96 protein-coding genes (2 of these 96 cut by a window edge) are annotated in these 115,343 nt (G+C 45.7%); 23 read left to right on the top strand and 73 right to left on the bottom strand.

Annotation, left to right across the window (positions count from 1 at the left end; translation table 11 throughout):
• The 6 genes from CXK86_RS23810 to CXK86_RS23785 form a co-directional block, all read right to left on the bottom strand.
• Window positions 1–734, bottom strand: the 5' portion of a protein-coding gene (locus tag CXK86_RS23810) for an ABC transporter permease (protein WP_243391250.1). Its footprint begins 184 nt before the window's first position; only the first 734 of its 918 coding nucleotides appear in the window; the start codon lies at window positions 732–734; the stop codon falls past the left edge of the window.
• 272 nt (window positions 735–1,006) lie between these two features.
• The gene (locus tag CXK86_RS23805; protein ID WP_101314688.1) at window positions 1,007–2,071 is read right to left on the bottom strand and encodes a response regulator; all 1,065 of its coding nucleotides are present in this window, start codon (window positions 2,069–2,071) and stop codon (window positions 1,007–1,009) included.
• Window positions 2,068–3,843, bottom strand: coding sequence for a cache domain-containing sensor histidine kinase (locus CXK86_RS23800; protein WP_180361861.1), 1,776 nt, complete (start codon window positions 3,841–3,843; stop codon window positions 2,068–2,070). Before CXK86_RS23800 ends, CXK86_RS23805 begins: the two co-directional genes overlap by 4 nt.
• A 227-nt stretch (window positions 3,844–4,070) precedes the next feature.
• Window positions 4,071–4,961 carry a hypothetical protein gene (locus CXK86_RS23795; RefSeq protein WP_101314686.1) on the bottom strand — a complete coding sequence of 297 codons (891 nt, stop codon included), beginning with the start codon at window positions 4,959–4,961 and terminating at the stop codon, window positions 4,071–4,073.
• Between the two features lie 265 nt (window positions 4,962–5,226).
• Complete coding sequence (locus tag CXK86_RS23790) at window positions 5,227–5,958, bottom strand: nuclease-related domain-containing protein (protein WP_101314685.1); 732 nt, start codon at window positions 5,956–5,958, stop codon at window positions 5,227–5,229.
• A gap of 277 nt (window positions 5,959–6,235) precedes the next feature.
• Window positions 6,236–7,129: an NAD(P)-dependent oxidoreductase gene (locus CXK86_RS23785; RefSeq protein WP_101314684.1), complete on the bottom strand. Its 894-nt coding sequence runs from the start codon at window positions 7,127–7,129 to the stop codon at window positions 6,236–6,238.
• Window positions 7,130–7,333: 204 nt separating this feature from the next.
• Between CXK86_RS23785 and CXK86_RS23780 the strand changes: the two genes are divergently transcribed.
• Genes CXK86_RS23780 through CXK86_RS23770 form a run of 3 tightly spaced genes read left to right on the top strand, consistent with a single transcriptional unit; the run spans window position 7,334 to window position 11,089 of the window.
• Window positions 7,334–8,455, top strand: coding sequence for a GerAB/ArcD/ProY family transporter (locus tag CXK86_RS23780; protein ID WP_101314683.1), 1,122 nt, complete (start codon window positions 7,334–7,336; stop codon window positions 8,453–8,455).
• Window positions 8,427–9,929, top strand: a complete 1,503-nt coding sequence (locus tag CXK86_RS23775) for a spore germination protein (RefSeq protein WP_257468101.1) — start codon at window positions 8,427–8,429, stop codon at window positions 9,927–9,929. Before CXK86_RS23780 ends, CXK86_RS23775 begins: the two co-directional genes overlap by 29 nt.
• Window positions 9,926–11,089 (top strand): Ger(x)C family spore germination protein, encoded by a 1,164-nt coding sequence (locus tag CXK86_RS23770; RefSeq protein ID WP_101314682.1) that lies wholly within the window; start codon window positions 9,926–9,928, stop codon window positions 11,087–11,089. Before CXK86_RS23775 ends, CXK86_RS23770 begins: the two co-directional genes overlap by 4 nt.
• Window positions 11,090–11,226: 137 nt before the next feature.
• Here the strand turns inward: CXK86_RS23770 and CXK86_RS23765 are convergent, their stop codons facing one another.
• The 3 genes from CXK86_RS23765 to CXK86_RS23755 form a co-directional block, all read right to left on the bottom strand.
• Complete coding sequence (locus CXK86_RS23765; protein ID WP_101314681.1) at window positions 11,227–11,802, bottom strand: hypothetical protein; 576 nt, start codon at window positions 11,800–11,802, stop codon at window positions 11,227–11,229.
• Between the two features lie 42 nt (window positions 11,803–11,844).
• Window positions 11,845–12,150 (bottom strand): hypothetical protein, encoded by a 306-nt coding sequence (locus CXK86_RS23760; RefSeq protein WP_180361860.1) that lies wholly within the window; start codon window positions 12,148–12,150, stop codon window positions 11,845–11,847.
• A gap of 121 nt (window positions 12,151–12,271) precedes the next feature.
• A complete protein-coding gene (locus tag CXK86_RS23755; protein ID WP_036672573.1) occupies window positions 12,272–12,634 on the bottom strand; it encodes a hypothetical protein in 363 nt (120 codons plus the stop codon).
• A gap of 190 nt (window positions 12,635–12,824) precedes the next feature.
• On the opposite strand from CXK86_RS23755, the gene CXK86_RS23750 reads away from it, so the two are divergent.
• Complete coding sequence (locus CXK86_RS23750) at window positions 12,825–13,361, top strand: hypothetical protein (protein ID WP_101314679.1); 537 nt, start codon at window positions 12,825–12,827, stop codon at window positions 13,359–13,361.
• 102 nt (window positions 13,362–13,463) lie between these two features.
• Here the strand turns inward: CXK86_RS23750 and CXK86_RS23745 are convergent, their stop codons facing one another.
• Together CXK86_RS23745 and CXK86_RS23740 are read right to left on the bottom strand one after the other, a co-directional pair.
• Entirely contained in the window at window positions 13,464–13,745 is a 282-nt protein-coding gene (locus CXK86_RS23745) for a hypothetical protein (protein WP_036672575.1), read from the bottom strand.
• A gap of 166 nt (window positions 13,746–13,911) precedes the next feature.
• Window positions 13,912–15,210 (bottom strand): galactokinase, encoded by a 1,299-nt coding sequence (locus CXK86_RS23740; RefSeq protein ID WP_101314678.1) that lies wholly within the window; start codon window positions 15,208–15,210, stop codon window positions 13,912–13,914.
• A gap of 276 nt (window positions 15,211–15,486) precedes the next feature.
• On the opposite strand from CXK86_RS23740, the gene CXK86_RS23735 reads away from it, so the two are divergent.
• Genes CXK86_RS23735 through CXK86_RS23725 form a run of 3 tightly spaced genes read left to right on the top strand, consistent with a single transcriptional unit; the run spans window position 15,487 to window position 18,471 of the window.
• Entirely contained in the window at window positions 15,487–16,743 is a 1,257-nt protein-coding gene (locus tag CXK86_RS23735; protein ID WP_180361859.1) for an MFS transporter, read from the top strand.
• Between the two features lie 59 nt (window positions 16,744–16,802).
• Window positions 16,803–17,729, top strand: coding sequence for a DUF2268 domain-containing putative Zn-dependent protease (locus CXK86_RS23730; RefSeq protein WP_101314676.1), 927 nt, complete (start codon window positions 16,803–16,805; stop codon window positions 17,727–17,729).
• Entirely contained in the window at window positions 17,704–18,471 is a 768-nt protein-coding gene (locus CXK86_RS23725) for a MerR family transcriptional regulator (protein WP_101314675.1), read from the top strand. The genes CXK86_RS23730 and CXK86_RS23725 overlap by 26 nt, the downstream gene beginning before the upstream one ends.
• Before the next feature lie 353 nt (window positions 18,472–18,824).
• Here CXK86_RS23725 and CXK86_RS23720 read toward each other — a convergent pair whose 3' ends face one another.
• The 10 genes from CXK86_RS23720 to CXK86_RS23680 form a co-directional block, all read right to left on the bottom strand.
• Window positions 18,825–19,439 carry a hypothetical protein gene (locus CXK86_RS23720; RefSeq protein WP_101314674.1) on the bottom strand — a complete coding sequence of 205 codons (615 nt, stop codon included), beginning with the start codon at window positions 19,437–19,439 and terminating at the stop codon, window positions 18,825–18,827.
• Between the two features lie 79 nt (window positions 19,440–19,518).
• On the bottom strand, window positions 19,519–20,670 hold the full coding sequence (locus CXK86_RS23715) for a hypothetical protein (protein ID WP_101314673.1): 1,152 nt from the start codon (window positions 20,668–20,670) through the stop codon (window positions 19,519–19,521).
• Window positions 20,671–20,896: 226 nt separating this feature from the next.
• Window positions 20,897–23,335, bottom strand: coding sequence for a DEAD/DEAH box helicase family protein (locus CXK86_RS23710; RefSeq protein WP_101314672.1), 2,439 nt, complete (start codon window positions 23,333–23,335; stop codon window positions 20,897–20,899).
• Window positions 23,319–23,645: a nucleoside triphosphate pyrophosphohydrolase gene (locus CXK86_RS23705; RefSeq protein ID WP_101314671.1), complete on the bottom strand. Its 327-nt coding sequence runs from the start codon at window positions 23,643–23,645 to the stop codon at window positions 23,319–23,321. Before CXK86_RS23705 ends, CXK86_RS23710 begins: the two co-directional genes overlap by 17 nt.
• Window positions 23,646–23,872: 227 nt before the next feature.
• On the bottom strand, window positions 23,873–24,379 hold the full coding sequence (locus CXK86_RS23700; protein WP_306821956.1) for a hypothetical protein: 507 nt from the start codon (window positions 24,377–24,379) through the stop codon (window positions 23,873–23,875).
• Window positions 24,380–24,410: 31 nt separating this feature from the next.
• On the bottom strand, window positions 24,411–24,860 hold the full coding sequence (locus tag CXK86_RS23695) for a hypothetical protein (protein ID WP_144029833.1): 450 nt from the start codon (window positions 24,858–24,860) through the stop codon (window positions 24,411–24,413).
• Window positions 24,861–24,955: 95 nt separating this feature from the next.
• Complete coding sequence (locus CXK86_RS23690) at window positions 24,956–25,267, bottom strand: hypothetical protein (RefSeq protein WP_101314669.1); 312 nt, start codon at window positions 25,265–25,267, stop codon at window positions 24,956–24,958.
• 12 nt (window positions 25,268–25,279) lie between these two features.
• Window positions 25,280–26,395 (bottom strand): WXG100 family type VII secretion target, encoded by a 1,116-nt coding sequence (locus CXK86_RS23685; protein WP_101314668.1) that lies wholly within the window; start codon window positions 26,393–26,395, stop codon window positions 25,280–25,282.
• Window positions 26,396–26,555: 160 nt separating this feature from the next.
• Window positions 26,556–26,828 (bottom strand): hypothetical protein, encoded by a 273-nt coding sequence (locus CXK86_RS32280; protein ID WP_180361858.1) that lies wholly within the window; start codon window positions 26,826–26,828, stop codon window positions 26,556–26,558.
• 143 nt (window positions 26,829–26,971) lie between these two features.
• Window positions 26,972–27,487 carry a HEPN domain-containing protein gene (locus tag CXK86_RS23680; RefSeq protein ID WP_180361857.1) on the bottom strand — a complete coding sequence of 172 codons (516 nt, stop codon included), beginning with the start codon at window positions 27,485–27,487 and terminating at the stop codon, window positions 26,972–26,974.
• A gap of 141 nt (window positions 27,488–27,628) precedes the next feature.
• On the opposite strand from CXK86_RS23680, the gene CXK86_RS23675 reads away from it, so the two are divergent.
• Window positions 27,629–27,970, top strand: coding sequence for a helix-turn-helix domain-containing protein (locus CXK86_RS23675; RefSeq protein ID WP_076253421.1), 342 nt, complete (start codon window positions 27,629–27,631; stop codon window positions 27,968–27,970).
• Between the two features lie 80 nt (window positions 27,971–28,050).
• Here the strand turns inward: CXK86_RS23675 and CXK86_RS23670 are convergent, their stop codons facing one another.
• The 8 genes from CXK86_RS23670 to CXK86_RS23630 all read right to left on the bottom strand — a co-directional run bounded on the left by CXK86_RS23670 (window position 28,051) and on the right by CXK86_RS23630 (window position 39,050).
• Window positions 28,051–28,785, bottom strand: coding sequence for a restriction endonuclease (locus tag CXK86_RS23670; protein WP_101314666.1), 735 nt, complete (start codon window positions 28,783–28,785; stop codon window positions 28,051–28,053).
• 591 nt (window positions 28,786–29,376) lie between these two features.
• Window positions 29,377–30,597: an S-layer homology domain-containing protein gene (locus tag CXK86_RS23665; RefSeq protein WP_257468099.1), complete on the bottom strand. Its 1,221-nt coding sequence runs from the start codon at window positions 30,595–30,597 to the stop codon at window positions 29,377–29,379.
• 695 nt (window positions 30,598–31,292) lie between these two features.
• Window positions 31,293–34,430, bottom strand: coding sequence for a DEAD/DEAH box helicase (locus tag CXK86_RS23660; protein WP_101314665.1), 3,138 nt, complete (start codon window positions 34,428–34,430; stop codon window positions 31,293–31,295).
• A 418-nt stretch (window positions 34,431–34,848) separates the two neighbouring features.
• Window positions 34,849–35,397: a hypothetical protein gene (locus CXK86_RS23650; protein WP_144029832.1), complete on the bottom strand. Its 549-nt coding sequence runs from the start codon at window positions 35,395–35,397 to the stop codon at window positions 34,849–34,851.
• Window positions 35,398–35,647: 250 nt separating this feature from the next.
• Entirely contained in the window at window positions 35,648–36,133 is a 486-nt protein-coding gene (locus CXK86_RS23645; RefSeq protein ID WP_101314662.1) for a hypothetical protein, read from the bottom strand.
• A complete protein-coding gene (locus tag CXK86_RS23640) occupies window positions 36,130–37,374 on the bottom strand; it encodes a WXG100 family type VII secretion target (RefSeq protein WP_180361856.1) in 1,245 nt (414 codons plus the stop codon). The genes CXK86_RS23645 and CXK86_RS23640 overlap by 4 nt, the downstream gene beginning before the upstream one ends.
• Window positions 37,375–37,490: 116 nt before the next feature.
• Window positions 37,491–37,871, bottom strand: a complete 381-nt coding sequence (locus tag CXK86_RS23635; RefSeq protein ID WP_101314660.1) for a hypothetical protein — start codon at window positions 37,869–37,871, stop codon at window positions 37,491–37,493.
• Window positions 37,872–38,144: 273 nt separating this feature from the next.
• Window positions 38,145–39,050, bottom strand: coding sequence for an ATP-grasp domain-containing protein (locus CXK86_RS23630; RefSeq protein ID WP_101314659.1), 906 nt, complete (start codon window positions 39,048–39,050; stop codon window positions 38,145–38,147).
• A 143-nt stretch (window positions 39,051–39,193) separates the two neighbouring features.
• On the opposite strand from CXK86_RS23630, the gene CXK86_RS23625 reads away from it, so the two are divergent.
• The gene (locus tag CXK86_RS23625) at window positions 39,194–39,580 is read left to right on the top strand and encodes a VOC family protein (RefSeq protein ID WP_101314658.1); all 387 of its coding nucleotides are present in this window, start codon (window positions 39,194–39,196) and stop codon (window positions 39,578–39,580) included.
• Window positions 39,581–39,690: 110 nt separating this feature from the next.
• On the opposite strand, the gene CXK86_RS23620 is transcribed toward CXK86_RS23625, so the two are convergent.
• Entirely contained in the window at window positions 39,691–40,077 is a 387-nt protein-coding gene (locus tag CXK86_RS23620) for a DUF4362 domain-containing protein (protein ID WP_180361855.1), read from the bottom strand.
• A gap of 392 nt (window positions 40,078–40,469) precedes the next feature.
• Between CXK86_RS23620 and CXK86_RS23615 the strand changes: the two genes are divergently transcribed.
• Entirely contained in the window at window positions 40,470–41,912 is a 1,443-nt protein-coding gene (locus CXK86_RS23615; protein WP_180361854.1) for a stalk domain-containing protein, read from the top strand.
• Window positions 41,913–42,090: 178 nt separating this feature from the next.
• On the opposite strand, the gene CXK86_RS23610 is transcribed toward CXK86_RS23615, so the two are convergent.
• From CXK86_RS23610 to CXK86_RS23540, 14 genes are all read right to left on the bottom strand, one after another.
• On the bottom strand, window positions 42,091–45,573 hold the full coding sequence (locus tag CXK86_RS23610; RefSeq protein WP_101314655.1) for a glycoside hydrolase family 2 TIM barrel-domain containing protein: 3,483 nt from the start codon (window positions 45,571–45,573) through the stop codon (window positions 42,091–42,093).
• A 256-nt stretch (window positions 45,574–45,829) separates the two neighbouring features.
• Window positions 45,830–46,837: a restriction endonuclease gene (locus tag CXK86_RS23605; RefSeq protein WP_101314654.1), complete on the bottom strand. Its 1,008-nt coding sequence runs from the start codon at window positions 46,835–46,837 to the stop codon at window positions 45,830–45,832.
• A 210-nt stretch (window positions 46,838–47,047) separates the two neighbouring features.
• On the bottom strand, window positions 47,048–48,895 hold the full coding sequence (locus tag CXK86_RS23600) for an IucA/IucC family protein (protein ID WP_101314653.1): 1,848 nt from the start codon (window positions 48,893–48,895) through the stop codon (window positions 47,048–47,050).
• Window positions 48,855–50,288 (bottom strand): type III PLP-dependent enzyme, encoded by a 1,434-nt coding sequence (locus CXK86_RS32275; protein ID WP_180361853.1) that lies wholly within the window; start codon window positions 50,286–50,288, stop codon window positions 48,855–48,857. The genes CXK86_RS23600 and CXK86_RS32275 overlap by 41 nt, the downstream gene beginning before the upstream one ends.
• Complete coding sequence (locus CXK86_RS23585; protein WP_101314652.1) at window positions 50,285–51,061, bottom strand: HpcH/HpaI aldolase family protein; 777 nt, start codon at window positions 51,059–51,061, stop codon at window positions 50,285–50,287. The genes CXK86_RS32275 and CXK86_RS23585 overlap by 4 nt, the downstream gene beginning before the upstream one ends.
• Window positions 51,058–53,070 carry an IucA/IucC family protein gene (locus CXK86_RS23580; RefSeq protein ID WP_101314651.1) on the bottom strand — a complete coding sequence of 671 codons (2,013 nt, stop codon included), beginning with the start codon at window positions 53,068–53,070 and terminating at the stop codon, window positions 51,058–51,060. The genes CXK86_RS23585 and CXK86_RS23580 overlap by 4 nt, the downstream gene beginning before the upstream one ends.
• On the bottom strand, window positions 53,045–54,832 hold the full coding sequence (locus tag CXK86_RS23575) for an IucA/IucC family protein (protein ID WP_257468098.1): 1,788 nt from the start codon (window positions 54,830–54,832) through the stop codon (window positions 53,045–53,047). Before CXK86_RS23575 ends, CXK86_RS23580 begins: the two co-directional genes overlap by 26 nt.
• On the bottom strand, window positions 54,810–56,243 hold the full coding sequence (locus CXK86_RS23570) for an MFS transporter (protein ID WP_101314649.1): 1,434 nt from the start codon (window positions 56,241–56,243) through the stop codon (window positions 54,810–54,812). Before CXK86_RS23570 ends, CXK86_RS23575 begins: the two co-directional genes overlap by 23 nt.
• Window positions 56,237–57,592, bottom strand: coding sequence for a diaminobutyrate--2-oxoglutarate transaminase (locus CXK86_RS23565; protein WP_101314648.1), 1,356 nt, complete (start codon window positions 57,590–57,592; stop codon window positions 56,237–56,239). Before CXK86_RS23565 ends, CXK86_RS23570 begins: the two co-directional genes overlap by 7 nt.
• A gap of 186 nt (window positions 57,593–57,778) precedes the next feature.
• On the bottom strand, window positions 57,779–58,789 hold the full coding sequence (locus tag CXK86_RS23560; protein ID WP_101314647.1) for an ATP-grasp domain-containing protein: 1,011 nt from the start codon (window positions 58,787–58,789) through the stop codon (window positions 57,779–57,781).
• A gap of 571 nt (window positions 58,790–59,360) precedes the next feature.
• The gene (locus CXK86_RS23555) at window positions 59,361–60,182 is read right to left on the bottom strand and encodes an ABC transporter ATP-binding protein (protein WP_101314646.1); all 822 of its coding nucleotides are present in this window, start codon (window positions 60,180–60,182) and stop codon (window positions 59,361–59,363) included.
• A gap of 13 nt (window positions 60,183–60,195) precedes the next feature.
• Window positions 60,196–61,239 (bottom strand): FecCD family ABC transporter permease, encoded by a 1,044-nt coding sequence (locus CXK86_RS23550; protein WP_101314645.1) that lies wholly within the window; start codon window positions 61,237–61,239, stop codon window positions 60,196–60,198.
• Window positions 61,236–62,249 (bottom strand): FecCD family ABC transporter permease, encoded by a 1,014-nt coding sequence (locus CXK86_RS23545; RefSeq protein WP_036606207.1) that lies wholly within the window; start codon window positions 62,247–62,249, stop codon window positions 61,236–61,238. Before CXK86_RS23545 ends, CXK86_RS23550 begins: the two co-directional genes overlap by 4 nt.
• Before the next feature lie 97 nt (window positions 62,250–62,346).
• On the bottom strand, window positions 62,347–63,360 hold the full coding sequence (locus CXK86_RS23540; protein ID WP_101314644.1) for an ABC transporter substrate-binding protein: 1,014 nt from the start codon (window positions 63,358–63,360) through the stop codon (window positions 62,347–62,349).
• Between the two features lie 425 nt (window positions 63,361–63,785).
• Here CXK86_RS23540 and CXK86_RS23535 point away from each other — a divergent pair, with 425 nt between their 5' ends.
• Window positions 63,786–64,367: a hypothetical protein gene (locus CXK86_RS23535; protein ID WP_101314643.1), complete on the top strand. Its 582-nt coding sequence runs from the start codon at window positions 63,786–63,788 to the stop codon at window positions 64,365–64,367.
• 222 nt (window positions 64,368–64,589) lie between these two features.
• Window positions 64,590–66,362 (top strand): alpha-glycosidase, encoded by a 1,773-nt coding sequence (locus tag CXK86_RS23530; RefSeq protein ID WP_101314642.1) that lies wholly within the window; start codon window positions 64,590–64,592, stop codon window positions 66,360–66,362.
• Window positions 66,363–66,782: 420 nt separating this feature from the next.
• On the opposite strand, the gene CXK86_RS23525 is transcribed toward CXK86_RS23530, so the two are convergent.
• Genes CXK86_RS23525 through CXK86_RS23515 form a run of 3 tightly spaced genes read right to left on the bottom strand, consistent with a single transcriptional unit; the run spans window position 66,783 to window position 70,950 of the window.
• The gene (locus tag CXK86_RS23525) at window positions 66,783–68,162 is read right to left on the bottom strand and encodes an ANL family adenylate-forming protein (RefSeq protein WP_101314641.1); all 1,380 of its coding nucleotides are present in this window, start codon (window positions 68,160–68,162) and stop codon (window positions 66,783–66,785) included.
• Complete coding sequence (locus tag CXK86_RS23520) at window positions 68,156–69,574, bottom strand: cysteine peptidase family C39 domain-containing protein (RefSeq protein WP_101314640.1); 1,419 nt, start codon at window positions 69,572–69,574, stop codon at window positions 68,156–68,158. Before CXK86_RS23520 ends, CXK86_RS23525 begins: the two co-directional genes overlap by 7 nt.
• Window positions 69,571–70,950 carry an alpha/beta hydrolase gene (locus CXK86_RS23515; protein ID WP_101314639.1) on the bottom strand — a complete coding sequence of 460 codons (1,380 nt, stop codon included), beginning with the start codon at window positions 70,948–70,950 and terminating at the stop codon, window positions 69,571–69,573. The genes CXK86_RS23520 and CXK86_RS23515 overlap by 4 nt, the downstream gene beginning before the upstream one ends.
• 447 nt (window positions 70,951–71,397) lie before the next feature.
• On the opposite strand from CXK86_RS23515, the gene CXK86_RS23510 reads away from it, so the two are divergent.
• Window positions 71,398–73,554 carry an alpha-amylase family glycosyl hydrolase gene (locus CXK86_RS23510; protein WP_101314638.1) on the top strand — a complete coding sequence of 719 codons (2,157 nt, stop codon included), beginning with the start codon at window positions 71,398–71,400 and terminating at the stop codon, window positions 73,552–73,554.
• A gap of 327 nt (window positions 73,555–73,881) precedes the next feature.
• Here the strand turns inward: CXK86_RS23510 and CXK86_RS23505 are convergent, their stop codons facing one another.
• From CXK86_RS23505 to CXK86_RS23490, 4 genes are all read right to left on the bottom strand, one after another.
• Window positions 73,882–75,168 (bottom strand): MFS transporter, encoded by a 1,287-nt coding sequence (locus CXK86_RS23505; RefSeq protein ID WP_101314637.1) that lies wholly within the window; start codon window positions 75,166–75,168, stop codon window positions 73,882–73,884.
• A 148-nt stretch (window positions 75,169–75,316) separates the two neighbouring features.
• Window positions 75,317–76,153, bottom strand: a complete 837-nt coding sequence (locus CXK86_RS23500; RefSeq protein ID WP_101314636.1) for a sugar ABC transporter permease — start codon at window positions 76,151–76,153, stop codon at window positions 75,317–75,319.
• Entirely contained in the window at window positions 76,150–77,505 is a 1,356-nt protein-coding gene (locus CXK86_RS23495) for a sugar ABC transporter permease (protein ID WP_047841752.1), read from the bottom strand. Before CXK86_RS23495 ends, CXK86_RS23500 begins: the two co-directional genes overlap by 4 nt.
• Before the next feature lie 257 nt (window positions 77,506–77,762).
• Window positions 77,763–79,049 (bottom strand): sugar ABC transporter substrate-binding protein, encoded by a 1,287-nt coding sequence (locus tag CXK86_RS23490; protein WP_047841751.1) that lies wholly within the window; start codon window positions 79,047–79,049, stop codon window positions 77,763–77,765.
• 446 nt (window positions 79,050–79,495) lie between these two features.
• Here CXK86_RS23490 and CXK86_RS23485 point away from each other — a divergent pair, with 446 nt between their 5' ends.
• Window positions 79,496–80,530, top strand: coding sequence for a LacI family DNA-binding transcriptional regulator (locus CXK86_RS23485; RefSeq protein ID WP_036672606.1), 1,035 nt, complete (start codon window positions 79,496–79,498; stop codon window positions 80,528–80,530).
• Between the two features lie 172 nt (window positions 80,531–80,702).
• Here CXK86_RS23485 and CXK86_RS23480 read toward each other — a convergent pair whose 3' ends face one another.
• Window positions 80,703–81,461: an SDR family oxidoreductase gene (locus CXK86_RS23480; protein WP_101314635.1), complete on the bottom strand. Its 759-nt coding sequence runs from the start codon at window positions 81,459–81,461 to the stop codon at window positions 80,703–80,705.
• Between the two features lie 412 nt (window positions 81,462–81,873).
• Here CXK86_RS23480 and CXK86_RS23475 point away from each other — a divergent pair, with 412 nt between their 5' ends.
• Together CXK86_RS23475 and CXK86_RS23470 are read left to right on the top strand one after the other, a co-directional pair.
• The gene (locus CXK86_RS23475) at window positions 81,874–82,467 is read left to right on the top strand and encodes a TetR/AcrR family transcriptional regulator (protein WP_076253452.1); all 594 of its coding nucleotides are present in this window, start codon (window positions 81,874–81,876) and stop codon (window positions 82,465–82,467) included.
• A 157-nt stretch (window positions 82,468–82,624) separates the two neighbouring features.
• Complete coding sequence (locus CXK86_RS23470) at window positions 82,625–83,164, top strand: hypothetical protein (protein WP_101314634.1); 540 nt, start codon at window positions 82,625–82,627, stop codon at window positions 83,162–83,164.
• A 121-nt stretch (window positions 83,165–83,285) separates the two neighbouring features.
• Here the strand turns inward: CXK86_RS23470 and CXK86_RS23465 are convergent, their stop codons facing one another.
• The 5 genes from CXK86_RS23465 to CXK86_RS23445 all read right to left on the bottom strand — a co-directional run bounded on the left by CXK86_RS23465 (window position 83,286) and on the right by CXK86_RS23445 (window position 90,527).
• Window positions 83,286–84,425, bottom strand: a complete 1,140-nt coding sequence (locus CXK86_RS23465; protein ID WP_101314633.1) for a toxic anion resistance protein — start codon at window positions 84,423–84,425, stop codon at window positions 83,286–83,288.
• A 20-nt stretch (window positions 84,426–84,445) separates the two neighbouring features.
• Window positions 84,446–86,134: a vWA domain-containing protein gene (locus tag CXK86_RS23460; RefSeq protein WP_101314632.1), complete on the bottom strand. Its 1,689-nt coding sequence runs from the start codon at window positions 86,132–86,134 to the stop codon at window positions 84,446–84,448.
• 12 nt (window positions 86,135–86,146) lie between these two features.
• Entirely contained in the window at window positions 86,147–86,878 is a 732-nt protein-coding gene (locus CXK86_RS23455) for a hypothetical protein (RefSeq protein ID WP_306821955.1), read from the bottom strand.
• Between the two features lie 677 nt (window positions 86,879–87,555).
• Window positions 87,556–88,122 carry a Uma2 family endonuclease gene (locus tag CXK86_RS23450; RefSeq protein WP_101314630.1) on the bottom strand — a complete coding sequence of 189 codons (567 nt, stop codon included), beginning with the start codon at window positions 88,120–88,122 and terminating at the stop codon, window positions 87,556–87,558.
• Between the two features lie 83 nt (window positions 88,123–88,205).
• Complete coding sequence (locus tag CXK86_RS23445) at window positions 88,206–90,527, bottom strand: beta-L-arabinofuranosidase domain-containing protein (protein WP_101314629.1); 2,322 nt, start codon at window positions 90,525–90,527, stop codon at window positions 88,206–88,208.
• Between the two features lie 182 nt (window positions 90,528–90,709).
• Here CXK86_RS23445 and CXK86_RS23440 point away from each other — a divergent pair, with 182 nt between their 5' ends.
• Both CXK86_RS23440 and CXK86_RS23435 read left to right on the top strand, forming a co-directional pair.
• Entirely contained in the window at window positions 90,710–91,474 is a 765-nt protein-coding gene (locus tag CXK86_RS23440) for a helix-turn-helix transcriptional regulator (RefSeq protein WP_101314628.1), read from the top strand.
• A gap of 129 nt (window positions 91,475–91,603) precedes the next feature.
• Window positions 91,604–92,116 carry a GNAT family N-acetyltransferase gene (locus tag CXK86_RS23435; RefSeq protein ID WP_100527689.1) on the top strand — a complete coding sequence of 171 codons (513 nt, stop codon included), beginning with the start codon at window positions 91,604–91,606 and terminating at the stop codon, window positions 92,114–92,116.
• Window positions 92,117–92,249: 133 nt separating this feature from the next.
• On the opposite strand, the gene CXK86_RS23430 is transcribed toward CXK86_RS23435, so the two are convergent.
• A complete protein-coding gene (locus CXK86_RS23430; RefSeq protein ID WP_101314627.1) occupies window positions 92,250–93,293 on the bottom strand; it encodes a 2,3-butanediol dehydrogenase in 1,044 nt (347 codons plus the stop codon).
• A 116-nt stretch (window positions 93,294–93,409) separates the two neighbouring features.
• Between CXK86_RS23430 and CXK86_RS23425 the strand changes: the two genes are divergently transcribed.
• The gene (locus tag CXK86_RS23425) at window positions 93,410–94,321 is read left to right on the top strand and encodes a LysR family transcriptional regulator (protein ID WP_076329770.1); all 912 of its coding nucleotides are present in this window, start codon (window positions 93,410–93,412) and stop codon (window positions 94,319–94,321) included.
• Window positions 94,322–94,435: 114 nt separating this feature from the next.
• Here the strand turns inward: CXK86_RS23425 and CXK86_RS23420 are convergent, their stop codons facing one another.
• The 6 genes from CXK86_RS23420 to CXK86_RS23395 all read right to left on the bottom strand — a co-directional run bounded on the left by CXK86_RS23420 (window position 94,436) and on the right by CXK86_RS23395 (window position 100,797).
• Window positions 94,436–96,190, bottom strand: coding sequence for a methyl-accepting chemotaxis protein (locus CXK86_RS23420; protein ID WP_101314626.1), 1,755 nt, complete (start codon window positions 96,188–96,190; stop codon window positions 94,436–94,438).
• Window positions 96,191–96,435: 245 nt separating this feature from the next.
• A complete protein-coding gene (locus CXK86_RS23415) occupies window positions 96,436–96,768 on the bottom strand; it encodes a hypothetical protein (protein ID WP_051446963.1) in 333 nt (110 codons plus the stop codon).
• A gap of 21 nt (window positions 96,769–96,789) precedes the next feature.
• A complete protein-coding gene (locus tag CXK86_RS23410) occupies window positions 96,790–98,115 on the bottom strand; it encodes a WXG100 family type VII secretion target (RefSeq protein ID WP_101314625.1) in 1,326 nt (441 codons plus the stop codon).
• Between the two features lie 289 nt (window positions 98,116–98,404).
• Window positions 98,405–99,757, bottom strand: a complete 1,353-nt coding sequence (locus tag CXK86_RS23405) for an amino acid permease (RefSeq protein ID WP_144029831.1) — start codon at window positions 99,755–99,757, stop codon at window positions 98,405–98,407.
• A gap of 137 nt (window positions 99,758–99,894) precedes the next feature.
• Window positions 99,895–100,176 (bottom strand): hypothetical protein, encoded by a 282-nt coding sequence (locus CXK86_RS23400; RefSeq protein ID WP_036606188.1) that lies wholly within the window; start codon window positions 100,174–100,176, stop codon window positions 99,895–99,897.
• A gap of 165 nt (window positions 100,177–100,341) precedes the next feature.
• On the bottom strand, window positions 100,342–100,797 hold the full coding sequence (locus CXK86_RS23395) for a GNAT family N-acetyltransferase (protein ID WP_101314624.1): 456 nt from the start codon (window positions 100,795–100,797) through the stop codon (window positions 100,342–100,344).
• A 255-nt stretch (window positions 100,798–101,052) separates the two neighbouring features.
• On the opposite strand from CXK86_RS23395, the gene CXK86_RS23390 reads away from it, so the two are divergent.
• Both CXK86_RS23390 and CXK86_RS23385 read left to right on the top strand, forming a co-directional pair.
• The gene (locus CXK86_RS23390; protein WP_174806482.1) at window positions 101,053–101,628 is read left to right on the top strand and encodes a GNAT family N-acetyltransferase; all 576 of its coding nucleotides are present in this window, start codon (window positions 101,053–101,055) and stop codon (window positions 101,626–101,628) included.
• Complete coding sequence (locus CXK86_RS23385; RefSeq protein ID WP_047841734.1) at window positions 101,625–101,972, top strand: DUF1801 domain-containing protein; 348 nt, start codon at window positions 101,625–101,627, stop codon at window positions 101,970–101,972. The genes CXK86_RS23390 and CXK86_RS23385 overlap by 4 nt, the downstream gene beginning before the upstream one ends.
• Before the next feature lie 585 nt (window positions 101,973–102,557).
• On the opposite strand, the gene CXK86_RS23380 is transcribed toward CXK86_RS23385, so the two are convergent.
• The 8 genes from CXK86_RS23380 to CXK86_RS23345 all read right to left on the bottom strand — a co-directional run bounded on the left by CXK86_RS23380 (window position 102,558) and on the right by CXK86_RS23345 (window position 112,674).
• Window positions 102,558–103,862 (bottom strand): DUF1963 domain-containing protein, encoded by a 1,305-nt coding sequence (locus CXK86_RS23380; protein ID WP_101314623.1) that lies wholly within the window; start codon window positions 103,860–103,862, stop codon window positions 102,558–102,560.
• Between the two features lie 121 nt (window positions 103,863–103,983).
• Complete coding sequence (locus CXK86_RS23375) at window positions 103,984–105,162, bottom strand: alanyl-tRNA editing protein (RefSeq protein WP_101314622.1); 1,179 nt, start codon at window positions 105,160–105,162, stop codon at window positions 103,984–103,986.
• Between the two features lie 317 nt (window positions 105,163–105,479).
• Complete coding sequence (locus CXK86_RS23370) at window positions 105,480–106,232, bottom strand: iron ABC transporter ATP-binding protein (RefSeq protein WP_101314621.1); 753 nt, start codon at window positions 106,230–106,232, stop codon at window positions 105,480–105,482.
• Window positions 106,229–107,293 carry an iron chelate uptake ABC transporter family permease subunit gene (locus CXK86_RS23365; protein ID WP_101314620.1) on the bottom strand — a complete coding sequence of 355 codons (1,065 nt, stop codon included), beginning with the start codon at window positions 107,291–107,293 and terminating at the stop codon, window positions 106,229–106,231. The genes CXK86_RS23370 and CXK86_RS23365 overlap by 4 nt, the downstream gene beginning before the upstream one ends.
• Window positions 107,290–108,315: an ABC transporter permease gene (locus tag CXK86_RS23360; RefSeq protein WP_101314619.1), complete on the bottom strand. Its 1,026-nt coding sequence runs from the start codon at window positions 108,313–108,315 to the stop codon at window positions 107,290–107,292. The genes CXK86_RS23365 and CXK86_RS23360 overlap by 4 nt, the downstream gene beginning before the upstream one ends.
• 16 nt (window positions 108,316–108,331) lie before the next feature.
• Complete coding sequence (locus CXK86_RS23355; protein ID WP_101314618.1) at window positions 108,332–109,369, bottom strand: siderophore ABC transporter substrate-binding protein; 1,038 nt, start codon at window positions 109,367–109,369, stop codon at window positions 108,332–108,334.
• A 393-nt stretch (window positions 109,370–109,762) separates the two neighbouring features.
• A complete protein-coding gene (dhaK, locus tag CXK86_RS23350; protein ID WP_101314617.1) occupies window positions 109,763–111,532 on the bottom strand; it encodes a dihydroxyacetone kinase subunit DhaK in 1,770 nt (589 codons plus the stop codon).
• Window positions 111,532–112,674 carry a glycerol dehydrogenase gene (locus CXK86_RS23345; protein WP_017690500.1) on the bottom strand — a complete coding sequence of 381 codons (1,143 nt, stop codon included), beginning with the start codon at window positions 112,672–112,674 and terminating at the stop codon, window positions 111,532–111,534. The genes dhaK and CXK86_RS23345 overlap by 1 nt, the downstream gene beginning before the upstream one ends.
• A gap of 311 nt (window positions 112,675–112,985) precedes the next feature.
• On the opposite strand from CXK86_RS23345, the gene CXK86_RS23335 reads away from it, so the two are divergent.
• Together CXK86_RS23335 and CXK86_RS23330 are read left to right on the top strand one after the other, a co-directional pair.
• The gene (locus CXK86_RS23335; protein WP_036606178.1) at window positions 112,986–114,020 is read left to right on the top strand and encodes a PocR ligand-binding domain-containing protein; all 1,035 of its coding nucleotides are present in this window, start codon (window positions 112,986–112,988) and stop codon (window positions 114,018–114,020) included.
• Window positions 114,021–114,125: 105 nt separating this feature from the next.
• On the top strand, window positions 114,126–115,115 hold the full coding sequence (locus tag CXK86_RS23330; protein WP_101314615.1) for an aldo/keto reductase family protein: 990 nt from the start codon (window positions 114,126–114,128) through the stop codon (window positions 115,113–115,115).
• Here CXK86_RS23330 and CXK86_RS23325 read toward each other — a convergent pair.
• Window positions 115,112–115,343: the end of a LysR family transcriptional regulator gene (locus CXK86_RS23325; protein WP_101314722.1), read on the bottom strand. 647 nt of this gene lie beyond the right edge of the window; only the last 232 of its 879 coding nucleotides appear in the window; its start codon lies off the right edge, out of view — the gene reads right to left on this strand; the stop codon is at window positions 115,112–115,114. The two genes, CXK86_RS23330 and CXK86_RS23325, sit on opposite strands and share 4 nt — an antisense overlap.

Raw genomic sequence — 115,343 nt, 5'->3', positions numbered from 1 at the left:
ATATACACCTGGTCGAATCCGACCTCCATCACCCGCCCCATCGACAGAATCAGCAGGAGAATAATGGTAGAGCGTATACCCGGAAGGGTAACATGCCAGATCTGGCGCATTTTGCTGGCCCCATCCATCTGTGCAGCCTCGTATTGACTCGGATCAATGGTCGTTAGTGCCGCGAGAAAAATGATGGCATTAAAGCCCATGTCCTTCCAGATCCCTGAGCCAACAAACACCGCTACCCACGAACCCTTGTTGTACATGAACGGATAAGGCGCTCCCGTCCAGGCCTCGACCCAGCGGTTGACGATCCCATTTTCCAAAGAGAAAACCGTCATGATCATCATCGCAATGATGACCCAGGAAAAGAAGTGTGGCATATAGACCACCGTCTGCACCGTTCGCTTAAAGGCCATGTTTCGCACTTCATTCAGCATAATGGCCAGAATGATCGGAATGGGAAACCCGATAATGATGCTTAACAGACTGAGGAACAAGGTGTTGCGAATAATCTCCACCGTGCGCGGATCACTGAACAGCGTCTGAAAATGCTGAAAGCCCACCCATGGACTGTTCCACAGCCCATCATAGAAGTTGTAATCCTTAAAGGCCATGACCAGCCCTCCGATGGGTGCATAACGAAAGGTCAGGTAGAACATAATCACCGGAACAAACATCAAGATTAACGGTATATTCATCTTGAATCGTCGAAGCCGCTGCTGCCGAATCCGCTGCTTCATTTCACTGTCCGGCGGTTGTAATCCAGACGGCGGACCTGCGGTCAGTTCCCCCTTCACATCCATCACTCCTCTCTGCTGTTGATGTACTATAGTTGTATTTTAGATAAAAATGTAAGCGTAAACATTTGTTATTTAACGATCCTTTTATAATTTTCTACGCAAAAATAACCCCACATGGTGGGGTTGCCCTTGGAAACAAACAGATATTAAGAGGAGGCTTCTCTTTAATTTGAGACCCTGCAGCAGTTCGAGGGGGATTGCTACCGGGCACTTCACTTGGCTACTTGCTTGCGATATTCGCGGGGAGATACCCCCGTCATCTGTTTGAATACGGTTGTAAAATAACTGGAGTTATCGAACCCGGTCAGTTCCGCGATATCTGCCATGCTCTGCCGAGTGCTGTGCAGCAGCAGCTTCGCCTTATCAATTCGGCGCTTGCTGACATATTGGCTGAAGCCTTGTCCTGTTTCTTTTTTGAACAAATGGCTCAAGTAGTTGGGTGTCACATGAACATGGGCAGCCACGGCCTGCAACGTGCATGTGCTGGAATAGTTCATTTCAATATACTGTATAACTCGTGTAACGACATGATCCTGCTGTTCCTGAGTTAGCCGCATTAGCATATCCAGCCACTCTTCGCTCTTGCGTCTGGCCCAAGCGATGACTTCAGGTATGGTATGAATCCAGAGCAGTGGATCTGGGGCAGTTGAGTCCATACCACCGGATTCCTGAGGCTGAAGCTGTTGTACCAGTAAGTCCGTCATGACCTTCATAAGCATATGAATCTCCGCTTTGCCTTGTGACAAGCTCATCCCGGACGCTTCTTCTAGCAACATCTCGATCCGATTCATTATCGATCCGAATTGATGGTGGAGCAACAACAAAGTCAGTTCCTCTCGCAGTCTCTCGGTACGGTCCACCTGGCTGTATTGTTCCCTGATCCGAATGTCGGACTGTTTTCGGCGATATCGTTCATGTGCCTTTTGTAACACCTGACATGCTTCATCGAGCGAGAACGGTTTTAACAAAAATTCAATTGCCCCATACCGGATGGCACGCTGTGCATATTCGAACTCACGATAACCTGTCAAAATGATAATCATAATGTCCAGTCCACTCTCGTGTATGCGTTCAGCCAAATCTAGACCATCCATCACAGGCATGTTGATGTCCGTAATGATCAGATCAGGTGTGTAGCTGTGTACAGCCTGTATCGCTTCTTCTCCATCGGCCGCTTCCCCAACGACCTCCCAACCGAGGGGGTTATTGCGAACCAGATGAATCAGACCCTGACGAAATAATGCTTCATCATCCACTACAAGCATACGTCCATTCAACAGAACCTACTCCTCTCAGTCACCTGAATTTCCCGGCATAAGTCCTCACCGATCTGATAAGGCAAACGAAGACGTACTAGCGTACCCTCTCCCACAGTCGACTCGATCTGTACACCGTAGGGTTCACCGTGAATCAACTCAATTCTTCGAAGTACACTCCGCATGCCAATGTGCTGACGTTCCTCATCTGCATGTGCCACTGGCGTCATAATGCGTTCAATGACCGATGCGTTCATGCCGCAGCCGTTATCTGAAATTTCAATGATGAGCAGATCCGGCTCTCCTTCATGCCCGGTATGCCGCGAGCCACGAATTTCCAGATGGCGGTTGTTCCTTTTGTCCGAGAAGGCATGAACAAAAACATTTTCCACGATGGGCTGAAGCAACAGTCGGATCACCTGACAGCGAAACAATTCAGCAGGAACGGCAATTTCAATCGACAAGGCTTCCTGATACCGGGCCTGCTGAATCTGCAGGTAGTGATCTATTTGCTTCATCTCATCCTGCACGGTCGTTAGTTGCTGCACGGGTTCCAGCGTATACTGCAGCATCTCGGACAAGGCAGTGACCAGGCGAGCCGATTTCTCATCACCAAGCATATAGAACTTCCAGAAAAACATGCTCAGCGTGTTATACAGAAAATGGGGATTCAGCTGGGCCTGAATAGCTTTGAGTTCAGCTTCTTTTTCACTGAGTTCGCGCTCGTACACTTCATGTATAAGCGTATCAATCCGGGAAGCCATTGCATTGAATCGTTCACCGATGAAACCGAGCTCATCCCGTGTCTCGATCCGAACCCGTGTATCGAACTGTCCATCACGCACTCTTTTCATCGCGTTGACTAGACTCGCAAGTGGACGCAACAGTCTGCCGCTAATTACGGTAATGATGAACCAGGAGCATAATATGCTGGCTACCGCAGAGAACACAGCAACTTTTACAATAATCTTTCCCTTGTTCTGAATCTGAGCCAGTGAGACCTTGCTGACCAGGGTGAAGCCCGCTTTGTCTGACGTTTGCTTCGTATACAATTGGGTTGTTCCCTGCTCGTCCCTGATCTCCGTCGCCCCTAGGCTTAGCTCGGTAAGTGGTGGTGGATCCGCATCCTGATTATGAAAGGCATATAGAAGCTCACCATCTGCGTCAAACAAGTAGACAGCAACTTCCTCGTTCAGTCGCAGATCTTTGAGATACGATTCGAACAACGAGGTGTTAAACAGAATTAACATGACGCCATAGGTCTCCAGATCAACAGACCGCATTAATCGTCCCGCCAGAATCCAATTGGATTGTTCCTCCTGCAAGAAGGCATCCGGCCCCAAACGATTCCAACCATATTCGCCGCCCGTTCCTTCCAGTCTATGAACCATCTCTGCCAGATAGGAAGGATCCATCTGTTGAAATGAGCCAGCAAAGGCACCGAGATTAAATATGTTTTCCTTCAGGTCATATATGCGGAGCCCCATGATCTCCGGTGCATCCAGCCTTACCTGATACAACTGATCATCCAGTTCATCTTCTAGCTTCATCTGATCATAGGACGAGATGCCAGAGGTCTGTGCTTTGATGGCATTTTTTACGGAGGGATTCAGTGTGATATAATCGGTGACTTTATACATGTCGTGTACCCTGGAATCCAGACGTGCAAGAATCTGCTCTGCGGTAAGACTATACTGGCGACTGACCTCTTCATTGAACAGGTCGATATGGATGCGATAGGTGATCAACCCTGTGATTCCGGAGATTAAGACCGTTGCGGTAGATAAAAACAAGATTAGCTTCGTTTTAAATTTAAAGCGTTTACAAAAGTTCATCCACCACATCTTTCCCACACCTCACCTATATTCCGGACATGTCTTACTCCTAAAAACATATCATACACCTATTGGAAAAAACCAGAAAAACCCTGACCCCGCTTCAATCGGTAGTCAGAGTTTGAAGGCATGTGATCCAGACATGTTACCGGGATGATCCAGATTAACTCTGGATCACGGCATTTTTATTCCCCGTAAATCTCTTTGATCCGTTCTTCCTCATTCGTAGACAACAGAACATTAAGCAACCCCATGGCATTATTGGCATCGGTTCTCGTCGTCTTGTACATCTCAGCAAACGCCGCTTCATCCTGCTCCGGGTCCATCGCAGCAAGCTTGCCCCATGACGTGCGTGCTTTGTCGTATAGCGTACTCAACGTAATGTCACGCGGATGCTGTGCAACAGGTGCCATGGATTCAAATTTCGCTGTGACCCTGAAGAAATCCTTGGAATCCTGGAACGATGTACTGCTATAATCCTTATTTTTCATCGCATCTTCAGTGATCAGTAGACCTTCACGGGCGATAAACAGTGTTTTCACCATGGCACGCTCCAGATTGGTTGCTTCTTCCCAAGTTATATAAGATTCGTCAGGTGCTTGTACGGTTGTGAAAAATGGAAAGGCATCATCAATCAACCGCTGCGAATCGGAATGAATCGGCACCCCTGCATTCATGTCCACAACGGCATCGCTATAATTGGCTACATTAATATTTTTGGAACCTGCCTCACTGACCCGACGCACCGGATAATCATTCAGAGGGACACGGATATAACCAAGTTTATCCGCATACTGCTGCTTCAACTCTTCCAATGTGGAGTCCTTTCCAATCTTGCCGTCGTCAGCTGAAGAAGCTTCTTCTGTAGCTGAACCTATCTCATCACTCCCATTCGAACCGGTTGCTGTGGTTTCTGTTACGGCAGCATTCGAGCTGCTTGTTTCTGATGAAGCAACTTCTGTACCGGAAGCAGACTCCGGCGATGACGTCTCTTTCGCTCCGCCACCACAAGCTGTCAGAATCGCTGCCAAACCAAGCATAACTGTGAACGTCTTTATCGTATAATTCCATTTCATCGTATAATCTTCCCCTATCGTATGTATATTCCTGAGAACCATTAACCTCTGCTCCAAGACTTGAACACTTACTTACAAAAATATCCTTTCATATAACATGCTTGATTCACACAATTGGATATGGTCTACATTCTATCATAAGTTAAAAACCGGTTGTATACGACGATATACCTGTGTCTAAAGCCTTTTACTAGGCGCGCATTAACTACCACCGCAACGCAAAAACACTGCCGCCCATATGGACAACAGTGTTCGTGAAGCGTAATTATTTGATCCCTTTAGCCTTCTCCATATGCTCTGACCGAATCTGAGGATCGGTGGAATTAACCGATGATAACAGAGCGTAGATCGCCTGGATATCTTTCTCTTGAAATACGGTTTCGGGAACCTCAGTCTCAAGTCGTTCCGTCTTGCGCTGAATCGTTTCCACCAATTCATGATCGTAGATGATCAGTTCATCCGAATTCACATACCTCACAGCAGGATCAACACTGATGCGGCATCGGTTGGTGAAGGTCACCATAGAGACGAGACGTACTCTTTTGTAGTCTCCAAGGTGTGCATGGATGGCTTCCACATGTGCACGATGCTGCATAAGTGGATTGTACATTTTGACCCGGCTGCTGCTGACCGACCAATTGGCCTCTCTTCTTCCGCCGCGAATCTCACCTGTCGTCAGATTTCGAGTTTCGATTACAAAGATTGCCCGAGGGCCGATCACGACATGATCAATCTGCGAATAACCGGAGCGTGACTTCGGATTGGTAACGAGCAGGTCGTTCAGCACTTTATATTGACTTGGAAGACCTATCAGCTGATCTGCTGTACTAGGCTCCTCCGGCTGGCGTATCCAATCCCCTTCCGCCTTTTTCTTGCGCTTACCACGGACCATACGCGGGGGAATGGTTGTCGTTGATGGTAACGCTGAAGCGGAGGCTGTAATCTGGTTCGCAAGCTCTGGTTGTGTCTTGAACAGAGACAGGATTTTCTTGAACATGGGCAAGCTCCGTTCTATTATAGTGTGGGTTACGGGTGACCATTACAGGAGGAATAACATCCTTTGACACATTCATTATGTAAACTTCTATTACTTATGTCGGATAAAGCGGGGTAAAAATAAAGGGAAAACGATCAAAATCTCTCCAATACGCAAAGTACATATGAACATTTAACCCATTTCGTGACTTTAGACGCATAAACAAGCCGCAAAATTGAAAAAAACAGCGCAACCCTTTCCTGAATAGAAAAAGAATACGCTGCTGTTCTCTTGGTTGTTAAGCCTGAAGATAATAGGTGTAGAGCACCTGAGTACCCTTCTCTTCCAGCCCATTATTCGCTATTTCCTGATACAGAGATTCGGCCAAAGCCAACCCAGGCGTTTTCATGCCCATCGCTTTTGCAGACTCCAGTGCAATTCCCATGTCTTTGATAAAATGTTTCACATAGAATCCAGGCTCATAATCGCCTGCGATCATGCGCGGACCGAGATTGCTGAGCGACCAGCTTCCGGCTGCACCGGTAGCAATGCTCTTCAGCACGGTCTCCGCGTCCAGACCAGACGTCTTGGCATAGGCAAGTGCTTCGCATACACCCATCATGCCAGAGGCAATGGCAATCTGGTTGCACATTTTGGTATGCTGCCCGGCTCCCGCCTTGCCTTGCAGCACAATGTTGGTGCCCATCTGCTCAAACAGCGGACGCACGGCTTCAAAGGCCTCCGAACTACCACCAACCATAATGGACAGCTTCGCGTTCTGCGCTCCGATATCACCGCCCGACACAGGTGCGTCCAGTGCATGCAGTCCTTTGGCTTCCGCAGCTTCAAAGATTCGTGCAGCCAGTAGCGGACTGGATGTTGTCATATCAATCAGATATGAACCCGGTTTGGCATTCGCTACGAGTCCATCCTCACCGAGATAACTCTCCTCTACATCTTTCGGATACCCCACCATCGTGATGATGACATCACACGCGGCAGCCAGTTTGCCTGGTGTGTCATGCCATACGGCACCCTCTTTCACCAACGCTTCCGCTTTGGCAGCAGTTCGCGTGTACACATGCAGAGGATACCCTGCTCTCTGGATGTGCCCAGCCATGCTTTTACCCATCACGCCTGTACCAATAAAGCCAACCTTAGTCTCTCCAGGTGCCTTCGTTGTATTTGTCATCGTAGGTTTCCTCCCTATTTCCCCTATTTCTCTATGCTTCGCTCAGTGCTTGTCTTCGACATTGCTATATCTGTATGTTAAAGCTTTCTGCGTAGTCCGTCCATATCGGTTACAGCTTTATGTGAAAAAATCTGAAAAAGGAATCAACTTCCCATATGCTGTACAACCTAACGTAAACTTCCTTCATTGGAAAGGAGGATTCGCATGAGTCGTGAAAAAGGTCAAATTACCATTTGGTTGTCCTTTTCCATCATTTTATTAAGTGCCGGACTGGTCTGCCATGTCTTGTCCATCCCAGCAATTCTCGAAGCTGGCGGCAGAGACGGATGGTTGTCTGTCGTGGCTGCTGCCCCTTTTTTCATGTTGTTTCTATGTATGATGTATATCATCATTCGGCGTGTACGTGGACAGCGATTAACAGATTGGATTACGCGAGAATTCGGTGCGGTCCCTTCCTGGATCTTCCGAATCTCCGCTTCCATTCTGCTGTTCACGCTTGGCACACATACGTTGTATGAGACAACCAACTGGACCGTATCCACGTATCTTCAATTCACACCTCCTTATGTTCTGGCAGGTGGCGGAGCACTGGTTGCTGCATGGGCAGCGGCTAAAGGCATACGCTCCATTGCGATGACTTCCAGTCTGCTGCTGCCCTTTGTCATTTTGCTTGGTTATTTTGTAATGTCCGCCAATATGAAATACAAAGACTACAGTCTATTGTTCCCGATTATGGAGAACGGCATGGGTCCCGTGTGGCGGGGCATGATCTACTCCTTAGCCGGGCTTATGGAAATCTGGATTCTTATGTTGTTCCAACATGAAGTCAAAGGCAAAATTCGTTGGTGGTATGTTCTAATCCTCGGCGTGTTTATGCTCAGTATGGCGATCGGTCCCACGATCGGAGCCATCGTGGAGTTTGGTCCTGAAGAAGCAGCCAAACAACGGAACAGTCCCTATGAGCAATGGAAACTTGTGAATATCGGCAAGCTGCTGCAACACGTTGATTTTCTATCCATCTATCAGTGGCTTAGTGGTTCCTTCGCAAGGGTGGCCATATCCATGTATCTCATCGTGGATCTGCTGAATTTCCGCAGACCGAAGAAACGATATATCGCGATTCTCACCATTACCGTCATCATGAGCTTCATGGCGATGCAATGGTGGCGCATTGATTACGTGGATTATTATGTGGACCATATTCAGTTCCCGGTCACGCTCGCTTATGTATCTATCGTTACCGTAATATTGACCATTGCCGCATTAATCCACAAAAAGGACAAGGAGGCTCCCAAACGTGCCGATCTCAACCCAACCCAAGAATAATCCTGACGTTGAACCGTTCCGAATGAACGAGCATAACCTGAATACCTTTTTTGCCGGATCTGATGATGTCATCATCAATAGTCATATGATCGGAGAACCTCCGATGCAACTCATTATGACCTATTGCAGCGGTATGGTAGATAGTGAAGCGATCTACGATATTATTCTCCCGGAACTCAAACGAACATATGAAAATACACACTTTATCCGTACATCCGATATTGAAAAGTGCATCAGCCTAGATTGGACCCGAATGGATCTGCAAGATCCGGCATTTGGAACTGAACTGATGTCTCTTCGTGTTTTTGAAGGCCATATGTTGATCTGTATTCCTTCCCTGCAAACCATGTGGAGTATTGATATATCTAACATCCCTACTCGGACACCGGAGGAATCGACCACCGAAGTTTCGATCCGCGGGGCAAGAGATGGGTTCATTGAACCACTTGCCGTTAATGTTGCCTTGATACGCACCCGTCTGCGTACCAACCAACTGGCCTGCAATATCGAACTGATCGGTACACGTTCTGCAACCAAGGTGGCATTGATGTATATCAAAAATATCGCCAATCCGGAGCTGATCGAAGACGTCCAGGATCGGTTGCGTAAGATTGAGACCGAACGCATCTTGACCGCCAACGAACTGGAAGAATTGCTGTCGCCTTCGAAGATTACTTTGTTTCCCGTCACCCATTATACGGGCAGGCCTGACTTTGCTGCAGAATGTCTCCTGAATGGACGTTTTATCCTCATTGTCGACGGCAATCCCAGCGCCATCATTGGGCCAGTCAATCTGTTTCTTTTGCTCAAATCCCCGGAGGATGCCAGCTTTCCCTTCTTGCCTGTGAACGTAGGACGGATGCTGCGCTTTCTTGGCCTGATGATCACCGTGTTCCTGCCCGGATTCTATATTGCGCTGACATCCTTTCATATGGATCAGATCCCCTTTCCTCTAGTCGCGACGATCTCGGTTGGACGCATGGGACTTCCGATGGAATCGGGAATGGAGATGTTTCTCATTATGCTGCTGATGGAGCTGTTCCGTGAGGCAGGGGTACGTTTGCCAAGTGCCATCGGCCAGACATTAACTGTCGTTGGAGGTCTGATTATCGGAGATTCCGCCATTCGAGCCGGCATGGTCTCTCCCCTCATGATTGTCATCATCGCAGTTACCGTCGTAGCTGGAGCAACCATTGTGAATCAGGTCATGACCAGTTCTGTGCTGATCCTGAGGTTCCTTTGTTTTGTCTTGGGGGCATCCCTCGGCATCTATGGGTTCATCCTGTCGTTGATTCTGTTCCTCATCTATCTGACCGATCTCAAATCATTTGGCATTCCGTATCTCACGCCGTTAACACCACTTCATTTCAAACAAGCGATAGCTTCATTATTCAAACTGCCAAAGGGGTTAGGTAAACGAAGACCCGTCTATCTTGAGACTCAAGAACCGCGTAAGAAAGGAAACGGACGATGAAACACTTGTTACAGCGATATATGCTAGGTCTGTTAAGCCTATCGATGTGCGTGATGACAAGTGGGTGCTGGAGTGCCTTTGAGATTCAACAGGTAGACTACGCCAAAGCCTTTGGGATTGATTATAAGGACGGCATGTATCATCTGTATGTACAAACGCTGGATTTTGCCAGTGTCGCCAAAAGTGAAAGTTCAACCAAAAGTGCAGATACACCGCCTGTATGGGTCGGACATGCCGAAGGGAAAACCATGAGTCTGGCGCTGAACGAACTGTTCCGTACGGCTCAATTACACATGGCTTGGGGGCATGTGACAGCCATCGTTATGGCCGAAGGTGTGCTGACCAGCAAACACATCAAAGAAGTGTTCGACATGCTGGGACGGTTCCCAGAATCCCGTTATACAACCTGGGTGTATGGAACACGAGAGCCTCTGGAGAAAATCCTGAGTGCAACGTCCATCTATAATATGTCGCCACTGGACAGCATTCTTCACAATCCACTTCCCACGTACATGGAAGAATCGTTGTACCCGCCTGTGCTTAGTTTTAAGCTCATTGCAACACATAATGATCCCGCTACCACGACGTATCTGCCGAGTCTTGCATTGAACGATACCCAGTGGGCTGAGAATGAGAAGAAACATGATTTGTTTCTGGTGGAAGGGGCCTTTTTTGAAAAGACTGGCTATGACTTTGAATACTTTCCACGCAGTCAGCTTCCCGGTTATCACTGGCTAATCAAAGACATGCGGCGGGCCCCTCTACTTGTCCAGAAGGATGGAACGATCTACGGGGCGCTCAGTGTAGGATTACCAAAGATCAAAATTAAACCTGTCATTCAGGGTGAAGACGTTACGTTCAACATTAATGCCCACTACCTCACTGCCCTGTACGAATACCTGGTGCCCACCTCTTATGAGGAGATGATCCAGATTAGTGAAGTGAAGTTACGGGAGCAGATCATGCAGACCTATCGTCACGGCCTTGAGCGTGGTGTGGATATTTACGGTCTTCAGGAGAAGCTGTATCGCAAAAATCCGAAACTCTGGCGTAAGTTATCCAACAATGGGAGCAAGATGATGCTTACCGAAGACTCGATTAAAGATCTGAAAATCCATCTCACCATCCCATATACAGGGAAATATAAAAGGAAAGTGTAGCCAGAATGTGAAACACCCCTTGTCCGGTATGGAACGACGGATAAGGGGTGTTTGTGTATATGGATGTAGTCCGTTTGTAGTTCGGATCATGCAGATCTATGACAGCGAAGTTTCCATTCCATAAGCCAGCCTGCTTCCTAATCCTCACTATCGAGAGATGAGTAGATGACGTGACCTTCGTCGTTCAACCCTTTTATGTCCCATATCATCTCGTGAATCGGCTGCTGGATTACCGCATACCACAACCTGCGGCTGGATTGATCGGAAGATGATTCCACGATTTCCGCTTCCAACCGTGAAGATGCCAGATTTGGTTCGTAGCGAATATGCACCTGGGTAATGTCAGCATCGTGGAGATACCCGTATATAATATAGATCATTTTGCCTTTAGACTCCTCGTATCCTGATATATGAGAAGAAAGCGGCTCGACCGGATTATCCTGCAGACCACCGCCCATTCTGGCCAGTTCGGAGAACCACATCTTTTGCTGGATCAAAGCAGGAGTCAGGTTATTCGTAGTGAGATCTTGATATAATACCAATTGTGTTCGCGGTTCAATAGTTGTAACTAGCTTCACCTGTTCTGGGGGAATGCCTTTTTCGCTTAAGATTGTGTCGATGTCCTGCGGACCACAAGAGCGTATCAAAAACAGAGCGACCAATACAAAGAACAACACGTACGCTACCCGTTGACGGTTGCTTGTCTTGGGCATAGATTAACCTCTCCTTAAAATTGAATCTCTATAAACAATTAATTATCGTAGAAATGGTATGTCAGATAGTACTGCCCCGAAGTAATCTACCAGCATCCATGCAACGATCCATAGCAATGGCAACTGCATGATCCAGTAAGGAAAGATGTATCTTTTCTCATGATAAGAAACCCAACCCGAAACCAAAGCCACAATAACACAGATTGGGTATGACATCAGTATATTGCCCTCCAAACGACTTGCCACCTGATACTCAGAAGGAGTGGGTGCAGCGAGCGACATTCCCATGGCAAATGCGATCAACGGCCAGATCAGTAATGTCAGACCATATATTAAGGTGAAAATCATGATATACAAAAAACTTCTTTCTTTACTTCTTGTTATATCTTTGCTCAACAATTGAACTCTCTCCCATGCGTTCATTTTATTTTAAAAAAACGGCCAACGGCCGCCTATTCTCTACTAACTTTCACTTCTTATAATAATGCATCACCCGCAACCGAGTAGTCAGGATTAAGGTCTGAGGAATGAGCACAAAGACAATATACATAAGTACAATTAGCCAAAGATGTGCGGCAAAATGTTCTGCACCGAATGATGGTTTCGGACGTTCAATCAAATACCACCAACACGGGATGGCAATAAACCATGTCAATCCCGTCGAGACGAACAAGTCTTTCACATCGCTCCACAGGAAGCAGAACAGCGCGACAAACAAAATGGGACCCGTCCACGAATCCAATATCGGTCCCCAGCTCTGGAAGACAAAGATAATGGCAGGATATAGAAGATTGATGGTCCAGCGCCATATGTTATTAGTATACAGATTCATTATTTTCCACCTCGCTACGTACCGTTGCAATTTCACGTGAAAATACAGGCTACAAAAATTTGCGGAGATATGTACTCTCGATTTTAAAAGGTTATTCAACTACATACTGGGAATGAAATGAAAAGAAGAAGCATGATTTTGGATATTATTGCTCATACTACCTTCAGGAAATTATCGAAGGAGTGACAGCATGAGGTTAAAAAGTATCATCGCCGTTGGAGCCGTGTTAACCTGCTCATCTCTGTTATGGGGCTGTGGTAATGGCACTGCGAATAATGCATCCCAGCAACAGAATGACACCGTTCGATCAGAGAGTTGGAGCGATCCCAAACGACTGGAAGCTTCCCATCTTGAGGCGCTTGAACGTATGGAGAAAGATCATATCCACCGAATGGTCTCGCTTAGCGCAAGTACAGATGGAGACAAAGTGATGACCACACTTGAACGGTCGAGCCAAAAGTTGGAGGAAATGCGACCACTCGCCGAAATGCTCCAACATGAAGGACATCCAGCATTAATACAGCGAATCCAGGACATGTCCGACGATATCCAAGGTTCCAAATCCGTCATTGCTGAGATGAAAAATCTGCCTCAGGACGGTAAAATTAAGATCCAGTCTGAGAACTCCGATTCCTTGCATCACATCAGCAGCTTCCGTGATTACCACCAGTATATCCAGGGACAAGTGCAATCTTTAGACGGTAAATCTACGCAAATGTCCCACTAACCCTAAAGATAGTTCAGAGAATCGTTACAGTCGGAATACGATAATCCGATGGTTAACGGTTCTTTTTTATTAACTTTATATTGTTATCCCTATACTACAGCTTCATTCCACCCACAACGATACCCAGATGAACATGCTAAACAGCAAGACTGGCGCAAGTGCTCCTGTGGCTAATATGATCCAAAGTGTCGCGGGTTTGATCCTTTGGCAGTATGTATCAACCTTGCGCATCCGATCTTTGCGCCACTTGGCGAACCTGAGCTGTCTGACCATCCGACTCAGAACTATTTGCCGCTGCTCGCCCTCTTCGAATTCATCGATCGCACGCCGCAACTCCTCGTATAATTGAGCCTCTTCCTGCCCAGCTACTGTAGGTGTAATCATCTGATCCTTCCTTCCATGAGAACATTATTGAGATATAGCCACTACTTAAATAACACATTACAGACCTTCAAAGTTTGAAGTTTTTCAAAAAAATGAACAACCCAAAAAGCCCGGACATAGCCCGGACTTCGTAGAATCATGCTAGAACTATTTAACTGAGTGCTATTTAGCTCGCGTTAGCAATCAATGTATTCAGGCATACTGCACCCTGTGCGCGCACATTAACGACAATAATCGGCGTTTCCAGCATGTCGTGCATCCAGGACATATACTCTTCTACTTTTTCGTTCGGAAGGATCGTCAGAATAACCCCTGCGAATCCACCACCATGAATACGACAAGCGCCATCACCCAGGTTTTGCAGATAATTCTCGGTCAGTGCCAGCGCGATGCCAATCTCCTGTTCCTTCACAGCACCACTCTGATATACATTCTGCAGCCACTTCCATGATGAGTTACCGGACGCCGTAATCAGTTTCAAGAAATCAGCAAAACGTCCATCACGCAACGCCTGAACCTGACCATCGACACGATTGTTTTCCTCCAGGAAATGAAGCGCACGCAGCACGGCACGATCCCCAGCAGCTTCACGAACCTTCTTGAGGTTGGCGTAGATTGCGTCAGCTGTAATTTCCCGAACATACTCACTACCCAGCGCCTGAGCAACCGCTCTCATCTCATATGGCACAGCAGCGTAATCTTCCGTCAGATCGGCGTGGTTACCACCTGTATTCACAATGACCAATGAGTAACCGTTCTGTTGGAAATTCCATTGAACAGGCTCGATAACCGGCTGTGCAGGATTCTCAAAATCAATGGCAATCAGTCCGCCGTACGCACAAGCCATCTGATCCAGCAGACCGGAAGGTTTGTTCCAATAGTGATTCTCCGCATACTGACCGATTTTGGCCAAGGTGACAACATCCAGTGCTCCATCATTATAGAAGTGATTCAAAATCGTACAGATCAGCATCTCAAATGACGCCGATGAACTGAGTCCTGATGCCGAGAATACGTTACTGGAGATGTACGCTTGGAAGCCGCCAACCTGGTGTCCAAACTCTCCGAATCCCGCAGCCATACCGCGAATCAATGCTGTTGTGCCATCGTCTTCCGTATTTGGCGTGAGATCCGTGAGATCGATTACATATTTCTTGTCGTAGCCTTCCGAATAAAAAGTAATAACCGATTCTGCCGTTGGCGCAGCCACCGCAAGTGTATCCAGCGTGATGCTGCCCGCCAGCACTTTACCATGGTTATGATCCGTATGATTGCCGCCAATCTCGCTGCGTCCTGCTGCGCTGAACAACTTGCTTCCCTCTTGCGGGCCGAAGTACTCTTCGAACGTTGCGTTCAGCTTTGTGTAACGTGCAGTCTGTTCTTCTACTTGTGATTGTCCATACATTTGAGCAAGCAACGCTTGGCCCTCCGTGGATTGGATCAGATTCAATGGTTGTGTCGTCATTAATAATCCTCCTATGGATATGCAGCTTTTATTTTTAGACTGTTGGTGAACATGGTTGTTGTGTCTGTTTCATGCCTTATTCCTCTCCCATTATCTCAGCTTCGTAGCGGAAAAGGTAGGGTAGAATTGAAAGTTTGTAAGCGTTTTGTGAAGTTATTTGTTGTAAAAATAGGATTGAAAACCATTTTAGAATAACTTAAATTTGGTTTAAGTAAACACACATTATCTTCCAATCTTAAATTTGCTATGCTTTACATCTTATTGATGGAGGGAACGATGAAAATCAAATCGAACTATACCAAGTTATTTGGTGCATTTTCGCTTACATTTTTGGGTGATGGACTTACACTCGCTGCGGTTCCTTGGCTCATATCAACCCTTACAAGCAATACACTGTATGCTTCTGTCACCATGACGGCACTTCGTTTACCCTGGCTACTATTCAGTCTTCCTGTAGGTGTCCTCATCGACCGTTACTCACGCAAACATATGCTGATTGGGGCAGGCTTTACGCGAATGATCCTTCTGCTTGGACTGACGTTATGCATCTGGGGAGGATGGGTGAGCATTCCGATTCTAGCTCTGTTCATGTTTGGGATTGGCCTGAGCCGAGTTGTATTCGACAGTACGGTGCAGACGGTCATCCCACAACTTGTAGATCAAAGTAAATTGGAGAAAGCGAATGGGCAGTTCACCGCCGGACAGTTAATCACAAGTGATATTCTGGGCGTTGCTCTGGGAGGGTTTATCATAACCCTGCATATTGTATTTCCTTTTGCCATAGACGCCGTAACGGCTGTAGTTGCTCTGCTTTTTTTAATCAGTTTGAAGGGAAACTTCTACCCCGGGGATACGGAAACAACCAAGAAGGAAGTTCGCCCGATGAAGAATTGGAAACGTGAGATGTGGTCCGGTATTCAATATGTCTATCATGATCGTTTTCTCCGCGGATTAGCCATTCTGTCTGTCACCGTTACGCTGATGTATTCGATCATTCTGGCTACTCAGATTTTCTTTGTACGAGATGTGCTTCAGTTGGATGCTTTTGCATTTGGTATCCTCATCTCCATTGCAACAATCGGCAGCATTGTAGGGAGCCAGGCTGTTGCTTATATGCGTAAGAAATGGAGTACAAAACAATTGATTATCTCCTCCATTTTGTGCATGGGAATCATCTACGGTGTGGTGGGTCTAACTACAAATGCATATATGGTAGGCGGACTGTACTTCTGTGCTGCATTTTTCATTATTGTCTACAATGTTACCCGTTCCTCCATCCTGCAACGTTCCGTTCCTAATGAGATGCTTGGCCGGGTCGGAAGTGTGTTTCGCTTTTTGTCCTTTGGGATCAGTGCCATTGGTACGCTTCTCGGCGGATTATTGGTGCGGGTTAGTGAAACAACATTTGATCGTGTATTCTCGCTGCAACTCCCTTATCTCTTGTTAAGCCTGATCTATCTCCTGTCTGCTCTGATATTCGCAATGAAGTTGCAGAATCATTCAGAGAGCCAGCAGCGTAACATCAACGCTTGACTGTTACGTTAGGTCATACCTGATAATGATCTCAAGCTTACATGAAGGAGAGATTAAGGATGAAGATTACCGCGTTACGTTCAGATCAAATCTATGAGGAGATCATGCAAGCTGCACCTGATGAGAAATTGGAGTTATACCGCGAACGAATGATGAGTCCATTCATGAACAAATGGAACATTCAACAGATCCCGTTTCGCTCTCAAGAGCCTCACGGCTTCGATGTGATCATGATGAATAACTTTATGAATATCGCTCCCGCAGATATCACACCTGAGATTAACGAATCGTTAGCAGAGATTTCGTCTGAAACATTTTGGCAACAGTGTCATGAAGCTGTTTGTACGAGTCTATCCACCTTTACAGATCACGGGATTGAGCTATTGGTCTCCGAATATCTATATACGATTTTATTAGGCGACAAGAACAGTCCTTCACTCACCATGAACGAAGGCATCAGCGGAGATGGTGGAATCCCGGGTTATATTATTGCGAACCTGATCCCCAATAGGTATACTCTACCTCGTATGCAATCCGTGTTAGCCCATGAATGCAATCATAACGTAAGGTATCAATATATCCAGTGGAATCCACAGATTACGCTTGGGGAAATGGTTGTTAGTGAGGGGTTGGCCGAGAGCTTTGCGACATCCCTGTATGGAGAAGAGTTGCTAGGCCCCTGGGTAGCTAAAACGGATATGGAGACTTTGAATAAAGTAATCAAACCGAAGATGAAAGACCAGTTGCATGTCACCGGTTTTGACCAAATTAATCCGTATCTATACGGCGATGAACTTGCCAAACTGCAAAATTTCACGCCCGTAGGTATGCCCTATGCGGCTGGCTATGCCTGCGGTTATCACTTAATTCAATATTATCTGAACAAAACAGGTACACCGATTACCGAAGCAACCATCACTCCGGCAAGTGTCATCCTTGCTGAAACAAAGGAATTTTGGAATGAAGACACCCTATTTCACCGTTAAAGATATCATTCAGATTACTGGCATCACCAAACGCGCATTACATTATTATGATAAAACGGATCTATTGAAACCGAGCAAAGTCGAGGACAACGGCTATCGCTATTACGATCAAGAGGCACTCGGGAATCTGCAGATGATTCTGTTGTTCAAAGAAATGAATTTCTCATTAAAAGACATTGCGGCCATGATGCAACTTTCCAAAGAAGAACAAAAAGATATCCTAAGAGAGCACCGCAGCACACTCGTTCAACGCAAACAAAAGCTCGAAGCCATCATCCATCAATTGGATGAGTATGTAGATGGGAAAGATATCTCTCATCTTCATCTGTTTGACGACTCTTCCATTCTGTCCATTCAAGAACAATATGAATCCGAGGCGAAGTTTGTATATGGAGATACCGAGAAATATCAGGAATTCGAAGCTAATGTGAGCCAGCTGTCTGTGGAAGAACAAGAAAAAGTCTACCAGCAGTTCTCGGTCAACATGGAGCAGGTATTTCGGGAGTTGGCGAAACATCAGGATCTGTCCCCTGCTTCTGGTGAGGTGCAATCGTTAGTGTATGAATGGAAGAGTTGTCTGGAACAGTTTATGGTCTGTGATGATGAGATTCTGAGATGTATTGCAGAAGCCTATACGACGGATCGTCGCTATGCGGGTTATTTCGATCAGTTTAGTGATGGGGATTTTTTGAGATTTTTGTATGAAGCGATTATGGTTTATGTGGAGAGTAAAGAAGTATAGTCTCTTCTAAAATTTTCAAATGTGGAGATACTCAGCTTTTAGGCCAACATGCATAGTAGTATGAGTCAACCTATAAACCCCGGACGCACATGCATCCGGGTGTCTAATTTAAAAACTAAATTATTTTGTGAACCTACATATTTGTTCATTATGTCTCTCCTCATCTTTATGCATTATTATATTGAAATTATACATATTTTTCCCAAAAACCTAATAGCAGTCCTTACTAGTCCAGCTACAGCTGAGTTTTTTTGAAGATTTTAGCGAGATTGATTAGTATGATCAACTCTTCTAGTTCTTACGGATAAGGCAACCTTGTTGTTAATTATCCTTACAGCCTAATTCAGAATCTCTCATTCATTCCTTTTATAAATTTCTTTTCGATCTGAATCTAACCCGATTACTTGTTCCAAACCAATCTCTTGTTCGCCAATTTCAACGACTTGAATATCCAAAAAACTCCTTTTCGTCGAACTAAGTTTAAAAAAAACATTATTCTGATTAACATATGTTACAAGGATCGTATCAATTCCTTGATCATTTACAGTACCAGCTGTTACAACATATCGCTTATTGGCGTTATTAAAATCTCCAGTTGCCATAATATTTGTAACACGAGACTCGTTGTCTATCATTACTTCCTCTGTACGAGAAATTTCTATTTCACCATTAACTTTCTCCAAATACGCAATTCCTTCATAGTCGATCTCGTCAAGTTTATAGGTATAATGAACAAAATAATTTTGACTTAGTTCTTTTATATTTTTTAGATCAGTAATCAAAAACTGACTCATGTTATCCACATCTTTATTAATATAAGATTCAAGTTTTTGCGATATCTTTTCCATATTCCCATTTTCAGATTTCACAGGTCTTTCTTTAACTGTATTAATGTCAGTAGAATCACACCCCGATAATAATATAAAAAAAACAAAAATAATCGAAATCAATCTGAATTTTACAAACATATTTATTAAACTCCTTAATATATAAATAGATTAAATAGGTAATTATATTTAAAATATAATTACCTATTTTTTTCAGAAGTTACTTATATTCTCCCGCAAACTTCATTACTTCGGACCAACCGTCCACTTCTGTTATAGCATACTGGTGCCACTGTTGCCCTGTATCCACGTTAACACTCAGTACACCCCAAGTCGCACTAAAGGATTTTGTAACCTTAAAAATTGCATCTGCATAACCTTGTATTTTTCCGTTTGTTCCACTTCCCTTTTTACTTGTATTATTCATGCTCTCAGATTGAACTTGTACCGCCCCTGCACTTGATGAGCTTCCTGTATCTTTTACTGGAGCAACACTAAAGTTATATTCAGGAGATGTATTTGGATTCTTTACTACACCGTACCACTGCCAAGTAAATAAATCTTGAATTTTAGAGTGACTACCTGGAGAAGAGAAACTCCATTCCGTTCTACTTGTATACTGTAAAGTCTTACCACTTGGCCATAAGCCGCCATAATCATAATATATTTTGTTGAATTCCCGATCTATACAAGATGTTTTATTCCAAGGTCCCACTATATTTGGCGTCGCTCCTGTTGGAGTACAGCCGTCAAAAGGTGAACTTGCTAGATTTATACTTCCATTACTTTCATTATAGTATCCGTTTTCAATCTCTATTTTCTCTTCTGGAGAAAAAACGGAAGTCACCTTTTCTGGATCATCTTCAATAGTATTAGTAATGAAATTAACTGAACTGCCGTCAGGATATTCTACTTTAAATGTTTGTTGAGAAAATTGATTGGCAGATAAATAGTTTTTAGATAGATTCCGCAGATCAGTAATACCTTCACTTCTTAGCTTAATATCCGATAACAAAGCACTCTTAACAGCTTCTTCTTCTAAGGATAATACTCGCTCTCTGAAATCGTCAGTATTTAATCTTATATAATCATCGTTAATTGAGGTAGTAATTTGTTCATTATCTAAACTATATTCAATATTGTGCTTTTCCATCTCTTTTACTATTTTGTCCAATTTAGCATAGTACACAGCATCATCATAGCTCAAAGACGGGTCCTCAAGAAGTTTATTTAGAAGAGATTCATCATAAGTATCTAAATTGATATTTAGCGAGCCTACCCTCACCATGTTTCCGCTATTATCCCCATAAACGGAAGTAGACAACCCAAATACTAATATAAACGTTGTTATTACAGATAATAACTTTTTCATACACAAAAACTCCTTTTTATTGTTTTTATACGCCCTCTGTCCTCCTTATACATCAAAATAATTCATAATATACCAAATAATCATATCATTACCTTAAAAATATTACAATATTTCTCTTTTATTATAATTATTTTACAATTAAACCCCTTATATATTCATATACCAAATAGGTTGCCACGACTTCAGATACTCTCTGATTTCGAAGCAACCATCTTTTCACTCTATTCTAATGTCCACGTTCAAAATACCCATGCAACCGATACAGACATATTTCCCTTGTCCAGCGATACAACACCGCCTGTTCCTCCGCATCCTTCACCTGCACATTCAGTGAGAACACGCCATCTTCGAATCGCGTCATGCTGCCCTTTGCCCCACTCCACATGGACATCGGCATGTCGATAATCAGTTTCTCAATCTGTGTTGCCGTCTTCTCATTCCATTCCCATAGCGCAAGTTTACCTTTGTCCGAAAAGTCTTTCCGTTTCCGGTACTCCTTCTCCGTCAGGTACGTATGGAAGAACCTTGCCATCTCTCCCGGTGTGATCGGGTCCATCCAGTGCGCTTCTCCCCGCTCCAGCATGTACAGCAGCACGATCATCTTGTAGCTTTTGTTCATGACCGTCTTCTCCACATCACGCAGCCAAGCCTCGTGCCGGACGTACATCTCTCCCTCATATGGGGTCAGCAGCTCTGCCCAATACAGAAACCCAACATAGGAACCGAATTCGCTCCGATACCCGACACTCTTCGAACGCCCCATGAGGTGCAACTCCAGATACGTCGGAATACGTCCCATCTCTCGTTTCACATCCAGAAAATCCTGATGCAGCTTCTCACGGCGCGGTAACCGTTTGCGGCTCAGCTCCTGAAGCAGATTCACCACTCGGGTCTCCAGATGAATCCCACAGTTGTCTGGAACTTCCGGCACAGCCGAATCCCGGTCTTTCGCGGTTCCCTCCAACTCCCCGCGCACGTCCAGAAGACTCAGCTTCACATCCGCGTTCCGGTAGTTTCCGATCAGGTCGATGATGACACAATGTGATTTGCCTTCCGCCAGCCGCAGGCCACGCCCCACCTGCTGTGTAAACACCGTGAGCGACTCGGTTGGACGCACGAACAATAGCGTATCTACACGTGGAATATCCGTCCCTTCGTTGAACAGATCCACCGTCAGCACAACCTCCAGCTCACCCGCCTCAAGCTGGCGAATGGCTTCCTCCCGCGACATCTCCGATGTGCGCGAATGCAGACTGAGCACCTTCACGCCCTGACTGCGAAAATACGCAGCCAAATAGTCCGCCTGCCGGATCGACGAGCAAAAGCCAATCGTTCTCGTCTGCTTGTGCCGCCGCCAAGCTTCATAAATGGTCTCCACATGCTCCTCTTGCAACTGAACAGCCATGAGCTGTTCTTCATCATACTTCGTCCCGATCCAGCGAATCTGCGAATAATCCGTGTCGTCGAATACCCCGTAATATTGAAATGGCGCCAGCCAACCTCGCCGGATCGCTTCAATAAAATGCATCTGGTACGCCACATTCCCATCACAGAGCGCATACACATCCTTGCCATCCAGCCGATCCGGGGTAGCCGTGATGCCCAGCAAGAACTTAGGCTGAAAATGCTCAATCACCGACATGTACGTCTTCGCCGCCGCATGATGGAACTCATCCACCACGATCAGATCAAAGGCATCCACCGCAAACCCATCCCGGTGCTTCTGCATACTAAGCGTAAAGATCGAAGCATACACACAATCTGCCGTTCCATCTTTATGCTGTCCGTTATATATCCCATGAGTACGCTCTGGCATGATCCGCTGAAAAGACTTCTTCGCCTGGAACAAGATCTCTTCCCGATGCGCTACAAACAACACCCTCTTGAACCGCTGGGCAAAGAAACCCGCCAGATACGTTTTGCCAAGCCCGGTCGCCATCACGACCATCGCTTTGTCGTACTGCTCCTCCATCGTGCCATGGAGTGCTTCAAGCGCATCCAACTGCGCCAAACGCGGCTGGATCGGCACAAGCAACAGCTCGGCGGCTTCTTCCTCTTTGTCCTCAGGTAGACCTGTGCCAAATTCCGCTTCTTCCATCTCCGTGATCCGCTGGATCATCTCCGGGTTCTTCTGGTGATACTTTCGGTACTCTTCCTCATACAGCGCAATTGAATCCAGGTTCACCGGCAAGGTTGTCTCGTGGTAGAAGCTCTGCATGAACTTGTCCAACGCCGACTGGAACGTATACGGCTCCGCCTCCGCATTCATCGCCAGATTCCATTCATATCCCGTCTTGAGCGCCGTGAACGAAAAGTTAGACGAGCCGACAATCAGCAGTCCTTCACCATTATCATGATCGAACAGATACGCTTTTGGGTGAAAAGAAGTGCCCATACTTCGCCACAGCCGCACTTCAATTCGTGTATCAACCTCACAGAGCGCCCGCAGTCCTTCCGGCTGCGTGATATACAGATAGTCTCCCGCAAGCATCCTTACTTCTGCCCCACGTTCTGCCGCCCGCTTTAAGTGCGGCGCAAGCAGTTTCACCCCGGACTGCATAATAAAGGACGTCATAATATAAATCCCGGATGCATGCTGCATCCGGGCAATCAGTTCGTCTGCCAAGTTATCTGTAATGAGTTTAACGTTAAGCTTCGTCGACATCGATCAGATACACCCGTTCCTCGAATCCACCACGCGCCTCGGCTTTGTCTGCCCGCAGCTTGTCTAGCTGTGCCGCATTCGCACCATGCACCTCCGCCAGCGCCCGGATCACCTCCAGCATGTCAGCCAGTTCTTCTAGGGCTTCCTGATCACTCGCTGCATTTACGTACTCATCCGATTCTTCTTGCAACTTCGTTCTTAATTCTTGCTTATACTCCTCCGGGTCCAGAATACGTGTGCGGCATTCCTTACCACTGGATGTGATAATATGCGGAATCTTGTCCCGCACCAATTTGTTGTATGTAGGCATGTAGTATAACATCCTTTCTGCTCTGAGAACCTTCAAGCCTCGCGCCAGAATCTCCCTTTTTTCCATTATACCATTTGCTATGGGGAGGGATGGGTGGATTTTGTAAAGTGGTTGGGATGGAATGAGGAGATAAAAATAACCCATGACTACTCGTATTCGAGTTGAAATGGGCTTTCGGTAATTCGTAATGTCTAATTGTTCGGCATCTAGTTCCGGTACAGAGGTTTCTAAGCCAACAGTTTTGAGACAATAGCATTCATATTCATTGTTTCTTTATCAATCTCCACCAAGCAAGTGTCATCATCCATAGCTGGTTCATAACCGATTCTAACCTTCTCAATTGCATACTTGTTCTTAATATCAAGAATATACTCTATTAATTTCTGAGCTTTTAACATCGTCTCTGGATTTTCTCCGCTGAACAATTCCTCTTCAGGAAAATTAATTACAATATCTCCAGATTCCTCATCAAATGAAAATACAATCATCACGTCGTTAAAGGTATGACCCAGGTTAAGCTGAGAATATAACATATTCCCCGTTCCCTTAGAAGAAAGAACCTCTTCAAGGCTCTCTATTTGCTGAAATTCAATATCGTTTTCACTACGGTTATCATAAAAGTGAGAACTTTTGATCTGATCCGCCTGAATGTTCAAATCATTCTTAATGAATGGATCTAGCCTGTTTTTGTTAAAATCAATTAAAATGATTTCTAAACTTTCCAGAGTACACACCCTCTAACATCAGGTAATTCTTCATATCACATCAATTCGGTATTGTAGGCGGATGCAGTAGCTTATGTTCCAACCCAAACCATTGCTCAATATGGTTACATAACAATGGGATGTCTTGAATCGCTTGCTCACAGATTTCTTTATATGAATCTTGAAGCACTTCCTCAAGTTCCAAATTCACCTGATATGCCTCAGTTTGTTTCGCATGGTATACTTCAGCAGGCTTAATAACGTAATTTTTATTTTTGGTTATAGGACTTACATAGATCGTCCACTCAAGGTTGCCCTTAAAGTGCTTAATACAATGCTTTAAATGCTCGTAAAGCTGATCAGCGTTGTGGAATCTAAAATAAAAACCCGCAGGTTTCTCATATATCCGATTCGGATTATACATCTCTGTTCTATTCCATTCATACGAACCTAATTTGGCCAAGGTATACGCCATAAGTTCCGGTGCAAGCACCTCTTCTTTGTTCTTCATATAAATACTTTTTGACACCATGCCACCCACTTGAGAGTCCGTTTATTCATTTGTTGAAAACTATGTTTTCCTGATTACTTTCAATGATCTTATTTTTAATCCTCCATTGATTGGATCGCATATTCTATGTCTTGCTCCATATCCAGATCAGGATACTTCTTTTGCAATTGAAGAAGACAATCTATAAATGCCCTACTTTGGAATTCAGAAGATAGATCTTCAAATATCTCACTGAGCCAATATAAATCTTTTTCTCCACATTGATTTAGAAATGATATGGCACTTTGCTCATTATCTTTTAGAATGTCTACCATCTCATTCCATATCGTTTGAATAGCAGGATCGTCGGGGTGTAAATCTTTTCTCTTCTTTATTAATGAGATAACTTTTTCACTGTAGTCTACCATGTTTTACTCTCCTCACGGTTGTCTTGAATTATCTGGAGTAATCGTTCCGATCTGTCCATCGTTCTTGATTACGCCTACTCTAACGTTATTATAGTTTCCAAACATCCATTCACCGTCACCCTTAACTCTATTCTCAGGCAGATTTGCTACATGCTCACCTGACTTTTTGATATCTTCCGATGTCCACTCCTTAGGGAACCATGCTTGGCCCTCTCCACTTCGCTTTGCTTTATTTTTGTGATTAGGTATATTACCAACCCGTACACCGTTCTCATATTCTTTAGTAATGTTAAATGCGATCTTATTTTTAAGTAAGTAATTAATATTATCTTGACCGTGACCACCATTGATCAATCTATTTTTAGAATTGAAATCCCCAAGTGAAGCATGGTTAATTCTTTCATTACTTACTGTAATTCTTCCACCGATCATACCTTTTGGGAATCCTAATCCTTCTTTCGGAACCTTATAACCCCTATTATACATTCCTGTAAAAGCCAACACGAGCTTAGCAGTCTGTAGACCTCCTATAGAAACTGCTGCTTGCCATGCTGGTATGGATTCTCCAGTTACGGGATGATGACCTTCCTTAAATGCACTGATCTGTTCATCGTATATATCTCCACCACTAGACTCCGGTTGCTTCGGTCCAGCTCTCATTTCTTCATAGGTGCCACCCTGTTCCCAGTACTTAACAAACTCCTTTTGCCCTGGCATACCATCCTCCGCTTCACTCGCAGGCATGTTAACTCCAAACAAAGGATTATATACCATTCGTCTTTGTTCTTCTGTGTTACTTATATTATGGTTTATCATTGTATGGGCAGCAATCTGTCCAGCAACGGCTCCCAAGCTCACCTGTTCCTGATCTGCTTGTTCGAATCTCTCGGCAATCGCGAACAGATCTTGGGATGACTTAACCATACTTTCCAGTGCTCGATCCAGAACAGAACCTGATTGCTGAAAATCGTAGAAAAATCGTTCTTGCGTTGCTCCCGCCCACTGAGACTGGATGAATCCGATCCGTGCGGTCAGGTCATTACGTATACCCTCCAACTGCTGCCTACCCTGCTCGATCTGTCTGGATACATGCAGCAGCTGCTCTGGTGTTACTTTAATTGTACTCATATCATTCTCCGCGTTTGAAATAGGATTTTACCATGTTAGCAGAAGCTTGATGTATATACATCATTCTAACATCCTGATTTTTCCTTTCCCACCATAACAATATTTCCAACAACGTACTTCATAGGTCCTAATTCAAAGGAAATCTTCTTAATCTCTTGATTTAATAGAAAATAATTAACAAACACACCAACGGGCACGCCGTCAACAATGCCGCTGTAAAACTGATCTGTGCCGCGACTCGTCCTCCGGTAAACTCTTGCCGTAAAAAGAACATCCAGATCGAGAGGTACGTAGCGCCTAGTGGGAATGAAATTATCCCGCTAAACGTACTAGGTTCCATATACCCAGTCATCATGCTTTTACCAATTAGGATTAGAGTAACCAATTCCAATATAGATAATATGAATAACACGATAGCAATTACTCTTTTCAAAATGTACACCTACTTTCCCGATGCAAAGCAAAGAAAATCCTTTGTAATCTCTGCATCATATCCTTTATTTGGATGATGCCATCTTGTAAGCGTAACACAGATAAATCAAACATTTAACCCAAATGATCAATTAAAAAAACATCTTACTCTGATGAATCATCCTTCAATCGAGTGGCTAACTCGTCCAATATCTCTTCTGTTCGGTGAAGAAGCTTTTCGATGTTGTTCAGTTCTATTGGCTGGTCATATAGATAATCAGCTTGGGATGACATATGTTGCATAGTACCGATGAACAAAGCGATATCCAATCCAGGTTCAGTGTCCGTATGCACTAAAGGTAAGATTTCGTTCATGGTAAGTTCCTTAGGTGGATGAACTGAATGATACTTATGGATATAAAGCGCCTTAATCATGGAGGCTAGAGCCCAATCACATAGAATTAGGCAGACTTTAAACTGACTGTGATTACGCATGATAGCGGCAAGTTTGAGATGATACATAGCATGTTGGTGATAGTCCGTTACTGTATTATGTAGCATGTGGTAAGCAGGAGCGTGTTTGAACTTGGCTGGTATGAAGTTATCATGGTCTTGCGAACGTAGGGTAAAATCTACTTGGTGATTACAATGTGCTTCGGTTATGGACCAATTTCTTGCCATTGTCATCCCTCCAAAGAGTTAATACCAGTATTATACATTAAAATGATACCTATAGTAATCAAATAAATTATTTGTATTCTTCGTTTGGTGTTTACCTTGAGGAAACTTGTCTACACTTTTGAACATAGAGAGGTGAATACCATGAACGAGGACAGAGAAGTTTTGAAGCTAGTCGGAGCCAGAATTCGCGCACTACGCAAAGAAAGAGGATATTCACAGGAATCCCTCGGAGAAAAAGGTGGATTTCATTTTTCATACATAGGACAGATCGAACGTGGAGAAAAGAATGTTTCTTTGGTGAACTTGGCAAAGATCGCTGAGTCACTTGAAGTAAACTTAATACAGCTTTTCGCTTATGTAGACGAGGATTTTCATTTCACAGAGTCAGAAGTAGTTATACAGGAGATTTTAGAAATGTTAAGAGATGCCTCCCCTGACAGTATTCAACTAACCAAAAATGTGATACGTGAAATATTAAAGTGATCTTGAACATAAAAATAACAAAGGCAAGGCAGCTTACAAGCTGCTTCGCCTTTGTTTCACCGTCATTTTATTGAGGTCATTCAGATAGCTTTCGTTTTTCTACAAGTAGGGTAGCTACTACATCCCCAAAATTCCGCCCCAGCTTTATTCTTACGTTTAACCATTAAAGAACCACAACTACATTTGATATTAGATAATGTCTTAGATGACGCTTGCTCGTTCTTAATCGGTGCAATTTTCATTTTTCTATTGGATGGCACCCATTTACCCCAACTGCGTAGCTTGCTGTCTACTAAACCACCGTGCCAATAATCCACTTTGAATTGATCGGCTTCTTTTCTTGCTGGGCCCGTAAGATCAGATGTGGTTACGATTAAAGTCAAAATACAGTCATGATTCCTTTTCGCACCTACCAGTTCACGAACAGTCATTACTTGCACCTTATTATGATCGGCATAACATTTGGCTTGGACTGCTGTTTTTTCACCGCGCTTATCCGTAATAACAAGATCTACTCCTCCATCTTTACCCCCAACGCCAACTTCTTTTACGGTATAACCGTTGTCTCTAAAATAGAGTGTAAGTAAGCGTTCGAACTCTGCTCCGGTCATTTTATCTAGTGGTAAAGTTAGAATCACTTCGTCTGATCTGCACGTAGAGGAAGCACGATTAAATCCGCTACTCACAGGTTTTTTAGTAGTCTGTTTCTTCCGTGGGTTGGACTTTTTTCTTTTTTTCTTTTTAGAAGGCTGTAATAGTCCAGCAACAACTGATAATGTAACAACAACAATAATGAGCCATATTATTTCATTCATTCACTGATTCTCCTTAGATAGCATTCATACTTTTAAGCCGCATTTGCTGTTATGATATGTGCCCTCTCCACGTCACTCTTCTCATTTTCAACACTCGTATATGTATTCGACTCAAATGAACCTTTTATCAAATCTTTATATGTTTCAGCGCGAACTAACGATAGTACGATTTGTAATAAAGAAGATTCGTCTCTAATTAACAATTTCAGTAGTATATCTTCGAATGAGTTCTCCTAAAGTATTTTCTTTCTGTAACGGACTGCAAGGTACAGTTTGTTAGATCTTCCAACAATAAAGGTTAATACGGAATTCCCAAAAAGTTCGAATTTTAGCGATAGTCTTTCTTTTCTCCTATACGTCTGCCATCGTATTCTCCCCCTCTTTACCTTAACTACATAACATAGAGGCTTAGCCACCGTACCGTAATTTCTCCTGTTTATTTTCTTCAACCGAATGTTTCATCTCTTTTTAATTACCATACCTTAAAGGGATCATTTAAGAATGTCTCTTTAATGGAAATCACCTAGCATACTGCTCGATAGAGCAATATGCTGAGCCCGACAAACAATAGGCGTCGTCGGTTTTTTTTCATTATTGGTTTCCTTGGAGACGTAACGGAATGCTTTCACTAAACAGAGATCCACCTGCTGGTGTTTGAAGTCTAATTACCAAGTCGGTTTGTTGTATAGTTCCAGTTTTCGGAATCATGACGGCAGGTATATCAGTCCGCGTATTGCGATAAACGCGCGAAGTTGTATTTAGCACCCCTTTCTCGGTATATGCATCGAAATCAGGACTTTCAAATCCATCGACCCGGAATTTCAGATAATCATAAGTGTTATATTTCTTAGGATCTTTGTTAAATACCGTTTTACCTTTGAAATACAGGACGTAACTGTTCTTCTGATCTTTGACCATCAAGTTATTGACATCAGGTCGGTTATTGAACCATTTGAGCGTATTGATTGGCGCAATCAACCCAAGATTTGGATCGTTAGGGTCAGCAAGATCAATCGCGATAAGAGCCTCCAGCTTACCTTGATACAGTCCATCTTTCGATGTGATTGTCATTTTACTCTCATCCCACATATCCTCGATCGACGCCTTGCCAGCACGTTTCCAATCGGATTCCGGAGTAACCCACATCTCTGGCATCACGGTAAAGATGTTCGTACCATGCCATGCGATTTCAGCATTCCCGACCGCATATTTATCGACATCGAGGTTAGCTCCAGTATTTTTGGAGAGAATGCGCTCGATCAGAACAACAGCCTGCGCACGTGTAGTCAGTCCTTTTGGAGCGAGCTGTCCTTTACCGACACCTTGGATCAGGCCCGCTTTCGTTGCCAGGTATATCCATTTGTCATTTTCTTTAGTTATTTCTCCGATCGCACGAGCTGCCATACGGGCCATTTCATCACGCGTCATTACTTTGTTCCATCCAGCGTCGTTGTTTGAGAAATCGGCACTTGCATACAATCCAGCTTTGGTCGCGGAATTAACGTATGGAACGTACCATTTGCCAGAAGCTTCTTGTACATCAAGTTCCATAGCAGCAACGACCATTTTGGCGAATTCAGCCCGCGTGACGCTAACATCGGGTTTAAATGTTCCGTTTGTGTAACCTTCGATGTATCCTTTCGATATAGCCTTTTGAACAGCGCTGTAAGCCCAGTGACTCGATTTAACGTCACTGAATTGCAAGGATGCTGCTGAAGCTACTGTAGCGGCTTGAACGTGTTGTACGGTGCTACTCAGAATGCCTATAGTAAGTGCTGCTGTCAGCATGGCTCCTGTGATTATCTTTTTCATTGGACTCTCTCCTTCTAATGAGGGGCTTTTGATTACAAAATGATGCGATAATTGTGATGATTACTATAGTGAGAGACACTATTGCTTAAGTGATACTATTGGGTTAATAGAACCAGGTAACACAGTTGTCCTATCTGTATGTCCTGTAACTTACAATGCACGTAATTAAAAAATCTAGCTAATAGCTCATCATTTGATAAGTATCCTTAGAAACCTTAACTTGTTAAGTAGCTTTTTTTTAGATAATAATCCCACTATTGCAACTCTTATATTCCACATTTAAATTATAATCGTTGTATATCCAGTTATCTGAATTAGCTCAAAACGTATGTAGGATGGTTAGCGCGCTCATATCCGTTGTTGTCTTTAACTTTCTCCCTCTGTAAGTTTGTTCATTTCATTTCACAGGTTGTCCTCTAGCATCACTCACAAATGCTAGAGGTACAAAAGTACTACCTTTATATAAGAAATGCTACATCACCCCTTCGACATTTTTAAATATTTAATTTACTTCAATATCCTTTACGTTATAGAACACTTCGAATATTTTGACTCCAGCAGCAAATGTCTCCAAAAAATATAAAAATAGGTATCAAACAATAAATTCAAGAAACAAAGCATAACTAACTATGAATTATTGATCTTGATGTTTGGAAAATTTCATTTCAAGAGATTTCTCCTTATTGTTATCATGCTCAAACAATACACTTATTCGCTACCGCTACCATTTTCGCAGGCATCTCTTCCCGCAGTCGCCACACAAAGCTCATCGGTTTGTTCCCCTCATGGCTCACGTAATCCGCTTCACCCAGAAAGACAAATGGAGACGTATAGCCATGCTCCTCCTTATACTCCCGCACGAACAGCACAATCCGGTTGCCTGTCTCCCGGTGATAAATATACCGTTGCGCCGTAGCCGTATGCTCTGACACCCGGCTCTGAGTCTGCCAATGGAATAAACGCTCGTTAATCGCATAATCCTCATACAATGTGGATGGTGAGAAATCCTTATCCGACTTGTTCAACGTAATGAAGAAGATATCGGTCTGTTCATCGGCAAAATACTTCACACCTTCGCGGAAGGCTGGTGATTGCTCAGCGTCCCAATAGCCAAAGGCGGCGAGCACTTGGTCCATGGAGTACATACAGTGGATATCCAGTGGACAAGTGTACGGGAACGAATTGCTTTTATCCACAAATCGCAGATGAGCCAGATTATATTTGAAAATATCCACAAGCTCTGCTTGGAATGCCTCACCAGACAACACACGCTGTACACCCTCTTCGATGCTGCTCAACCCTAGTTTCTCAGGCGCGGCCCGGTGGAAAGTGTAATAGAACATAATCAACATGCGCTGTTCATCGGCGGTGGTTGCTTCTTGGCCTTTTTCAATAAAGTCGATCAGAAAGTTCAGCCAGCTTCGGGAATTAATCGTCAACACAGATGGCAGTCTGCGGATGTACTCCTCGTATTCATCCTCGATAGGTGCTGTTAATCCTGCTTCGGCCAACAGGCCGCGAAAATACCTTCTCCCCATACGTCCACCATACAATTCATATAGTGTCATCCCGTGATGTTCCACAAAATGAGCCAAGGTCAGCGGCAGTCCGGTGTCTTGCTGGAACGTTTGCAGCTTCTGAATCAACGCTCTGCGATTACGACTCATCTGTTTGAGGTTGCGCATGATGTATTCCTTCGCTTGTTTCTCTAATTGAATGAACGTGCCGCGTGGCAGGTTCGAAAAGCCGTTCTCGACGTAGTACGAGATGGAATGTTTGGTGGCGCCGATCATAGCACGGAATTTATCTTGGAACCTGTACTCCTGATGCGCTTGCCCGATGAAGTCGAGCACGGTCAGGCACTCTTTGCCATCGGCCATCCGTAGTCCACGTCCCAACTGTTGCAGGAATACGGTCAGACTCTCGGTAGGACGCAAGAACAGGATGGTGTTCACCTCAGGGATATCCACGCCCTCATTGTACAGATCCACGACAAAGATCATGCGCAGTTCCCCGTTCACCAGCTGTCCTTTCGCAGAATGACGTTCCTGTTCGCTCGACCCGCCATGTAGGGCCATGGATGGAATGCCAGCTTCGTTAAATATTTTTGCCATATACATCGCATGATCCACCCCTACGCAGAAACCAAGCCCCTTCACATCATCCAGATCGGTTACGTATTTGTTCAGACTTTGAATGATCTGGTTGGCACGGATTTTGTTATGGGTATAGAGCTTCTCCAGTTCGTTCAAATCGTAGCCTTTACGCGACCACTTTACCTGGGATAGATCGACAGTATCGGTGACGCCAAAATACTGGAAAGGACTCAGTAGTTTCCGGTCAATGGCATCGGTTAGACGGATCTCGGCGGCAATCGTATGATCGAAGTAGGCGGTAATGTCTTTGCCATCCATCCGTTCAGGCGTCGCGGTGAGTCCTAGCAAAATCTTAGGTTCGTAGTGGGACAACAGCTTCTGATACGAAGGAGCAGCGGCATGGTGGAATTCATCCACATTGATGTAATCGTAATAGTCTGAGCTGGTGATCTCCGTCAGCTTCATGGAGTTAAGACTCTGAATACTAACAAACAGGTGATCCAGCGCCTCTGCTCGGTGATTCCCGACATGCAGCTCACCAAAGTTCATATCTTTCAGGATATACCGGAACGTGTCCCGGCTTTGCTTTAAGATTTCTTCCCGATGGGCGACAAAAAGCAGCTTGGCTCCCGCATGGCTTGCCCGAAACCGCTTGTAGTCGAAGGCAGAGATGACCGTTTTGCCAACGCCTGTGGCGGCGACGATCAGGTTGCGGGTTCGTCCATACAGCGTACGCTCGGCGTGAAGCTGTTCGAGCACTTCTTTTTGGTAATCATAAGGCTGGATGTCGAGGTGAAAGTGGTTGGACTGATCTTTTTTACGATTCAGAGCCGCCTTCAACTGCGCCTCATGTCCCTCATCTTCAGCTACATATCGCGTAAATTCGCGGTCATTCCAGTAACTCTCGAAGGTCGCTTCAATCTTGCGCAGCACATCGAGTGAATCCTTCTCCGTCACCTTGAGGTTCCACTCCATACCACTGGTCAGCGCTGGGTTGGATAGGTTAGAGGAGCCGACATAGGCTGTAGTGAAGCCAGTATCACGGTGGAAAATGTACGTTTTAGCGTGCAGCCGAGTCACTTTGGTATCATAGGAAATCTGGATTTCCGTGTTGGGCAGTTTGCTAAGTTCAGTAATGGCCTTAAGGTCGGTTGCTTCCATGTATGTAGTTGTGATGATCCGCAGCTTCCCACCGCACGCCGTGAATTGTTGAAGCTGTTCCAGCAGCAGGCGAAGCCCGCTGAATTTGATAAATGACACCAACCAGTCGATCCGATCGGCGGTCACGATCTCCTTTTGCAGCTCCAGTAACATACTCGGCTCGGACTTCGCGCCTGTGAATAATGAACTTTGGGAGATTGGCGTATCAGGACGAACGATTTTGCTATCCCGGACCGCACGAATGCTGTTCAGCTTGGAATACACATGAGTCAACACTTCCCCCTGCTCATCCAGTTGCAATTCTTTGTACTCTTCTTCCCCAAGTGTTTCTTTCAGAGTGGCAAGAATCTCATTACTCGTTCGGATCTGTGCCAATACTGCCGTTTTATCTTCCGTCTGTTCCCGCACAATCTTGAGCGCTCGCCGGGTCACCGCCGCCAAATACGTGGACAGCAGCTTGCGCGCTTCCTCTGCATCCAACTTCTCGGTCCCAATGTTATACACATCCGGGTCCAGTGCTGAAATCTCCTGCCTGGTGATGGTGTTGATAAGCTGTTCATATATACCTTGTTTCATGAATGTACCTCGTGTAAGTGTAGGATGGTTGTGGATATGTAGGTGATATCATTAGATGCTTGGTAATTGGTAAATATGGTCTCTACTCTATTATCGTCCAGTATGGGGATATTTTCATTAGTTGTTCGAATATAAGAGAAAGGAGCACTCAACATCGCCTCTGAACGGCAGGAGTACTCCACTTTCGGTATGAGCTATTATGAAATTAACATTATCAATCTGCTTCCTGCCCAAAGTAAGTACCCAACTTGAATCGTGATATACATGATGTATTCCATAGCCGTTAGTTTCCTTTGCCTTTTGATTTTACGTAACTCTAGAAAGTAAAAGAAGGCACCAATGAGTAAAAGAATCACTGCTACTTCATTAATTATCTCTAGGATGGATATGCTCCTGATCTCCTTTCATACCATAAGTATCATTCGTACCTTGGATTTAATGCGTCTCTCCAAACGTCATCATCAACGAAATCAACCTTTTTCTCACTAAAATAAGCTCGGGTCACTTGCTCCAGATCATTCAAGATTTGGGGCCACTCATTCTCGTTAATTTCCTTGGATTCAAAGTCCCCAACAATGTTCAGCCATCGATGATTTAACTGCTGGTACTCCCCGATTCCGGCTTTAAGTTCAGCTGTTACAGGATAACTGGTTATATCCAGCCTCTCGAACGTCATTCGCATACGGTGAAGCGTAGGTGGCAAAATGTCATCTTGGCTGAAGTCGTTTGTAAATAATGCTGCGGGTTTTACCAGCCAGTTGGCTTCTTCGCTGAAACTTAGATTCATCAAGTTATACTTATTCATAATCTGCGTCATATCTGTAAAGTTGTAATAGAGCTGGCTGGCTTGTTCTCCATCCTCAACCATCTCATTTGTTATTATTTCATTCTCCAGTATTCGGTTAAACAAACTATCATTATTGACAATCGCACTCTTCATATCAACCATATCTTGTCGTACATTCATCGTTAGATACTGTTCATACATTCTTTTTTCTGTATAGAGGCTATAAGTTAGAACAAGTAAGAATACAAATCCAATGCAGCATCCGATTATTAAAAGTCGTTTTTTAAGTATCATTGCGAGCTGTTCTCCTAGGATTTTATAGTAAGAAGCACCTCTACGTTTGTATGGTAGAAGTGCTTTTAAGTAGTATCGTTATTTCATTCTAAATAGCGGAGTAGAACCATCTAGAATAATCCTCCACCCTCGTAACTTATACAACCTTTTCGCTACACCACTTTGGGTTGTACGGCCTTTGACTTAATCTCAAGATATCGTCAGCTGTGTAATACCACTCAGCATCATCAAACCATAAGTAATCTTCCGTGTTATCTTGAAAATACTCTACTACAAACCTATAAATAAATTCATATTCATGATTAATATTTACAACATCCGCTGCCCAAAAGTAATCTGTTGATTGGGTGAGCCACGTAAAACTATCATATGAATTTTCGACAACTTTATTCACGTTAAAAGTGAAGTACCTAATAGTTTCTTCATCATCAGTATTTGATAGGGTCTCTTCATCCACTTCAGATAGTGTGCCTTCTGCAGATTGAAAGTTGTTATCTGTATCATGATCAACTGCTAAATGAAAACAATACATATTCGCTCTCTGTGCTGCATACTTAAAGTCCTCAAGAGTCTGCTCCGGAGAATAATTTGAGATTTTTTTTAGAATGATTACTGAACTCATTTACTTATAACCTCCTTCAATTCGTCTAATGAGCTGATTAATTTTATATTTTGATCTTTTAATTTTCCAACTAAATCAGATTGAGTTTTATTTTTTACAGTTACATCTTCAATGTAATATATAACTTCTCGATTGTCATAGTTAAAATAATTTTTATTTGATGGATTGATCAACTTATCCAGTTGCTTTTCATCTAAGGCACTTAAAGACTTCTTGACCTCAATAATATGCGAGTCTGTTAGAATATCGATATCGCCTGCTTTCAACTTATTTTGCAATTTCAATTCTATACCTGTACCTTGTAATCTACCTGTCTCTTTTATTGTCTCTGCCACTTGCCCCTCTAAAATATCGCCAGTTTTTAAGCTTCTTAAATTTTTCTCAATAATTGCATCTATATCCTTAGGACCTTGATTTGTCCAAGATATTTCATTTCCGAATAAATTTGTGTATGTGGTTTTAGTGCCTTCCGTTCTTAGCCTTCCATCATGATTCAGACTATTTCCCTCACTCTTCTCCTTTTTACCCTCCACTGCTCCACCCGATTCATTGTGATCCTTCGAGTGCAAGGCTTTGCCAAAGAGAAAATAAGAGAAAGCCTGGCCTACCATGGCACCTTTATAATAACCCGACTTATCCTCATCGAGCTGCTTCTTCTGCTCATCAATAAACTCCTCGATGTCAGACCTTGCCGTTCCCGTGCCCCAGGCCGCATCCCATGCGAATCCAATGCCACGTCCAACGTCAACTACCTTACCCATAGTCATGGCATAGGCCAGACTGGTTAATGTACTAAACGGATTATAAATGAACGCTTCTGCCGTCTCACCAAGTCCCGTAACGGTGTCACCAATTGCTTTATCGACCAGTCCGGTGCCGAAGCTTGGCTTTAGTTCTTCTGGAATGTACAGCGCAACCTCGCCGGAGCCGTCCGTTGTTCTGAAGTTCCTCGCGATAAACGTAAACTCATTCTGGATTTTGTCCAACAGCCCGAGTGTAGTCGGGAACACTTCTTTCACCTGCATAAAATCCCAGAAGAAACGCTCTCCTGTCACACCAGACCAATCGGATTGCAACAAATAAATCGATTTCTCCAGTTCTCTAACGATTCGATCGAGTTCCAATTTCTTCTGCTGAACCAATCGAGCTTTCTCGTCCAGCACATCGGGATGTACCTGAATACGTTGCATACCATCTTCACCGCCAACCTGACCATAGTAGTTATACCTAAATTTTAACAAGTGAAGATGTCGATTGGAATCAAACGGAGGATTCATTTTCTGGTTAAAGATTCAGTAGTCAGGAAACATTCATTAGTCAGATATTTTGCATATTCGTGCATGTTTTTCGTGGAGTCTTACTTCTGTTTAAAATACTGAACGATTTCTTCAGGTTCCCGCGTCTCCAATGTGATGTGGCCTTTCTCGAACAGGATCATGTACGGATATGATTTCAGACCGAAAATCTTCTCATAATTAAACTTATTTTCATCACGCACATTATAAAAATTCACACTGGTAATTGGGCCTTCTGATCTCAAATTTTCGTTATTCACTTCATTTAATTGCGTCTGTAAATCAACAATAAATGGCCGCTCCGAAAGACGGTCGGTAAATACAATGAGTGATGCATCGTTTCTCTGATTTTGCGTTAGATATTCAATGGCTTTCTCTCTATTGTTCTGACCACAACCTGACAATACGAGTATCAACACACACAATATCCAGAAGCGCTTCATTAGATCCTCCTCCAAAATATGATATAATTGGATATTAATTATGAATTGAATTTTATCAGATATGCTTTATTTCTGAAAGGAGCACACAATGAATAAAAAGAGTATCATCTTCGCTATCATTATCGGTCTTTTTATTTTAGCGCTTCCGTTCATACTTTATTTTTCAGTAACTAATAATTAAGAATCCACACCACACGTATCGAATATTCCATTTGAACTTAACTTAAAGAAGAGTTAATTCATGATCTCCATGAGTTAACTCTTCTTAGTTGTTTACACTAATGCTCTCTTCAATTGCTCATAAAACGTCAACGGATCCGCATAATCCGGTAACCCCGCCACCTGGCCGTCACCGAGTTCAAGAACAATCCAAGATCCGCCTTCCACCTTGGCAAAATCCATCGTGTAGAAACGGCTTTGAATCGTTTGTGCAATGTCCAGAAATGAAGTGAGTGCATCTCTAAACGCTTCGTCCTGTCCTTCATCCCAATAGTTAGAGATGTATGCAGGCTTACCGTCTAACATAAACACCCGCATCTCTCGTGATAACGGCATACCGCTCTGGTCGTGGTAGGACAGAAACTCCAACTGAACATACTCCCTGAATACAAGCCCTACATTCAATTCTTCACCTTGCAGCGTCAAAAAGTTATGCACAACCTTTTTCACATGCTCCTCATCCGCAGCATCTGGGATGTAACAGGCTTCCTTCCACTCATGTTTACGAGATTTCACATAATCCTTAACGATAATTGGCTGATTACCAAATCCTCGCGTGGCCTCCTTAACGGCATCTGGTGAAGCCTGAATCTCTGACATGGGAACCCAGACCGAGTGCGGTGTATACCCTTTAATTACGTCATATGACTCGGGCAGGTAATGGCAATGCTTGTATTGCTCTGGTGTGTTAATGAGATATAGATTTTTTGATAACAGCGCCTTATATAGTAGCCCGTACGCTTCCGGTGTTAGCATCCAGCCCCGGTACAGTACATCCTCTCGTTCTGCTACCTGCTTAAGTCGTCTCACAGCGAGATCCGGACGCTGGTTCACTATTAGTTCTTCCAGATGAACCAGTCCCACCTCAAAGCCAAGTTCCTTGGCACATACATACTCCTGTTCATAACTTTCATCTACCTTCTTCTCATCCAGCGGCGAACTACTAAAAATAATTTTCATATGTACCTCTCTTTCATCATGCTTAATTGTGTTTCTCATACGATGTCGATCCAACTGAGCTCTAAGGTATAATAAATGACATACTACTATATACACCTCTCGTTTTACAGGAGCAAATGATCCAATTCGAAGGAGGTTTATCCATGCAAATAGAACGACTTGACCATCTCGTGTTAACCGTAGAGAATCTGGAAGCAACCATTTCATTTTATACGAACATATTAGGTATGAAGGTAGTGGAATTTAGTAAAGGCCGAAAAGCATTACAGTTCGGACAGCAGAAGATCAATTTGCATGAACGGGGAAAAGAGTTTGAACCGAAGGCTCATACCCCTAAGCCAGGTTCGGCAGATCTTTGTTTTCTGGTCAGCACACCTCTGGAAGAAGTGATTCTCCATCTCTTACAACATCACACGAAGATCGAAGAAGGTCCAGTGGAACGTACCGGTGCGCTGGGAAGCATTCGTTCGGTGTATGTACGTGATCCTGACGGAAACTTGATTGAACTTTCCAATGCTTTGTACGCATAATCCCGCGACTTTCACCTTTCAAATAGCACAAAAAACCTGCAAAGCCTCGGCTTCGCAGGTTTTTTGGATTTATGAAATTCATTAAGAGTTTGCATGTGGATACATCTCATTTAACGCTTAGGGATAGAAAAGGGGTTCTCTTCCTTTTCACAACCAGTTAACACGTAAAAAATACGTCCTTGCTCACTCTTCATCGTGCCGATCCCTTTGCAGGTGTCGGTCGCCCTTCCCTGTGTGGAGCCATAGAGATCTCTTGAGTCATCGTAAGTGAATTGAATGGCTGTACCATCATAGATCAGTTCATGGATAATGGGCCCACCTTCAATGGTATACTTCGTTACGCGAACCTGAGCCTGATGCTTTTCCTTCACATTTTTCATAAATGTGTTCCACTTATCCCCGTTCCGCTTGCCTCCGTGAAGCACAACCACATCCCCACTTTGCTCCGCTTGCTCTGGATTATGAGGCTCAATAATTTCTGGGAATGATTTCGTCATTACTGGAAAATCCACTTTTTGATCATTTGCCTCACATGCTGTTAACACTATTAAAACTAACAAAACCGTAAGCAGCACTCTTTTCATTCAAACACCTCATCTTTACGACGCTAAAGACTACGTGCAGGTTACCTAATTTCTGTTAGGAAGACTGCAATAATACCTAACCCTCTTCAATATAAAGGAAATTTTTTCATTTGTATGTAACTTCATCCCTTCATAGAGCGTTTAGAAAGAAATGCAACATTCATACCCAACTCATCCGAAAAAGAGGCGATATCATGCAATCGGTAAACTCATCCGATCACATAGCAAAAGAAAAACACTCAACTTCATGCTTAAATAATCGATCCAAAGGTAAGCGAAAAACGGCCCATCGATTCGCTATTGTAATGGCTACAACATTAGTTGCATCAAGCCTGCTGATAGAGCTAGTTGCTGTGCCAACGACTCATGCAGCAACTAACGTGTACCCCTCCACTAGTAACACTTATGTCCAACCGCCTGCATCAAGCAGCACAGAGAAGAAAATCCACTATATCGATATAGAAGGAGCTTATTATTACACAGTCGCTTTGAGAAGTGACGGTTCCGTATGGGCCTGGGGACGTAATCTCTGGGGAGAACTTGGTGTGAGCGAGAATGTTCGATATCGTCATACATTTAGTCCGATTCGTATCCCCAAACTATCCAATATAACAGTTATTTCATCCTCCGGCGGTGGGAACAACGCAGCAATTCAAGCAGATGGAACCATTTGGGAGTGGGGTAACGGCAACTTGCCACGTCAAGTGCCTGATATTACCTCTGCCACGAATGTTAGAATAGGGGCTTTTTCAACTATCGCCCTTCTCCAGGACGGAACCGTTCTGTCTTGGCAAAACCCGCCTCAAACCGTAGACCTGGAACAGACACGTAAGCTAAAGACGATCAGTGGACTAAAAGATATCATCCAAGCTGAATCCGCTGGCCTACACGGCTATGCTCTGAAGAAAGATGGCTCCGTATGGACATGGAACGAGCCAAACGAACCTGGTAAAGCGCCTTCCAAACCAACCAAGTTAAAGGGGTTGAACAACATATCTTCGATCACCAGTGCAGATGTATCTCTACTTGCACTGGATAAGAAGGGAAAGGCTTGGCAGCTAGACCTAGAGGGCAAAGTCACCCCCTTTCATCACGAGCTCAAAGTGAAGAAGATGGATGCCAATTCAAGTTATACCTTGTTACTTACTACTTCTGGTGAGGTGTATAGCTATGGAAGGACAGTGACCGGCAAAGTAGGAAAAGTAAACCATTTGTCTGGCATTACCGATGTTTCAGCGGGATATCACCATAGTCTTGCATTATCCTCCGAAGGGACTGTCTGGGGCTGGGGAAGTGATAAATATCAGGAAGCAGGCGCACCTGCAACATCTTCTGGAGGCATGGTTTACAAACCGATTCAGGCCAAGCTTGGTACAGATGTTTATCTGAACGGTGAGCTGTTCCAGTCGATGTATCCCACGGTGGAAACGCCCAAGACCGTACAATTGCCAATCAAAGCAATCGCCGCAGCACTCGGAGCAAAATTTGAGGTTCATAAGGCGGAAAGTAGCCTTATTTACTATACGTTAAAATATAACAATCAAACAATTACGATCAATCCTAACGAAGCACATTATCAAATAACTTCCATGGATGCGTCTGGAGAGCAACTCATAGAGCTATCTGAACCCATCAATAACTACTCAGGAGCAACCACTGTACCTTTTGAAGTATTGCGTGGTTTGGGTTTGAACGTGTCCTGGGATCCAGAGAAAGCCAGGCTATCCATTGACGATGTGGACAAGTAAAAGTCAGGGCTCTAAACGAACGCTTTTACAACATCTGAATCCCCTAAAATATAAAAAATCCTCTTCAAGTAAACGTCCTGTTCTTAATGAACATCGTTTATTTGAAGAGGATTAATCTGTTTAACAACACACCGCTCAACGGAGCGATGGAGGATAATATTTTATTCCAAGTATCGTCTTATTTCTCGAATCGGAACCAGCCGAAGTCAAACTGACTGCCTGGCAGGAAGATAAAGCTTACTTTCTGCTCACCTTTCACCTGCTCAAGCTCAAACACCCGCTCCTCATATCCACCCGACTGTGTGAACTCAACCAACTGGTTGCTCTGTCCGTCCGCACCTGCAAAACGAATATGAATGGTATTCTTATCAATCGGTGAATGCCCATAAATAACGAGCTTCGATGTGCCTTCTGCCGTAAAGTCCATATTTTCAAACTCCAGTGATACGTTGTTCCCAATGCCTTCTACTCGATCACCTTCAATTTTAAACGTATCTCCATAGAGATGGTCACAGGATGCAGCGGCATTCTGTTCAAAGGCCCGACTCTGGCGTTCGAAGGAGAATCCTTTAATATGAATCTTCTGTTTCAGTACAAAACAGATCGACGTGATCCCGCTAAGGCGTTTGGACAGATGATATGTCTCTTCCTGGTACACATTCCAGATGGACTCTTTGTCATACACCACATCCGCGATCATCGTACTTCCCTCTTCATCCGGCATCCCTTCCCAGATCTGAATGAAGTACTCCTCAGTGGACAGCGTAAAGATCGGAATGGTAATCGTATCGGAGCCATATGGCCCAAAGTCAATATTGCGGAAGCCCACGTGAGTTTCACCGTCCCGACTTGTCGCTACCCCACGTTCGTTGCCGTTACCAACCTCACCTTTGGTGTAATCATACAGTCCGCCCGTGATGAAGCCGTATGGATCTTTGTAAGCTGTGCCGAGACCGTCCGCCTTGAACTCCAACTGGGAGATCAGTTTCGTTTTATCCGTACCATTGGTACTGGTTGCGCGAAGCCGGAACTCCCCGTCACCTATAGCAGAGACCTTCACCGCAAGTTGATGCTCACCGTTGTCGCCCGTTTCTGCTTGAACAGCTTCCACTTTGGCAATGTTGGATTCAATTCCTGCATCATTCACAACAGCCCACTCGATATCTCGGTAGGAGGTGTTCTCTGGATACAGCTTGGCAGTTACAACCAGCTCAGGGTTGGACGGATCGAGCAACTGTCCTGCACTACTGATGATCTCGATTTTCCGCAAAGGAATCTCCTGAGCATTCCCCGTCAGCACCGGACGTTCTTCATTGTTCATGAAGACAGGTTGCACTTGTTTTTCACCATCAAGTTTTCCATCCACAACCCGCGATTCGAACTCAGCCGTAGCCCCTTCCAACCCTTCAGAAGAAACTTCAATCCGTACCGTTCCAGGTTCATTTGTGGCTCCGATGATCGCCATCAGTTTACCGCTGAACAGTCTTCTGCTCAACCCTTTGTATGGATCATAGTCCGTGCTGTCCCCGTTATCCAGACCCAGCAGTCGTCCTGCACCCGTCACTTGAACTTGCACACGGTTGTTTGCATTGTGAACCGGATTACCCGCTTCATCTTCCACATCAATTTCTACAAAAATGAGGTCTGTGCCACTGGCTTGCAACTGCTCCCGATCCGCTTGCAGACGAATCTTCTTCGCATCCGTATAGGATCTTTGCACATCGGTTGCAATGATCTGGCCGTTCTCGTCGTAAGCGATCGCTTTTAGCTCGCCCTCTTCATAAGGCACTTTCCACCAGCCAGACAGCTGTGTTCCATTGGCATGATCGATATCGTACGTGCCAATGGTTTTACCATTGAGTTGCAGCTCAATCTTCGGCGCGTTGCTGCACACGCGTACATCAATGATCTGACCCGGGCTGAAATCCCAATACGGGAACAGGTGAACCATCGGGCTTTTCTTATAATCCGTCCAAGCCGCTTGGTAAATGAAATAAGAGTCTTTCGGGAACGTTGCTGTATCCAGCTGTCCAAAATACGAATTCTTCGTATGATACGGTGTCGGCTCTCCAATATAATCGAATCCAGTCCACAGGAATTGACCCAATGAGTAAGGACGATCCCGCTCTGCCAAAATGCAGTATTCTGCCGACTTCGCGCCCCAGCTGGTCGTACTGTTACCCAAAGCCGAGCACTGCTCGTCATCATCTGCCAGAATCGGCTGTTCGAACGGGAAGTGATAAATGCCACGACTCTGCACCACCGAAGACGTCTCACTACCATAGATGATCCAGTCCGGATGCTCTTCATGATGTTTGTCGTAATATTTTTCCGCGTAGTTGTAGCCTGCCAGCTTCACGATGTCCGCACATTTTTGTGCATTTTCCCAAGGCATGTAGTTCGAACCAATCGTCACTCCTGCATTGCCTTTCGGATCAAATTCCAGCACATAATCCATCAGCATCCGAGTAACTTCCTGTCCACGCTCATCCGCATGGGTATCGTAAATTTCGTTCCCGATACTCCACATGATCAGGCTGGCATGGTTACGGTCGCGTTTCACCCAACTCTTCACATCGGTATGCACCCACTCCGGGAAAAATCTCGCATAGTCGTATGGCGTTTTGGCACGTTCCCACATATCAAAGGCCTCAGACACCACCAGCATACCCATCTCATCCGCGAGTTCCATGAACTCTTTGGCAGGCATATTATGCGCAGTCCGGATGGCGTTAACGCCCATTTCTTTGAGCAAAACAAATCTTCTACGCAATGCCGTCAGGTTAAACGCAGCTCCCAGTGCCCCGAGATCGTGGTGTTCGCACACGCCGTTCATCTTTGTGTGGACTCCATTCAGATAGAAACCTTCACTAGGATCCAGCTTAACGTCCTTAAATCCAATACGTTGGGTTACGGTTTCAATGATCTCCTCACTCTGATCATCCGAGATCAGTCTCAGTTCGGTGACCAGTTCATACAGATGCGGTGCATCCGGGCTCCATAGGTTTGGATTCTCCACACTGATCTGTTGGCTATCTGTCGATACAGCCGCATTCTCACCCACCGAAGCCGTAACATTCGCTTGGCTGGATGCCACCATCTGACCCTCATACAGAATCGTATGCACCAACTCTGCTTGCTGATTCTGTTCCAGGTTCAATTCCGTATCCACTTCTACCTGCCAGCCATCCGTCTGTTGCTTGATGGATACATACGTTCCATCCGTGATGATATGGTTACGATCTCTCGTCTTCAGCCACACATGGCGATAGATTCCGGCCCCGGAATACCATCTGCTGTTCGGGCTCTGATGCACCACTTTGACCACAATCTCATTGTCGCCTTCCACCAGTGCATTCGTGATCTCATGTTCAAAAGCAGAATAGCCATACTTCCACTCTCCAACCAGCTGCCCGTTCACATACACCGAAGAGTCCATGTATACGCCATCAAAACAGAGTAAAAGCTGCTGCTCATCCTTCGTGTAATGGAACGTCTTGCGGTACCATCCAATGCTGTCTTCATACAGTTCAAGCGTATTATATATCAGCCAATCATGGGGAAGCTCCACAGGTTCATACACCAGACCCGCAGGTTCCGTAACATCCAGCTTGCTTTTCGCAAATTGCCATCCATCATTAAAAAGCCTCTTCTGATTCATGGTAGATTCTCACTTTCTTCAAGTAAATTATGATTACGGTTACAACAGTAGCTGTCGCTTTTTCCGAAAACCTTTTCGATAATACACAAGTATGACTATAACACATAACCCGATTATACCATCAGTCTCTTTCCTGTACCTCCATTTCATAAGATTTTTTAGCCAGAATGATGAACGTTTTATCCCTCCAAGCATTTCAACTCTCAATGATAACAAGCCAAAAAGGCAACCCGTCAGCCGAGTCACCTTCTCTGTTCTATAAAGGCCAATATATCTTCTTTAGGGGCATTAATGATTTAGCCTCTGAATCAAATGCATCATAATGCTGATTAATCAGCTCTACCAGAAGATCTGCATCTACCAAAGAAACTGGAATGTTAGAACGTTCTGCTTCATACTTAGCCTCTCTGGTGAATCCCCCAGTTGAAACATAAACTCCTTGATCACCGGGTCTTAACCCTCCGATAAAACTTCGAATCTCATTGGATCCCATCGCGTTTTTCCTATGTTTAACTTCCACCATAATTCTAGGCTGTTGCAGCCCCAAACCATCTGGAGATGCAATAATATCTCTTCCGCGATCAGGTCCTTTTACAGATATTCTTGTTTTGTATCCCATGCCTCTTAAGACACCAGCTACCAGACTCTGCATTTCTTCCCAATCTAAATGATTGAATTTGTCCTTTATAAATTCATGTGCTCTCTCAATTACATCTTCCTTGATTGTATCTAGTTCTGCCTGTTCTTTCTCAGTTTCTTCCGGTTGTGATTCAAAAGACTCAGCACTTTTGGATTTCAAAAAATGGATCAGTTCCTTCACTGTTTCATTTTGCAATGCAAAAAGAGTCATTATCGAACCTAGAGAATTACGTGTGTTCGCTGTTAAAACATCCCGATTAACTAGCCCGTTCCACAACACCTTTCTATAGTGATTTTTGTCCGAAATAACCCCTTCACCAAATTCATAGTCTGAAGTAATTTCCCCAATCAGATACTCGCGTGTTTGAGGATTATATGTAACAACCAAATCTCCTACTTTCATTTCATTAGCAAATCTGATTAACTGACCCGCTGTTATATTTACTTTGCCATCCTTATAGTCGGGATACTCGTCACGAAGTCGCTTCTTCACATCATCGATATGTCTCACTTGTGCCAATGAACCTACTTCATTCCAACCAATGGCTATCATCTGTGTTTCTTTGAACTCTTCAAAGAGATATGCATTCTCTCCGGCTCTAATAAACCAATTATTTTTACTCATAAGTTCCTCCATAACTTGCTTATTTCTAACTTAATTAAAAGTTTCGGCATGGAAATGACATTCCCTGCATGAAGACTGTATATAGTTCAGTAATTTATTACACTTCGAACTGCAAGATTATTGTTAAGCAAATCTAAAAGGTGACTTGAATTATCTCAAGTCACCTTTTCTTTGAATATGTTTTATGCACCTTTAAACTCACCTAAATCTCTATCCCTTGTAAAAAGGGTTCCACCCTATGCCTTTGCCCGACGGCATCGCGCCAGGCACCCCATCCGCTTCAAGCAGCGGACGGACAACTAACTTCACGGGCCACTCCTTGCTCTCGAATATCGCATGAGCGAGCGCGGCCCGGTCGGATTCGGGAAGCTGCACATGTTGCAGCGCTTCCTTCCAAGCCTGCTCCGTGATCTCCCATAACTTCGTTTCCGGGATGTGATACACTTCGCTCAGTGCCTCCATGATCGCAGCCAGATTCACCTGCGTCCCCAGCGACTGCACATAGAAAATCAGCTTCTCAATCGTCTCGTTATACAGGCTGTTCGAGTAACCCGGGCGAATATGGTAGGCAGGGTCTGCAATACCATGCTTGTCCAGATAAGGCTGATGCAGACGCACGGAATCATGATCGCGGAACAATAGGCCTTTTACCTGATTATCCTTTAACACCAGACAACAGTTCTGACCATGAATCTCAGGTACGACGCCCACCTTGAACAGACGCATCACGATATCATAGAACGTCGTAGCTATGCTGGTATAGAACTCGAGAACATCCGTGCTGCTCAGGTTTTCCCCCAGAATTTCCGTTAATAGATGATGCCCTTCCAGGTTAACACCCAGTGCGGCCATTGGAATTACTTTGTAGGCTTCACCCAGCAACTCAGCGGGATACACACGAATCTGTGCAGCCAGATGCCGGGGATGATCATCGAACAGTCCCATGGATTCTGGCATGAAACCCCACCAGTTCTGCTCTTCGCACATGAACACCTTTTCCTTCAACGTCTCGTCACAAGCAACGGCCTGTCGTAGCATCCGTTCTCCAACAAGACCATTCAGCAGCTTGACCACCGGAAGATAACGAGCAGCCCCCAGTGACAGCACACTAACCGGTAGCTTGAGCATCAGATTAGATTCGGTTGATGGAGCCATCGAGCGCAGAGAGGATGTTGCCTGTACGTCGCCCACTTCTATGTCCAATACGACAATACTGCCTTCTTCGATCTCCCCAGTGAAACGGGGCAGAATCACATGCTGCAATTGCCAAGGATGTACAGGCATCGGCAGATATTGTTCCAACGTGATTCCTTTTCGGGCAAACTCGGCTTCCACCATTCCGCGCTGAACATCGTCTAACACGTCCAAAATGGACAGCCCATCTTCACAACCTTGCTGCACGGCATCCAGTCGTATAGCAACCCATCGCAGCGAAATCGCCTTCCCGAATTCCGCTGCATAGCGTGTTACATCTTCTGCGTTGAATCCCACCTTGGCTTTGGACGATGGGTGAAATGGACGATCCCGCAATGCAGCAACACGTTCGCCTTTGATAAACCATTCATACGCAGAAGCCGGGACGTTAGCGGACAGATACTGGACTTGTTCCCAGCCCAAAGCATACTGCTCCACAGCAATGTCCAGACTAACCAGGAATTCCGCTACCCCAGGCTGCGCATAGGCCTTATCCGACAAAGCCCTCTGTAACACCGCACGTCCAACTTCTGCCGGAGTATCAAGGAGAACCCAGCTTCCATCAGTTTTCTCCTCGTAGATCGGTGAACCCTGAACCCACTGAGTCCCCTGTCTTACTCCTGTTTCAACCAGACAGAGTATACCTTGAGTGTGCAATCTATAGCGAGAAGCTACATTCTGATTATGCTCTTCGCTGTCATATCCCTTGTACAATCGACGGAACGGTGCAGGTGCTTCGGCAAAATCAATGAATGGGTTATCCTCCAGTGGGAGGAATTGCTCCGACAAGAATGAATTCATCAGATCCGCCATAATCCGGCGTTCAGCGGCTTGCAGACTGGAACGTTTCATCAGTGTTGACATGATCATTGTCCTCCGTTAGATAATGGAATACCGGGTGCGGATGCCCCAGAAAATCATGATGCGAGATGGTCCAACAATAAGCTCCAGACTTTTTAAATACAACAATGTCTCCTACCCGTAGCAGCGCTATCTCCGCATCGGAATGCATACGATCTTTTGGTGTGCATAACTCACCTACGATATGGACTCGACGACCTCTTACCTCTGGCCGGGCATATGAATGCTTCCAACGATCCGTCTCCATAATCTGAAACGGATGGTTATGACCCCATGAAGCAGGCAGACGATTGTGGTGCGTACCTCCTCTTAACACGGCAAAATGCTGATCATGAGAGGTTTTGATATCCGTAACCTCTGCTGCGTAATATCCGTGGTCTGCCACCAGCAGCCGACCCGATTCAAAATACAACTCGCCTCCACATGAGGCAAGGCGCTGTCTGGCTTCACTTTGTTCCAGCAGGGAAGTGAATAAAGGCCAGTCGAATCCGGGGCTCCCATCATACGTCACGCCGAATCCGCCTCCTGCATTCACCACTTCCACAGGAAGATCATACTGTTGCTGCCACTGCTCCACCTTTTGCAAATACAGTTCGATCATCTCGGCATGCAGCCTGGCGTCCATATTGTTAGACAAAGAGTGAAAATGGAATCCGCTTAACCGAACCACACCCGCGCCTTCCACACGAATGAGTTCAATCGCTTCTTCCACTGCCTCTTCATCGATTCCAAAAGGACTCGGCCCACCGCCCATGATAATCTTCGTCCGGGGTAAAGTACTGCTCCGCAGATTGATTCGAAGAAGAATGCGAACCTCCTGCGCTAGACCCTGTTGTTGTTTATGTTTCGGCTCATGTTCCTGCTTCTGTTCTTGATCCTGTTTTTGCTTCTGCTCTTTAATCAGTTCCTCGCCATACTCTTCCGCATTTCTCTGCTCCGGTTTCTGCTCCCATTCTTGCTTCTGCCTGCTCCCCTGCTCTTGCTCATGTTCTTGATCCTTCGCTCGCTCTTTCGCAATCGCAATGATCCGCTGCAACTCCAGCAAACTTTCCACATGGATGTAGCTCACGCCCTGCTCGATTGCCAGCCTCAGTTCGCTCTCCTTTTTACCCGGACCTCCAAACAGAATTGGAACCTCGCGACTTACCGCTCTAACCTTCAGCAACTCTCCAATTGAAGCCACTTCAAAGCCCTTCACCAATGGAAGCAGCGCCTCAATGATCCGCGGATCAGGATTCGCCTTAATGGCGTAGAACAACTGTGTGTTCCCAGGCATGCTGTCCAACATCTGATGTACTTGCTCCTGAATGCCAGCCAGATCGTATACATACGCACATACCGGATCTTCCATCCCGCGTTGCAGTTCATCGATCGCATGCCATACACTAGGTTTCATATCTGCCCACCCGCATTCCTGTAGTCATTCCGTTTTTGGGCATACGCCCGAAACGCCGTATTCCGATCATCACCTAGCACGTATATATGTACTCCCCGCTCAGCCCAGAGCGACATGTCATCCACGCCTCTCGTGACTGTAGCATAAGGTACTTTGCACTGCTGCGCGGTAGCATGCAATTCATCCAGCGCATGTCTCACATCCGGGTGCTCGGTCTGCCATGGCACGCCGAGGGATTGCGACAGATCAGCCGCACCTTCCAATACAAAGCTCACCTGAGGGTGAGACAGAATCTGTGCACTTTGCCGCACGCCCTCCGCACTTTCAATCATGGGGACAACCATCACCTGTTGGTTCGCTTCCCCAATGTATCCCGTGAGCGGATATTTCCCGAATACACCGGGACGACCACTATTCAAGCTACGCGTACCAACCGGATGGTAGTAGGCGTGACGAACCGCTTCTTCCACCTGCTCCAGTTGCTCGACATGTGGAATGACGATGCCTTGTGCACCACAGTCCAGCACTTTAAGAATCTCTGCTCGCTCCACCTTCGAGATACGTACCAACGGGGTGAGGCCCACCAGTTCCGCCGCACGAACCAACTCTTCCACCGATTCCATCGATGTTGCGGCATGTTCCAGATCAATAATGACAAAATCATATTCCGCATGTCCGATCATCTCGACGATCACCGGGTGTGGTATGGATACAAAAAGGCCGTATACGGGCTGTTTGCGTGCAATTTTTTCCTTCAGCGTGTTAATCCTCATTCGACGATTCCCTTTAATTCGGTTGTTCCATTTGATTCAAGTACATCCTTTGATATCTTGAGCGGATTGCTCGCTTTGCGGAAATATAACTCTCCATCCCCATACAGACGGCGCTTGGTCATCTCTTCGATCAGTGCATCTTCGGCAAAAAGGTCAAATGCAACGAACCGTTCCGTGTACTCCGGGTGCTGCTTCTGATAATCCACAATTACACCTGCGCACAGCTGCCAGAACGCTTCCTCCGACAACCCAAACTTCTCCAAGGCCAGCGCAATATCTGTCATGCAGATAAAAAAGAATGCATCATACGTATAGTCCCGGACTTCCGACACATCTCCGGCATAGATGAAGGAATATCGATTGAACTTGCGGTGGGTTTCCGGCTCGGGGTTCAGCTTCGGTGCCCGTTCCGGGTGCAACAGTTGATCTGGTACATAGCGAACGCCATCATGCAGATCCTTGATAATGATTCGTTTCGGCAGATCATCTTCCAGTACCAAAATGATATTCTGAGCATGCGATTCCAGCGCAATCCCATGTGCATAGAGCAAATGAATAATCGGCAGGGTAACTGTGCGAACAAGGGCCTCACTCCACTTTTCCACACCATGTCGTTCTACAGCATCCTGAATGAATGGAACACCATCCGGTTGCACCAACATCAGCGCATTCAGCGGCCATGCGGTCTCGCCTTCCTTCAGATGAACCGATACATTCTCCCGCCAGATGGCACCGAGTGTGCCGTAGGCCCGTCCATACTGGGTTGCAGGCAACTGCTCATAATGGAACGACAGTCCCATGATTTCTTTCAAAATGCCAAACTGTGCCCGCTGCAACAGCTCATCTTCACGTACAAGTGTATCCAGCCAGTCGCTGATCAGCGGCGCGTTCTGGGTCGTATGCTGTGCCAGAATACGTGTGCTCGACGTGTTGGTGATGCTGAGAGCCAGCTTGATGTATGGGGCTTCCGGGTTCACCCGGTTTGACAGTGAACGGATCGACTGCTGTGCACGATAGGGCGAAGACGATGGACCGAGATATACGATGTCCCCATCCATCCGTTGACGGGTATATACCGACTCCAACTGATGCTCCCACTGCCACGGATGAACCGGAATGAATACATATCGATCACCAATGTCAGAACCTATTCCTATGCCAACCTTGCCGTCTTCCCTACCCGAGCTACGGACTGTTTCGCCTTTTTCACGAACTCCCCCATGAAGCTTCGCTTGGATTGTCTCTCCAACGCTCTCACCAACTTCGGCACTGCTCCCAAGCTGATCTACACTCGCCACATATGCGTTGGCGTTCTCGCCCATGTCCGTTCGAACTTGTTGTTGCAGGATCTGTTGAAATCGCTGCATATCCTCTGCGGTCAGATGTTGCCCTACCAATTCTTCAGAGCTATACCCTACGGATACAGCGGTCTGAGCCAAATCTTTTTTCACAGCAACCCAGACTAATGCAACCTCCGTGTTAAATTCAGGGCCATAGGCCAGATTGTCTTTCAAAGAAAATCCCAGCCTCGACTTATAACTCGGGTGGTACAGATGACCGTCGGTCATGTGACTTTCGAGCGAATCATAATGCCGATCTTCATTCGGAATGTTCAAGGGCAATATAGCTTGGCACTGACTGTCCTTTGCCATCGTTTCGAGTAGTTCCTGGATAAAAGCCGTGACATTTGCCCCCTTCAACGCGTTCAGTACGATTTCCTCCAAAAACAGATCCAGATCGGTGCAGGATACGCCTTCTCTTTGGATCGAACCCTTCTTCACCTTCACCCGGCCAAATGAAAACTTCCGTTCAGCTTCACACGTGTACGCCACAGAATCGCCGGAAGATGTGAGGCCGCTGGTTCGCCATTCGCTCCCACTTACATGACTGTCCAGAATGCCTTCGAACCACATCGCCTCCAGCGTCTGCCGCATGATCCGTTCCTGTACAGCCACGTAGACTGCTTCTGTCTTGCCGCCTGCTTCAGCCCTGTATCTCACGACTCCCACGCACTTCACTCCCCATTCGTTTCATTACATTGCTCACCGGCACGTAGGCCGGGGTCTGGCTGATCCCTCTTACACAACTCACCAAGTTTTGTTTGGCCAGAAATGCATCCGTTGTTAGCAGATGTCGTACATATGCATTGCCCGTTCGTTCCAGCTCCTCCACAAGTACCTCACGTACCTGTTTCCAGAAATGCTCCTCCGGGACGTTCACATCTCGCGCCATCGCATGAATCAGAGACCCCAGATGATTGACGATAAAATAGTACGATGTCCGCGCCCAGGCTTTCTCTCGCGAATAAAATAATAAATCGGACGTAGCACGATCCTGCTCACTTATAAGTTCCTCATCCACACTGACCCCTTCCAGATCGCGGACGATAAAATCTACAGGCAACCCATCCTTTAAGGTCACAAGGGTATTCTGCAAATGGGCTTCAAAATGAATACCTTTCTCTCCCGCCGCCCTTACAATCGGCAGCAGCGAACATGCCAGATATCGTTCCAGCCAACGCTCGGCAATGTCACGTCCACCACCCAGCATCGTCATCAACCTAGAACGCATCCCGGGAAGTGGTGCTTCAACCAGACTGGATAAGACATACGTATTCTCAACATCAAACTCAATGGGCCGATAAGCTATCGTAAACAGACTGGTTAACTCTTCATCTTCAAAAGCACAAGTCGCTACGCCTGTCTCATACGCAATATGCGTGTTCGGTTCAGCACCGAAGCAGTCATGCTGCCTGACGTACTTGGAGGCATCCAGTGTTCTGCGCATCTGCTCAGCACTGTTAGTGCGAATCATGTTGGTGATCTGCATGTTCAGTGACAGCTTGATATTGCAGTTCCATTCGGGAACATAAACTGTACGGACCGAAGAAGTTGGATAGACGATAGGCCCCGCACTACCGAGTAGAATTAATTTTTCATCTCGAAAATAGGACTGTACCCCGGACAATCGTGATATGTACGCGTATTGCCATGGATGGACAGGCAGCAGCCCATACATTTCACTCTTTTCTTTTAAAATAGGCTCCACATGGCTCCACAGTAAGTCTTGCAAATCCATTGCCGCCTCGTCATCGACCCATTCCTGCATGTAGACATCCTGCCTCACGGCGATATAACAGAGTTGAAATGATGTCCGTAACTCCGGACTGTACTTCTGCACATCCTGCTCGCTGAAGCCTTTGGAGTTCTTCGGAAACGGATGGAACGGATGACCATACAACAGTGACTGTTCCGATGTGCGATAATCGTGGATGTCGAGACCGGCTGCTTGTTCGATATACAACGTAAGGTTGCCCACACTGTTATCAACCTTTTGTGCAAAATCTCTGGCATACGCCAGCTCTACACGATTCATATTCTCACCCAATGGATGTACATTCTCCAGCTCAAGTGAACGCTTCATTTCCATCACACTTTTCATCATTCCATGTTGATCCGAACTCGCTCCCTGTTCCCCATTCCCGCTTAGCTCAGATGTGATCCAGCGAACCAGGTCGCGATAATGAACGGTTTCCCCGCCAGATTCCATGCTGAGGTATTCATGCTCCCCCATGGCAGAGTAATAAGACAAGCGTCCTGTCACCTTCACCCTACTAGCTTGAAAAGTAACAGTGTACGACAGCGTGTTCGGATTGATCCGAATATCGCTTTCCTTCTCTAGCGCAAGCTCACGGATGTAACAGTTCAACAGCAGTTTGCACGAATGTTCATGGGCCTGCTGCTCAGCCTCAGACCGGAGCTTGTTTTCCATCTCGAACAATGATGCCAACCTTCTTTCGGGTTATAAGTAAGACCAGGGGAAGTGTAAGCAGTATGGCGCAGCCAAGTCCGATACAGATCTCTTTGAGTGCTCCCCATTTTGCCATCTCCATGGACGTTCCTGCCCCGGCAAGCCATTGCCAACGCATATCGTAATACAGGGTCAAGCCCATCACCGCAAACGAAGAAGCCAGACGCTCAATCGTGGTTGATAACACCGACCCTTCGTGCATGTCTTCGTCTGCTAATGCTTGCAGACCAATCGCAGAGATGCTCATGCCTGACAGACCAACGCCGATTCCTCGACACGCCATGAGTATACCGATGATCCAGATTGACGCTCCCAGGGGCAGAACCGCAAACGACAAGATCGATATCGACACCAGCAACGTCCCCCATGCGATAAAATGTATGGACCGACCGCGATCCAACAAGCTGCCGCCAATCCACATGAACAGACTTGTACAGATCGACAAGGGAATGAACAACGCACCGGACAGGGCCGGCGACAGGTGGAAGACGTCCTGGAACAATAACGGCAATGCAAAGATCACACCAAACATGACACAATCCTGAATAGTCGAGATCAGTACAGTCAGCGGAAAGACGGCATTACGCCGCAGCAACTGGTACCGGATCAGTGGTTCCTTGCGACCGTTCTCGGTCTGGACAAAATGAATGAGCAGCAACACACCGAGCGCAATCAGCATCCATGGTACCCATACTGCCACGACAGGACTTGCGTACAACTGTACCCCCAGACTAAGGGCACCTACCGCGCAGATGAGCAGCATGACACTGGTTGGATGCCATTTTTTCCTGCGGGCAGGGATATAGGTCTGAATGACTCGACCGCAGCCAATCAACGAGAATATAGCCAGTGGCACATTGAGCCAGAACAGCATTTCAAGCCGTCCATACTGAATGATGAATCCACCCAGCGTAGGCCCGGCAGCCGGAGCCAACATAAGCAGCAAGCCCCACGCTCCGGTAATTCGCCCTCGTACCTCCGGTCCGTATACATCAAACAGCAACACAAGTGATAACGGAATCATCAGCCCCGCGGCAACGCCATGCATGAAACGAACCAGCAACAGTACCTCAATAGAGTGATAAAACAACGCACCTGCTACCGAGAACAGTCCATAGATACTGATCCCCAACATATACGTCTGCTTACGCCCCAGTCGGTCCACAATCAGGGACGCCAGCGGCATCGTTAACGTCATAGCCAGCATGTACAGCGCGATAATCCACCCGCCTGCTGTCGTAGAGATCTGATAATATTGCACAAAATAAGGCAGCAGCAGGTTAAATGCACTGTTGGTCAGTACCAGCGAAAAGGCACCGATCAGAATCGCGAGTAATACTGCATGCCTCTTCATCAGGGAAAGCTTCAGCATGCGGCTGTTGCTAAGGCAATCGCTTCAGCTACCGATTTCTCAAAGATCGCAAGGATTGCACCCGATTCTTGCTCCGTAATATTCAGCGGCGGCAAAAAACGAACAACCGCTGAATGACGCCCGCCCAGTCCTACAATTAATCCATTCTTGAAACATTCACGCTGAATAGACTCAGCCAGCGCACCATTAGGCAGATAATGTCCCAGACGATCTTTGCGTCCCATTGGATCAACCACCTCAACGCCAATCATCAGTCCTCTGCCTCGCACATCACCAATCTCTGCATACCGCTCTTTCATTGCATTCAGTTGATTCATGAACTGCTCACTGCGCAGATGCACATTGTTCAAAACATCCTGCTCCCGAATATAACGAAGTGTAGCAAGTCCCGCTGCCATGGCCAGCTGATTGCCACGGAACGTACCTGTGTGTGCACCAGGCTGCCATCGATCCAGCTCCTCCTTATAGATGACGACAGACATCGGCAGACTTCCGCCAACCGCTTTGGAGCAGATGATTACATCAGGTACAATCCCGGCATGTTCAAACGAAAACATTCGTCCTGTCCGTCCAATGCCTGTCTGCACTTCGTCGATGATAAGTGGAATGCTTCGCTCTGCCGTGATTCGGCGCAGCTCCCTCAGCCATTCGATATCTGCCGGAATGGCTCCACCTTCACCCTGCACCGTCTCCACAATGACCCCACACGGTGCCGCAATACCGCTCTCGCAATCATCGAGCAAGTTCTCGATATACTGTGCGCTTAACCGGGCCGTCATGCCTTCACCAACACCAAATGGGCAGCGGTACTCATAAGGAAAAGGCAGGAAATGAACATCGGGCAGCAGGCTTTGCAGATGTTGTTTCTTGCTCAGGTTGCCACTCATCGACATTGTCGCTTGGGTCGAACCGTGATAACCTCCCTGAAAGGCAAGAATAGACTTGCCACCTGTTGCATGTTTGACCAGCTTAATGGCTGCTTCTACCGCATCCGCTCCGGTTGGACCACAGAACTGGATTTTGGCTGTGTCTCGCATCTCTGCCGGAAGGATGGAGAATAGTTCTTGCATATATGAAAGCTTCAGCGGTGTTGCCAGATCCAGTGTATGAAGCGGAATCTGCTGATCCAGAACATCGCGAATGGCGTTGACCACCGTGTCATGGTTATGCCCCAGCGCCAATGTTCCTGCCCCAGCCAGGCAGTCGTAGAATACGCGGCCTTCCGTATCGGTAATCTTCACCCCATGGGCCTTGTTAATGACAAGTGGGAAATGTCTCGGGTACGATCTTGCATTGGATTCCTTCTCATTTTGCATCTTCAGATATTCCGTCTGCACCTCTACTGACATAGCCCTCTAACGCTCCTTATAATCGATTCAGGCTGAACCTGCTGCCTGTGATTCTTGTTCTACATTTTGCATATGACATGGTATTGGTTCAAAATCATGGTGAGGTCCGAATTAAATGATGGTATCCGTTATCTGTTATACGTTATCCGTCATATATTGTCATCTATACGTTGTTATAAGCTATATTTATTTATATTCAAGTTGCTCCTGACACAGGTATTCCAGGTATAACCGAACCACATCACGAGTTGTTCCACCATGGGGAAAGACGTGGTGTGTCAGATCTGGCAAGGCGTTCACTTCCAGGATGCCTCCCAGATCTCTGGAGATCGGGGTGCGGATATCATGACAACGAACATCGACTCCTGCTACATCGATCTGAAGAGTCTTTGCCGCCTGAATAATCATCCGGGCATTTTCGGGATGAATGATTTCGGTACAATCCTTGTAGAATTCACTGATTTTTCCGGCGGCAGAATTGCGGAGATTGTATAACTCGATTTCTTTTCCCGCGGCAGGAACTTCATCCAGTGTTGTCCCTTGTGCATGTAATACCTCCAGCAGTCGTTCCGTTTCTGCATTAACCTCGGGAAACGCTTCATACTCGCCAATGGGTGTCATCTCGATTCGTTCCTGATTCAACTGCTCAATTAACGCCCGAACGGTTGAAGTTCCGTCTCCCTCAACATAGACAGGCCGATACTGGTTCACAGCCGCCACTTCACCGTTAATGATCAGCACTCTGTAATCAATCCCGGTCACATATTGCTGTAACATAATGCTGCTACCATGGACACTCGCAAGACGAATGGCTTCCTCCAGTTCATCTGCGGTACGCACATCCAGCGTCACGCCCATGCTGCTGCTCGCATCCAGCGGTTTCACTACAATGGAGCCATGCCTTTCCAGAAAATCTGCTGCTTCGCTTCCCATCTCCGGGATCACGATAAATGACGGTACAGGCATGCCCTGTTCATGCATTAACATATTACATGCCTGCTTGTTCTTCGCGAGCAGTCCAGCGATTAACGGCAGACGATGAGATCTGGTTTTGTTAATGATGATCTCTTGGTCCCCTACAGACAGCTTCAGGAAATCTTCGCATCCCTCAAGAAGTGGCTCACAGGTGATGCCCATTTCTCTCGCTTTGCTTATAATGAGTCGGTTTTGCAGATTATGAATCCCTTTCGGAAACACTGAAAATCCTCCTCGATCGAATGAAGGTACTCGCTCCTATATAAGTTGAATAGAGTTTTCACACGAAATCACTGCACGGTCAGAACCATCTTCCGATCGCTGTTATCCCCAGATTTTTTTGAACCCCTTTACAAAGGGGAAATCCGGTGATAAAGGCGCAGCTTATGCTTCCGATGCAGCTTTCTTGCAGAAAACTTGTAGCTCCGCTTCTTCAGATCTGTTCTGCCCCCTCCGTTAACGTGTGAAATTTGAATTCAACTTATATTGCTCATACGTTCATCAATTTTTATTGTAATTTAATATTGATAATGATTATCAATATCATACAAAATCTATTTTATGGCAATTCGAGTTATATTGTCAATAATAAACTTTTAAGGAAAAATAAGATTGAATTTTGTGTAGGTTTGAGTCGATGCTGGTATGCTTTTATCGAATAATAGGCACAACAAACCGGGCAAGCTTGGGACATGGTTTTACCAACGGCTTGCCTAATTTGTCTTCATACAATGGAGTCGATGTGGAGTTTTGAATAATTTATTAAACGAATCAAAAGTAGACTTTTTGATCCTCAAGCCAGTTGTGTATAACGCTGTTCCCCATTCAGCTTCCTTCCTCTTCCATGTGGGATGCAGGTTGGTGTGCCAAACAGTGGATCAACTGCAATCTCACACTCCATCTGGAAAACCTTACGAACCATCTCCTGTGTGACAATATCTTCCGGTTTTCCTTCTGCGTAGATCGACTTGTTGTGAACAGCCACAATGTGATGCGCATAACGACATGCCAGGTTCAGATCATGAAGTACCATAACAATCGTGCGTCCTTCCCGTTCGTTCAAATCAAACAACAGATCGAGGATATCAATCTGATGTGTCATATCCAGATAGGTTGTAGGTTCATCCAATAGCAGCGTTTCGGTACCCTGCGCAAGTGTCATCGCAATCCAGGCACGCTGACGCTGTCCACCGGACAATGCATCCACAGGTCGATCCGCGAGTTCTGTCAGATGTGTGGACTCCAGTGCCAGCTTGACCATGCGCTCATCCTCTCGTGACCATTGCTTCAGCCATGTTTGATGTGGATAACGTCCTTGCTTAACCAGTTGGTTCACCGTCAAGCCCTCCGGAGCGGTCGGACCCTGTGGCAGGATGGACATGCGTCTTGAAATTTCCTTGGTTGGCAACTTTGCAATCTCTTCGCCATCCAGCAGCACCGAACCAGAGCTGGATTTCAACAACCGGGCCATCGTACGCAGCAGCGTAGATTTACCACAGCCGTTGCTGCCAATCAGGACGGTAATATGTCCCTTGGGAATGATCAGGTTTAAATTTTCAATAATGGGATCTGCTCCATAGGAGATCGTAAGCTCCTTGGCTTCCAGAATACTCACAGCTCTCTCCTCCTCAAAACTGATTTCGATTCTTGAACAATAGATACAGGAAAAACGGTGCGCCTACGCCTGCGGTGAATACCCCTGCGGGAACATCCAGCGGTAGAAAGGCAGTGCGGGCAATCAGATCTGCCGCAAATACAAGCAGAGCACCAACCAGTCCAGACACAATCAGCATACTGCCAAACATCCGTCCAACCAGCTTTCGGGCAATATGTGGAGCGATCAGGCCTACAAAACCAATGGTTCCGGCAACCGCAACGGCGATTCCCGCCAGCAGTACACTGCATAACAACAACGCTGAACGATGCCGCTGTACAGTTACACCCAGCCCTGTGGCCAGATCATCCCCGAACTCCTGTGCATTCAGGCTGCGAGCGAACCAAATCGCCAGCGGTATAACAATTACGATAACCGGTAAAATCGTTCGGACATCGGTCCACGATGCTCCGTATACACTTCCTGTCAGCCAGATATAGGCTTGACCTGCCGTGTAGAACGGACTCAGGATCAGCATAAAGGTCGTCCCGGCTCCGGTAATGGCCGATACCCCAATGCCGATCAGCACCAGACGGATCGGACTGACTCCCTTTTTCCAGGCAAGCACATAGATGATCAAAGCCGTCACAATTGCGCCAGCGATGGCGAACAATGGCAACAACTTGATACTTACCGCTCCACCTAACAGCGTAACAAAACCTACAGCTGCAACGGCCGCGCCGCCGGTGATGCCGATGACATCCGGTGAGGCCAGCGGATTACGGATAATGCCTTGCAGAAGTGCGCCTGACATACCGAGGGCTACTCCTACGAGCAGAGATAATAACACCCTTGGCAGTCTTAAGGTCAGCACGACGAAGTCATGCTCTCCTGCATTCAGACCAAATATCGTTCTGAGCACATCCAGCGGAGAAATAAAGTCACTGCCTACACTGGTACCGACCACTCCTGCCATCAGGAACAATAGGATACATACACCGATGACAACCAGTGATTTTCGTTCCATTTGCACTGAGACAGTGTCTTTTTTGTTGCGAAAAGTCAACACCTTCCTCATATCTTCGTCACCCCCTTGCGGGCAATATACACGAAGAAGGGTCCGCCAATCAGTGCAGTCATGACACCGAGTGGAACTTCCTGCGGCATGATCACCAACCTTGCAACCACATCCGCGGACAGCAGCAGAATCGCTCCCCCTACAATAGAGTAAGGAACGAGCCAGCGGTAATCATTTCCCACCAGTGCACGCATGATATGCGGGACAACCAGACCGACAAGACCGATTGAACCGGCTACGGCAACCGAACCACCCGCCAGCAATACCGTAACAATTCCCATGAGCACCTTGACTAGAAGTACATTCTGTCCCATGCCTTTGGCGATATCGTCACCCGTCAACAGCAGATTGATGGCTCTGCCCATGAACAAAGAGACAATAGCTGCGGCTGTCATGTACGGCAGAACAGGATATAACATATCCAATGTCCGACCACTTACTGAACCGGCAAGCCAGAACAGTACATCCTGCAATCCGGTTCCATCCAGCACCAGAATGGCCTGTGTGAACGAGGCAAATAACGCGGAGATTGCCGTACCCGCCAGTACAATTTTGATCGGTGTCAGGCCATCACGACCGAGGGAACCTAGCCCATATACAATTGCCGCGGCTACAGCAGCCCCTGCAAAACCAAACCACATCATGGTGGTGAGCGAAGATACGGACAATACAACGATGGCAATAACAATAAAAAAGATCGCACCAGAATTAATTCCGAACACACTCGGTGATGCCAGCGGGTTACGTGTCAATGCCTGCATCAGCCCACCCGCCACGGCCAAACTTGCTCCTACAACAGCAGCAATAACTGTACGTGGCAACCGTTCCGTCAGCAGAACCACATGTTCCACAGAACTCTCGTCATAGAATTGCAGTGCTTCCCATGCCATCTGAAACGTGATATGCGTACGTCCCAGAATCATACTGGCTAGGCAAGCAAGCAGAAGTAATATGAATAAACCCACCAGTCCATAAATCTTGGCACTTGCCTTTGTAAAAAGGGGAAACATACTCTCACTCTTTCATCTGTAAAATGATAAAAGACCTGCCTGCCCATACACTTCGTTAACGAATGTTCTGGTGCATGGCAGGTCCTGCTCCTGTTAGTTAGTTCAGGTTGAACTGCTTATATAGATCGTCCAGCATCATGTTGGCCGATGTGTATCCACCTGCCATGTTCCAGGCCACTTCATCGACCTGAACTAGTTGGTTGTTCTTGACTGCATCAAGGTTTTTCCACAGTGGACTGCTGGTCCAATCATCATAATTTTTCTGAATGGCATCTGTTTCTGTGCCTGAATTGAAGTTGAAGATCATGTCTGCATTCATATCTGGAATGTTTTCTTTGGAAGTCAATTCAACTCCCCATGTGTCTGCATCATGTCCAGCAGGTCTGGTGAACCCAAGTTCATTCAGAATCTTACCTGCATATCCCATGTAGAAGATACGAACCTGATCGGCTCTAAAGTTCGTGATGGTTGCTTCAATTGGCAGACGATCCCCCATTTTCTCTTTAAAATCAGCTACACGGCCATCCCAATCAGACAACAATTTATCCGATTGCTCAACCCTATTCATCGCTTCTCCAACAGTTTTCACCGTTTCTTTCCAGTCAAAAAGCGTCTCCGTCACTACCGTTGGTGCGATCTGCGACAGTTGCTCATAGATCTCTTCATGTCTGATCTTCGTAGCAATAATCAAGTCGGGTTTCAACTTGTTGATCTCTTCCAGATTGGGCTGTGATTCCTGTCCTACTTGTGGAACTCCGTCCAGATCTGCTCTCAGATATTCATAGACTGGCTGCTGAACCCAGGATTCCACCACGCCTGTCGGTTTCACGCCAAGTGCAACAACGACATCATTCGCACCCTGGAACAGTGTCACGATCTTTTGCGGGGTTCCCTTGATTGTGGTTTCGCCCATGGCATGTTTGATCACTCTGGACTGGTCTTCAGTCGCACTTGCAGTTGTATCACTTTCATTATTGCTCTCATTGCTGCTTGCAGCTTGGCTGGACGTATTTGTTGTCTCGGCACTTCCACCCGAAGCACAACCAGCAAGTAATGAAATCATCAGAATAAGTGTTGCATAAATGTATAGCTTTTTCTTTACTTTATACATGAAATCCGTCTCCCCTTTTTTATCTAAATGATATTGAATCTCATTATCAATTGTATTGTAATGGAGATGAAATCATTATACAAGCATTTTATTTGGAAAAACTTCTCACTCCCTGTCGAACTCTTTAACTTCATAAAACAACATTAAATAAAGATAAATTAACTAAAACAATACAATATATATCGATACAATACGCCTCCACACAAACCATATATGTAATTTTTTTCTTACCTACGAAATATACAAATCTCTCTTTTTACTTTTAGTTTCATCTAATACATGTCCTTTTTGCTAGTGACTCATTATTCATTCATATGCGTTTGACTGATGAATTTACTGTAAAACAATTCCTGTAATTTCTTGTTGTACTATGTTAGATTATCCATTGGAATAAAATCACATCTATAGATAGGGGATATTAACACGTGAAGAAATCATGGGTACTATCAATCATTATGAGTTTTGTCTTGCTCGGCGGGGTGTTCGCACCTGTAGGGTCCTATGCCGCTGCTGCGGATGACTCAACCACTACATATTCGGAAGACGAATACTATGAAGAAATTGACACGTCAGAACAAGAACCGATCCCTACAGTCGAAGAAGAAGATTTCCTGGGCTACCTTGATCAGTTGGATATGGCATCGGTATATGAGGAGAGAGCCTTCAATGCTTTGGGAGGTGGATTTTACATCACATCATCCAATCGCAAGTCCGTTTTCCTGAAACTGACCAATACAGCGATTCCTAACTACACCAAATATGTTTCCAAGCTGAAGCTGATTAAACCGCAAAATACAGAATTGCAAAAAATCCATGCCAACTTGATCAAAGGTAGCTATACACAGCTGGAAGGATTCCAACTCGCTAAAAAAGCGGTCTCCAAAACAACGGTAAACAGTGCTGTCCTGAAACAATCCAATGCCAAAATTGCTGCCGGGAAGAAAAATATCGAGAAGTTTCACAAAGAATTCTCTGCATACGCCAATAAACTTGGATTTGATTTATAAAAAACAGTAATTGCAGATACGCGTCCTACATTTCGAATAAAACAATTTGAAATTTAAGGAAAAAAAGTGTTTTCTTTTGCTGAGTTAGTTCGTATAATAGCACTATAATCAAAAGGCTATGCTGCCGAAAGGTACAACCTCGTGAACAATTGAGGTTGTGCCTTTTTTGCGTTTAATGGCCGCTTTTATCTGAATTTCATCATCTGACGAGGAGTGATTTACATGATTCTTGAAGCCGTTTATCATCGCCCCAAACTCAATTGGTCCTATGCTTATGACCGCTCGACCATGCACCTGCGACTTCGGTCCAAACGCGGGGACCTGGATGCGGTGATTGCCATTACGGGAGACAAATATGCCTGGGATCGGACGATCACACACATCCCTATGCACATCTTTGCCCGGGATGAAATGTTCGATTATTGGGAAGCCGAGACTTCACCTCCCTATCGCCGATTACGGTATGGTTTCCAACTGATTCAAGGAGAGGAATCGGTCTGGATGACGGAGCGCGGATTCGAGCAGGCGCTGCCTGATCAACCACTCGAATTCTTTGATTTTCCATTTATGAATCCGGTCGACATTTTTGAACCGCCTGCCTGGGTTAAGGACGCTGTGTTTTATCAGATTTTCCCTGAACGTTATGCCAATGGCGATCCATCCCTCAGTCCCAAAAATGCTGAACCCTGGGGAGGAGAGCCTACACCAGTGAACTTCTTTGGCGGCGATCTCCAAGGTGTGCTGGATCATCTGGATCATATAAGTCAGCTTGGCATCAATGCCATTTACTTCTGTCCGCTGTTCGAAGCCACGACGAATCACAAATACAATACAGGCGATTACATGAAGGTTGATCCTCACTTTGGAACCAATGAACAGTTCAAGGCGTTCGTGGACGCCTGTCATCAGCGCGGCATACGTGTCGTTCTGGATGCGGTGTTCAACCATTCCGGCAGAGAGTTCCCTCCTTTTGTCGATGTCATGAAGAATGGAGCTGCCTCTCCCTACGCAGATTGGTTCTATATCAAGGACTGGCCGCCACGTGTGGAGGATGGTATACCGACTTATGACACCTTTGCTTTTGAACCGCTCATGCCGAAACTGAACACGGAACACCCTGAAGTGAAGGCATACCTATTAGAGGTAGGACGTTTCTGGATTGAGGAGATGGACATTGACGGATGGAGGCTTGATGTGGCGAATGAGGTGGATCATCAGTTCTGGCGCGAATTCCGTCAGACGGTAAAAGCCATTAAACCTGATGCCTATCTGCTCGGCGAGATCTGGCATGATTCACTCATGTGGCTTCAGGGAGACCAGTTCGATGCCGTGATGAATTATCCGTTTACCAACTCGGTATTGGACTATACGGTGCACGGCAAGCTCGACGGACTCGCATTTGCCAATGAGATCGGCAAACTGTTCGCAGCCTATTCACAGCCTGTAACGGAAGCGGCCTTCAATCTGCTCGGAAGTCATGATACCCCCAGACTGCTGACCTTATGTGATGGAGACGAGCGCAAGATGAAACTTGCCGTTACGTTACTACTTACGTATCCAGGTGTGCCATGTATCTATTATGGAGATGAAGTGGGACTTGATGGGGGATATGATCCGGGTTGCCGCAAGTGTATGGAATGGGATGAGACCAAACAGAATCGCGATCTTCTGGAATTCTTCACCCGTACGATTTCCCTTCGCAAACAGCACCCTGCCCTGCGCAGCACGGAACTGAAGATTGTATATGCAAAAGCCGGAGACCCTTGTCTTGCCATCGAACGATTGGATTCGCATACGGGAGAGCGCATGCTTCTTGTTCTTAATGCGGGTGATGAGCCGTGTACCCTTGAACTCCCCTTGGGAGATCGTAACGTCTGGCGAAATCTGTTCACATCCAACACCGTGGAAGCTCGGCAAAATAAACTGACCCTCAATCTGGAAGCATACGGATTCTCACTGATGCAACTTGAGGTGAAACAACCAGCTGAGGCCTGAGATAAATACAGCTAACAAGGGAAAATAACTTCAAAGAGGCTGTCCCCTAGGTGATATGCTCCCCATAAAGTAGACAGGTAAATAATAAAATCCTGTTACTGTATGGGGAGCATATCAGACCAAGGACAGCCTCTTCTGTATCTTATACGTCTTGTATGTCTTGTGCATCTTATACGTCATATCCTAACGAACCCAGCACACGTTATTTGCTTCATTATACGCGGGTTAAATGCCTAACGAATCAGAGAGACCTTATTTCGTCCAATACGTCGATTTTCGAGACCAGAAGCCGTATTTTTGAAGCAATAACGTTACTGAGATTCGTTAGGTTTTACTTTTCTTGTTTATCCCCTCAATACGATGTCTGAGGTTCGTTAGCGATACCGATTCAAGCAAGGTGAAACTCTTCGAGGCAGCGACCTATTTCCCAGCCGAGGCGAAGGGTGTCGAAGTCATTGGTTTTCGTATTTTCTTCATTCTTGAGCTTACGAGCGCTCCCTGTGTAATTACGATTTTCTGCGGAATCTTGTATGAAGGCAGCTTGTCCTGACAATATTCCCAGATGGATCGCCGCAGATCGGTGAGAGTACATTCTGTAGCCAGCCGGATAGTCACCTTCACCCTCTGACCCGTGATACCACTCTGTTCTCCCGAAACCACGGCCGCTTCGATACATTCCATCTCTTCCAGAACACCCTCGACCTCGGCAGGATACACTTTCCGTCCCCCTACGTTAATGATCTCGGAACGACGTCCCAGAATACGAATGTAACCCTGCTCCAGCACAGCTTCATCGCCAGTTCGCAGCCACCCATCCTCTGTAAAGGGTGATGGAGCATTCAGATATCCAATCATCGCGGTTTCCGTGTGAATCTGCAATTCTCCTTCCACCACCCGGTACTTGACCCCTTCATCTTGAATGGAAAACAGCAGCGAGCCTGGCTCTTTGGAGCGGGTTGGCAGAATGCCAAGTTCAGACATGCCATAGGCTTGTATCGTCCTTAGTTGTGGATATCTCCGGTTCCAGGCTGCCAGTACGGATTCAGGCATCACTTCCGATCCGTATGACACAACTTCGAGACTCGACAGATCATACCCCTCATCATTTCTACCCAGCAGCAACAGATTCATGAATGTTGGGGAGACAGGCAGCGCCTGCACACGAAACTTCTCAATCGTTCGGCACACTTCTTCGGGAGATCGATCCGCAATGATACAGAGACAGCCCCCACTGGACAGGGATTGCAACATGGTATTCACACCGCCGATATGATCAAACATCATAAAAGGAATCGTTCGCAAAGGCCGAACCTGCCGCCGAAAACCATGTAACAGCCGATCTGCACGATGGACAGTCGCTTTGCTTACTCCGGTTGATCCGGATGAAAAGAGTACCAGTCCGCCTACGCCCTCCTGGGCCAGCGAGGATAATAACACAGGAACCTCTCCGGAGGATTCACACGTTTGCCGAATACACAACTTGCCTCCTTCAACGTCCAAACGCCACTTCACCTGTGCCAGCTGGATATATTCCTCTCGTTTGGCTTCAACCAGGTTCCGATCCATGGGGAGCACGATACACCCTTGTCCGAGCAAAGCAACCAATGCTGCCGCTGCATAGGGAGAATAATCTTCCTCCAGCGTTACAAGTTGCCCAGTCAGCCCTTCTGCTGTAATCCACTTACTCATGATGCCAACCTGTTCCAGCAGCCACTGATAGCTGTACTCCTGATCTTTCCAGATCAGCGCAGGTTGCTGTCCCTGTTCCGCGAATCGTTCAAGCAAGAATTGGTTCAACATCTTGCATCCTCCTTACCGTCAGACGCCCATTGCTGTGCGAGATAATCAACAAGTGAACCCACGGTCTGATATGGGCTTTCCGGCATGGAAGCAGCAGCCATCTCCGCCAGTGCGACTCCCATCCCCGTCCCCCATCGATCTTCGATTCCCTGCTCTACCACTGCAAGCAATGACACGAGTTCCAGCGAATCCAGTTGCCCACTTCGTCCGTACAGTGGAGCGTTACCACCCTCACCAAGTGGAATCGTTGTATTATGGTACGCGTTTAACTCCCGGCAACTATCCAATACGATACGGAGCAAATCCTCCCTGTGTTCTTGTCCAATCATCAACACGGCCTGACGTGGGAAGCAATCTGCCTGAGGTATGGACTGTCGAAGTGACTCATACCATTGCCATTCATCCGTGACCAACATTTTAATTACACTTGTTAGCTGTACTTTCCACTGCTCACGCTGCTTTATCCGACTGACCTGAAGCATATTGTAGGCCTTCTCCCAACGTACAATAATGTCGCTGAATTCTCTCGCATATTGATCAAGTGGAGAACCTAGCCATAAGGCTGATTCCTGAAGAAGATCTCGAAGAAAATATCGACTCCATCGCATATCAAACAGCAGACCCGATATTAACATTTCATTGGCCTGATCCCCTTCATTCGCCCCACACAGTGCATCTAAGAGTCGCAGAGACACCGCATGTCCAAAATGAAAATTCCGCTCTCCTTGTGCAATCGTCCGGCCTGTCAGAAATTCTTCAATCTGCGTTGTTAACGCCTGGATCAACATGTCTCGGTAACCGTCAGAGTCCAGCTTCACAGTCGCCCGAATGTCCATGGTTCCATACGTTCGGAGTTCTTCTTTGCGTTTGGCCTGCGCAAGCTCAGGTATGCTTTGGTTACCTTTCCAGAAGTCATGAAAGGCCTTTTGAGTAACCTTTCCCTTATACTTGGAGGGCACGGGATCGTAGACGTGAACATGCTCATCTTCCAAACCATATACAGCAATCCAATGGTCTACCAGATGTAGTCGGGAGCCCTGCTTCACATGTTTGCGAATGTACTCGGGATTCTGATAATCCTCACAGTAAGGCAGGTGATAACTGGTTCCTGTAGCCAAAAAAAGCCCACCTTCGCCAATATACTGCCGGATCTGCGTCTTGCCTTCCTCGAAGCTGTCCAGCTGTCGCTGACCATACATCTCCCAGATCGGCTCTACATAATCCAGTTTGTTAAAATAAGGCTTCACCAGTCCGTTATCCCCGCACGAAGGAAGGCTGTACAACCGACTTGCCGCCAGCAGTGCAAGACTTGTGATGGATCCTTGTCGATGGAGCACTTCATGAATCAGAGGAAAATTGCAGGGATAATAATAAGGAATGTCCAGCACTGGAGCGAATGAAGGAATGATCATTTTGGGCCTCCTGTTCCCGTTTTGGCTGACGTACTGCCCCAGGATTGGATTAGGTAATGCACAGACATATCATCTGTCGCTCGAAATACCCGATTGGCAATAGGTTTGCCATCCACATCGGTCTCGAAACGGCGGAAACCACGTGTAAACCGGAAGGAGAACCCACTATCACGCGGGACTCGGTAACTACCTTCATATCGACCTTTACCAGAACGAACAAGCTTCATGCCCATGCCACCATATATCGTTTCCTCCGAGTCTTCGTCGGGAGCTACCTCTGCACGAACGCAGACCTCCACATGAGTGGACAATTCAGGAATGACAGTGTAGATGCGTGTAGCAGACAGTTCCCCCACAGTCAGCGTGATGGATGCACTTCCAATACCGACAGGAACCAACTCTCCACTCGCATGAACCTGAAGTACATTCGGGTCACTCGATGTATAATTCCCATGCAGCAGACTCTGAACCAACCCACTCTCGTAGTGAATTTGTGCATTGATACACACGGTCATTCCCCCCTGTAGTCCGATGACATCCCTTCCAAGCAGTTCGAGCGAGGAGGGCTTACCCGCGTGGCCAAACATGTACAGTAACGGGAGGTGAATGCGCGCTCCCCAGTCACCTTCCTGATGACAGGCATCCTGCTGTTCCAGAAATGCCAATTCCTCATCCGATCCTACTCCGCGTTCAAGTAATTGATGAGCCACCCTTCTGACCTGAGAAGGCAGAAACAGACCTTCCGTATCTCCAATATCCATCCACATTCGAACGTCGGGTACCTCTTCTGGCAAGCGATACATGTTTTCTTCCAACAGTCCACTTTCCGATGTTTCGTCCAGCTGCACATCCACATAAAATGGCGACATCATGATCAGTTTTCCGAAAACATCTGGATTTCGCATCCCCATGTGCAATGTACAAAGCGCCGCGGCAGATGAACCTAACAGCCCGGTATTATGCTTGTCTGGCAACGTCCGGTAACGATGATCAATGATCGGCTTGAGCTCATGAATGATGAAATGTTCATAGGCGATGCCTGAGCAACCCACACTCACGGCCTCTCTCTCAGGGGCAATGAAGTGGTAGAATTCGTTGTGCGTGACTGGACGGACATGCGTAATGCCGACAATAATCAGTGATTCAATCTGCCCGGAGGCAATTAGTCCGTCTGCTGCCTGGTCCATATTCCATGTTTCATTGCCTGGCGCGGATGGACCAAAAGCCCGCTGCCCCGCATGAACGTACAAAACCGGATATTGCCGAGCTGTCTGCTCATGGTAACCGGGCGGGAGGTACACATAAATGTTGCGGATATTGCCCAGCCGCGACGCCTGAATGCCTTCCAAACATTCGATGACAGAATGGGTACTCAACGATCATCAACCGCCTCTCTTCTCCCAATTCGCCTGCATAATACAAATAACCCCGCCTCAGAAGAGACGGGGTTGTCTCAGAACACGCGTAAGTGTCCCGGGATACATAGCCCTTATATTGTGAATCTGCGAATAGTTTAAATCCCCGGACGTGCTTTTGTAAACATAAAAATAGAAAATAAATGCTCCCAAAAAAGTTATTGACATAAGATCCAATATTTCTTACGATAACGTTGTGATCATAACTCGAGGGCCATGCTTTTAAACCTGAGCGGTTTAGGACAACCCCGGTAACTCCCGAAGGAGATGCCGGGGTTGTTGGCGTGTCAAAAGGAGGGAAGTCTTCAATCCACTGCGTAACACTTCGCTGTATTGAAAGCGCTATTATTCAAGAGCCGGGTTGGTTGTTTATCTAAACTACTACATTCACGAGAAGGGTGGATTACTATGTTTCAAATGGCCAAACGTGTACTCCTCAGCACAACACTGACACTCAGTTTACTTGCAGGGGGCGCACTTCCCTATCTGCCTGCTTCAGCGATCTATGCCGATGCGGATACCGCGGTTACCAACAAGCAGAACTTTAGTACAGACGTCATCTATCAGATCTTTACGGACCGCTTCCTTGACGGAAATCCTTCCAACAATCCTACCGGAGCTGCCTACGATGCCACTTGTAGTAACCTGAAGTTGTATTGCGGAGGCGACTGGCAGGGTTTGATCAACAAAATCAACGATAACTATTTTAGCGATCTGGGCGTTACGGCATTGTGGATCTCCCAACCGGTCGAAAATATCTTCGCTACCATCAACTACGGCGGCGTGATCAACACAGCGTATCATGGTTACTGGGCACGTGATTTCAAGAAGACCAATCCGTATTTCGGAACGATGGCTGACTTTCAAAATCTGATTACAACCGCTCATGCCAAAGGCATCAAGATCGTCATTGACTTTGCACCGAACCATACGTCTCCTGCCATGGAAACCGATACATCCTTTGCTGAGAATGGCAAGTTGTACGATAACGGTAATCTTGTTGGCGGATACACAAATGATACAAATGGATATTTCCATCACAACGGCGGCTCCGATTTTTCCTCCCTGGAGAATGGTATCTACAAAAACCTCTATGACCTCGCTGACCTGAATCACAATAACAGTACCATTGATCAATATTTCAAAGATGCAATCAAGCTATGGCTCGATATGGGCGTGGATGGCATTCGTGTTGATGCGGTGAAACATATGCCTCTCGGCTGGCAAAAGAGCTGGATGTCTTCCATCTATGCACATAAACCTGTATTCACCTTTGGTGAATGGTTCCTGGGATCCGCTGCATCGGATGCGGATAACACGGAATTTGCCAACGAATCCGGGATGAGCCTGCTTGATTTCCGCTTTAACTCTGCCGTGCGTGACGTCTTCCGGGATAACACATCCAACATGTACGCTCTGGATTCGATGATTACAGGCACAGCGGCAGATTACAATCAGGTGAATGACCAAGTCACGTTCATCGACAACCATGATATGGATCGGTTCAAAACAAGTGCCGTCAACAACCGTCGTCTGGAACAAGCGCTGGCCTTCACGCTGACTTCCCGCGGTGTACCTGCCATCTATTATGGTACCGAGCAGTATCTGACTGGTAACGGGGACCCTGATAATCGGGCCAAAATGCCTTCCTTCTCCAAAACAACCACTGCTTTCAACGTGATCAGCAAGCTGGCCCCTCTGCGCAAATCCAATCCAGCGATCGCCTATGGCTCCACTCAGCAACGCTGGATCAATAATGATGTGTACGTTTATGAACGCAAATTTGGCAAAAGTGTAGCTGTTGTTGCGGTCAACCGTAATCTCTCCACACCAGCAAGCATTGCGAATCTAAGAACTTCACTGCCAACAGGCAACTACACCGATGTACTGGGCGGCGCACTGAACGGTAATAACATCACTTCCACCAATGGCAACGTCTCTTCCTTCACACTGGCAGCCGGAGCAACCGCGGTCTGGCAGTATACAACGAGCGAAACAACACCAACCATCGGGCATGTGGGTCCGGTGATGGGCAAACCGGGTAATGTCGTTACCATTAGCGGACGTGGATTTGGCTCCACCAAAGGTACGGTATACTTCGGTACAACAGCCGTTACCGGTGCTGCGATCACATCCTGGGAAGATACGCAGATCAAAGTAACGATCCCAGCTGTTGCCGCAGGCAATTATGCTGTGAAAGTAGCTGCGAACGGAGTTAACAGCAATGCGTATAACAACTTCACCATCCTTACGGGTGATCAGGTCACTGTACGATTTGTCATTAATAATGCTTCCACCACACTGGGTCAGAACATCTATCTGACAGGTAACATGGCAGAACTGGGCAACTGGAGCACGGGTACAACAGCTATTGGCCCTGCTTTCAATCAGGTCATCCACGCCTACCCAACTTGGTACTATGATGTGAGCGTGCCAGCCGGGAAACAACTGGAGTTCAAATTCTTCAAGAAAAATGGTGCAACCATTACATGGGAAGGTGGTTCCAACCACACGTTCACCACACCAACCAGCGGTACAGCGACTGTAAATGTAAACTGGCAATAAAATATTCAGTCCACAAGCTAACCCGGAGTTACGCTAACGCAGCGTATGCTCCGGGTTTTGCTATTGGATTATGCTATATAAATTGAACAAATCACTCTACACTTGACCACTACACGGTCAGATCCATCTCCCATCGCTGTTACCCCCAGTTGTTTTAATTCCCTTCTATATAGGGAAAATCTGGAGCTAGCGTATGCTTCCAATGTAGCTTTCTTTTAGAAATCTTTTAGGCGAACGCTTCGCTTTTCCGGATTGCATCTGACTACTCCGTTATCGTGTAAATGTTTATAGTTCAACTAATATAGAATGGATCTATATCTCACATTTCTAATGATAGGTTCGAATCGACTTCAATGTTGTAGCGGCCAGAATACCTGTCGCCAGCAGTAATATGCCCACGCCTTGCAGCACAGAAGCTGCCCCCCACTGATCTGCCAATACGGAGACAACAGTCAATCCCAGAATAGGCGCTGTACTGGTGATTGTTCCTACTACGCCATAGACCCTTCCTTGCAGCTCGTCTGGAACGGCTGTCCTCAGCATAATCTGGGTGAGCATCGTACAGCACGCGAACATCGCACCTCCGCCCACGATGAACGGTAACGCCATAATTGGTGAGGATACGTTCGATAAAAAAATATATATCGGCCCCAACACAATTAGACCAATAAACACCCATCTCCCTCTTAACTTCAATCGTTTCCCCGAAGCAATCAACAATGCAGAGCCAATCATATATCCGAGTGGAATACAGGTCTCAATTAATCCAAACTGCACCGGATTAGCCTCCCACACCTTGACCGCCATCACTTGAACCAGCATCATCGCCGACATGAAAAATAAAATCAGCACCGGATTGAGCAATACAATGGATCGGATCAAAGGATTCCGATAGATGTAGCCAAACGAACTGCGCCACTCCTGAGCAAACGTGGTCTGCTGATTAATGGATCGCTGTACCTCAGGAAAGCGGCCTGCCACCAGCACACAGACTGCGGACAACAGAAAGGTTGCCCCTGTAATTAATATGGCGATGAATCCGCCAAATGCAGCAACAGCAACGCCCGCTGCGGCTAGTCCGCTGATTCGGGCAAGATTATCCACCATATGAATGGTTCCCGTCGCTTGTTGAATATGCTCTCTGCCCACCATACTTGCTACAGAGGCGTGGAATGCAGGGGCCTGAAACAGACTTGAAAACATGGAGAGTGAGAGCAACAGCAGCACCACCGGAAACGGAGCATGCCAGCCGAACAAGCTAACCGCAATCAGTACAGCCATTACGCCCCGAAATACATCCGAGGTCAGCATCAGCTTCCTGCGATCCAATCGGTCTGCAACCGTACCCGCCACCGATCCAAACAGAAAACTGACAGCCATATTGCAGATCTGTACGGCCGCCATGCTCTTTGCACTGCCTGTGGTCTGTAACACCCACAGGCTAATCGCAATCCCATTGAAGCAATCCCCGAAGACCGAGATGCCGTAGCCGTACAATATCCTGCGAAAGGTAACATTACGCCAAAGTGTTGGCGGAGCTTTAGTATTATGCAATGCAGCTTGTCCATCTTGGTATCCAATGTTATCGGGCTCACTGGATGGTATCATGCCCATACATCACGTTCCTCCCTAATCATGATTCGAGCCCATGCAGAACCAGGCACTTCCGCAGCATTGCCAGTCGATAAAGACATGACATCACGGAAGTGCCTGGTTGGCGTGCCGCAGGTATCGCGGCTGACTATGCTGTTATGGCACAGGATTACCCTTTCGAAGCTCCTGCCGTCAGACCCTGAACAAGGAATCGCTGTAGGAAAACGAACAGCAGTGTAATTGGAATGGCAATCAGTACCGCCCCCGCAGCAAACATCGTAAAGTTACTGTCCTGATAACGGTTGACCAGATCCCACATACCCACCGCAAGCGTCCAGTTCTCTTTCGTCCGCAGCACCAGCCGGGCGAAGATAAAGTCCATCCACGCACCGGTGAAACTGGTTAGTGCCACATAAGTCAGCATTGGTTTGGATAAGGGCAGAATGATGCTGGTGAATACTCGCAGGTGACTCGCACCATCCATGCGCGCCGCTTCGTCCAGGCTACGCGGGATGGTGTCAAAGAAACCTTTGACGATAAATCCGCCCAGTACCGCTCCTGATGAATAGACCAGGATGAGCGCAGCATGGGTGTCGAGCAATTTAATTTGCAGCAAAATGATATAGATGGCAATCATGCTCATGAAACTCGGGAACATCCCGAGGATCAGCATGGTGGAGAGAATCGTTTTACGTCCACGGAAGCGGAAGCGGGACAAGGCATACATCCCAAGTGTCACCATCAGCGTAGAGAAAATCATCGTGAAAAAGGCAATTTTCAGCGTATTCATATACCATCTGCCGTACATAAAGGACGGGTTATTGAACAGCTCACCATAATGGGAAAGCGTGAATGCTTCCGGCCATAACCGTTCACTGAACAATGCCGCACCAGGTCTCAGGGAAGAGAGAAAGATCCAGAGTACCGGATAGATGGAGACAACGGCGATGATCAGCAACAGCACATAACTCAGGGCCAAACGTAGCGGATTATTACGTGTCTTCATTGAATCATGTCCTCCTCCTTGAATGATTTGGAGCGGCGGAAATTCCAGATAGAGAATGAAGCGATAATGAGGAAGATGATAATACCTACCGCTGAAGCCATGTTGAATTTGTTATTGTCGAGCGTGAGCTTGTAGAGCCAGGTCACCAGCAGATCCGTGGCCCCTGCGTACTGGTAGTCTCCCCGCAATGGATTCCCGTTGGTCAGCAGGAAGATGACATTGAAGTTGTTGAAATTTCCGGCGAACTGCATGATAAGTACCGGAGTTGTGGCAAAAAGAATGAACGGCATCGTAATGATCCTGAACTTCTGAAACGCAGATGCTCCGTCCACTTCGGCAGCCTCGTAGAGATCACGAGGAATGGCTGTCAACACACCCAGAATCAGCACCATACTGACCGGAATACCGATCCACATGTTGACGACAATAACGGTGACCTTGGCCCAGAACGGATCTGTCAGCCAGGGTAATCCCTCCAGCCCAAATGCTCTCATGTACGTATTGATCGGACCAAACTGACCATTGAACAAATTACGCATAAGCAGCAAGGAGATGATCTGTGGGATCGCATAAGGCAAAATAAAGATCGTCCGCCACAGCTTCTTAAAGCGGATGCCCCGCTGTTCAATCAACAGTGCTACTAACACGCCGCCAAAATAGGTGGTGACTGTAGCCAGAATGGCCCAGATGACTGTCCAGGTCAGCACACCGTAGAATGTCTGGCTCCAGGATTTCAGCTGGATCAGATCACTGAACGTCTTGAAGCCTACCCAGTCCACGAGTTTGGCTGGCGGAATATGATCTGGAGCCGAATAGTTGGTAAACGCGATCGTGATCGTAAACAGGATGGGCATAACGGTGAAGAAAAGAATGCCCAGCGCCGGGATGGACAGAAACAGATACGGGAAGTTTTTGTCCATCATGTTCCGAAGCGAAGCCGCTGCGCCCAAAGTCTGCTTGCCTTCTTCCCTCGCAAGTCCCGTGACGTACGCATCCCGAATATTCAGGATGTAGATCAGAATAAACACAAAAAACACCAGCAGTACGATAATGCCATCAAGCAGCAAAAAGATGGAATGGTCTCCCCTTTGAAGTACGGTGGATCCATTCACTTTGACAAAACGCTGTGTATTTTCCCCCAGTGTCCATATGCCCCATACGGCCTGTGACAGGCGAGGAAGCAGGTACGCAAGCCCCGCTCCCTCCAGTAACAGTAGACAAATTCCCTTAATCCATTGTCGATTGTACAGCTGTCCAAGACCTTGCAGTATGATGGAACATATGGCCGCTGTCATCCGGTGCTGTCTTTCCCTGTTCGGTCCAACAGGCACCGGGACATGCTGCTGTTGCATTCGCTCTCTCCTCCCCGCCTATTGCTAACCTGTATACATTGAACAAAAGTGTACTTACACTGACCACTCCGATGACAGAACAAGCTTCCGATTGCTGTTATCCCCAGATTTTTTGATCCCTTTTCCAAATGGGAAAATCCGGTGATAAAGGCGCACGTTTTACTTCTTCAGCTTCCTTCTGTCCTCTCCGTTTTGGTGTAAATATGAAGTTCAATTTATGCAGCTCTTATGCAAATCTTCGAATTCGTCGTTCGTTCTTATTGGACGGTTGCAAGGCTTTCCTGGATCTGTTTCACGGCATTGTCCAGCGATGCCTTCACGTCCTTATCGGTATCCCATATATCCGTAATGGCCGAAGTGATTGGTCCCCATACGCTGTCCATGGCAGGAAGCGAAGGCATCGGTGTTGAGTTATTGAACTGTTCCAGGAACGCCTTATTGATCGGGTCCTCCTGCAACTTCGGATCAGCAGCCACGTTTTTGTTCGCAGGAAGTGTACCGTTCAGGTCAAAGTTCTCCATCTGAGCTTCTTCATTGGAAAGGAAAGCTGCCAAGAGCTTCGATGCATTCGGGTACTGCGTAAATGCATTCACATAATAGGCCTTAACACCTGAGAAGGAGGTCATCGGTTTGCCATCGATTGCTGGAAGCGGAGCAACGCCAAAATCAATACCTGCATTGCGATAATCGGCAATGGTCCACGGACCGTTAATGTCCATAGCCAGCTTGCCGCTGGAGAATAATCCTTTTTTGATATCATAGTTCACATCACCCATCTTGAGCGGCAGCACTTCCGACTTCAGCGTCTGCAAGAACTGTCCACCCTTCTGGGCTCCTTCGTTATTTAGACCGAGATCCGCGCTATCCATCCCGTTGTCCCCAAAAATATAACCGCCCTGTGAAGCCAGGAATGCATAGTTATAGTAAAATTGCTGCAATTCCCACATCAGCGCATACTGATTGGACTTCACATTATTGAACGTCTTGGCGAAACTGATAATCTCATCAAAGTTTTTCGGAGCTTCTGGATAGAGTGCCTTGTTATAGAAAAGGGCGTAGGTCTCCACGCTGTACGGATAGCCGTACAGGATATCCTTGAACGTCACTGCCTTCAGCGCGTTGTCGCTGGTGTTCTCTGCGGTCTCTGCTTCGAATATGTCATTGGGCAGAATAAGTCCCGCCTCTGAAGCGCTACCAATCTTATCATGCGGGAAAACAACCACATCTGCCGCCAGACCCGCTGGGCCATCCGTCGTCAGCTTGGTTACCTGATCGGTTGGAGGTAATTCCTCCATTTTGACCGTTACCCCATATTTTTCTTCGAATTTTTTGACCCTTTGCTCAATAAAGGTACTTTGATTTTTATCCTCCCAGATCACCAGGGTTGCCCCTTCTTCCGGTTGAAGGTTCTCGGCTGTCAGCTCTACAACTTCCTCCGGATTCTCACCTGCCGTAGTTGGAGATGGACTTCCACCTCCAGCCCCGCACGCAGCCAGTGTAAAAGCCATCATGACGGACAATGTTGCCCCTTGCCATTTTCTCATGTAAAATGTCCCCTTCCCTCTGCTTGGTCCAACAAAGTTCGCGCTTTTCACCCTTTTGTCTGCGTATGTTGTCAGGTTTTGCATCCCATATCCTCATTTGTACAAACGTTTGCTCAAATGAGAGACAAGATGACCTCTCCGTTCAATATGTAGGGGTAAACAAGTCAAGAAGTATGTAAATCCAACGATGTAAGCGCTATAATAACAATCACATCATACAATAACGATCTTTATTTGCACAAACGTTTGCACAAGCCATATTTGCTCAATTTTATCCAATTTCGTTCTTCTACCTACAGTAATTTCCTGTTTCCTTGTTCTGACTCTTTCTTCCTTAATTTCACTTCGCGTGCATCCCTTACTCGGCAGTTAGCAATTGATTTCTCGTATCCTTTGGATTACCATAGGAGAATATTTATACGATTGTTCAGAAGGGATTTTTTCACATGATTACGATCAAGGATATTGCCAAATTGGCGGGTGTTTCCCCTTCTACAGTGTCACGGGTGATTTCCAACCATCCCAGAATCAGCACCAAGACGTCTCTCAAAGTGAAGCAAATCATGAAAGAACTGAACTACCATCCCAACATCATCGCGAAGAGCCTGGTTTCCAAAACAACACATACCCTTGGGATTATGCTTCCGCGTCCTGCAGAAGAGTTGTTTCAGAATTACTTTTTCGGGGAACTGCTGCGAGGTATTATTACACATGCCACCCGTATGAATTATGAATTGCTGCTAACAACCGAAACATCATCAGACAATGAATTGCATGCGATATCACGCCTTGTGCATGGCCGTAGAGTCGATGGTATTCTGTTGCTTGGGTCCAAACGAGATGATCCCATCATTTCATTTTTGGAAGCGGAAAAGTTTCCTTTTGTGTTAATCGGTCGCAGTGAAGCTCATCCAAATGCCCCCATGGTGGATAACGATAATGTGCAGACCGCTTATGATGCGACTCATCATCTAATCGCTCAGGGACATACTCGAATCGGATTTGTCAGCGGTCCTCCGGACATTACGTTATCGCATGATCGTATGTTAGGATACCAAAAAGCGCTTGCCCAAGCCGGGCTGGATGCGGATAGTGATTGGATTGTGGAAGGCGAATTTCTGCAGGAAAGTGGATTCAGAGCGATGTCGCTGTTCATGTCCTTGCCGGACAGACCCACCGCAATTGTTGTCATTGATGACAACGTGGCCTTTGGGGTATTGAGAGCTCTTGCCGAGCTTCATTATCTGGTGCCTGAAGATATCAGTGTGGTCAGTTTTAACAATATTGCATTATCGGAACTGGCTTCTCCACCCCTAAGCTCTATCGACATCGGGACTTATCAGCTTGGTTATACAGCCGTTCAGGTATTGTTAAAAATTCTTAGTGGGGAACCACAGCTTCATAATCCGGTCATTATCCCCCATCGTCTGATCGTGCGTGAATCCTCACTCTTTTCCAAGCCAAGGCCACCCTCAGATTGATTCATTTCGGGTATCCGTGTAGTAATGCAAACGTTTGTCCTACACGGAATATGATGCTGTTATCCACCGTACGTAGGTGCATAGGTGCAAAAAAAGAAGCCGCATATACTTATGCGGCTTCCTTAATTCACACAATATTTCCGTACTCCATGCTCAACTGCACATGAGTGGATTAGTAAGAGCTCCAGCCAGCATCTGCTGTAACGACAGTTCCGTTCACGAAGCTGGACTCGTCAGATCCGAGGAACAGGGCCACTTTGGCGATCTCTTCGCTCGTCCCGATGCGTGGGTTGATTGCCATGCCCAGCTGTTGCCGACCTGCACCGTATGGGCTAATACCAGCCATAGATGTGCTGATGTTGGTTGCTACGGCTCCTGGAGCGATCGCATTACAACGAATGCCTTGCTCAGCATACATGTATCCTGTATTTTTGGTGAATCCTACGACCGCATGTTTTGAAGCTGTATAAGCTGCTCCCGCACGTCCGCCGTGCAATCCACCTGCTGAAGCAATGTTCACGATAACACCTTTTTGTTTTTCCAGGAAGATCGGCAATACTTTACGTGTTGTCCGCATCACACTGGTTGTGTTTACAGCAAACAATCTCTCCCACTTCTCATCCGTTATATCAGCTGCCGGCTCCATACCATCCATAATTCCCGCATTGTTAATTAGAATATCTACTGTACCGTATGTGCTTACCGTCGTATCGATCAGATTTTGCACATCATCTTCTTTGGCTACATTGGCCAAAACGACAATCGCTTCTCCACCCTGAGCTTTAATATCATTCACTACCGCTTGTGCGGATTCTTCGTTAATATCCGATACAACGACTTTCGCGCCTTCTTGAGCATACAACGTGGCAATTGCTTTCCCCATACCTGAACCAGCACCTGTAACAACTGCAACTTTATCTTGAAGTTTCATTCCATGTATCCTCCTTTGTGTATTCGTTTACAATAAGTTAACAAACAAATGTTCATTAACTCTTATCCTTAGTATAATAAGTCATAGCGTTTCACTTCAATCAGTAAAAGCTTGTCCAGTTGTACGTTAAACAACACTTATAAGCCCGAATGTACTTTAAAGTGAACGATATAAATTGAACTAAACATTTACACGAAACGGAGAGGACAGAAATAACCTGAAGAAGCAAAAGCGTTCGACTAAAAGCTTTCTGGAAGAAAGCTGCATCGGAAGCATATGCTATCCCCGGATTTACCATTTATAATAGGAGTCAAAAAATCTGGGGATAACAGCGATCGGAAGGTTGTTCTGTCATCGAAGTGGCCAGTGTAAATATGCTTTAGTTCAACTTATATATCGAGGAGGAAAATAGATGTCTGAAACTCTGAATTCGATGGACCGAAGAATTAAAAAATCAAAAGCTGCACTGAAGGATGCACTCATCCATTTGATGCAAAAACATCCCTTTAAAGAAATATCGATTACGGATATTGTGCAGCGAGCCGACCTGAATCGAGGAACTTTCTATAGGCATTATCAGTACAAAGAAGACCTGTTCAACGAAATTATCGATGATGTGATTCAGGATCTGGTAACTTCTTTCCGCAAACCTTATCAGGATGAGGAAGAGTTCGAAGTCAATCTGATGCCCTCTTCGGCGATCACTATATTTGAGCATGTACACCAGCACGCACAATTCTACACACTGGTTGTGAAATCTGAGGCTTCCTCCAACTTCCAGCGCATGATCTGTGATGTTCTTCGGGATCTGGCCTTACAGGATCTGAACCATATCTTCCCTCCGCACATCAACCATGAAATATTGGCAAGTTACCAATCTCATGCGATATTTGGCATGATCATGGAGTGGATCAGACAAGATTTCAAGCACAGCCCCGCCTACATGGCCGAGGAGTTGTTCAAGATCATCCATTACAAGCCGGATAATGTCGTGTTAAAAAACTGAGATTTTTTGAATCGTCTTACTTCCCTTTAGTAGGGTGATTGAGATTAATTTCAAGAAAGCTTCCCACCAAAATTATGTAAATGTATTCCTGTAATTTCTGGTAATGATATGTTAGGTTATCCAATGGAATACAAACAAAAGGAGGATGAGATTACATTTGAAGAAGTCGTGGATTATATCATTGATTACCAGTTTTGTTTTGCTTGGTGGGATGCTTCTTTCTCCACCCGCTTCTGCTGATACAGCCAAAGTAGTAAACTCTACATATTCAGATTCAGATCAGAGTTATGCAGAATTTAAAGAGTACACTAATCAGTTATTTGCTCTTGAAACTTATGAGGCCAAAGCCTTTACCGCTTTGGAAAGTATCGACACCCAGGTAACTTCAACCAATCGCAAGTCCATGTACCTTAAACTTACGAATACGGTGATCCCCAATTATACGAAATTGGTATCCAAGGCAAAACAAATCAAGCCTGCCAACCCGCAAATCAAGAAAATCCACGCCACATTTATCAAGGCAAGTTACACTCAGCTCGAAGGGTACCTGTTGTACCAAAAGGCAGTATCCAAGAACAAAGTGAATTACACGTTACTAAAACAGGGTAATGCCAAAGTAAACACCGCTAGTGTTCTAATGGATCAATGCGAACAACAGTTATACGCCTATGCAAGAAGCTTGGGGTATGACAGTTAGTACCAATCTTCATAGAAGCCCAAAAAGCGACCGTTCCTCATATTTAATGAGGAACGGTCGCTTTTTCTAATTATGAATTATGATAACAATCTAATACGTAAAATTTATTGCACTCTTCTGATCACAGCCCCAGCTTCTGCCCTTTCTCCAACCGCTGAATCTGCTGCTCTCCGGTATCCGCAAGTTCACGGAACTGGTTAATCGTCTCGCGCATTCTTGGCAGAGCTTCCTGCTTATAAAGACTGATCGAATCCAGTGCTGACAACACATCGGTGAACGCCTGTTTCATCGTATCCACGGAGATGCTGGCTTCATACGCCTGCTTCTGGATGGCAATCCCCTGATCCTTGAGCATCTTGGATGTTCCGGCGATCAGATCATTGGTCGTCTGGTTCAGCAACTCAATTTTCTGCAATACAATCTTCTGATTATACAAAGCACTCGCTACAGTTACGGCAATTTTCAATGCAGAGATGGTTACATTCTTCGCACGGTCTACGCCTCGGATCAGTTCCTTATTATTGCGGATGACTACTTCAATCGCCATGATACCCTGCTGGTTCACGACTAACATCTGCTGCAGATCCATCACCCGCTGACGGAGCGGAAACAGCACTTCTTCCGTAATAAAGCGGACTTTCTCAGGGTCTTCATTACGGACCTTGGCGGCTTCAATCTGCGCGTCGATGGACTCATCCATGAGCATGCCAAGCTGGATTTCCTTTTGCAATCGCTTTGTGAGTTCTCGCAGGTTCTGTTGTTCGATCTCCAGCGTTGTATTATCGTTACGCAGGGTGGATCTGCCTTTATCCAAAGAGGTTACGATGTCAGCGATGACTGCGTCAGCCTTCTGGTATTTCAGGAAATAGGCGCGCAGCGGATTGAACAATTTCCCAAGGAAACCGTTCTTGGCAAAGTCGACCACGCTTGGGTCGAGATCCTTCAGTTGCATATGCAGCTCGGTCAAACCTTTGGCGACCTGACCGCCCTCGTCTCCCGTCTTGGACAGATGTCCAACAGAGACTTGAAGCAAGGCGTTTTTCTCAGAAGAGGATCTCATCGTGTTCATGCCAAAGCCGTCAATGGATTGCAGAATTTCTTTGCGCTTCTCCAGGGATTCGAGGTCCAGTGTCATAATCATCTCTACGTTGGCATTTGCCACTTGTTGAAGCTCCGCGACCTCGGCGGGCACGGGTTTCACCTCTTCCTCAATCACCTTCTGAATTTCCTTCTGGCTCGGTATTTCCATTGAAAATGACATCTACAGTTCCCCCTTTAAATTTACATCTGTACGTTAAACAGGTTACCAATCTTGTACACGACATCGTCGGTATCGGCATTGATGCTTGCTGCTTCGTTAATGCTGGAGATACTCTCCAAAGCCTTGATGTCCGCGTTGTACCCAATCGTATAGATTGGCACTTTGTACGTTTCGACCAGATCACGAATATCCTTCAGGGTATGACCTTCGTTGGTCTCGCCATCACTCAGGACAAAAATCAACGGCTTCACGTTCGGATCAGCAGCCATGTAATCTTCCAGCATCTTCATCGCCACCACGATCCCGTCAAAGGTTGCTGTACCGCCGCCAGCTTGCAAACTATCAACTGTACCGACAAACATGGACTGCTGGTTCGTATCATACTTGGCAATCGGCAGATTCACGGTTACCCCACTGGAGTAAGAAACCAATCCAATACTGTTCTCTGTGCCCAAGTACTTCTGACCTTTGCGCAGGGACTCCTTCAGTCGGTTAAGTGGTTCGCCGTCCATGCTTCCGGACACGTCTGTCACGAACACGGCGGCAATGGGTTTGCTGCCGTTCTTCTTCTCTTTCCATACTTTCTGTGCGGACAGCAACGTGCCGCCATCCACGGTAGCCAGTTCGGATTTGTAATCCTGTAGCCCGTTGAAACCGAACTCCTCCGCCGATTGTTGGTACTTCGCCTGGGTTACGAATTCCGCAAACTTTTGGACGATCTCCTGTTTGTTCTGCGGCAGTTGACCGAGTGCATACAGCGGACTGTCATGTCTCACGCCAAATGGTGTAAAGACGTAACCACTCTTCAGATCAGCGGTATTCACATACGTCTGGTATTCGAGTACAAAGGCATCCAGTCTGCCGGACTTGGCAGCCTCCCTCATCTGAATCGTTGTCGACGCTGTAAACGGTACATTCGTCTGGAATTTTTCGAACCCTTCAATAGCCTTCTCGCCAAGCGGGTTGGCGCTGTCATACGTATTCAGTGCGGTCACCAGGAAATTCAGTCCTGTGGAGCTGGCAAATGGATCGGTATATCCCATCGCGAGTTCATTGTTGGCAATGGCTTCGGTTACGGTTTTTACATTAACGGAGCCGTACGTATCAACTAGTGCATCATATTTCGCTTTGGAAATAACAATACCCGGAACGTTCCCGACCAATCGCTCGGATACCATCTCTGTCTTCACCCCACTGGCCTCAACCATCTCGCCCCATAGTTCATTGGAAGGTGTGAATGCATCCGGCATATACTTACCAGACTTGATATAATCGGTGGCCGTACCGGAGGCAATGTTGCGGATTTTGACCGATACCTGTTTCCCACCAACGGTAATATTAGCTTTGTTGAACTCCTCGCCCACTTCGGTTAACCAGCCGTCTACCCCGCTGCCCGACTTCTCTGGGGAAGAGAAGATTTCGACGTAATCATTCGTTGTATTCTCTACGGCAATCGCAAATTTGGAGATATCCGGCAGTGATTCTGCCACATCGACCGGGTCGAGATCAATCTGTCCTTTGACCGGTTCCGCCGTCGCTGGCGCAATGTCCGCGTACAGTTTCCCCAGTTCCTTACCTGCATTCTCTGTGCTCACCTGTGTGGTTGACTTGCCAAAGTTCGACGTCAGTGTAATCCCTGCATAGACCAGACCAAATACGAGCACCAGCATTACAATCGATATGAAAAAAAACTTTCCCTTCTTGGCCATACGAGCAACCCCTCACTGTCTGTATAATTTGGTGTGCTTGATTAACTGATCAATCTCCTGCATACAAGGCATCTGTTCAATATCCCCGGCTTCGAAGCTGTCGAGGCGTGAGATCTCCAGTAACAACTGATCCAGCTTGAGCAGAATTTCCTCATTGGTGTGTAGTGCATTCTTCACATAAGACAGATAATCGTTGTATACCTTGGTTTTTTCCTGAAAAAGCTTCTGGGGAATGCTTTCGGATTTGGATTTCATCATGTTGGCATAGTCAGCTTCATCAAATACATTCAATCGGTTCAGCACACTGCGGATGTTAAGATATAACAGCTTCTCCACTTCCAATGTGACCGAAGCAAATTTCTTGTAGCTCAGTTCTCCTGGATCAAACCGTTGATGAAGCACATTCAGGAGGGTTTCTTTTTTCTTTTTCATTCGACTAAGTTGGGACAGCCCCAGCGTAATATCTTCTTCGAGTACTTTGATGCGTCTATAAAAAGATAAGGCTTCCACATAATCTTCATGCGTTTCAATATGCTTCACAGGCAGGACTACCGGTTGTCTGAACAGCAAGGTGTAACTCCCATATAGGAGTGCCATTGCACTGCCGAACAGAAGGGTAACGGATAGCGCAGTTGTGAATGCACCCTCCTCAAAATTCAGCCCGATAAAGCCGGGTGAGAATGCCAGAACATTCACAGCCACAATACCGAGGATTAATCCGAACAATTTTATGTACTTAATCATGTTCAATTATCCGACCTCCTTTCATGTTATATATTGGTGCTTCATGTCGTAATTTTCCTGTTCAACTTATTCTTATTGTACATGATGTTAACGCTCTCAGGTGGATATGATTGGATATTTGGATACTCATAATATACGTGGTTTGGGCTTATCCCATTTCATATTTTCAGGGACAACGTGGAACTTGGCAGGAAATTTGGTGGTCAATCGTAAAAGTTCGTCTTACCAGACGGCAGATTGTGGAGAAGAAATGTTATCAGGTAATACGTGGAAAATAGCTATGCGTGTCATTTTTTATATAAGACTTGTCTGAAAAGGAGTAATGCAAAAAGGACGAATCGGAGCTCATCCGGTTTCGTCCTTTTTACGTTGGTTCATTATTTCTCGTGTTCTTATTGAAAATCTCGATGCCGTATTCTCTACAGCTAACGAACTGAGGTGACGCTATTAGGTACATTCCAGCTCTTCTGAAAATGTAACGAACCTGAGACACGTTATGTTCCCGTTTTAGGTGAAAAGGTGTTGTTTATCGCCTATTTCGAATGAAATAGCTTCGCTGAGATTCGTTACATTTCCCACCTCACCAAAATTCCCTATATAAGGCCTGTGCGGTTCGTAAGAATAAAAAAATGGCCGCCATATTGCTTCGTCTGTAGCAGACAGATTGACGCTTCGCACTACCTGAACTTGAACAGCGAATCCAACGGAATTACCAATTCAGGATATATAACCGATTGAATCGTTTCCTGCTCTGTATACAGATGACGGGTCTGGTAGCTGCCACCCTCCAGCGTGTACACATGGACGGTTTGATTACCGGGGTCAACAATCCAGTATTCGTTCACACCATATTTCTGATACAAGTTAAATTTTTCGTTAAAATCCTTTAACGCAGTCGAAGGTGATAACACCTCGATAATTAAAGAAGGCGCACCGTGACAGCCACTTTTGGATATCTGGTCTTTGGAGCACACTACCGATAAATCAGGCTGTACAACTTGATCTGGTAGGTCATATTGTTCATTTTCGCTAAAATACACATCAAAAGGGGCAACAAACACGAAACATTTCCGATTCTGAAAAAAAGTCCGCAAAGAGAAGTGCAGCTCACCCACAATAAACTGGTGCGATGAAGTAGGTACTGGCGAGATATTAAAAGCTCTGCCGTTAATTAATTCCCATGATCCTTCCCATGTTAACCAATCCTGAAAGCTATAAGTACCTTTATTGTCGGGTTTTGCCACACTTCGATCCTCCTCTTCCAACTAACCGTATTTTTGTTTTCATTATAACATTGTGTTTGCGCCTTTTCACACCATGCCTCTTATCACGAAAAGATGGATTCCGGTTTGCTTCGCGTGGTGCGCACCTCTACAACTTTCCCGGCACATCCATTGTCGCCCTTCGCCTGGAACATTACCTTAACGCTGTCTTTACCTGATGTTACGGCCTCAGGAATATCGTAGGTCACATAGAACACTTCGCCAATCTTGTTCATATGAATTCGCTGCTCACCGATGAGTGTTCCATCCACGGTAATGGCGAATTGTCTGTCATATAACTTACCTTCCCGTTTAAACGCGGAATGATCTCCGCCCCAATAGGCCACACATAGATAATTGGTTGCCTCACGATCCACTGCCAGTTGGTAACTGAAGTAAGCCCCACTGACGCCAAAAGCTTCTCGCCACATATGCAACTTCTTACGGCCATCTGTGGTTGAACCGTTGTGGTGCTCCCCACGGCAGTTGCTATCCAGTTGATGTCCAATCTCATCCTGCTGACCGTCAGCCTGAACCCTGTCGATCGTGATATCGTTCAACTCTTTCTCCAGCGCATCTCCTTCATCGTTAAACGGCCAGTACACGGTATAAAATTCGTGATGCACATCATAGAACGGAATGAGCTTCACGGCTTCGCCTGTGGAAGTAACATCTTTGCTAAGTTCAAATGTTAACGTGTCTGCATCTACAACCTTGATCCACTCTCGTACATCCTCTTGCTCCGTCCAGATCACAGGTACAGGTGCAGTCTTGGGATTCAGCGCTGTTTCGTCTACGATCGTATCCTCGGGAAGGCCCTCGTTTCCTAGTGCACCAGCGAGTACTATTGGGCCGTACAGGAATGCCACTTTGTGGGAATCATCCCGGGCAGTGTACTGGCGGAGTGACATCGGCAGTGTGATGGTGATGACATCGCCCGTTGCCCATGTGCGCTCGATGGAAAGATAGCCGGGTTCCATCTGTGTATACGGATGTTCCGTATCCCCGTTAACTGTTGCCGTCATTGGCTCTTGCAGCCATGAGGGCACACGTAATCTTAGATGAGCCGAGGCGTTGCCTCCGGTGATCGTCAGGGTTACCTTTTCCGAATAAGGAAAGTCGGTTTCAAGCTTCAGAGATAACCCTTGTGACGCCCAATCCAGTTGGGAAGCGATATACAGGTTGACGTACAGGTCCTGTTCATCCTCAAAATAAATCGCCTCGGCATATTTACCCGGGTTCTCCATGCCTGATCCTGTGCAGCACCACCAAGCGGTATCGTGAGTACCATAGATTTTGTAGTGGCCTTGCAGCGTTGATGCAAAATACGTTTTGTTCCCCGTATCGGGGTCCTGCGTGCCAAGGATGTGATTGTAGATGGCGTTTTCATAATAGTCCATGTAGACACTATCGTGATTCCAGGCAAAGAGCTGCTTCGTTAGATGTAACATGTTGTGAGTACAACAGCTCTCTCCTGTTTTGATGCCAAGACTCTCCATACCCTTTGCTTCGTAATGCTCCGAAATGCTCGTCGCACCAAATACGTAAGAACGATGATGCACCGTGGTGTTCCAGAAAAACTCTGCCGCTGTCCGATAACTCTCATGAGTATGGTCCTGATTGTAGATTTCGGCTGCACCGATCACTTTGGGAATCTGAGTATTGGCGTGTTTGCCTTGAAGATCGTCCTGTTTGTGCTCCAAGGGTCTCAGGATCAATTGATGGGTGAACTTATTAGCGATCTCAAGATATAAGGCTTTACCGGTAATCCCATACAAGTGTGCGAATACTTCATTCATGCCCCCGTGTTCACTTTGAAGCATCGTCTGCATCTGTTCTTCTGTCATCGGGAGCAATCCTTCGACCGCCCAGTCTGCAAATCGAGTAACCACCTCAAGTGCCTGTCCGTTGCCAGTCAGTTTATAGGCGTCAATCAGGCCGCGATAGATTTTGTGCACACTGTACCAGGGAACCCAGTATTCACCGATATTGAATCCACCGATATTCTCTGCTCGAAAAGCCATGTGGAAAGGTTCTTCGGACAAACCACCGATATATCCGCTTCCCGTGGTCTGCTGGATTCTCGCCAGTTCGGTGACCGCATAATTCAGTCTTTCTTTTAACGTGATATTCCCGGTTGCCTGATACGTCACAGCCAGGGCAGACAGATAATGTCCGAGGGAATGTCCGCTGATGGTACGTGCCTCCCAACCCGCGTAGCGCTCTTTTCGGGCAGGTAAACCATGCGCTTCGAAGCATGGAGCCAGGAATCGATCAATATCCAGCGATAACAGGTAACGCTCCCCCACCTCTTGTGATGTTTGGAACACACCATTTAACAGATCTACATGTTCCGGTCCCAGAAATCCTTTTTTCGTATCAATCATGACACTCACTCCTTCTCGGGATGTAATAGATATCCATTCATTCTTAAGGGGTAAAATCCGTGTTCTGTTCCATATGACTAATACTCATCAATCTACTGTAGAGCTTGAATATCCCCATACTATCAAATAAAATACAATTACATCAGACTCATAATCCAAGAAAAGGTGGATAAATCCGTCCTATGCAAAAGCCACTGGAACATTACCTGTGCGGCAAGTTCATATCCGAAGGCAACTGGAGCCACATGAGACGCAGCATGCCTGTGCATGAGATCATTTTGATGCTGGAAGGTGAGATGTACATCGCGGAGGAAGAGGAACAATATGTAGTTCGTGCCAACGATCTGTTGTTTCTGCGCGCCGGTCGCACCCATTACGGCTACCAGATTAGCGACGCCCCCGTGAGCTTCTACTGGGTTCACTATGATGCCATTTCGGCAGAATTCAACCAGTTTAGGACACATGCCACCATTCAGGTACCTTCCATGGCCAATCAGTTATTCAAGCAATTGCTGCATGTGTCATCCTTCTCACCAGAAGAAGCCGACGCTGCTTTGTTACTGTTGTTCAAGGAGCTGGAGCGCAATATAGAGGCGGATTATCGCCCGCACAATGCAATTGTGGACCATATCTGCAAGTGGGTCGATATTCATCTGCATACAAACATCACGGTGAGTCAGATTGCGGAAAATTTTAATTTTAACAAAGACTATATCTCCAAAATGGTGAAGCGCGAGAAAGGTACTGGACTCAAAACCTATATCCTCACAGAACGTATTCGCCGGGCGAAACAATTGCTGCTCAACACCAATGCCAGTGTAAAAGAAATCGCCGGACAGTGCGGCTTCTCCGACTACAAGCTGTTCCTGCGCATGTTCAAACAATACGAAGGCAATACGCCAACCGAATATCGCAATCATCTGTATTCCACACAGCTCAATCGCTGATGCGCTACGATCTATAGAAATGACTGAGTTACCTATAGAAAATTTGAATGAATCGGATTGAATCCGTTATGGTAAAATGCAAGAAAACTATATTCCATACTTAACCCATAAGAGAAGAGGAATTATAAGATGACAACGGCTGCCGTTACGATTCATCCTGCCACAGAAGCAGACCATCCAGAGATTGTAGATATCCTTGTTGCAAGTTATGCCGAGTATCGGGAGACTTTTGAGCAAAATGAACGCTGGGAAGCCTACCTAAAAGATATTCGAGAGTCTGTGGTTAATCCGTACCTGACACAATTATGGATCGCGAAGATTGATGATCAGATTGTCGGTACAGTCCAATTATTCGAAACAGCACGCAAGGCTTATCCAAACTTTGAATTGCCGATCGATTATCCGTTTATTCGGCTGTTGGGTGTTGATCCAAAATGGAGAGGTCACGGGATTGCCAGAGTATTGCTCCAGCAATGCGTAGATTCTGCCAAAGAAATGGGCAAAAATACGGTGTATTTATATACGGGCGGTCAGATGGTCAATGCCATCCGTTTATATGAGCGTTTTGGATTTACAGAGGATAAGGAATTCAGCTCCGAGAGTGACGGGGGCAAGGCGATCTGTTACCGTTATGATTCCTAGTGGAGGTTAACAGCAACACGGGATCAGGGAGCAGAGAATGAAATGTAGAACAGACCGATCATCTTCATGACGGTCTGTTTTACATTTATAAATGATCAATCACCATTTGAAATGACACTTCGCTATTGATTTTTTAACCGCCAATCTCCACCAAAATCTTCGCATGGCTCTTGTCGCTCATCAACAGTTCAAGTCCTTCCTGCACGATGTCGTCCAGTTTGATTTTCTTGGTGATGACCTGTTTCACATCGAGCGACCCTTCAGCAATTAATGAAATCACTTCAGGGAAAATGTGGCGATATGCCAGCGTTGCCGTTAGATTCGCTTCTTTGACCAGAAGATCGAAGAAGTTCACTTGAAGCGGATTTGGAATCGCAGCGATGACAACAACTTCTCCGCCTTTTTTGACAACCGCAATGGCGCTATCCATCGTTGGTTGTACACCTGCTGCTTCATAAGCTACATCAATGCCGCCCGATTGTTGCAAGATCACCTCTGTTGCATTGACTTTGGCACTGTTCACCGGAATGGCTCCCAGTTTGGCTGCCAGGTCCAGACGTTCCTCAAATACATCGACTGCATAGATTTCAGAGGCTCCTGCTGCTTTGGCAGACAGAATGGTCAATAATCCAATTGGACCTGCTCCATATACGGCTACTTTGTTCCCCACTTTCAGCTTGCTGTGACGAACCGCGTGAAAGGCTACGGCTGTAGGCTCTACAAGCGCACCTTCTTCGAAAGATACGTTATCCGGGATGGGATGAACCATGTATGCCTCAACAACAACATACTCCGCAAAACCACCATCACCATTCAGTCCAACGAATCCAAATTGAGTACACTGGTTGTAACGTCCCTGAATACAGTACTCACATTTTCCGCAATGGTACAACGGCTCTACCACAACTCTATCCCCTACACTGATACCGCTTACATTACTTCCCAATTCACTCACGGTTCCTGCAAATTCATGACCCAATGTCAACGGTGCTTTCTGTCCTGAGAGCGGATGATTCTCGCCTTCTTGAATTCCTACACCATGATGATAGGCATGCAAGTCACTGCCGCAGATCCCCGCATATTCCACTTTGATTTTGACCTGACCCCCTTGAGCAACCGGAACTTCCCGTTCTTCTACACGCACGTCTTTATGGCCGTACCATACTGCTGCTTTCATGAAGTTCATCCCCTTTGTATGATTGTCTATATATTATATCGCTGTTCATGTATTATTCATATTTATAGATACTAATGTTAACATTAGTTGTATTAATGCTAAACGGAGATGAAATCATGAATCTGGAACAGCTCGAATATGTCGTTGAAATTGCGAAAACGCAGTCATTCTCCGCCGCCTCGGAACATCTACATGTCACTCAATCGGCGATCAGCCAATCGGTGCATCGTCTGGAGAAAGAATTGGGTATCATCCTGTTCGAACGCTCGCGGCAGGGTACTCACCCCACTCCCGAAGGCAAACAATTCATTGCCAAGGCACTGGACATTTTGCAGCGGATTGATGAATTGAAATCCCTGAACGCCGAAGCCTCCTCTCTTAGCGGAGAGCTTCATGTAGCTACTTTTCCAAGTGTCATGCCCTATCTTGTCCAGTCTGCTGCAGATATGAAGCGTGAGCACCCGCAACTTAACATTTCCATTGAAGAGAAAGGGTCCATGGAAATTATCGAAGATATTCGCAATAACAAAACCCATCTGGGCTTTATCGCGATCTATGCGAAACAATTGCGGGAATTCGATGGACTTCACTTCAGTCCCATGTACTCGGGTAAGCTGGTCGTCGGTACTCATCACCTGTCTGAACTTGCCAAGCACAGCCGCGTTACACCGGATCAATTAAAAGAACACAAGCTGGCACTGTATCGAGATGGTTTCATCGAAGACTTCATCAAGGAATTCACCTATGATCATGGACCTCTGTCCATTCTGTTTAAAACGAATAATTCAGAAGCCATCAACATGGTGTTAAGAAACGATATTGCCTCCACGATTGGTCACGACTTTTCCTTTCACCAAAATCCCTTATGGAAAGAAGGTCTGGTGAAGATGGTAGAGATCGCTGGAATCGATCAACCGAAAATGCAGATTGGCTTCGTGCAGACGGAGTCCAAGGAGTCCGCCGTAGCCGCAGAACGATTTGCCCAACGCTTCAGACAGGCGATAGAGCTGGATCATTTAAAAGTTTAAATCTAAAAAAGTGCTCCACCCTTTGAAGGAAGTTTGGGATGAACACCAACTTCTCCAAGAGCGGAACACTTTTCTGACTATCTCTTGCGTTACTATTGCTACATCTAACTCAAACTATACTTTCACTTTGCGCACGGCTTCGCTCATCTCGGTGGTCTGCTGTTCCAGCATGGTGGAGGTCTGCGCCACCCTGTTGAACATGGCCGATTGTTCACGCATTAAGCGATAGATTTCATCCGAATGATTCGACACACCAGCTGATATCTGCGAGATCGTATTGACGGAGGCTGCAGCCTCTTCCGATCCTGCCGAGATTTCCTCTGCCGCAGCGGAGACCTCCTGAATGCGATTGGTCACCAGTTGGAACGCATCAACTACATGAGCGAAAGCTTGCTCCGCTTCTGCGGTAATTGTAACCCCTTGTCCAATCTCCTGTGCGGTAACCCCCATCTGTGAGCCAATCTGTTGTGATTCTTGTTGAATACGAAGCAGCAAGTCGGAGATCCGTTCCATGGATGTGCTTGAGGCCTCAGCAAGCTTCCGAACTTCATCCGCCACAACCGCAAAACCTTTGCCGTGTTCTCCTGCATGTGCTGCCTCAATGGATGCATTAAGCGCAAGCAGCTTCGTCTGACTCGCAAAATCACGAACCGTGTGCAGGGCACCACCAATTTCCTGGGAGTAGTTGTTCAGCACCTGAACCATCGCTACAACTTCACTTGAGACATTTGAGATACTCTCCATCTGTGTTTTCATCAGTGTCATGCTCTGTTTACCGGACTCCGCCGTAGAAAGCGCACTTGTTGCTGCATCCGATACAACCATCGAGGATTCGGATATATCCGTTATGCCTTTTGCAATCTCTTCCATCGCATGCGCGCTATCGCTTGCACCCTGCTTTTGCGTATGTGCCCCTTGCCTAATCTGTTCGACAGATTGATCAACCGTCTTGCCCATCTCAAGCATCTCTTCGGTACTACGATTAAATTCCTTCGTTGATTCCGATAAAATATCTGTGGTTACTGCTACGCCTTCAACCATGTTACTCACAATCTTATTCAAGTTACCGGACATATGTATCATCGCTTGATATGTTGTTCCAATCTCATCTTGGCTGCGCAAACGATACGACGTCAGAATTCGGTTCGCTTCTGCAAGCTCACCCTGTGCCATTTTTTCCACACTCGCCTTCAGCGGTTGAAGTGGTCGCAGTCCTCTTACGATAAACCACGTGACAACAGCAATGCCTATAAGTGTAATCAGTAGCAATAAGGCATAGAAGGGAATACTCGATTTCATTATATCTGACTCAATGCTTCCGATCACCGATACTGCCGTATCGATACCAATTACACCTGTTACAGCACCGTTACTATCCAGCATGGGAGCGTAAGAGGAAATATAGTCGCCGTACTCCTCGTTGTTAATAATGGAAGAACTGGCTGTTTGCCCCTGTAACAGCTTCTGCACAGCCTCCTGAGGGACATCCGTAACTTCATTAATCGGTGAGGCTTTATCTGCATCCTTCATACCATCCACCATAATAAGTGGCGTACCTTTGTCATCTATTTTGACGAAATACACATACATTGCACCAATGCTTACGCGAAAGTCATCCAGTTCATCACGAATCTTCAAGAATTCGCCATTCTCCTTGGGGTCCTTGGCAAACTCGGCATAAAATGCTGTATCCAGCTGATTCACATAACTCTGAGCAATCTGGATGTTGTAACTCGAAATGGCCTCCTGCGCAGCTAGTTTCATATTGGCCACCTGTAACAGCATGCTTCCAACGGCTATAATCGTAATGACCAGTGTGACTACTGCAACAATGCGCACAACCAAACGTTTTCTAAAAAAACCAATCATCCGCTCCTCTTCCTCTCCCGTGAACCCAAGCCTTTTTGACTAGGCGCTACCCAAAAAACACATGCTTGAAGCACTATGTATGGGAAAATAGTAAACGAATATGTCGAATTAGGCAAGAAAATATTGGGTTTACATAAAAACGCTATCATGGCTGTGGTAGCTTTGTTCATTGGAACAAAAAAAACTCCAATGCAAGCATTAGAGTATGTTCAAAGATTGATAATTATTTTATTCTGTAACTTGAGTTACCATTCTAACTCTTCAATCAAGTTAAATATCATTTTTTTATCAAAATCATCCATTGATTTAAAAATAGCTATTTCATCTGTTTTTTTGTCCAATTTGATGAGTGTAGCTATGGCTAAATCTCCAACTTTATAATAACCTATTAACTTATCTGATGCTCCTCTTCTGGATGTAAGTTCCTCCAGCTTTTCATTTATAGCAGTTGACGCCAATTTTTCTTTGCCTATATAAGTCATTACATGATACAAAACTATTGGATTTGCTTCATTTAATAAAAGTTGCAACTCATCAATCGAACATTGTCCTTCTTCAATTTTCTTTATTAGATTCATATTTCTACCCTCCATTAAATTTTATTTCAAATGACTCGTAAGGGTCTGCCTTTCTCTTACATAATTTTCAAACAGAGCATTCGCAATATCATTTCGACCTAATTCATCAGCTATTTTTATTTCTCTCATGTATGCATTTAATTCCATTTTAACACGATTCATAGTCTGAAAATGATAACTCATTCCCGGAAAACCTTTGTTCATATCGTCTAGATAATGTGTGTATTCGTGTAAAAGCGCCCCTATTGAAGCATCCTCATTTATAATTAACTGCCCAGGTCCACCTCTTTTTGGAGAATACGCCATATCCTCGCCTCTATGAATTACTTCCACACCGTTTGACTCCAAGTGATCAATAATTTCTTTCCATTTCTCGGGATGAGATTCCCTTCCAGGGCCAAGAACTTCTTTTAATGGATCATCTATACCTTTTCTGAACATATCTTTACTATTATCTATGTGTGTCCCCGCCTCTTTTTCCTTCTCCAGATACTCGGAGAACTTAGAGGATTCTCTCGCCTTTTTACTCTCAGCAATGTTATCCAGAACTCGAAGGCGTTGATCTTTATGTCCATTAAAACTACCTGTTAACTGCCCTGTACCAGGCGGACGATTGAATGAATTAATCTTCGCGCCGCCTCCCGACGAAGTCAGAAGATTATGCGGCTTGATCATCGTGGAGGCATAACCCCCTCCAACCATTAGACCTCCCAACCCAATCATATTTGCCCAGTGTTCACTGGACCAGGCATTGGTCGGAAAGGTGGCTTCCCGAATCGTCCCATGGATACCAAATGTGAGCCAGTTGGCAGCATCATTCGGGGAGTTGAATGCTTTATCCGCCCTGTCTACATACCCCTGAACAAGACCACTTGGAATACCAAATGTCCAATAATCCAGAAAACCACCTACACTATCATAACGCTTTTGATATCGATCATCCGCAGATTGCATAAAGGCTTGTCCCAATTCGACTAAACTATCAGCAGACTTCTGAAAAGCATTACGGGTGTCGGTTGCTGGTGCCCTGCATTCATCTGGCGGTGGTGGTACGCAACTCACATCATAGGATTGTACAGCTTGCTGATCAGCAAGTCTGAATTTTTCCGCATGCCCTTCAAGCTCTTTGGCAATAGATAAAGATAGTGAGACAAAGTCATCCATCACCCGCTGCGCAACTATAAAATCAACATAAAACCTTTCCTTCGTGCTGCCATCCCACTGTCTTTCGATTTCGTATAAATGTTGTTTCAAGATGTTATTCATCTGAAAAACCTGATTCTGAGCTGTTGTAAATTGTTTCGAGACAGATATCAACTGTTCAGGAGTTACTTTTATCGTTGTCATGTGAGACCTCGTTCTAAATATATTTCGTTGTTATACGAACATTTGTTGTTTAGAATGCTATAAGATTCATATGTACAGATGGGCTTTTATTATAAAGTGAACACAGATCATTTCGTAGAGACTGCCGGTTTATTTATCTAGTTCGTATTACCCCTAATTTGTCCCAGTTATAACAAAAACAGAGGTTCTAGTTCCAAAATAAAACCATTACCTTACTGAATACAAAAAACACCCCGCCGCAAGCGCCGAGATGTCATGTTGTTCTACATTTGCATACTACCCATTCATACTAAACTGTTCGTCCATTCGTCCTTCTGAATCGAATTAGGGACCAGATAATCAGCAACGCAAGCACGGCAAGACAGATGCTAATGCTGAACCGATTACCTTCATCAAACACAAACATCACCGCAATCACACTAAGACATAGTACAACGACTCCGGTTATGTAAGGGAATCCCCAAACTTTGAAGGTCGGTTGAACCGGATATTTCTTCCGCAGTTTCAGCTGTGATGAGGCAATACAGATCCACACAAGGATTACAACAAACCCCGGAACTGCGAGCAATACGCGGAACAGTTGATCCTGCGCGAACAGGCCTAGCAAGGAACCTCCGAGCAAAACTACTGAGCACACCAGAAGTGTGTTAACAGGGCTTCCGTTGCGATTCGTCTGTGACAATGCCTTTGGAGCTTCACCGCCTACTGCCATGGAGTGCATCATCCGGGATGCACCATAGATCCCTGAATTCGCAGCAGAAAGAACCGCCGTCACCAAAATAAAGTTCATTATGTGTGCTGCTCCCGGCAGTCCCGTGGATGCAAGCACCTGTACAAATGGACTGCTCTCCGGCCCGATCTCATTCCATGGGATAAGACCACAAATGATGAGAATCGGCAAGGTGAAGAACAGAATAATTCTGAGCATGAAATTGCCCACGATTTTGGGCATGACTTTTTCTGCATTTTCCGTCTCGGTCAGGGTCAGACCAATCAGCTCCGATCCCCCATAGGAGAACATGACCACAAGCAGTGCCGAGAAGATCGATGACCATCCGTTCGGGAAGAATCCGCCTGCTTGCGTATAATTTTGCAGATATGGCGTGTTATCACTCGGGATAATGCCAAAGATCAATCCTGCACCCAGGAAGATAAAAATAATGATCATGGCAATTTTGATCCCGGCCAGCCAAAACTCAAATTCCCCAAACACACCTACACTTAACAGATTAACCAGTATAATGAACGCCGCACAAGCCAGACTCAGCATCCACAGCGGTACTTCACTGAACCAATACTGCAAAAAGCTCCCGGCGGCAATCACCTCAATGACACACACCGATAACCATAGAAAGCAGTACATCCATCCCATAACAAAGGATACTCTGCTACCAAATGCCTCCTGCACGAAGTCTTTCATATTTTTGTTCTTGTACACCGTAGCCATCTCCGCCATCGCGGCCATAACAACCAGCAGCAATAATCCGGCAAAAATGTACGTGACAATAACGCCCGGACCTGCGAGTCCAATCGTCTCTGCACTGCCTTTAAAAATTCCCGTTCCAATGACACCACCCATAGCCATAAAACTGATGTGTCTTGGTTTAAGCTTCTTCTGTAGTGTTCCTTCTGTCTGAGCCAATTCAAGTCCTCCTGATGTAAAAAACGTCTGTACTGCTGTCTTGTTTCATAGACATAATGTCCAGTATACCCTATTGTCCATCAATCAGCCCAGAAGTTCCTCATGGCCAATTCATCCCAAACATATATGGACATAACCTATGTTTTATACCCCACAATGGCACGAAGCAATCTGTGTACAATCCAGGTTAGCAAAATGTACCCTGCCCCATAGATGAACCAAGCGCCTATGTTACTACCCCATGTTGAAAGATCACTCGCGATATACAACAAAGGCAGCATAAAAGATATAACCAGCGCTACCCAGAGTCTAAACCAATTGGCAAAATAACTGCATACTCCAAGCATCACAGCAATGATGGGACATAACACCAAGACAGCAAACAGCGGATTCATATGATCGAACCACCAGTAAATCATGTACGACTCCCTCCACATTCTTCGTCACAAGGCCACGTTGTTTTAATGCGTATTATTGAGTTTATTCTACTCTTTTTCCATCTCTTAAAATGTACGATATGTTGCAAAATTAAAAAACCAGCGTCCTGTAAAAAAACAGAATACTGGTTTCTCATGTAAATCCATTTAAATTGTTCTCGTCATAAACGTGCTGTTCGGGTCCAATACATAATCCGCGAATGGTTCGCAATATTCAAATCCGAAGTCTTCGTACATCTTCCTTGCCGGGATAAATGAATCCATTGAACCCGTCTCCAGACTGATTCGCTTATAACCACGGTCTGTGGCAACCTCCATAATATGCGCCAAAATTTTTCTCGCTACGCCTTTTCTCAGATGAGCCGAAGCGGTACGCATCGACTTCAACTCTGCATGCTCTGGATCAAGTTCTTTGATAGCCCCGCAGCCGAGCAAGTCGTCCCCTTCCCAAGCACACCAGAAAGTAATTTCGGGCTCCTTGAGTCCGTCCAGATTCAACGCATGAATACTTTCTGGAGGCGAATCTGCTGCCATCCCTTGCAAGTGCTCCGCAATTAAAGCCTTAACTTGGACTCCACTCAAATCATCCACTTTGATCTCCATAACGTACCACTCCCGCCGACATTTTTATTGGTTTTATCACTGAATGTATATCAATCATTTTATCTTACTACCGTGTTAGGTTTTATGACAAGAGGTTACTTATATCCACTGAAATACGCTATTGTGATTCACCTATAATTTCCAGTATGATGAGGCTATCCGATGCCAAAGGGGCGAGGTCTGTTGCGAAATATACATAGAGTTAAACGTGGAACTAAGGTGAAGCAAGCTTAACTTAATTTAAAGGAGAACCCTATGACACTCACTACGGATAACCTGTTTTATAGCAAACGATTAAAGATGACGCCACCACGCTCTGAAGACGTGCAGACCATGTTGCAATGGAACGAAGACCCGGAGTACCTTCGGAATGTGGATACTGACCTGGCCATTCCCTATTCGGAGAAACAGTTGGAGGATGAGGGCGAAACGAAGAACAAGGAAGTTTACTTCAGACTTCGCACGCATGAAGAGGATACGCTGATTGGTTTTGTCGTCATTCATGGCATTGAATGGAACAACCGCTGCGGACAGCTTGCCATTGGCATCGGACTTGCCAAACATCGCAACAAGGGATATGGCACGGAAGCGTTGAATCTTATTTTACGATATGCGTTCCATGAGATGAATCTGGACCGAGTTGGTCTCGATGTCATCGCCTACAATGCCAAAGCAATCCGTTCCTATGAAAAGGTTGGTTTTCAGTTGGAAGGTCGTGCACGCTCAGCTGTATATCGTGATGGTAAGCGTTATGACCGCTTGATGATGGGAATCCTAAGACCAGAATGGGAAACACACAATCAGATCCATACGGAGGGTGAACAAGTATGACCAAGAATGCAGAAGTTACTGCGTTTATTGAACAGATTCAGATCCCCTGGCAAGTAGAAATCGCTGAACAATTGCGCCAGTTAGTGCATGATACCATCCCTGACGTACAAGAACGCGTACAATACAAGAAACCTCATTTTTTGAAAAACGGAAAGTACGCTGCGGTCATCTCGCCTTCCAAACAAGCCATGTCTTTCACCATCTTCAATGCAACCGGACTCGATCTACCCGATGGGATATTTGAAGGCCCGGAAGAACGAAAAACGATCAAACTCAAGGAAAAAGATACGCCGGACTATGAATGGTTGGCTGATTTGTTAAAGCAGGCATCTGCGGAATTGTAGACGGGTCTAGTAAAGAGGCACATACGCCGAAGTAGTAACTTAGGTAGTAATGTGTGAGTGGTGATGTGCGGTTGGTGTATATGGGGTGAGTTTGGGTTAGGTTTGTGGCAAGCGCTAACGAATCGGACACACCTTATGTCGCAGTTAAACTGGCATATGAAATTCTAACGAATCTCAGCAGTCTTATTACAGAAATCCCCTTCGATTTTCTTCGAAAAACCATGACAATTGGAGAAATAGAGTGGCTATGATTCGTTAGAATTCTATACTGTTGCAAATTCACCCAATAAGACGTGCTAGGTTCGTTAGACTGTGTGAGTACGACAAGCGGCCTCTGCACGTAGAAAAAACAACCCATTCTCACTCTGGCGGCTAAATAAATAGCATAAACGACTGGCTGTAGCAAAGATATCTCACATCCATCCTGCGCAGGGCAAAGGGGCATCCCATGAAGTTCCAAGAACTTCGGGATGCCCCTTGGTTATAGTCTGTCTACTACTGTCATTCCAACCTTAAAAGCGGTGTAATATCATAATAAGATGACTGCTTATAATTGCTTATAATGTTTTATACTAGCTTCCACCATCAAGATTGCTGGTACGATACGGCGGTCATCTGACACGGCTCACATATGAACATGTAATACATACCCTCACCATATTTCTCAACCTCGCCCCAGTCCAGTTGTGCGACGGCCTTCATTCTCGTGGAACAGCGTGGACATGTTGGGTACTCCGCATCTTGAACCCATCCCGGATGGCCGCCGACCTGAGATAACGATGGCTCCATCGCCCACTCACTGGCATGGAATGCATGACGCGATGCATTCGCAATCCGAAACTGCTGGCCAACATCCGGTGCAAGTTTACCATAGTCGTCCAGGTCAATCTCGTCCATTCCCGCAGGCATGACATTATGTGAACTCCATAACGGTTCCCCTCCCGCGTCCATCTCCATGTAAACCACACCGTAACTGCTGCATATCACGCAAGTCCGTATCTGAAGTTGCTGAGCATGCCAAGAAACGTCATTCAATGCTGGATGCTTAACATCCAGACTAATTAAGTTGTGTAACGCATTGCCACACCATGGACAGCAATTTTTGCTAGGGTTCAGCATCGAGAGTGAATTTCCGGTTAACTCCACGTTAGGTCCTTCATTCTCTTCTACTTTATAGAGTGAATAACTTGGAGTGATGAGTAATTCCCTGCGTTGCCCGTCTTTTGTAAGCTCCCAACCAGCTTCAGTGGTGTAATGCTCAGGTGCCACGTATAATTCACTCGCCCAAGATGGCGGAGATTGTCTCCACTGCCGGAACTGCTGCACGACAACATCATCTCCGATATGGGCCAGCATGAGCAATATGTGGTTCCGATTCTCATCATCGGTATCCACCTGCTGCAAGAGATGATCACGAGCCTCACCCGAGGCACTTTTATACAAAATGGCAGGATAATATATCTCCTGTTCCAGCAGCTCAGGAATTTCGGCAGTCAACGATATATCATGGTAGCAGACCAGATATACCAGAATGTCTTTGCCCGTATCTTCATCACCTGTACGAATCCGTTGCATCGCGTAATCCTTCATCTGATCTTGTTGCTCTACAGACAAAGATAGATATACCTGTTCCTCGGATTGTTCATAGGGCGTATAACGAATTAGTGGATCGCGAACCTGGGGTTTGTGCATGATTTTCAAAATTTCGACCGGGTCTGTGATACCTGCATACAAGTTCACGTCACGTCGATTCGCTTCAATGTATCTCTGACGCTCCTCGCGTTCCATCTCCTGCTTGCAAGGCATACAATAACCACCCGTTTTCAACGCTGTTGCTGGTAAAATGGTATTTGCACACCCTTCCCGTATACACGGAATTCGTTCTGTCATCCCTCCACCCCCTCTACTATCTGCTCGCTTCATCATGCCATGACAAACACGCCACAACGTGACGTGCTTGTCCCTTACTCCATATTTAAATACCTGCGTGTACCATAAAGGAAAATACGAATCAGTGATGTCCCACCTGGTCCTTGGTGAATTCGTAAAAGGCAAGCGCATCTTCACTGCTGGCAAAGCCTGCCTGAGCCATCTTTTCACTACCTCCACCTTTGCCTTGATAGGCTCCAAGATTACCTTTGAAGAAAGGTCCACAAGCCCATTCAGGCGGCTGTCCGTTCTGTGCAAGAACCACTTTGGCCTCTGAGATGCTGGCGAACAGAACAAGACCCTCATGGTCTGCCGTCAGCTTGGTAGCCAGGCTCTGCATATCCTTGAGTGATTTGTTTTCAAAGACCTGAGCAATCACCAGCCCTTGCCGAGCGGCCAGAAGTTCCTCCGCATAATAGGCATCATTGGTTGTTTTCACTGCATTCAGCTCAGTTTGCAGCTGCTTTTGCTCCAGTTCCATTTTCTCAATACGCTCCAATAATTCGTCCTTGCTGGTCTTTAATTTAACCATGATGCTATTGAGCACGTTTTGTGTAGCTGTGAATTCATTCAGCGCCCTTGTTCCACATTTGAAATAAATGCGGGTGCCGCCCTTCACTTTTTCAGTTTTCAACAGTTTGATGATCCCAATCTCACCCGTCGCCGACACATGCGTTCCGCCGCAGGCGTTATACTCCACACCCTCGATCTCGACGATGCGGATATCTTCCGTTACCGTAGGCTGCTTCACCAATGGTAACTGTGCAGCCTCTTCTGCTGTAACCCAGGACGTATTGATGCGAGCGTTACGATAGATCTGACGATTCACTTCTTGTTCAATGGCGGTTAATTGATTCGCTCCCAGTTCAGCCGTAGCCACATCAATCGTGTCATACTCCGTACCAAGATGGAAACTGAGGGTCATCGCTTCAGTAAGCTTTAGAGTGATTGCCGATAACAAATGCTGACCCGTATGCTGCTGCATATGATCGAATCTGCGCTCCCAGTCAATCTCACAATGTACCTCAGTCTGTTCAGAGGCGCGTTCCAGCTTATGCCATACGTCACCATCTTCAATGTTCACATCCAGAACAGCGATGCCACCAATTTGTCCCAGATCACAAGGCTGTCCGCCCCCATGCGGGTAAAAAGCAGTCTCCGCCAGCGTGACATATACACCGTCTTCCTTGTCTACTCTGTCTGTAATCGTTGTATGCCACTCTCTTGTATAAGCAGAGTCATAATAGATTTTTTGCGTCATTGAATCATCCCGATCCCTTCTCGTTCAAATGGGTTTTCATAATCTCCAGATTACACTATCTGGAACCCTCAAGCCAATTTATGGCATAGAGTATCCCCTTTTCTATCCAAAAGATTACTCTGTGAGCGAAAATAGCTATTAATCGAGAATGGAACGTTTGCAGGAAGATGCTTCTGGTAAAGGCTTATCATTCTATGATGTTTTTAAGATAAACTTTCAAACTGTCTTGTTCGACTTTAATAAAAAAAAGAAGAGTGAATAATCACTCTACTTTCTGAAAACCATTTTAACAAACAACTTTTCATTAAATCTTGTAGCTAATAGATCGCTATCGGCCCGTAAGGACCATCAATAATTTCAATTTTCGTTTCAAAAATATCTGTTAAAATTTCGGGGTCCATCACTTCATCTACGGTTCCAAAAGCGGCGATTTGACCATCTTTCATCGCACATATTCGATCCGAATATTTGGCGGCAAAATTGATATCATGCATAACCGTCAGAATGGTTCTCCCGAATTCATTAGCGGCATATCTCAAATGCTCCATCATCCGAACAGAACGCGCAACATCCAGATTGTTCAAAGGCTCGTCCAAAAGTACATATTCCGTCTCCTGACACAACACCATAGCTACATAGGCTCTTTGCCTTTGACCACCAGAAAGCTCATCTAGATATCTATTTTCCAGAGCAGTTAAGTCTAGAAAATCAATATATTTAGAAATAATAGCTTCATCCTCATCCGTTAATCTTCCCTTAGAATAAGGAAAACGTCCGAAACCGGCAAGTTGTCTGACGGTAAGCCTTGTAACAAAATGATTTTCTTGTCGTAAAACCGTTATAATCTTGGCCAGATCCCTTGATTTGGATGTGGAAACATCCATATTGGCAACCTTGATCTGACCTTCATCCAAATCCAAAAGTCTTCCGATCATCAGAAGTGTCGTCGATTTCCCCGCACCGTTGGGTCCAATTAAAGAAGTAAGACCGGCTTTGGGTATATGAATATTCAAAGGGCCTATCTCTACCTCGGCTGCATAGGTTTTTTTGACATTATTGATCTGTATCATAAAGAACCCTTCCTTAAAATCACAATTAAAAATGTTAGTCCGCCAACCAATTCTATAATAATGGAAACAACACCTTGGGCATTGAAAACATGATTCATAACAAAGTATGCACCGGTTAAGATCACAAACCCTATCGCCAGTGCCATTGGGAAAACATATCTGTGATCATAGGTTTGCGCGGCCTGATAACTCAAAATCGCAACTAAAAATCCATAGAATGTAAGTGGTCCAACCAAAGCCGTCGAAATGGCCATCAAAATGGAAACCAGGACCAGTGTATAAATCACACTACTTTGATGTTTGGTTCCCAAGGAAGTCGAGACATCCTTACCCAGCGACAATACATTTAACCTCTTGGCATTAGAAAGCAGCAGAATTGCTGCAATGATGACGATAGGAATCGCAATCGGGAAATAGGCAGAATCCGCATTATTCACGGAAGCAAACATTCTTGCCTGCAAAATATCAAACTCAGACGGTGCAAGAAGTCTTCTCATAAATGAAGATACGGATCTCAGCCCGGTCCCAATGATAATACCGACTAGAAGCAGAAGTTGTAAATTTCCGTATTTTCCGGAAAGCAGCCATCCATAAAGGATTAAACACATGATGACCATTGCAGCAACTTGGTATAAAAAGGAATCAACGCCGCTAAAATTCACAAATACCGTAGCACCAAGGAAAAATATAGTACTCGTATGAATGGTTGAATAAATAGCATCAAAACCTAAAAGAGACGGAGTTATAATTCTGTTATTCGTAATCGATTGAAAAGCAACCGTAGATAAACTTTGGCAAATTGCAGCGATCAGCATTGAAATCAGAGCAACTACCCTTCTTGTAACAACCGGTATAAAAGAAGGTGAAGACACCGGGACTGGATTGTTATAAATCAGTAGCCCAACTGATGCAAAAACGCCCAGAATAATTAATGTTATCAGCAAAATCCAATAACGCTTTTCTTCTTTCTTGGTACGGAAGGCTCTAGCTGATCTTTTTTTGGGACGACGGCTAGAATCGATTTCGATATTTAGTGGATTTCTACTTGCTAAGTCGCTCATCTTACCCTCCTTGTTGACCGCCTTTGTCTTAACAAAATGACAATGAATACGACGGCTCCCACTGTTCCAAGGATCATCGAGACAGGTATTTCAAAAGGCATGATGATGACACGAGACAGGATATCACACACAATGATACTACCCATCCCTAATAAGCACACCCATGGCAAATTGCTCCTGAGATCGTCACCTCTAAACATGGAAACGATATTGGGGACAATTAACCCTAGAAAAGGCAAGTTCCCAATGACAGCTGCCACGATTCCAACAGCCAGTGAAATAAGCGCAGTACCCAAAAGAATGATCCTGTCATAATTTACGCCAAGACTGGTAGCGACATCTTCTCCTAGTCCGGCTAATGTCAGCCGATCAGCAAAAACAAATATAAGAATAGTCACCAATACGATGAGCCATAAATATTCATACCTGCCAATTTGCACAGATGAGAAGGAGCCTGCAAACCAGCTTTCGATATTTTGAGTCATTTGGAACACAAGCCCAACGAAAGTTGAAAATGCAGAAATGACTGCTCCAAGCATCATCCCAATAATCGGGACAACCAAAGACGAACGGAGTTTAACTTTCTTTAGAAACATAAAAAAAATCATCGTTCCTATAAAAGAAAAAATGATTGCACCAGTCATTCTTAGCGTTAAGCTCGGAGCAGGAAAGACCAGATAAATAAACATGATCCCCAGACCTGACCATTCCATTGTTCCGGTTGTGGTAGGTTCCACCAAGCGATTCTGTGTAATAAGCTGCATGACCAGTCCTGCCATTGCCATGGCGGCACCGGTAAGCATTAATGCAACAGTTCTTGGGACACGAGTAATGAAGAACATCTCCATTCCATCCGCTTGTCCTCGTATGTCATAGACTCCAATAAGCAGTGATGTAATGCCTAAAATAATAGTGGCTATAATCGCAATGATAAAAGGTATGGTCCATAGCTTTTTGGGATTATGACGCTGGGGTTGAGAATTCTCAACCCCAGCTAATTTTGATATTAAATTTTTCTGCACTGCAGCATACTCCTTTTTACTGTTTAGCTAAAGCTTTCGTGAGGTTGTTAATCAACTCCAAGAAAGTTTCGATGGATTCATTTGTGTACGTGTCGTTTGGAGCATAAACGATTTGTTTTTGAGTAATAGCAGTGGTGTTTTTCAGAGCAGGTGAGTTATCAATAACGTCTTGAGCCGGAACGGCACCTTCTTCAGCAGATACAGCTGCATCCCGATCCAGTACGAAAATCCAATCCGGATTACTTTGGGCAATCGCTTCAACAGAAATATCATCACCTTGATGATCAGAAGATGATTTGTCCACTTCTAGTGCCGGAACCCAGCCGAAAATGTCATACAATGGTCCCCACACACGTCCAGTAAGAGGAGCCGAGAAACCGATGTTTCCACCAGAAACAACAACACTCATAATTTTATCTTCACCGTTATAAGCGGCCTTAGCTTCTTCAATAGCTTTATCAAAATCAGCAATCAGTTGGGCAGCTTCTTCTTGCTTCTCGAAAACTTTTCCCAAATTGGTTGTTGCATCTTTAAGTCCATTAACAAAGTTTTCTCCAGGTGATGCTGTTTCTTCAAGCTCAATATTAAGGTCGATCACTGCTGCATTAGGTACTAATTTTTTGATGTCTTCATAGTAACTAGCAAACCGTTGACCAACAATGACAAGATCAGGCTGTATTGATGCCAATAGTTCAAGGTTTGGTTCGCGGTGATTCCCAATATTTTGTACCGATTCATCCGCCACATATGGTGAATCCGCAGGCATTACATCCTTCGGCGCTGCTGCCAATTTGACGCCCCAAGTGGACAGAGTCTCAAATGTTCTGTTATCCAGAGCAACGACCTTCGTTGGATTTACAGGCACAGTTACCGTTCCATGAGCATCCGTAATTTCAACTGTTGTGGCTGTAGCTGTAGTAGCAGCATCGGAAGTTGCAGCCTCTGTATTAGCAGTATCCGTCGAAGCAGGTTCATTACTTGAACAAGCTGCCAACACCAAAGTTAAAGCTGCAACCATGATAAACATTAATTTTGAAGAAATAGACTTTCTCATTTAATTTATATCCCCCTAGATTTAGAAAATTTGGATTCCAACGCAGCGTACTGTGTTGGATAAACTCAGTATCATATACCTCCTCAGACGTAAATTTTAGAGAAAAACTTAACCCCTTTTCACTGTAGTGCTGAGTAACAAAACAACAAATGATAGTGATTATCAATATCAATAGGTTATATTATAACAAGTTAGAAGGCATTTTCAACAACCTAATTGTTTTAATTCATGGCGAAATTATGAACCAAATATTCCATTGCATGTATTTATATGCATAAAAATCGACATTTCAATACAAAAAAGAAGCATCACTGTGTGATACTTCTTTTGCGGTAAGAACACTTTATACTTTTATATTTCTCATCGAAATGATCTGATTTTTCACCAACATTCTTATTTCATCGACTCAGATAATTCTGTGAAAATAACACCCAGCGCATACGCACCAGCATCCGGGTAGCCCAGACTACGATCGCCGACAGCACCTGCACGTCCCATACGTGCCACGATGTCTTCCGTTTTCTTCGCACCTTCAACGGCTGCTGCTGCACCTTTGGCAAATGCTGTTTTGAAGTCATCGCCAGACTCCGCACTTTGAGTCCATGAATCGGCACACGGAACGAGTGCATCGATCAAGGTTTTATCACCTACAACGGCACCACGTCCGAAGGAACGTTCTCCTGTAGACTGAATCCCTTGCACCGCTGCATGGATCATCTCGGCGAATTCAGCAACGTTTAATTGCTGTTTATCCCCTACTGCTTTGCCAGCCGCACGGAATGCCGAACCCCAGATTGGGCCGGATGCGCCGCCACAATATTCCATGATGACCAAGGAACATGCATCGAGGAATGATCCGATGTCTTTTTTATCTTCGTTAATGATGTGATTCCATTCGCGTTTCAACTGGCGGAAGCCTTTTGCCACACTCATACCGAAATCGCCATCACCGGCATGGGAATCCAATTCACAGAATGGTACTTCATTCTTGATGATGATCTCACCCATTTTATCGATCAGATAGACGACATTGTCCAGTGAAAATTGATTGCCTTTGATTACCGCAGCTGATGCATCCGTCTCCACTTCGTAAGATACAGGAGCGTCTTCACCCACAACAGCTTCCAGCGCTTCGGAATACGCCACTTGTGCTACTGGAGGGCCGGATACTTTAAATGCAGGTGTATCACTTTCCTTGAACAACAGCGTTTTTAGTTCATCATCCAGTTTCAGGATCGTAACCGACGCACCCGCCATATCGATACTTGTCATGTAGTTGCCTACAAACGTAGTAGCGACCTTCAGACCTGCATGTCCAGCAAGCTCACGCTGAACGGAATTGTTGAGCAGATACAGTTCTTGCAGTGGCGTTGCACCAAAACCATTCACGAGCACCGCAATCTCAGCGGATGCATCCTTATCCAGCTTCATGTCTGCGAGCAATGCTTCGAGCATACGTCCTGCCAATTCATCCGCTGATACCAATTTCTCACGGCGAATCCCTGGCTCACCATGAATCCCTACGCCGAATTCCATCTCATCTTCAGCAATTTCGAATGTAGGCGTGCCTTTGGCGGGCACCGTACAGGATGTGAATCCAAAACCAATACTGCGCACGTTCTGAGCTGCTTTCTCAGCAACGGATTTCACATCTGCCAGACTGCGGCCTTCTTCGGCTGCTGCTCCGGCGATCTTGTGAACCAGTACAGTTCCGGCAACGCCGCGACGCCCAACGGTATACAAACTGTCTTGTACAGCGATGTCATCCTCAACACGTACATACTGTACGTTGATGCCATCTTCTTCAGCCAGATGTGCTGCATTCTTGAAATTCATCATGTCGCCGCTGTAGTTCTTGATGATCAGGAGTGTCCCCTTGTTGCTGGCTGTTGCCTTGATCGCTTGATACACCTGGATTTGGGAAGGAGATGCGAATACATCTCCACACACCGCTGCATCCAGCATGCCTTTACCCACATAACCAGCGTGAGCCGGTTCATGTCCGCTGCCTCCGCCACTGATCAGGCTGACTTTATCGGCCTGAATCTCTCTGCGTTTGATGACTTTATATTTTTTCAGAAATTCAAGCCCCGGGTGTGCAAGCGCAATCCCGTTGCACATTTCCATAACAACATGTTCGGCCTGGTTAATAATTTTCTTCATTATTTTACCTCCCGGCGAGCTGCTTTGTACTCACGGCCCATGCGGTCAGCCGCTGCAATGGCAGCAGCTACTTCAGGAACGGTGATTGGGAACGGCATGGCGTGAATGGATTCTTCCGGAATACAAGCGATCTCTGCCACTTTCAACAGTTCTTCCTGACTAATCGTATCTACACCGATATCCGCCAAGCTGATCGGCAGTCCCACTTCGAGACAGAAGTCCATGACCTCATGCAGCTCTTCAGTTGGTGCATTTTCAAGAACGAGTTGTGCAATTGTACCGAAGGATACTTTTTCACCGTGGAAGAAATGATGTGTGCCTTCCAGAACAGTCAAACCGTTGTGAATTGCATGTGCTGCGGCCAGTCCGCCACTTTCGAATCCGAGACCTGACAGCAGAATGTTTGTCTCAACGATGTTTTCCAAGGCTTGTGTCACAACGTTGCTGTCACTCGCTACTTTCGCTTTTGCACCATCAGTCAGCAGCATTTCATAACACAGTTTTGCCAGTGCAAGTGCCGCATTGGTACCTACTGCTGATGGTGTGTATCCTTCGCGGGAACCCATTGGCAGACTTGCGTTTACACGGGAATAGGATTTCGCTGTTGCTCTTGCTTCGAAGTATGTAGAGAGCGCATCTCCCATACCGGATACGAGGAAACGGGTTGGTGCATTGGCAATTACCGTTGTATCAACGAGTACCACACTTGGGCTTTGTTTGAAGTAAGCATAGTCATCGAAAGAACCGTCCGGTGTGTACAATACAGCGGAGTGACTTGTCGGTGCGTCTGTTGCCGCAATCGTTGGGCAGATGATCAGTGCTTCGCCTTCAGCTACACATTTAGCCGCATCAATGGCTTTACCACCACCAAGACCGATGGTAGAGTCACATCCTTTTTCCTTCGCGATCGCTTGCAGACGAGCAACTTCCTCACGGGAACATTCCCCTTTAAAACCGCTTTCAACAAACGTAATATTAAATTTCTCGGCTGTTGCATCCAGCTTTGCTTTGACACGCTGTACATCATCTGGATGTGCAATCAGCAAAGCAGATTCTCCGAAGGATTTAACAAAGTACCCCAGGTTCAACAACTCGTCTTCGCCTTGTACATATTTGGTTGGGCTGATAAATGCTTTTCTCATAATATTATATGCCTCCTAATGATATGAATTGGTTTAGTGATTACATCAAATTTTAATTTCTTACAATTGACCTTAATATAACGCATGAGCAACAGGTTTACAGTGGACTTTGATAACAAATTATTATAATTTACAATCGTAATTTTTTGCTTTTTGGCGCAATCGTGGTATCTTATTGTCATGAGATGGTTGAATTTTGACCTCCCATTATACATTACCCGTCATCATTACATCTTAATATGTACAACTTGCTAACTTTTAACGGCCTAAATTATGAATCTGGTTAGCCTATGGAGATGGAGGTTGCACCAATGATCAAAGAATATCTGCATATCAATAAAATTCTGGACCTTAATAAATGGAAGCGTCTACAAGATTCTCTTGCAACAGTAACCAAACTGGCGATCCTCACCGTTGATTATAAAGGCATTCCCGTAACCAGTCACAGTAGCTGTCAGGCTTTCTGCCAGAATGTCCGTAAAGACCCGGAGCTTCTCCCCTACTGTCAAAAATGTGATTCACGCGGTGGTCTGGAAGCGGTCCGATTGAATGAACCTTATGTGTATTTATGCCATTTCAATATTATAGATATCGCGATTCCGATCACGATTGATGGCAAATATATCGGCGCCGTCATGGCAGGACAAGTGAAACTCGCCGATCCGGAAAAGGGTAGCGATTTGGAGCAAATTGTCACGTCCAAAAACGTACCCATGCATGCAGCCAAGCTGGAGGAATTAAAGGATGATTACGCCCAGCTACCTGTGATGACCTATGAAGAGATTGTGAAAATCTCTAACATGTTATCCCTGCTCTGCAACTACATTGTGGAAGAAGCGCTCAACAAAAATCTGTTAGTTGAAATGTTCGAGAAAGCTTCAGGCAATCAGGAGACTCTAAACCTCTCCACCATTCTGCCGGGTTACTCCATTCGTAATATCGAGTCGATCAAAAAAGAGATGACCAATGCGATAGCGGATGCTTATCTGAAAAATAGCCCAAGTGACACGGAAAGCTCCAGTCCGGTACTTCAGCCTGCTTTTGAATACATTCACAGTCACAAAAGTGAACAAGTTTCACTCAAACAAATGGCCGATCTATGCCACCTGAGTCCGAGTTATTTCAGCAGACTGTTTGCCAAGGAAACGGGTGAAAACTTCACAACCTACCTGGCTAAACTCAAAATCAAGTGGGCCAAACAATTACTGGAGGTCACCGACATGCCTGTCTCACAGATCAGTGATGAGCTGGGATTTAATGAATCGGGATATTTTATCAAAATATTCAAAAAGTTCGAGGAAATTACGCCTGCTCTCTATCGCAAATACCTCCAGGAGAAAATGTAGATTCACTGATACTTTTTTCGTATCAAAGATGAGGTTAAAAGATATTTCACCTATTAATCTGCCATTGTTACAATGGAGTCCAGATGACTTAGGGAGGCGACATGAATGGAATATCGCAAATTAGGAAACAGTGGATTAACCGTCAGTGAGATTTCACTCGGCAACTGGATTACGCATGGAGCTCAAGTCGAGGATGGAATAGCAGAAGCTTGTGTGCGAACCGCATTGGATGCAGGTATTACCACATTTGATACCGCAGATGTGTACTCCAATACCAAGGCAGAGTCCGTACTGGGACAGGCTCTTAAGGATATACGAAGAGAAAGTATTGAACTATGCACCAAAGTCTGTCACCCAACCGGCACAGGTCATAATGACCGCGGACTTTCCCGGAAACACATTATGGAAGCCTGCAATGGTTCATTACGGCGGCTACAGACGGATTATATTGATGTCTATTACGCTCACCGTTATGATTACAATACTCCGCTGGAAGAGACGTTTCTAGCATTCTCCGATCTGGTGCGTCAGGGCAAAGTTCATTACATTGGCGTAAGCGAATGGAACGCGGATCAGATTGCACGAGCAGCCGCTTTGGCGAGGGAACTTCATGTACCCTTTATTGCAAGTCAGCCCCAATATTCGATGTTGTGGCGTGTGATTGAGCAAGAAGTCGTACCTGCAAGCGATCAAGCAGGGCTGGGACAGATCACATGGTCTCCTCTTGCTCAGGGTATACTATCAGGCAAATATGCGCCTAACGCAGCATTGCCCACCGGATCACGTGCAGCTGCTGAGGCAGGAGCACCCTTTTTCAATAAACTGGCTGGTCAGTGGTTACGTGAAGATGTTCTTACCGCTGTGCAACAACTTGTTCCACTCGCTAAAGAGATTGGTCTAACGCTCCCCCAACTCGCTGTGGCGTGGGTTCTACAACATTCGTATGTCAGTTCCGTTATTATCGGTGCATCCCGGCCAGAGCAGGTATTGGAAAATGTAAAAGCCTCCGGTGTGAAACTGGACCCTGCGATCATGACTCGTATTGATGAAATATTGAATCCATGGATTGAGCGTGATCCAGCCAAGACGGGTTAAACACATTCATCAACAAAGTTCATAAAACGTGACACTACTTCCTGATTCATATCCGTCCGCCATGCCGTGTACAACGGTACGGAGGGCGGATTTTCTTGTAATGGAAGAAAGACCACACCCTTTCGCTGGAACACATCCACCGATGACGGAACAATAGAAACGCCCATGCCTGCCGCAACGAGATTCACAATCGTATACATCTGGATCGCTTCCTGTGTAATTCGAGGG

The sequence above is a fragment of the Paenibacillus sp. BGI2013 genome (genome assembly GCF_002843485.1).
Taxonomy (GTDB): Bacteria; Bacillota; Bacilli; order Paenibacillales; family Paenibacillaceae; genus Paenibacillus; species Paenibacillus amylolyticus.
Note: the sequence above shows the minus strand (reverse complement) of the source record. Positions and strands in the feature narration are given on the sequence as shown.

What these genes read in the sequence shown, in the direction of transcription:
- CXK86_RS23395 (WP_101314624.1), bottom strand. Translation starts at nt 100,797, where the DNA reads ATGGAGATCAAAGTGGATGATTTGAGTGGAGTCCAAGTTAAGGCTTTA.
- CXK86_RS23410 (WP_101314625.1), bottom strand. Translation starts at nt 98,115, where the DNA reads ATGACAACGATAAAAGTAACTCCTGAACAGTTGATATCTGTCTCGAAA.
- CXK86_RS23505 (WP_101314637.1), bottom strand. Translation starts at nt 75,168, where the DNA reads ATGGGCATGATACCATCCAGTGAGCCCGATAACATTGGATACCAAGAT.
- CXK86_RS23380 (WP_101314623.1), bottom strand. Translation starts at nt 103,862, where the DNA reads ATGACAGAACGAATTCCGTGTATACGGGAAGGGTGTGCAAATACCATT.
- CXK86_RS23770 (WP_101314682.1), top strand. Translation starts at nt 9,926, where the DNA reads ATGAAACACTTGTTACAGCGATATATGCTAGGTCTGTTAAGCCTATCG.
- CXK86_RS23695 (WP_144029833.1), bottom strand. Translation starts at nt 24,860, where the DNA reads ATGAAGAACAAAGAAGAGGTGCTTGCACCGGAACTTATGGCGTATACC.
- CXK86_RS23460 (WP_101314632.1), bottom strand. Translation starts at nt 86,134, where the DNA reads ATGGCCAAGAAGGGAAAGTTTTTTTTCATATCGATTGTAATGCTGGTG.
- CXK86_RS23610 (WP_101314655.1), bottom strand. Translation starts at nt 45,573, where the DNA reads ATGAATCAGAAGAGGCTTTTTAATGATGGATGGCAATTTGCGAAAAGC.
- CXK86_RS23690 (WP_101314669.1), bottom strand. Translation starts at nt 25,267, where the DNA reads ATGGTAGACTACAGTGAAAAAGTTATCTCATTAATAAAGAAGAGAAAA.
- CXK86_RS32275 (WP_180361853.1), bottom strand. Translation starts at nt 50,288, where the DNA reads ATGAAACCTAGTGTATGGCATGCGATCGATGAACTGCAACGCGGGATG.
- CXK86_RS23685 (WP_101314668.1), bottom strand. Translation starts at nt 26,395, where the DNA reads ATGAGTACAATTAAAGTAACACCAGAGCAGCTGCTGCATGTATCCAGA.
- CXK86_RS23545 (WP_036606207.1), bottom strand. Translation starts at nt 62,249, where the DNA reads ATGTTTCCCCTTTTTACAAAGGCAAGTGCCAAGATTTATGGACTGGTG.
- CXK86_RS23465 (WP_101314633.1), bottom strand. Translation starts at nt 84,425, where the DNA reads ATGTCATTTTCAATGGAAATACCGAGCCAGAAGGAAATTCAGAAGGTG.
- CXK86_RS23540 (WP_101314644.1), bottom strand. Translation starts at nt 63,360, where the DNA reads ATGTATAAAGTAAAGAAAAAGCTATACATTTATGCAACACTTATTCTG.
- CXK86_RS23570 (WP_101314649.1), bottom strand. Translation starts at nt 56,243, where the DNA reads ATGCTGAAGCTTTCCCTGATGAAGAGGCATGCAGTATTACTCGCGATT.
- CXK86_RS23630 (WP_101314659.1), bottom strand. Translation starts at nt 39,050, where the DNA reads ATGAAAATTATTTTTAGTAGTTCGCCGCTGGATGAGAAGAAGGTAGAT.
- CXK86_RS23440 (WP_101314628.1), top strand. Translation starts at nt 90,710, where the DNA reads ATGCAAAAGCCACTGGAACATTACCTGTGCGGCAAGTTCATATCCGAA.
- CXK86_RS23615 (WP_180361854.1), top strand. Translation starts at nt 40,470, where the DNA reads ATGGCTACAACATTAGTTGCATCAAGCCTGCTGATAGAGCTAGTTGCT.
- CXK86_RS23565 (WP_101314648.1), bottom strand. Translation starts at nt 57,592, where the DNA reads ATGTCAGTAGAGGTGCAGACGGAATATCTGAAGATGCAAAATGAGAAG.
- CXK86_RS23475 (WP_076253452.1), top strand. Translation starts at nt 81,874, where the DNA reads ATGTCTGAAACTCTGAATTCGATGGACCGAAGAATTAAAAAATCAAAA.
- CXK86_RS23370 (WP_101314621.1), bottom strand. Translation starts at nt 106,232, where the DNA reads ATGATACAGATCAATAATGTCAAAAAAACCTATGCAGCCGAGGTAGAG.
- CXK86_RS23430 (WP_101314627.1), bottom strand. Translation starts at nt 93,293, where the DNA reads ATGAAAGCAGCAGTATGGTACGGCCATAAAGACGTGCGTGTAGAAGAA.
- CXK86_RS23650 (WP_144029832.1), bottom strand. Translation starts at nt 35,397, where the DNA reads ATGAATGTACGACAAGATATGGTTGATATGAAGAGTGCGATTGTCAAT.
- CXK86_RS23335 (WP_036606178.1), top strand. Translation starts at nt 112,986, where the DNA reads ATGATCAAAGAATATCTGCATATCAATAAAATTCTGGACCTTAATAAA.
- CXK86_RS23345 (WP_017690500.1), bottom strand. Translation starts at nt 112,674, where the DNA reads ATGAGAAAAGCATTTATCAGCCCAACCAAATATGTACAAGGCGAAGAC.
- dhaK (WP_101314617.1), bottom strand. Translation starts at nt 111,532, where the DNA reads ATGAAGAAAATTATTAACCAGGCCGAACATGTTGTTATGGAAATGTGC.
- CXK86_RS23490 (WP_047841751.1), bottom strand. Translation starts at nt 79,049, where the DNA reads ATGAGAAAATGGCAAGGGGCAACATTGTCCGTCATGATGGCTTTTACA.
- CXK86_RS23660 (WP_101314665.1), bottom strand. Translation starts at nt 34,430, where the DNA reads ATGAAACAAGGTATATATGAACAGCTTATCAACACCATCACCAGGCAG.
- CXK86_RS23385 (WP_047841734.1), top strand. Translation starts at nt 101,625, where the DNA reads ATGACCAAGAATGCAGAAGTTACTGCGTTTATTGAACAGATTCAGATC.
- CXK86_RS23510 (WP_101314638.1), top strand. Translation starts at nt 71,398, where the DNA reads ATGTTTCAAATGGCCAAACGTGTACTCCTCAGCACAACACTGACACTC.
- CXK86_RS23425 (WP_076329770.1), top strand. Translation starts at nt 93,410, where the DNA reads ATGAATCTGGAACAGCTCGAATATGTCGTTGAAATTGCGAAAACGCAG.
- CXK86_RS23330 (WP_101314615.1), top strand. Translation starts at nt 114,126, where the DNA reads ATGGAATATCGCAAATTAGGAAACAGTGGATTAACCGTCAGTGAGATT.
- CXK86_RS23790 (WP_101314685.1), bottom strand. Translation starts at nt 5,958, where the DNA reads ATGTTCAAGAAAATCCTGTCTCTGTTCAAGACACAACCAGAGCTTGCG.
- CXK86_RS23795 (WP_101314686.1), bottom strand. Translation starts at nt 4,961, where the DNA reads ATGAAATGGAATTATACGATAAAGACGTTCACAGTTATGCTTGGTTTG.
- CXK86_RS23735 (WP_180361859.1), top strand. Translation starts at nt 15,487, where the DNA reads ATGAAAATCAAATCGAACTATACCAAGTTATTTGGTGCATTTTCGCTT.
- CXK86_RS23445 (WP_101314629.1), bottom strand. Translation starts at nt 90,527, where the DNA reads ATGATTGATACGAAAAAAGGATTTCTGGGACCGGAACATGTAGATCTG.
- CXK86_RS23485 (WP_036672606.1), top strand. Translation starts at nt 79,496, where the DNA reads ATGATTACGATCAAGGATATTGCCAAATTGGCGGGTGTTTCCCCTTCT.
- CXK86_RS23620 (WP_180361855.1), bottom strand. Translation starts at nt 40,077, where the DNA reads ATGACGAAATCATTCCCAGAAATTATTGAGCCTCATAATCCAGAGCAA.
- CXK86_RS23625 (WP_101314658.1), top strand. Translation starts at nt 39,194, where the DNA reads ATGCAAATAGAACGACTTGACCATCTCGTGTTAACCGTAGAGAATCTG.
- CXK86_RS23665 (WP_257468099.1), bottom strand. Translation starts at nt 30,597, where the DNA reads ATGAAAAAGATAATCACAGGAGCCATGCTGACAGCAGCACTTACTATA.
- CXK86_RS23455 (WP_306821955.1), bottom strand. Translation starts at nt 86,878, where the DNA reads ATGATTAAGTACATAAAATTGTTCGGATTAATCCTCGGTATTGTGGCT.
- CXK86_RS23415 (WP_051446963.1), bottom strand. Translation starts at nt 96,768, where the DNA reads ATGAATCTAATAAAGAAAATTGAAGAAGGACAATGTTCGATTGATGAG.
- CXK86_RS23675 (WP_076253421.1), top strand. Translation starts at nt 27,629, where the DNA reads ATGAACGAGGACAGAGAAGTTTTGAAGCTAGTCGGAGCCAGAATTCGC.
- CXK86_RS23495 (WP_047841752.1), bottom strand. Translation starts at nt 77,505, where the DNA reads ATGCAACAGCAGCATGTCCCGGTGCCTGTTGGACCGAACAGGGAAAGA.
- CXK86_RS23585 (WP_101314652.1), bottom strand. Translation starts at nt 51,061, where the DNA reads ATGAGGATTAACACGCTGAAGGAAAAAATTGCACGCAAACAGCCCGTA.
- CXK86_RS23420 (WP_101314626.1), bottom strand. Translation starts at nt 96,190, where the DNA reads ATGATTGGTTTTTTTAGAAAACGTTTGGTTGTGCGCATTGTTGCAGTA.
- CXK86_RS23550 (WP_101314645.1), bottom strand. Translation starts at nt 61,239, where the DNA reads ATGAGGAAGGTGTTGACTTTTCGCAACAAAAAAGACACTGTCTCAGTG.
- CXK86_RS23530 (WP_101314642.1), top strand. Translation starts at nt 64,590, where the DNA reads ATGATTCTTGAAGCCGTTTATCATCGCCCCAAACTCAATTGGTCCTAT.
- CXK86_RS23480 (WP_101314635.1), bottom strand. Translation starts at nt 81,461, where the DNA reads ATGAAACTTCAAGATAAAGTTGCAGTTGTTACAGGTGCTGGTTCAGGT.
- CXK86_RS23520 (WP_101314640.1), bottom strand. Translation starts at nt 69,574, where the DNA reads ATGATCATTCCTTCATTCGCTCCAGTGCTGGACATTCCTTATTATTAT.
- CXK86_RS23680 (WP_180361857.1), bottom strand. Translation starts at nt 27,487, where the DNA reads ATGGCAAGAAATTGGTCCATAACCGAAGCACATTGTAATCACCAAGTA.
- CXK86_RS23390 (WP_174806482.1), top strand. Translation starts at nt 101,053, where the DNA reads ATGACACTCACTACGGATAACCTGTTTTATAGCAAACGATTAAAGATG.
- CXK86_RS23785 (WP_101314684.1), bottom strand. Translation starts at nt 7,129, where the DNA reads ATGACAAATACAACGAAGGCACCTGGAGAGACTAAGGTTGGCTTTATT.
- CXK86_RS23605 (WP_101314654.1), bottom strand. Translation starts at nt 46,837, where the DNA reads ATGAGTAAAAATAATTGGTTTATTAGAGCCGGAGAGAATGCATATCTC.
- CXK86_RS23645 (WP_101314662.1), bottom strand. Translation starts at nt 36,133, where the DNA reads ATGAGTTCAGTAATCATTCTAAAAAAAATCTCAAATTATTCTCCGGAG.
- CXK86_RS23710 (WP_101314672.1), bottom strand. Translation starts at nt 23,335, where the DNA reads ATGTCGACGAAGCTTAACGTTAAACTCATTACAGATAACTTGGCAGAC.
- CXK86_RS23780 (WP_101314683.1), top strand. Translation starts at nt 7,334, where the DNA reads ATGAGTCGTGAAAAAGGTCAAATTACCATTTGGTTGTCCTTTTCCATC.
- CXK86_RS23755 (WP_036672573.1), bottom strand. Translation starts at nt 12,634, where the DNA reads ATGAATCTGTATACTAATAACATATGGCGCTGGACCATCAATCTTCTA.
- CXK86_RS23635 (WP_101314660.1), bottom strand. Translation starts at nt 37,871, where the DNA reads ATGAAGCGCTTCTGGATATTGTGTGTGTTGATACTCGTATTGTCAGGT.
- CXK86_RS23525 (WP_101314641.1), bottom strand. Translation starts at nt 68,162, where the DNA reads ATGTTGAACCAATTCTTGCTTGAACGATTCGCGGAACAGGGACAGCAA.
- CXK86_RS23435 (WP_100527689.1), top strand. Translation starts at nt 91,604, where the DNA reads ATGACAACGGCTGCCGTTACGATTCATCCTGCCACAGAAGCAGACCAT.
- CXK86_RS23760 (WP_180361860.1), bottom strand. Translation starts at nt 12,150, where the DNA reads ATGATTTTCACCTTAATATATGGTCTGACATTACTGATCTGGCCGTTG.
- CXK86_RS23575 (WP_257468098.1), bottom strand. Translation starts at nt 54,832, where the DNA reads ATGGAAAACAAGCTCCGGTCTGAGGCTGAGCAGCAGGCCCATGAACAT.
- CXK86_RS23600 (WP_101314653.1), bottom strand. Translation starts at nt 48,895, where the DNA reads ATGTCAACACTGATGAAACGTTCCAGTCTGCAAGCCGCTGAACGCCGG.
- CXK86_RS23715 (WP_101314673.1), bottom strand. Translation starts at nt 20,670, where the DNA reads ATGAAAAAGTTATTATCTGTAATAACAACGTTTATATTAGTATTTGGG.
- CXK86_RS23400 (WP_036606188.1), bottom strand. Translation starts at nt 100,176, where the DNA reads ATGATTTACTGGTGGTTCGATCATATGAATCCGCTGTTTGCTGTCTTG.
- CXK86_RS23725 (WP_101314675.1), top strand. Translation starts at nt 17,704, where the DNA reads ATGAAGACACCCTATTTCACCGTTAAAGATATCATTCAGATTACTGGC.
- CXK86_RS23730 (WP_101314676.1), top strand. Translation starts at nt 16,803, where the DNA reads ATGAAGATTACCGCGTTACGTTCAGATCAAATCTATGAGGAGATCATG.
- CXK86_RS23765 (WP_101314681.1), bottom strand. Translation starts at nt 11,802, where the DNA reads ATGCCCAAGACAAGCAACCGTCAACGGGTAGCGTACGTGTTGTTCTTT.
- CXK86_RS23670 (WP_101314666.1), bottom strand. Translation starts at nt 28,785, where the DNA reads ATGAATGAAATAATATGGCTCATTATTGTTGTTGTTACATTATCAGTT.
- CXK86_RS23365 (WP_101314620.1), bottom strand. Translation starts at nt 107,293, where the DNA reads ATGAGCGACTTAGCAAGTAGAAATCCACTAAATATCGAAATCGATTCT.
- CXK86_RS23720 (WP_101314674.1), bottom strand. Translation starts at nt 19,439, where the DNA reads ATGTTTGTAAAATTCAGATTGATTTCGATTATTTTTGTTTTTTTTATA.
- CXK86_RS23745 (WP_036672575.1), bottom strand. Translation starts at nt 13,745, where the DNA reads ATGATTACACCTACAGTAGCTGGGCAGGAAGAGGCTCAATTATACGAG.
- CXK86_RS23375 (WP_101314622.1), bottom strand. Translation starts at nt 105,162, where the DNA reads ATGACGCAAAAAATCTATTATGACTCTGCTTATACAAGAGAGTGGCAT.
- CXK86_RS23500 (WP_101314636.1), bottom strand. Translation starts at nt 76,153, where the DNA reads ATGAAGACACGTAATAATCCGCTACGTTTGGCCCTGAGTTATGTGCTG.
- CXK86_RS23750 (WP_101314679.1), top strand. Translation starts at nt 12,825, where the DNA reads ATGAGGTTAAAAAGTATCATCGCCGTTGGAGCCGTGTTAACCTGCTCA.
- CXK86_RS23705 (WP_101314671.1), bottom strand. Translation starts at nt 23,645, where the DNA reads ATGCCTACATACAACAAATTGGTGCGGGACAAGATTCCGCATATTATC.
- CXK86_RS23355 (WP_101314618.1), bottom strand. Translation starts at nt 109,369, where the DNA reads ATGAGAAAGTCTATTTCTTCAAAATTAATGTTTATCATGGTTGCAGCT.
- CXK86_RS23740 (WP_101314678.1), bottom strand. Translation starts at nt 15,210, where the DNA reads ATGACGACACAACCATTGAATCTGATCCAATCCACGGAGGGCCAAGCG.